Origin of the sequence: Candidatus Galacturonatibacter soehngenii, from assembly GCF_008830185.1 — a bacterium.
Lineage (GTDB): Bacteria > Bacillota > Clostridia > Lachnospirales > Lachnospiraceae > Lachnotalea > Lachnotalea soehngenii.
The window spans coordinates 230,687-346,029 of the sequence record NZ_WAGX01000007.1; the positions used below are offsets into that span (position 1 = coordinate 230,687).

General features: G+C 33.0%; 109 protein-coding genes, 1 tRNA gene, 2 pseudogenes and 1 other annotated feature (2 of these 113 running past the window's edge). Of the genes and pseudogenes, 88 read left to right on the forward strand and 24 right to left on the reverse strand.

What is annotated here, in order from left to right; translation table 11 throughout:
* The 5 genes from F7O84_RS15805 to F7O84_RS15825 form a co-directional block, all read left to right on the forward strand.
* A protein-coding gene (locus tag F7O84_RS15805) for an ABC transporter permease (protein ID WP_151147462.1) crosses the window boundary here: on the forward strand, nucleotides 1–841 show its 3' portion. 185 nt of this gene lie to the left of the window's left edge; the window shows 841 of its 1,026 coding nt (coding positions 186–1,026); its start codon lies beyond the left edge, outside the window; the stop codon is at nucleotides 839–841.
* 112 nt (nucleotides 842–953) lie between these two features.
* On the forward strand, nucleotides 954–2,084 hold the full coding sequence (locus F7O84_RS15810) for an ABC transporter substrate-binding protein (RefSeq protein WP_151147465.1): 1,131 nt from the start codon (nucleotides 954–956) through the stop codon (nucleotides 2,082–2,084).
* Nucleotides 2,085–2,202: 118 nt separating this feature from the next.
* The gene (locus F7O84_RS15815) at nucleotides 2,203–2,643 is read left to right on the forward strand and encodes an RbsD/FucU family protein (RefSeq protein WP_151147467.1); all 441 of its coding nucleotides are present in this window, start codon (nucleotides 2,203–2,205) and stop codon (nucleotides 2,641–2,643) included.
* Between the two features lie 518 nt (nucleotides 2,644–3,161).
* The gene (xth, locus tag F7O84_RS15820) at nucleotides 3,162–3,917 is read left to right on the forward strand and encodes an exodeoxyribonuclease III (protein ID WP_151147469.1); all 756 of its coding nucleotides are present in this window, start codon (nucleotides 3,162–3,164) and stop codon (nucleotides 3,915–3,917) included.
* A gap of 26 nt (nucleotides 3,918–3,943) precedes the next feature.
* Nucleotides 3,944–4,525: an SOS response-associated peptidase gene (locus F7O84_RS15825; RefSeq protein ID WP_151147471.1), complete on the forward strand. Its 582-nt coding sequence runs from the start codon at nucleotides 3,944–3,946 to the stop codon at nucleotides 4,523–4,525.
* A gap of 2 nt (nucleotides 4,526–4,527) precedes the next feature.
* Here F7O84_RS15825 and F7O84_RS15830 read toward each other — a convergent pair whose 3' ends face one another.
* Entirely contained in the window at nucleotides 4,528–5,103 is a 576-nt protein-coding gene (locus F7O84_RS15830) for an NUDIX hydrolase (RefSeq protein ID WP_151147474.1), read from the reverse strand.
* Nucleotides 5,104–5,291: 188 nt separating this feature from the next.
* On the opposite strand from F7O84_RS15830, the gene murI reads away from it, so the two are divergent.
* The 14 genes from murI (at nucleotide 5,292) to F7O84_RS15900 (ending at nucleotide 19,926) form a co-directional block, all read left to right on the forward strand.
* Complete coding sequence (gene murI, locus F7O84_RS15835; protein WP_151147477.1) at nucleotides 5,292–6,074, forward strand: glutamate racemase; 783 nt, start codon at nucleotides 5,292–5,294, stop codon at nucleotides 6,072–6,074.
* A 72-nt stretch (nucleotides 6,075–6,146) separates the two neighbouring features.
* Complete coding sequence (locus tag F7O84_RS15840; RefSeq protein ID WP_243140919.1) at nucleotides 6,147–7,412, forward strand: DNA polymerase Y family protein; 1,266 nt, start codon at nucleotides 6,147–6,149, stop codon at nucleotides 7,410–7,412.
* Nucleotides 7,405–7,680: a hypothetical protein gene (locus F7O84_RS15845; RefSeq protein WP_151147480.1), complete on the forward strand. Its 276-nt coding sequence runs from the start codon at nucleotides 7,405–7,407 to the stop codon at nucleotides 7,678–7,680. The genes F7O84_RS15840 and F7O84_RS15845 overlap by 8 nt, the downstream gene beginning before the upstream one ends.
* Nucleotides 7,681–7,839: 159 nt before the next feature.
* On the forward strand, nucleotides 7,840–8,544 hold the full coding sequence (locus F7O84_RS15850) for a LytR/AlgR family response regulator transcription factor (protein WP_151147483.1): 705 nt from the start codon (nucleotides 7,840–7,842) through the stop codon (nucleotides 8,542–8,544).
* Between the two features lie 16 nt (nucleotides 8,545–8,560).
* Nucleotides 8,561–9,853 (forward strand): sensor histidine kinase, encoded by a 1,293-nt coding sequence (locus F7O84_RS15855; RefSeq protein ID WP_151147486.1) that lies wholly within the window; start codon nucleotides 8,561–8,563, stop codon nucleotides 9,851–9,853.
* 200 nt (nucleotides 9,854–10,053) lie between these two features.
* Complete coding sequence (locus F7O84_RS15860) at nucleotides 10,054–11,706, forward strand: hypothetical protein (RefSeq protein ID WP_151147490.1); 1,653 nt, start codon at nucleotides 10,054–10,056, stop codon at nucleotides 11,704–11,706.
* Nucleotides 11,707–11,728: 22 nt separating this feature from the next.
* Nucleotides 11,729–12,397: an ABC transporter ATP-binding protein gene (locus tag F7O84_RS15865; protein WP_151147491.1), complete on the forward strand. Its 669-nt coding sequence runs from the start codon at nucleotides 11,729–11,731 to the stop codon at nucleotides 12,395–12,397.
* Nucleotide 12,398: 1 nt separating this feature from the next.
* A complete protein-coding gene (locus F7O84_RS15870) occupies nucleotides 12,399–13,454 on the forward strand; it encodes a hypothetical protein (RefSeq protein WP_151147493.1) in 1,056 nt (351 codons plus the stop codon).
* A 43-nt stretch (nucleotides 13,455–13,497) separates the two neighbouring features.
* Entirely contained in the window at nucleotides 13,498–14,688 is a 1,191-nt protein-coding gene (locus F7O84_RS15875; RefSeq protein ID WP_151147495.1) for an FtsX-like permease family protein, read from the forward strand.
* Complete coding sequence (locus F7O84_RS15880) at nucleotides 14,685–15,704, forward strand: hypothetical protein (protein ID WP_151147497.1); 1,020 nt, start codon at nucleotides 14,685–14,687, stop codon at nucleotides 15,702–15,704. Before F7O84_RS15875 ends, F7O84_RS15880 begins: the two co-directional genes overlap by 4 nt.
* Before the next feature lie 21 nt (nucleotides 15,705–15,725).
* A complete protein-coding gene (locus F7O84_RS15885) occupies nucleotides 15,726–16,232 on the forward strand; it encodes a hypothetical protein (protein ID WP_151147500.1) in 507 nt (168 codons plus the stop codon).
* Between the two features lie 133 nt (nucleotides 16,233–16,365).
* Nucleotides 16,366–17,691 (forward strand): ABC transporter permease family protein, encoded by a 1,326-nt coding sequence (locus tag F7O84_RS15890; protein WP_151147502.1) that lies wholly within the window; start codon nucleotides 16,366–16,368, stop codon nucleotides 17,689–17,691.
* 212 nt (nucleotides 17,692–17,903) lie between these two features.
* The gene (locus tag F7O84_RS15895) at nucleotides 17,904–19,160 is read left to right on the forward strand and encodes a diaminopimelate decarboxylase (protein WP_151148105.1); all 1,257 of its coding nucleotides are present in this window, start codon (nucleotides 17,904–17,906) and stop codon (nucleotides 19,158–19,160) included.
* A gap of 73 nt (nucleotides 19,161–19,233) precedes the next feature.
* Nucleotides 19,234–19,926 (forward strand): TrmB family transcriptional regulator, encoded by a 693-nt coding sequence (locus F7O84_RS15900; RefSeq protein ID WP_151147505.1) that lies wholly within the window; start codon nucleotides 19,234–19,236, stop codon nucleotides 19,924–19,926.
* A 73-nt stretch (nucleotides 19,927–19,999) separates the two neighbouring features.
* Here F7O84_RS15900 and F7O84_RS15905 read toward each other — a convergent pair whose 3' ends face one another.
* Together F7O84_RS15905 and F7O84_RS15910 are read right to left on the reverse strand one after the other, a co-directional pair.
* Complete coding sequence (locus tag F7O84_RS15905; protein WP_151147507.1) at nucleotides 20,000–21,706, reverse strand: M56 family metallopeptidase; 1,707 nt, start codon at nucleotides 21,704–21,706, stop codon at nucleotides 20,000–20,002.
* Between the two features lie 11 nt (nucleotides 21,707–21,717).
* Nucleotides 21,718–22,077 carry a BlaI/MecI/CopY family transcriptional regulator gene (locus F7O84_RS15910; RefSeq protein ID WP_151147509.1) on the reverse strand — a complete coding sequence of 120 codons (360 nt, stop codon included), beginning with the start codon at nucleotides 22,075–22,077 and terminating at the stop codon, nucleotides 21,718–21,720.
* A 212-nt stretch (nucleotides 22,078–22,289) separates the two neighbouring features.
* Between F7O84_RS15910 and F7O84_RS15915 the strand changes: the two genes are divergently transcribed.
* Together F7O84_RS15915 and F7O84_RS15920 are read left to right on the forward strand one after the other, a co-directional pair.
* Complete coding sequence (locus tag F7O84_RS15915; protein ID WP_151147511.1) at nucleotides 22,290–23,273, forward strand: 2-hydroxyacid dehydrogenase; 984 nt, start codon at nucleotides 22,290–22,292, stop codon at nucleotides 23,271–23,273.
* Nucleotides 23,274–23,385: 112 nt separating this feature from the next.
* The gene (locus F7O84_RS15920; protein ID WP_151147514.1) at nucleotides 23,386–24,093 is read left to right on the forward strand and encodes an MgtC/SapB family protein; all 708 of its coding nucleotides are present in this window, start codon (nucleotides 23,386–23,388) and stop codon (nucleotides 24,091–24,093) included.
* A gap of 81 nt (nucleotides 24,094–24,174) precedes the next feature.
* Here the strand turns inward: F7O84_RS15920 and F7O84_RS15925 are convergent, their stop codons facing one another.
* Both F7O84_RS15925 and uxuA read right to left on the reverse strand, forming a co-directional pair.
* Nucleotides 24,175–25,791 carry a mannitol dehydrogenase family protein gene (locus F7O84_RS15925; protein WP_151147516.1) on the reverse strand — a complete coding sequence of 539 codons (1,617 nt, stop codon included), beginning with the start codon at nucleotides 25,789–25,791 and terminating at the stop codon, nucleotides 24,175–24,177.
* Nucleotides 25,792–25,803: 12 nt separating this feature from the next.
* Nucleotides 25,804–26,871 (reverse strand): mannonate dehydratase, encoded by a 1,068-nt coding sequence (gene uxuA / locus F7O84_RS15930; protein WP_151147518.1) that lies wholly within the window; start codon nucleotides 26,869–26,871, stop codon nucleotides 25,804–25,806.
* Nucleotides 26,872–27,021: 150 nt separating this feature from the next.
* Here uxuA and F7O84_RS15935 point away from each other — a divergent pair, with 150 nt between their 5' ends.
* The 3 genes from F7O84_RS15935 (at nucleotide 27,022) to F7O84_RS15945 (ending at nucleotide 30,169) form a co-directional block, all read left to right on the forward strand.
* Nucleotides 27,022–27,900 carry an AraC family transcriptional regulator gene (locus F7O84_RS15935; RefSeq protein ID WP_151147520.1) on the forward strand — a complete coding sequence of 293 codons (879 nt, stop codon included), beginning with the start codon at nucleotides 27,022–27,024 and terminating at the stop codon, nucleotides 27,898–27,900.
* 111 nt (nucleotides 27,901–28,011) lie between these two features.
* Entirely contained in the window at nucleotides 28,012–29,487 is a 1,476-nt protein-coding gene (locus tag F7O84_RS15940; protein WP_151147522.1) for a sensor histidine kinase, read from the forward strand.
* Nucleotides 29,480–30,169, forward strand: coding sequence for a response regulator transcription factor (locus F7O84_RS15945; protein ID WP_151147523.1), 690 nt, complete (start codon nucleotides 29,480–29,482; stop codon nucleotides 30,167–30,169). Before F7O84_RS15940 ends, F7O84_RS15945 begins: the two co-directional genes overlap by 8 nt.
* Before the next feature lie 69 nt (nucleotides 30,170–30,238).
* Here the strand turns inward: F7O84_RS15945 and F7O84_RS15950 are convergent, their stop codons facing one another.
* The gene (locus F7O84_RS15950) at nucleotides 30,239–31,204 is read right to left on the reverse strand and encodes a calcium/sodium antiporter (protein WP_151147526.1); all 966 of its coding nucleotides are present in this window, start codon (nucleotides 31,202–31,204) and stop codon (nucleotides 30,239–30,241) included.
* Nucleotides 31,205–31,300: 96 nt separating this feature from the next.
* On the reverse strand, nucleotides 31,301–32,368 hold the full coding sequence (locus tag F7O84_RS15955) for an HD-GYP domain-containing protein (RefSeq protein ID WP_151147528.1): 1,068 nt from the start codon (nucleotides 32,366–32,368) through the stop codon (nucleotides 31,301–31,303).
* Between the two features lie 139 nt (nucleotides 32,369–32,507).
* Between F7O84_RS15955 and F7O84_RS15960 the strand changes: the two genes are divergently transcribed.
* The 8 genes from F7O84_RS15960 to F7O84_RS15995 all read left to right on the forward strand — a co-directional run bounded on the left by F7O84_RS15960 (nucleotide 32,508) and on the right by F7O84_RS15995 (nucleotide 41,926).
* On the forward strand, nucleotides 32,508–33,176 hold the full coding sequence (locus F7O84_RS15960; RefSeq protein ID WP_151147530.1) for an RluA family pseudouridine synthase: 669 nt from the start codon (nucleotides 32,508–32,510) through the stop codon (nucleotides 33,174–33,176).
* A gap of 51 nt (nucleotides 33,177–33,227) precedes the next feature.
* Nucleotides 33,228–33,433 (forward strand) — a binding site (T-box leader).
* 106 nt (nucleotides 33,434–33,539) lie between these two features.
* Complete coding sequence (gene proS / locus F7O84_RS15965) at nucleotides 33,540–34,979, forward strand: proline--tRNA ligase (protein WP_151147534.1); 1,440 nt, start codon at nucleotides 33,540–33,542, stop codon at nucleotides 34,977–34,979.
* A 33-nt stretch (nucleotides 34,980–35,012) separates the two neighbouring features.
* Complete coding sequence (locus F7O84_RS15970; protein ID WP_151147537.1) at nucleotides 35,013–36,359, forward strand: CCA tRNA nucleotidyltransferase; 1,347 nt, start codon at nucleotides 35,013–35,015, stop codon at nucleotides 36,357–36,359.
* A gap of 135 nt (nucleotides 36,360–36,494) precedes the next feature.
* Nucleotides 36,495–37,487: a CotS family spore coat protein gene (locus F7O84_RS15975; RefSeq protein WP_192451794.1), complete on the forward strand. Its 993-nt coding sequence runs from the start codon at nucleotides 36,495–36,497 to the stop codon at nucleotides 37,485–37,487.
* Between the two features lie 126 nt (nucleotides 37,488–37,613).
* On the forward strand, nucleotides 37,614–38,948 hold the full coding sequence (locus F7O84_RS15980) for a hypothetical protein (RefSeq protein ID WP_151147543.1): 1,335 nt from the start codon (nucleotides 37,614–37,616) through the stop codon (nucleotides 38,946–38,948).
* A 37-nt stretch (nucleotides 38,949–38,985) separates the two neighbouring features.
* Nucleotides 38,986–40,719, forward strand: a complete 1,734-nt coding sequence (locus F7O84_RS15985) for a phospho-sugar mutase (protein ID WP_151147545.1) — start codon at nucleotides 38,986–38,988, stop codon at nucleotides 40,717–40,719.
* Between the two features lie 50 nt (nucleotides 40,720–40,769).
* Nucleotides 40,770–41,474, forward strand: coding sequence for a nucleoside triphosphate pyrophosphohydrolase (gene mazG / locus F7O84_RS15990; RefSeq protein WP_151147547.1), 705 nt, complete (start codon nucleotides 40,770–40,772; stop codon nucleotides 41,472–41,474).
* 176 nt (nucleotides 41,475–41,650) lie between these two features.
* Nucleotides 41,651–41,926, forward strand: coding sequence for an HU family DNA-binding protein (locus F7O84_RS15995; RefSeq protein WP_151147550.1), 276 nt, complete (start codon nucleotides 41,651–41,653; stop codon nucleotides 41,924–41,926).
* 96 nt (nucleotides 41,927–42,022) lie between these two features.
* Here the strand turns inward: F7O84_RS15995 and F7O84_RS16000 are convergent, their stop codons facing one another.
* Nucleotides 42,023–43,039, reverse strand: coding sequence for a PA2928 family protein (locus F7O84_RS16000; protein ID WP_151147552.1), 1,017 nt, complete (start codon nucleotides 43,037–43,039; stop codon nucleotides 42,023–42,025).
* Nucleotides 43,040–43,256: 217 nt separating this feature from the next.
* On the opposite strand from F7O84_RS16000, the gene F7O84_RS16005 reads away from it, so the two are divergent.
* From F7O84_RS16005 to F7O84_RS16055, 11 genes are all read left to right on the forward strand, one after another.
* A complete protein-coding gene (locus F7O84_RS16005; RefSeq protein ID WP_151147554.1) occupies nucleotides 43,257–43,496 on the forward strand; it encodes an RNA-binding S4 domain-containing protein in 240 nt (79 codons plus the stop codon).
* Nucleotides 43,497–43,627: 131 nt separating this feature from the next.
* On the forward strand, nucleotides 43,628–43,912 hold the full coding sequence (gene yabP, locus F7O84_RS16010) for a sporulation protein YabP (protein ID WP_151147557.1): 285 nt from the start codon (nucleotides 43,628–43,630) through the stop codon (nucleotides 43,910–43,912).
* Nucleotides 43,913–43,919: 7 nt separating this feature from the next.
* Complete coding sequence (gene yabQ, locus F7O84_RS16015; RefSeq protein WP_151147560.1) at nucleotides 43,920–44,348, forward strand: spore cortex biosynthesis protein YabQ; 429 nt, start codon at nucleotides 43,920–43,922, stop codon at nucleotides 44,346–44,348.
* 4 nt (nucleotides 44,349–44,352) lie between these two features.
* On the forward strand, nucleotides 44,353–44,652 hold the full coding sequence (locus tag F7O84_RS16020) for a septum formation initiator family protein (protein WP_151147563.1): 300 nt from the start codon (nucleotides 44,353–44,355) through the stop codon (nucleotides 44,650–44,652).
* 72 nt (nucleotides 44,653–44,724) lie between these two features.
* Nucleotides 44,725–44,798 (forward strand) — tRNA-Met (locus F7O84_RS16025).
* 238 nt (nucleotides 44,799–45,036) lie between these two features.
* Nucleotides 45,037–46,449: a SpoIIE family protein phosphatase gene (locus F7O84_RS16030; RefSeq protein ID WP_151147566.1), complete on the forward strand. Its 1,413-nt coding sequence runs from the start codon at nucleotides 45,037–45,039 to the stop codon at nucleotides 46,447–46,449.
* A gap of 84 nt (nucleotides 46,450–46,533) precedes the next feature.
* Nucleotides 46,534–47,922 carry a tRNA lysidine(34) synthetase TilS gene (gene tilS, locus F7O84_RS16035; RefSeq protein ID WP_151147569.1) on the forward strand — a complete coding sequence of 463 codons (1,389 nt, stop codon included), beginning with the start codon at nucleotides 46,534–46,536 and terminating at the stop codon, nucleotides 47,920–47,922.
* Nucleotides 47,915–48,436, forward strand: a complete 522-nt coding sequence (hpt, locus tag F7O84_RS16040) for a hypoxanthine phosphoribosyltransferase (protein WP_151147572.1) — start codon at nucleotides 47,915–47,917, stop codon at nucleotides 48,434–48,436. The genes tilS and hpt overlap by 8 nt, the downstream gene beginning before the upstream one ends.
* Before the next feature lie 33 nt (nucleotides 48,437–48,469).
* Nucleotides 48,470–50,305, forward strand: a complete 1,836-nt coding sequence (ftsH, locus tag F7O84_RS16045) for an ATP-dependent zinc metalloprotease FtsH (RefSeq protein WP_151147576.1) — start codon at nucleotides 48,470–48,472, stop codon at nucleotides 50,303–50,305.
* A gap of 96 nt (nucleotides 50,306–50,401) precedes the next feature.
* Nucleotides 50,402–51,166, forward strand: a complete 765-nt coding sequence (locus F7O84_RS16050) for a threonine/serine exporter family protein (RefSeq protein ID WP_151147579.1) — start codon at nucleotides 50,402–50,404, stop codon at nucleotides 51,164–51,166.
* Between the two features lie 9 nt (nucleotides 51,167–51,175).
* Nucleotides 51,176–51,619, forward strand: coding sequence for a threonine/serine exporter family protein (locus F7O84_RS16055; protein WP_151147582.1), 444 nt, complete (start codon nucleotides 51,176–51,178; stop codon nucleotides 51,617–51,619).
* 82 nt (nucleotides 51,620–51,701) lie between these two features.
* Here the strand turns inward: F7O84_RS16055 and F7O84_RS16060 are convergent, their stop codons facing one another.
* Entirely contained in the window at nucleotides 51,702–52,244 is a 543-nt protein-coding gene (locus F7O84_RS16060) for an NADH peroxidase (RefSeq protein ID WP_151147585.1), read from the reverse strand.
* A 139-nt stretch (nucleotides 52,245–52,383) separates the two neighbouring features.
* The gene (locus F7O84_RS16065) at nucleotides 52,384–52,773 is read right to left on the reverse strand and encodes a Fur family transcriptional regulator (RefSeq protein ID WP_151147588.1); all 390 of its coding nucleotides are present in this window, start codon (nucleotides 52,771–52,773) and stop codon (nucleotides 52,384–52,386) included.
* 604 nt (nucleotides 52,774–53,377) lie between these two features.
* Between F7O84_RS16065 and F7O84_RS16070 the strand changes: the two genes are divergently transcribed.
* From F7O84_RS16070 to F7O84_RS16100, 7 genes are all read left to right on the forward strand, one after another.
* Nucleotides 53,378–54,649 carry a glucose-1-phosphate adenylyltransferase gene (locus tag F7O84_RS16070; RefSeq protein WP_151147590.1) on the forward strand — a complete coding sequence of 424 codons (1,272 nt, stop codon included), beginning with the start codon at nucleotides 53,378–53,380 and terminating at the stop codon, nucleotides 54,647–54,649.
* Entirely contained in the window at nucleotides 54,649–55,767 is a 1,119-nt protein-coding gene (gene glgD / locus F7O84_RS16075) for a glucose-1-phosphate adenylyltransferase subunit GlgD (protein WP_151147593.1), read from the forward strand. Before F7O84_RS16070 ends, glgD begins: the two co-directional genes overlap by 1 nt.
* Before the next feature lie 63 nt (nucleotides 55,768–55,830).
* Entirely contained in the window at nucleotides 55,831–56,100 is a 270-nt protein-coding gene (spoVG, locus tag F7O84_RS16080; protein ID WP_151147596.1) for a septation regulator SpoVG, read from the forward strand.
* Between the two features lie 268 nt (nucleotides 56,101–56,368).
* Complete coding sequence (locus tag F7O84_RS16085) at nucleotides 56,369–57,097, forward strand: sugar phosphate nucleotidyltransferase (protein ID WP_151147598.1); 729 nt, start codon at nucleotides 56,369–56,371, stop codon at nucleotides 57,095–57,097.
* A 25-nt stretch (nucleotides 57,098–57,122) separates the two neighbouring features.
* Nucleotides 57,123–57,695 (forward strand): aminoacyl-tRNA hydrolase, encoded by a 573-nt coding sequence (gene pth, locus F7O84_RS16090; RefSeq protein WP_151147601.1) that lies wholly within the window; start codon nucleotides 57,123–57,125, stop codon nucleotides 57,693–57,695.
* Nucleotides 57,696–57,702: 7 nt separating this feature from the next.
* Nucleotides 57,703–61,230 carry a transcription-repair coupling factor gene (mfd, locus tag F7O84_RS16095; protein ID WP_151147604.1) on the forward strand — a complete coding sequence of 1,176 codons (3,528 nt, stop codon included), beginning with the start codon at nucleotides 57,703–57,705 and terminating at the stop codon, nucleotides 61,228–61,230.
* 59 nt (nucleotides 61,231–61,289) lie between these two features.
* Complete coding sequence (locus F7O84_RS16100) at nucleotides 61,290–62,414, forward strand: peptidyl-prolyl cis-trans isomerase (RefSeq protein ID WP_192451795.1); 1,125 nt, start codon at nucleotides 61,290–61,292, stop codon at nucleotides 62,412–62,414.
* Nucleotides 62,415–62,549: 135 nt separating this feature from the next.
* Here F7O84_RS16100 and F7O84_RS16105 read toward each other — a convergent pair whose 3' ends face one another.
* Both F7O84_RS16105 and F7O84_RS16110 read right to left on the reverse strand, forming a co-directional pair.
* Nucleotides 62,550–63,188, reverse strand: coding sequence for an undecaprenyl diphosphate synthase family protein (locus F7O84_RS16105; RefSeq protein ID WP_151147610.1), 639 nt, complete (start codon nucleotides 63,186–63,188; stop codon nucleotides 62,550–62,552).
* Nucleotides 63,189–63,286: 98 nt separating this feature from the next.
* Nucleotides 63,287–63,733 carry a GatB/YqeY domain-containing protein gene (locus F7O84_RS16110; RefSeq protein ID WP_151147613.1) on the reverse strand — a complete coding sequence of 149 codons (447 nt, stop codon included), beginning with the start codon at nucleotides 63,731–63,733 and terminating at the stop codon, nucleotides 63,287–63,289.
* Nucleotides 63,734–63,939: 206 nt separating this feature from the next.
* Between F7O84_RS16110 and F7O84_RS16115 the strand changes: the two genes are divergently transcribed.
* The 7 genes from F7O84_RS16115 to F7O84_RS16145 all read left to right on the forward strand — a co-directional run bounded on the left by F7O84_RS16115 (nucleotide 63,940) and on the right by F7O84_RS16145 (nucleotide 71,440).
* The gene (locus F7O84_RS16115; RefSeq protein WP_151147616.1) at nucleotides 63,940–64,641 is read left to right on the forward strand and encodes a LytR/AlgR family response regulator transcription factor; all 702 of its coding nucleotides are present in this window, start codon (nucleotides 63,940–63,942) and stop codon (nucleotides 64,639–64,641) included.
* A gap of 136 nt (nucleotides 64,642–64,777) precedes the next feature.
* Nucleotides 64,778–67,012, forward strand: coding sequence for a peptidase domain-containing ABC transporter (locus tag F7O84_RS16120; protein ID WP_151147619.1), 2,235 nt, complete (start codon nucleotides 64,778–64,780; stop codon nucleotides 67,010–67,012).
* Between the two features lie 100 nt (nucleotides 67,013–67,112).
* Nucleotides 67,113–67,499 carry a hypothetical protein gene (locus tag F7O84_RS16125; RefSeq protein ID WP_151147622.1) on the forward strand — a complete coding sequence of 129 codons (387 nt, stop codon included), beginning with the start codon at nucleotides 67,113–67,115 and terminating at the stop codon, nucleotides 67,497–67,499.
* 8 nt (nucleotides 67,500–67,507) lie between these two features.
* The gene (locus F7O84_RS16130; protein ID WP_151147625.1) at nucleotides 67,508–67,708 is read left to right on the forward strand and encodes a hypothetical protein; all 201 of its coding nucleotides are present in this window, start codon (nucleotides 67,508–67,510) and stop codon (nucleotides 67,706–67,708) included.
* Between the two features lie 110 nt (nucleotides 67,709–67,818).
* Nucleotides 67,819–68,289, forward strand: coding sequence for a hypothetical protein (locus F7O84_RS16135; RefSeq protein ID WP_151147627.1), 471 nt, complete (start codon nucleotides 67,819–67,821; stop codon nucleotides 68,287–68,289).
* Nucleotides 68,282–69,412, forward strand: coding sequence for an HlyD family secretion protein (locus tag F7O84_RS16140; RefSeq protein WP_151147629.1), 1,131 nt, complete (start codon nucleotides 68,282–68,284; stop codon nucleotides 69,410–69,412). The genes F7O84_RS16135 and F7O84_RS16140 overlap by 8 nt, the downstream gene beginning before the upstream one ends.
* An 18-nt stretch (nucleotides 69,413–69,430) precedes the next feature.
* Nucleotides 69,431–71,440 carry an Ig-like domain-containing protein gene (locus F7O84_RS16145; protein ID WP_151147632.1) on the forward strand — a complete coding sequence of 670 codons (2,010 nt, stop codon included), beginning with the start codon at nucleotides 69,431–69,433 and terminating at the stop codon, nucleotides 71,438–71,440.
* A 277-nt stretch (nucleotides 71,441–71,717) separates the two neighbouring features.
* On the opposite strand, the pseudogene F7O84_RS19435 reads toward F7O84_RS16145, so the two are convergent.
* Nucleotides 71,718–72,167, reverse strand: a pseudogene (locus tag F7O84_RS19435) (transposase).
* Between the two features lie 50 nt (nucleotides 72,168–72,217).
* Here F7O84_RS19435 and F7O84_RS16155 point away from each other — a divergent pair.
* From F7O84_RS16155 to F7O84_RS16215, 13 genes are all read left to right on the forward strand, one after another.
* Nucleotides 72,218–72,991 (forward strand): ABC transporter ATP-binding protein, encoded by a 774-nt coding sequence (locus F7O84_RS16155; RefSeq protein WP_320411232.1) that lies wholly within the window; start codon nucleotides 72,218–72,220, stop codon nucleotides 72,989–72,991.
* A 528-nt stretch (nucleotides 72,992–73,519) separates the two neighbouring features.
* Entirely contained in the window at nucleotides 73,520–74,797 is a 1,278-nt protein-coding gene (locus F7O84_RS16160) for an IS110 family RNA-guided transposase (RefSeq protein ID WP_151142848.1), read from the forward strand.
* 425 nt (nucleotides 74,798–75,222) lie between these two features.
* Nucleotides 75,223–75,618, forward strand: coding sequence for a hypothetical protein (locus F7O84_RS16165; RefSeq protein WP_151147641.1), 396 nt, complete (start codon nucleotides 75,223–75,225; stop codon nucleotides 75,616–75,618).
* A 474-nt stretch (nucleotides 75,619–76,092) separates the two neighbouring features.
* Nucleotides 76,093–76,557, forward strand: a complete 465-nt coding sequence (locus F7O84_RS16170) for a hypothetical protein (RefSeq protein WP_151147644.1) — start codon at nucleotides 76,093–76,095, stop codon at nucleotides 76,555–76,557.
* Between the two features lie 106 nt (nucleotides 76,558–76,663).
* The gene (locus tag F7O84_RS16175; protein WP_151147647.1) at nucleotides 76,664–77,128 is read left to right on the forward strand and encodes a hypothetical protein; all 465 of its coding nucleotides are present in this window, start codon (nucleotides 76,664–76,666) and stop codon (nucleotides 77,126–77,128) included.
* A 489-nt stretch (nucleotides 77,129–77,617) separates the two neighbouring features.
* A complete protein-coding gene (locus F7O84_RS16180; RefSeq protein ID WP_151142848.1) occupies nucleotides 77,618–78,895 on the forward strand; it encodes an IS110 family RNA-guided transposase in 1,278 nt (425 codons plus the stop codon).
* Between the two features lie 408 nt (nucleotides 78,896–79,303).
* Nucleotides 79,304–79,600 carry a hypothetical protein gene (locus F7O84_RS19110; protein WP_151147650.1) on the forward strand — a complete coding sequence of 99 codons (297 nt, stop codon included), beginning with the start codon at nucleotides 79,304–79,306 and terminating at the stop codon, nucleotides 79,598–79,600.
* Nucleotides 79,597–80,031: a beta-barrel domain-containing protein gene (locus tag F7O84_RS16190; RefSeq protein ID WP_151147653.1), complete on the forward strand. Its 435-nt coding sequence runs from the start codon at nucleotides 79,597–79,599 to the stop codon at nucleotides 80,029–80,031. The genes F7O84_RS19110 and F7O84_RS16190 overlap by 4 nt, the downstream gene beginning before the upstream one ends.
* 82 nt (nucleotides 80,032–80,113) lie before the next feature.
* On the forward strand, nucleotides 80,114–80,494 hold the full coding sequence (locus F7O84_RS16195) for an Ig-like domain-containing protein (protein ID WP_151147656.1): 381 nt from the start codon (nucleotides 80,114–80,116) through the stop codon (nucleotides 80,492–80,494).
* Between the two features lie 446 nt (nucleotides 80,495–80,940).
* Nucleotides 80,941–81,615 (forward strand): response regulator transcription factor, encoded by a 675-nt coding sequence (locus F7O84_RS16200; RefSeq protein ID WP_151147659.1) that lies wholly within the window; start codon nucleotides 80,941–80,943, stop codon nucleotides 81,613–81,615.
* Between the two features lie 129 nt (nucleotides 81,616–81,744).
* Nucleotides 81,745–82,728 (forward strand): sensor histidine kinase, encoded by a 984-nt coding sequence (locus tag F7O84_RS16205; protein WP_151147661.1) that lies wholly within the window; start codon nucleotides 81,745–81,747, stop codon nucleotides 82,726–82,728.
* Between the two features lie 152 nt (nucleotides 82,729–82,880).
* A complete protein-coding gene (locus F7O84_RS16210; RefSeq protein WP_151147664.1) occupies nucleotides 82,881–83,648 on the forward strand; it encodes an ABC transporter ATP-binding protein in 768 nt (255 codons plus the stop codon).
* On the forward strand, nucleotides 83,641–85,614 hold the full coding sequence (locus F7O84_RS16215; RefSeq protein WP_192451797.1) for an ABC transporter permease: 1,974 nt from the start codon (nucleotides 83,641–83,643) through the stop codon (nucleotides 85,612–85,614). Before F7O84_RS16210 ends, F7O84_RS16215 begins: the two co-directional genes overlap by 8 nt.
* On the opposite strand, the gene F7O84_RS16220 is transcribed toward F7O84_RS16215, so the two are convergent.
* Nucleotides 85,611–86,243, reverse strand: a complete 633-nt coding sequence (locus F7O84_RS16220; RefSeq protein ID WP_151147670.1) for an HAD family hydrolase — start codon at nucleotides 86,241–86,243, stop codon at nucleotides 85,611–85,613. The two genes, F7O84_RS16215 and F7O84_RS16220, sit on opposite strands and share 4 nt — an antisense overlap.
* Before the next feature lie 274 nt (nucleotides 86,244–86,517).
* Between F7O84_RS16220 and F7O84_RS16225 the strand changes: the two genes are divergently transcribed.
* Together F7O84_RS16225 and spoVT are read left to right on the forward strand one after the other, a co-directional pair.
* Entirely contained in the window at nucleotides 86,518–87,972 is a 1,455-nt protein-coding gene (locus F7O84_RS16225) for a nicotinate phosphoribosyltransferase (protein ID WP_151147673.1), read from the forward strand.
* Nucleotides 87,973–88,118: 146 nt separating this feature from the next.
* Entirely contained in the window at nucleotides 88,119–88,667 is a 549-nt protein-coding gene (spoVT, locus tag F7O84_RS16230) for a stage V sporulation protein T (protein ID WP_151147676.1), read from the forward strand.
* Between the two features lie 100 nt (nucleotides 88,668–88,767).
* Here the strand turns inward: spoVT and F7O84_RS16235 are convergent, their stop codons facing one another.
* The 3 genes from F7O84_RS16235 to F7O84_RS16245 form a co-directional block, all read right to left on the reverse strand.
* Nucleotides 88,768–89,052, reverse strand: coding sequence for a hypothetical protein (locus tag F7O84_RS16235; RefSeq protein ID WP_151147679.1), 285 nt, complete (start codon nucleotides 89,050–89,052; stop codon nucleotides 88,768–88,770).
* A complete protein-coding gene (locus F7O84_RS16240; protein ID WP_207708065.1) occupies nucleotides 89,036–90,064 on the reverse strand; it encodes a M56 family metallopeptidase in 1,029 nt (342 codons plus the stop codon). The genes F7O84_RS16235 and F7O84_RS16240 overlap by 17 nt, the downstream gene beginning before the upstream one ends.
* A 133-nt stretch (nucleotides 90,065–90,197) precedes the next feature.
* Nucleotides 90,198–90,608: a BlaI/MecI/CopY family transcriptional regulator gene (locus tag F7O84_RS16245; RefSeq protein WP_243140920.1), complete on the reverse strand. Its 411-nt coding sequence runs from the start codon at nucleotides 90,606–90,608 to the stop codon at nucleotides 90,198–90,200.
* A 213-nt stretch (nucleotides 90,609–90,821) separates the two neighbouring features.
* On the opposite strand from F7O84_RS16245, the gene F7O84_RS16250 reads away from it, so the two are divergent.
* From F7O84_RS16250 to F7O84_RS16280, 8 genes and pseudogenes are all read left to right on the forward strand, one after another.
* Nucleotides 90,822–91,517: a trypsin-like serine peptidase gene (locus F7O84_RS16250; protein WP_151147689.1), complete on the forward strand. Its 696-nt coding sequence runs from the start codon at nucleotides 90,822–90,824 to the stop codon at nucleotides 91,515–91,517.
* A gap of 15 nt (nucleotides 91,518–91,532) precedes the next feature.
* Nucleotides 91,533–91,676 carry a class III lanthipeptide gene (locus tag F7O84_RS19060; protein WP_192451798.1) on the forward strand — a complete coding sequence of 48 codons (144 nt, stop codon included), beginning with the start codon at nucleotides 91,533–91,535 and terminating at the stop codon, nucleotides 91,674–91,676.
* 194 nt (nucleotides 91,677–91,870) lie between these two features.
* Nucleotides 91,871–94,302, forward strand: a pseudogene (gene lanKC / locus F7O84_RS16260) (class III lanthionine synthetase LanKC).
* Nucleotides 94,303–94,363: 61 nt separating this feature from the next.
* On the forward strand, nucleotides 94,364–94,483 hold the full coding sequence (locus tag F7O84_RS19065) for a class III lanthipeptide (RefSeq protein ID WP_192451799.1): 120 nt from the start codon (nucleotides 94,364–94,366) through the stop codon (nucleotides 94,481–94,483).
* Between the two features lie 106 nt (nucleotides 94,484–94,589).
* Nucleotides 94,590–94,709, forward strand: coding sequence for a class III lanthipeptide (locus F7O84_RS16265; RefSeq protein WP_207708066.1), 120 nt, complete (start codon nucleotides 94,590–94,592; stop codon nucleotides 94,707–94,709).
* Between the two features lie 192 nt (nucleotides 94,710–94,901).
* Nucleotides 94,902–96,644, forward strand: coding sequence for an ABC transporter ATP-binding protein (locus F7O84_RS16270; RefSeq protein ID WP_151147697.1), 1,743 nt, complete (start codon nucleotides 94,902–94,904; stop codon nucleotides 96,642–96,644).
* Nucleotides 96,645–96,782: 138 nt separating this feature from the next.
* Nucleotides 96,783–97,772: a helix-turn-helix domain-containing protein gene (locus tag F7O84_RS16275; RefSeq protein WP_192451800.1), complete on the forward strand. Its 990-nt coding sequence runs from the start codon at nucleotides 96,783–96,785 to the stop codon at nucleotides 97,770–97,772.
* The gene (locus F7O84_RS16280) at nucleotides 97,765–98,241 is read left to right on the forward strand and encodes a hypothetical protein (RefSeq protein ID WP_151147703.1); all 477 of its coding nucleotides are present in this window, start codon (nucleotides 97,765–97,767) and stop codon (nucleotides 98,239–98,241) included. The genes F7O84_RS16275 and F7O84_RS16280 overlap by 8 nt, the downstream gene beginning before the upstream one ends.
* Before the next feature lie 54 nt (nucleotides 98,242–98,295).
* Here F7O84_RS16280 and F7O84_RS16285 read toward each other — a convergent pair whose 3' ends face one another.
* Genes F7O84_RS16285 through F7O84_RS16295 form a run of 3 tightly spaced genes read right to left on the reverse strand, consistent with a single transcriptional unit; the run spans nucleotide 98,296 to nucleotide 102,855 of the window.
* On the reverse strand, nucleotides 98,296–99,723 hold the full coding sequence (locus tag F7O84_RS16285; protein ID WP_151147706.1) for a sensor histidine kinase: 1,428 nt from the start codon (nucleotides 99,721–99,723) through the stop codon (nucleotides 98,296–98,298).
* A 3-nt stretch (nucleotides 99,724–99,726) separates the two neighbouring features.
* Nucleotides 99,727–100,425: a response regulator transcription factor gene (locus tag F7O84_RS16290; RefSeq protein WP_151147709.1), complete on the reverse strand. Its 699-nt coding sequence runs from the start codon at nucleotides 100,423–100,425 to the stop codon at nucleotides 99,727–99,729.
* 57 nt (nucleotides 100,426–100,482) lie between these two features.
* Nucleotides 100,483–102,855: an endonuclease MutS2 gene (locus F7O84_RS16295; RefSeq protein WP_151147712.1), complete on the reverse strand. Its 2,373-nt coding sequence runs from the start codon at nucleotides 102,853–102,855 to the stop codon at nucleotides 100,483–100,485.
* 300 nt (nucleotides 102,856–103,155) lie between these two features.
* On the opposite strand from F7O84_RS16295, the gene F7O84_RS16300 reads away from it, so the two are divergent.
* On the forward strand, nucleotides 103,156–104,466 hold the full coding sequence (locus tag F7O84_RS16300; protein ID WP_151147715.1) for a S1C family serine protease: 1,311 nt from the start codon (nucleotides 103,156–103,158) through the stop codon (nucleotides 104,464–104,466).
* Nucleotides 104,467–104,486: 20 nt separating this feature from the next.
* Nucleotides 104,487–105,428: a 3'-5' exoribonuclease YhaM family protein gene (locus tag F7O84_RS16305; protein ID WP_151147718.1), complete on the forward strand. Its 942-nt coding sequence runs from the start codon at nucleotides 104,487–104,489 to the stop codon at nucleotides 105,426–105,428.
* A 106-nt stretch (nucleotides 105,429–105,534) separates the two neighbouring features.
* Here F7O84_RS16305 and F7O84_RS16310 read toward each other — a convergent pair whose 3' ends face one another.
* From F7O84_RS16310 to F7O84_RS16325, 4 genes are all read right to left on the reverse strand, one after another.
* Nucleotides 105,535–106,488 (reverse strand): hypothetical protein, encoded by a 954-nt coding sequence (locus F7O84_RS16310; RefSeq protein WP_151147719.1) that lies wholly within the window; start codon nucleotides 106,486–106,488, stop codon nucleotides 105,535–105,537.
* A 230-nt stretch (nucleotides 106,489–106,718) separates the two neighbouring features.
* Complete coding sequence (locus F7O84_RS16315; protein ID WP_151147722.1) at nucleotides 106,719–107,153, reverse strand: hypothetical protein; 435 nt, start codon at nucleotides 107,151–107,153, stop codon at nucleotides 106,719–106,721.
* A 23-nt stretch (nucleotides 107,154–107,176) separates the two neighbouring features.
* On the reverse strand, nucleotides 107,177–108,079 hold the full coding sequence (locus F7O84_RS16320) for a hypothetical protein (RefSeq protein ID WP_151147725.1): 903 nt from the start codon (nucleotides 108,077–108,079) through the stop codon (nucleotides 107,177–107,179).
* A gap of 328 nt (nucleotides 108,080–108,407) precedes the next feature.
* Nucleotides 108,408–109,472: a helix-turn-helix domain-containing protein gene (locus F7O84_RS16325; RefSeq protein ID WP_151147728.1), complete on the reverse strand. Its 1,065-nt coding sequence runs from the start codon at nucleotides 109,470–109,472 to the stop codon at nucleotides 108,408–108,410.
* Nucleotides 109,473–109,695: 223 nt separating this feature from the next.
* Here F7O84_RS16325 and F7O84_RS19405 point away from each other — a divergent pair, with 223 nt between their 5' ends.
* From F7O84_RS19405 to F7O84_RS16350, 6 genes are all read left to right on the forward strand, one after another.
* On the forward strand, nucleotides 109,696–109,830 hold the full coding sequence (locus tag F7O84_RS19405; RefSeq protein ID WP_279238012.1) for a hypothetical protein: 135 nt from the start codon (nucleotides 109,696–109,698) through the stop codon (nucleotides 109,828–109,830).
* A gap of 24 nt (nucleotides 109,831–109,854) precedes the next feature.
* A complete protein-coding gene (locus F7O84_RS16330; protein WP_151147731.1) occupies nucleotides 109,855–110,256 on the forward strand; it encodes a pyridoxamine 5'-phosphate oxidase family protein in 402 nt (133 codons plus the stop codon).
* A gap of 118 nt (nucleotides 110,257–110,374) precedes the next feature.
* The gene (locus F7O84_RS16335) at nucleotides 110,375–111,565 is read left to right on the forward strand and encodes an MFS transporter (protein WP_151147734.1); all 1,191 of its coding nucleotides are present in this window, start codon (nucleotides 110,375–110,377) and stop codon (nucleotides 111,563–111,565) included.
* Nucleotides 111,566–111,764: 199 nt separating this feature from the next.
* On the forward strand, nucleotides 111,765–112,280 hold the full coding sequence (locus tag F7O84_RS16340) for a GNAT family N-acetyltransferase (protein ID WP_151147737.1): 516 nt from the start codon (nucleotides 111,765–111,767) through the stop codon (nucleotides 112,278–112,280).
* Complete coding sequence (gene rlmD / locus F7O84_RS16345) at nucleotides 112,273–113,628, forward strand: 23S rRNA (uracil(1939)-C(5))-methyltransferase RlmD (protein ID WP_151147740.1); 1,356 nt, start codon at nucleotides 112,273–112,275, stop codon at nucleotides 113,626–113,628. The genes F7O84_RS16340 and rlmD overlap by 8 nt, the downstream gene beginning before the upstream one ends.
* 361 nt (nucleotides 113,629–113,989) lie before the next feature.
* Nucleotides 113,990–115,343, forward strand: the 5' portion of a protein-coding gene (locus F7O84_RS16350; protein ID WP_151147743.1) for a P-loop domain-containing protein. 4,439 nt of this gene lie beyond the right edge of the window; the window shows 1,354 of its 5,793 coding nt (coding positions 1–1,354); its start codon is at nucleotides 113,990–113,992; its stop codon lies beyond the right edge, outside the window.

Consider the following 115,343-nt stretch of genomic DNA (forward strand, 5'->3'; position numbering starts at 1 on the left):
CATTGGATTTATGGCAATCGGTGTTACTTTTGCGATTACAACAGGTGGTATTGACTTATCCATTGGTACGGTACTTGTATGTTCGTCACTTGTAACAGGAGCTTTAGCAACAAAGTATAATGTGCCAATCGCGTTATGTTTGATTATTTGTATCTTAATCGGTGCTATTTTTGGTTTATTAAATGGATTGATGGTATCTTATATGGGATTACCACCATTTATTGCAACTTTAGGTTCTATGATGCTTTCAAAAGGTTTTGGTTCTATCTTTACAAAGGCACAAAGTGTTACTTGGCCACAAGCAACAGAAGCAGCAGGATGGTTTCGTAATATATTTAAAATAAATATTGTAGGAGCAAATGGAATGTCAACTCCAATTCCTACAGGTTTTATCTTACTTTTAATTGTAGCAATTTTAATGGCAACTTTACTAAACAAATCTCGTCCAGGACGCTATATAGTTGCTCTTGGTAGTAACATTGAAGCAACCAGACTTTCTGGTGTAAACGTAGCAAAATGGCAGACATTAGCTTATATCATCAGTGGTACAATGGCAGGTATTGCAGGTATTGCATATGCAGCAGTTTATTCAACCTTATTACCAGGCGGTGGTGCTGGCTTTGAATTAGATGCAATCGCAGGTGTTGTAATTGGTGGTACCTCCATGAGTGGCGGATATGGAACGATTGCTGGTACATTAATTGGTGTATTCATTATGTCGGTGTTAAAAACAGGATTACCTTTTATTGGATTACAGACACACTATCAGCAGGTTGCAACCGGTCTTGTACTAATCTTTGCAGTATTTATGGATGTTGCAAATAGAAAGAAAAGAAATTAAGTAATGAAAGTAAATGAAGATGGTAATTACTTGTTTGTATAGCAGACAAGTAGTACAATCTTATCAGATATAAATCTGATAAGGATAAACATAATTAAAGGGAGGCTTTACAATGAAGAAAAAACTATTAAGTGTATTAATGTGTGCAACAATGGTGTCAGCATTAGTAGCAGGATGTGGGTCAAAAGCACCTGCTGAGTCAACAACAGACCAGTCTAAAACAGATACGACAACAGAGACAACAGACAAAACTGACACTGCTACGACAGATACTGCAAGTGGTGATATGTCAATCTACATTGTATCAAAAGGATTCCAGCATCAGTACTGGCAGGCGGTTTTAAAGGGTGCAGAAGAAGCAGCCAAAGAATTAGGAGTTACGATTGACTTTAAAGGTCCAGATACCGAAAGTGATATTGCTCAACAAGTTCAGATGCTAAATAACGCGCTTAACAACAAACCAGCAGCAATTGGTTTAGCAGCGCTTGATACAGAAGCTTGCCTTGAAGGTATCACAAAAGCACAACAAGCTGGTATTCCAATTATTGGATTTGACTCTGGTGTTCCAGGTGCTCCAGAAGGTGCAATTGCAGCAAATGCAGCAACAGATAACTATGCAGCTGGTGAATTAGCAGCAGATGAAACTTATAAAATTATCAAAGAAAAAATCGATTCGGCAACATCTACAGTAAGAATAGGTGTTATGAATCAGGATGCAACTTCAGAATCTATTACAAGCCGTGGTTCAGGTTTTATTGATAAGATGAAATCATTAATTGAAGCAGATGGAAAAACAGTTTCTATTGAAGGACATGATAAGTGGACAAACAAAGTAGATGGTGCTAACGTAATCATTGACGTAGCAGTTCCAGCACAGGTAACAGCTGAACTTTCTTCAATCGATGCTCAAAACTTATTAAATAAAGCAGATACCATCTGTATCTATGGATCAAATCAGCATTCAGGTGAAGGCTTAATTACTGGTGATGCAAACCTTAATAAACTTGGAACAAGTGTTGTTGGTGTAGCATTTGACTCTGGTGAATTAATTAAGAGTGCAGTAAAATCTGGTAAATTAGCCGGAGCAGTAACACAAGATCCAGTAGCAATTGGACGTAATGTAGTAGAACTTGCTGTAAAAGCAGCAAAAGGTGAAAGCGTATCTAATGTTGACACAGGATGTAAATGGTATACAGCTGACAATATGGAAGATGCTGATATTGCTCCAAACTTATATGACTAATTAAGTTAGCAAGAAATGTTTTATTTGAAAGATATGATATAATTTTTAGGGGGTTGCATGATGCAATCCCCTTCCTTAAAAACGGAAATGTATTACAACAGGCAGGAGGAGTCAAAACATGTTAAAAGGTATACCATCAATTTTATCACCACAATTATTAAAAGTATTGTGTGAAATGGGGCATAGTGACAGAATTGTTATTTCTGACGGAAACTTTCCAGCAGAAGAAATGGGAAAAAATGCAATTGTTATTCGATGTGATGGGCATGGAGTTCCAGAGATTTTAGATGCAATCTTACAGTTATTTCCCCTAGATCCTTATGTAGAAAAACCAGTTAATCTTATGGAGGTTGTTCCAGGAGATCCAGTTGAAACACCAATCTGGGATACGTATAAAGAGATTGTTGCAAAATACGATGATAGAGGAGCAAACTGCGTAGGAAATATAGAGCGATTTGCATTCTATGATCAGGCAAGAACAGCCTATGCTATTATTGCAACAAGTGAGAAGGCATTATATGCAAACATCATGTTGCAAAAGGGTGTTGTAGTTGAATAAATGAACAGATATTATAGGAATCTAATATTTTTCCTAATAAAAAGAAGTACACTTTGTATCATTCAAAATGTACTTCTTTTTATTAGAGTCAAGTCAAAAAAATTATATAAAATATGGCTGAACAAAAGAAGTGGCAAGCCGCTTCTTTCCTTTTAATAAAACTTGTACTAAAAAATACAAGTAAGGTATTAGTATGAATACCTAACATGAAACACTTTATACTTCAATTATACTCCCCAGTTAATTGACCTTATAGCGAAAGTGCCAAAATATGGAATTATTGTATCACATAAAAGTGATAAAGTAACTAGGCTAAGAGTACCAGAATTTATAAAAGTTATATTAAAAGTCTAAAAAAGAACATTGTAGTTCATCTGAAAATACAATATAATAAATAAAAGTATCTATAAAGTATGTACTTTGATTCATATAAAGTAAATGATAGCGTTTTTTACAGATAGAAAATACATTATGCTCACACATATAATAAAAAGTATGGGGCAGAATAGGAGGAAACTATGAAATTTATATCGTGGAATGTAAATGGATTAAGGGCTTGTGTACAAAAGGGATTTTTAGATTTTTTTAAAGAAATTGATGCAGATATATTTTGTATTCAAGAAAGCAAAATGCAGGAAGGACAGCTTGAACTAGAGTTAGAAGGCTATTATCAATACTGGAATTATGCAATAAAAAAAGGCTACTCAGGGACAGCTATTTTTACTAAAAAAGAAGCAATCAGTGTTAGTTATGGAATTGGTATCAAAGAGCATGACCAAGAGGGTAGAGTGATTACGTTGGAATATGAGAACTTTTATATTGTAACAGTCTATACTCCGAATTCGCAGGAAAAGTTGGCTAGACTTGACTACCGTATGGAGTGGGAAGATGCTTTTAAGGCTTATTTAAAGCAATTAGAGGAAAACAAACCCGTTATCCTATGTGGTGATTTAAATGTGGCACATAAAGAAATTGATTTGAAAAACCCTAAGACGAATCGAAAGAACGCAGGGTTTAGCGATGAGGAAAGAGGAAAATTTACAGAACTCTTAAGTGCTGGATTTGTGGATACCTTCCGCTACTTTTATCCAGATTTGGAAGGGGTTTATTCTTGGTGGTCTTATCGCTTTCGTGCGAGAGAAAAGAATGCTGGTTGGAGAATTGATTACTTTTTAGTATCGAAATCCTTGGAAGAGAAATTAGTAGATGCCAAGATTCACACGGAAGTATTTGGGTCTGATCATTGCCCGGTTGAATTGGAGATTGCATTATAGCCAAGTGAAAATGAGAGGGAGGGTGTATGTGCGGTAGGTATTATATTGACGAAGAAACAGCAATTGAGCTTGAAAAGTTGGTTAAAGATATTGATAAAAAATTAAACCCTCATAATTATAAAGGTGATATTGTTCCATCTGTGGCTGCACCAGTTATCACAAGTCATAATCAGAAGTTGGAGGCTAAGTTGCTTTCGTGGGGATTTCATAGATTTGATAAAAAGGGTCTTATTATTAATGCACGTGCAGAAACCATAATGGAAAAGAAAACCTTTAAAGAATGCCTAAGTACAAGAAAGTGTGCGATTGTGGCAACTGGTTTTTATGAATGGGATAAATCTAGAAATAAATTCAGCTTCACACACAAAGAAAATAAGCTTATGCTGATGGCAGGATTGTATGATGAAGAGAAACGTTTCGTTATCATAACAACAAAAGCAAATGATTCAATGGAACCTGTTCATGATAGAATGCCATTGATACTAAGCCAAAAAGAACTTAAAATTTGGTTAAATGAGGAAAAAGAGACACAAAATATTTTAACACAGACACCTCCTCTGTTAAATAGACATACAGATATGGAGCAAATGAGACTGGAGTTTTTCTAGTCTCATTTGTTATTTTTCTTTGTTTTTTTGGCAAAGGATATTAGCTTTTGATATAAGTATACATCATGGTCACTAAAGTATTCTTTGGTAAACTGACTGACAGGAAACCATGCTACGGCACTGTTTTCATCCGGACATACAGTTACTTCACTGGCTTCATTCGCAATTAGTACATAAGCGACCGATAGATGTAAGTGGACATTAATATATTGCTCTTTCTTTTTGTGTCCTTCCACCGTAAGAATATCAATGGATGCTATTTCGTTGGATAATGGATAAATGTCTTGTATTCCTGTTTCCTCACGTGCTTCCTTAAACGATACGTAAAGCATATCGTGTTCATTATCAGCGTGCCCACCCGTCCAAGACCAAACATTGCGAATATTATGATGAACCAGTAAGACTTTATCCAAGGTTTCATTCATGATAAAGCCAGAGCTTGTGATATGAGCAATTTCATTGGAACGTGATAAAACATTGTCTCCAAAATGATGGATATAATCTAAAATTACTTTTTTGTCTTGTACTTCCTGTTCATTGATTGGTTGATAGGAAATAATTGCTTGTGTATAGTTCATGGCTTCTCCTTTGGTATTTCTAATGTACGTTAGTAGTCTTGGTATTATGGTAATTCATATTTGAATTTAATTCAATATTACTTTTTTACAAAGCTATGTATTTGAAATAAAAAATGAGCTATAATATCCTAGGAAACCCGTTTTACCAAAGAAAAGTGAAAAAATTACGCAAAGGCGAGGTACATATAATGAAGATAGGATTTTTTGATTCTGGTGTAGGAGGATTATCAGTCATGCATCTGGCACTTAGACGTCTTCCTGATGAGCAGTTTATATTTTATGCAGATGAGGAACACGTTCCCTATGGAGAGAAAACAATCGAGCAGATAACAGGATATGTGGATGATGCGATAAGATTTATGATAGAAAAAGAAGCTAAGGTAATTGTTATAGCCTGTAACACTGCAACCAGTGCTGCAATCCATGAGATAAGAAAAAAATACTCCATCCCAATTATAGGAATGGAACCAGCGGTAAAAAAATCTCTTACGATATGTGAGAATCAAAGAGTATTAGTGGCAGCTACTCCAGTTACAATAAAGGGAGAAAAGCTTAGATACTTAATTCAAAATACAGAACAAGGGCATCTGGTTGACTTAGTTGCAATTCCTGAATTGGTGTCATTTGCAGAACAAGGCGAATTTGAATCGGAACAATTAATAAATTTATTAAGAGATAGATTACGTGCATTTAAGCTAGAAGAATATTCTTCCATTGTCTTAGGGTGTACACACTTTAATTATTTTAAAGATACGTTTAGACAAATTATTCCAAATCACATTAAGTTTGTAGATGGGAATGAAGGTACTGTGAATCAATTAATCAATGAGTTAAGTCATATAAATGGTTTTGAAAAGAATCAACAAACAATTGAATATTATTTTTCAGGTAAAAAAGTGACAGATAGTAAGGAGCTATCTCGCATTAATGAATGTCTCAAGCGATTGGATCAGATGATTAAAATTATATGATGCTACTTTACTTATTTTACCACTTTACAATAGAACATATGTTTGGTAATATGATTTTAAGAGGTGGTAATAGTGGAAAAAATTATTTTTCACGTTGATGTAAATTCTGCATTTTTAAGCTGGGAAGCAGTTTACCAGATGAAATGTTTAGGTGAAACATTAGACTTAAGAGAAATACCATCCGCTATATGTGGCGATATTAAGAAAAGACATGGTATCATCTTAGCAAAATCCACACCCGCAAAAAAATACAAGATTAAGACGGCTGAAACCATTAGCGATGCATTAAAAAAATGTCCGAATCTCGTACTGGTGCAGCCGCATTATGACTTGTATGAAGCCTCTTCAAAGGCACTCATGGAAATACTAAAGAGGTTTTCGCCTGAAGTAGAACAATATAGCATTGATGAAGCTTATCTTGATATGACAGGAACGAAGTCGTTATGGGGCTCGCCTGTAGTAGCGGCGAATTTAATAAAAGATAAAATATACAAAGAGCTTGGGTTTACAGTCAATATTGGTGTATCAAGTAACAAATTATTGGCAAAGATGGCTTCTGATTTTAAAAAGCCTAATCTGGTGCATACCCTATTTCCAAAAGAGATACAAACGAAAATGTGGAACTTGCCAGTAGGAGAGCTTTTCTTTTGTGGAAGGGCAACAGAGAATAAACTAAATAAGCTTGGAATTAAAACCATTGGTGAGCTAGCCAATACAGATATTTCATTTCTTAAGAATCATTTGAAAAAGCATGGAGAGATTCTATGGTGCTTTGCAAATGGAATTGATGTTTCAGTGGTTGAAAGTGTGGCACCTGCAAACAAAGGATATGGCAATAGCATGACAGTTCCTTTTGACGTTTGCGATGCCCCTACTGCAAAGATGGTTCTGCTTTCACTTTGTGAAACAGTTGGTATGCGTCTTAGAAAAGACGAGGTAAAAATTTCTGTTATTGCAGTGTCCATCAAAGATTTTGCTTTAAGGAGTATGAGACATCAAAAGACTTTAGTTTCGGCTACGAATATAACCAATGAAATTTTCCAAGCAGTTAGTCAGGCTTTTGATGAATTATGGGATGGCGATACACCAATTAGGCAATTGGGGGTTCATACAAGCAGAGTGGTAGATCAGAATGTACAACGCCAATTAGACCTTTTTGACATGCAAAATTATGAGAAATATGAAGTACTAGACAGTACAATTGATAAGATTAGAAGACGTTATGGTGAAGAAGCAATTTTTCGAGCATCCTATGTCAATGCCAGAATACGTCCGCTAAATGGAGGGGTTAGTAAAGAAAAATTAAAGGCAAAAGGAGAAGAAATCTTATATGAATAAGCAAGAAAAAACAACTCATTATGTGGCAGTTGACGCGAATGCTACCTTTAATCCATTAGGAGAAATCAAACCAATGTATGTGCGGCTAGAAGATGAAGAACATCAACTTCATACCTATAAAATTCAAAGCATAAGTAATGTAAAGGAAGAAAAATATGCTGGAATTATCTCGTATTTGTTTGTCTGTCACATTGCAGTGGAGGATTGTTTAAGAGAAATTAAGCTTCGTTACTATGTTCCTTCTCATAAGTGGATGTTGGAGGAATAGATGCAATTATATAGATAAGAGCGATAAAGGGCCTGTGAGATTTGACAGGTTCTTTTTTTGTTAGTTAAAACGAATAAATTGTTTAAAATACTAGACTAGACAGATGGAATAGATTATAATTAAAGTTGTAAAATAGATGTTAGGGGATAAGGGAAAGTTATGAATGTACTAAGTATTGGAATTTGTGACGATGAAATAATTATTCAAAAAATACTTGCAGATAAAATAAAAGAATGTCTGGAAAAAAAAGAGTTGAATGCTAAAATTTATATGTTTGAAGCGGGAGCTGATTTGCTTAGACAGGCATTTAAATTAGATGTTATATTTTTAGATATTCAAATGCCTGAAATGAATGGAATTGAGGTAGGAAGAAAACTAAAAAAAATAAATGGTGATTGTAAAGTTATTATAGTTACGAGCAAAGAAAACTATTATAAAGAAGCTTTTAGAATTGGTGCTTTTCGATTTATAACAAAGCCTTTTGAGATTCACGAAATAGAAGAAGCTTTAGAGGCAGTAAATGTAGATAAAGCGGGTATTGATATAATTAAGTTATATGACAAGCGTATGGTTTTTGAGATCGAACAAAGAGAAATCAATTATATTGTTGCATATGATAGTTATGCAAATTTTATATTAGGCAATAGAGTATTTAGAAAAAATGTTTCATTAAATGAATTAGAGACGGTTCTGGATAAAAGAATATTTTTTCGAATAAACAGAAAAGTAATAGTAAATATGCTGTGGATTCAAGAATACAAAAAAGGTGAGATTGTAATAAATACAGAAAAAATGATAGTGTCCAGAAGAAAGAGAAAAGAATTTGAACTAGCCTTTATAGAATATGATATAATGCACAGATGAAGAATTAGGGGGAGAAATGTATTTAGTCATATTATTAGGAACTTATATAATTGAGTTATTTAAACATTGGATATTAATAAATAGTTTTTTTGACGCTAAAATTAAAAGAAAGTGGTTTGGTATTATTGGCGTAGTTATCTATTGGTATATTAATAATGAAATAGCCAAAGAAGATGAAACTCATATTACTATGTATTTTATTGTGTTCATCATTTTAATTTTTACTGTTAAAGTAAAATGGAAGAAAAAATGTTTGATTTTCTTAATGTCTCTTTTAGTAATTAGTTGTGTTGATGGAGTGTTTGGAATACTAATCAAATTAATATGTAGCCAAATAAGTGGGGGAAAAATGGAGTATGATATTAAGATATTAATCACAAATATTACTAGTCTAAGCTTTATTATAGCTTTATCAATTACAAGGAGGCAAGATATATTTAGACAAAAATGGAATAAAGAAATTGCTAAAAAAAGTATGCCGATTTTATTATTGGTTTTAGCATTGTTTATTGTCTTTACAATTTCAGGGCTAAATTATGCAAAGGGTTATGTAGCAAATATGAAATTTACATTATTTGTAGATAGTGTAGCTACAGTATCATATATATGTATCGGGTTCCTAGCCTGTATTATGTTTTACATACAAAATACGAATAAAAGGATTGAAGAAATGTTAAAGACTGAACGTAAATTAGGAGAAATGCAATTAAAACATTATAAAGTAATGCTAGAAAGAGAGGAGGACACTAGGAAATATCGTCATGATATAAACAATCATCTAATCTGTTTAAATGAATTAGTAAAAGAAGGAAAAATAGATTCAATTACAGAATATCTTATGACAATGCAAAGCTATATAAATGAAATAAAACAAAAAATATATGTGACGGGAAATGATATAATAGATGCTATTTTAAACTATTATTTGTTAAGGTTAAATAATGAGGTCCAAATTGATATAATAGGAAAATGCCATAATGAATTAAGTATTAATAAAGTAGATTTATGTATTGTTTTTGGGAATTTAATTCAAAATGCTGTGGAAGAATTAAATAAAGATAACGTAGGTAAAAAATATTTAATAATATTGATTAAAACCGGAAGAGATTATCTTAAGATTGACATTTCAAATAGTATTTCTTATAAAAGTTCAGAGAAAAAAAATTTATTAAAGACAGAGAAAAAAAATAAACTAGACCATGGTTTTGGCTTGCTTAATATAAGGAGAACAGTTGAAAGAAATGAGGGGAAATTAGAAATTAAAATAGAAGACCACGAATTTGCAGCAAGTGTTATATTAAAAATATAGCCTTATACGGACTTATATAACCGTACACGGACTTATAGTTGAGGTGCGTAATACTTTTTGATATCCTTTAAATAAAGGGAGGTGAAAATATTATGCATTTTTTTTATGCAAATATATTTGATGATATATGGAAAAAGCTATTTGGATAGTAAAGAAAGGATTAGATCATCTATCTAAGACAAAATAATTAAAGAGGAAGAATGGAAGGACAAGTGAAAAGAAAAGCCCCAATAATTATAATTTTAGCGATAGTAGTAATAGTGTTTATGGTAATAAAGGCTCAAAGAAATATTATTGATTACATAGAAGTTGATAATTACGGATATTATTATGAGAAGGATATAGTAGATAAGAAAACATCAATTCCCAATTTTTATGCTACTATGCAAACAAATCGTTTAAAATACATTGTTACGGGAAAGACAGTAAATGCTGAAATGTCAAAGATGCAAGGGTATAATTTAAAGGATATTGTTTGTATTTCTCAATTAATAAAAAATCAATACGAATTTACTGTTGATGAAAAAAAAGAAATTGAGATGTATCTACAATCATTACAAGATAAAAATAAAAATAGTATGGTGGTTGTTGGGATTGACGAACAGGCAAGTAATGTAGAAAATTTATTGTTTTATACAGCTGAGGCATTGGAGATTACAGAGAAATTACAAATTAAATTAAACGATGTAGATCGAATAAAGGAATTTGTTCAAGACATGAAATTAGATGGAAACTCCAGTAAAATTACAGTTTCACTTGTAAAAATTGATAATATATTAGGAACAAAACTATATAATAGCGATGAAATTGCAGTTGCCTATCAAGAAATCTATCAAAACTGGATGGAATATCCTGAAGCAGATTTAAACTGGGTATTTGATATTTACTATATGTCTTATATTTATAAATATGCCAATCTTGAAGATTCACTGTTATATTCTGAATTTGAAAACGACATATGCAATATCTTACAACACATTGGTACAGATATGACAATTAAAGTAATGTTTGCAGAAATCAGTCAAAATTATAACCTAGTAACAGATGAGGTAAAAAACAATCTTCAACTAAGCATTAATAAGATGGAGGATTTATGCTCAGAAGGAAACAATGAATATTCTATTTTGACAGAGAAGAGGGGAGATATCAACACTACATATTACGTATATCTATATTACAAATACAATAATAAAGAAATTCCTTTTGACAAAAAGCTATATCATGACTTAATGTACATTGCAAAAGCTAATAATTATGAAGCATATAGTAACCAAGAACTAATGCAAGTAATATATATACTAAATGAAATGGGTATTAAACAGCAAGATAACCTGTATCAGCTTGATACTTATTTAAAAAGTGCATTAAAAAATGCAGTAGATGTAGAAAATGTATATTGGATTGTGCGTAGTTTTAAATTATTGCACGAAGACAAATATGATTTCGATCAATATAGTATGGAGCATATTAAGGAAATAATCAGTCATGAAATAGAAGAATCAAACAATCCGAATACAGAAATCTATGAAAAAATGAAAAAAATATTTTTTTGCTTAAATACAATAGAAGAGATTCCAGAAATAGAATATAAAGAATATTTTTTAGAAAGTAGCAAAAATTTAATATCGAGCAATGTAATATTAGATGAAGATTTAAGAATTTTATATTTTTATAAAATATCTTGTGAAATTTTAAATATAGAGAATAGTTCGAGTGGAATAAATGTGAATCATTATTATTCAAATGGTTTTTATTATATTAATCCTTATGATAAGGAGTTAAAAAGTATTTTATATCAATATATGGGACTAGTTTTAAAAAATGGAATACAAAGAAACATTCCTATTATTTAGCTACAAAGGGGAGGGAAACTAGTTGGGATTTTTGGAAATAAAAAAGCTTTCATTTTCTTATAAAGAAAATGGAAAAGAGAAAACAATCCTTCATAATTTCAATTTAGAAATACCCCAAAACAAGATTAGTTTGTTATATGGACAATCAGGATTGGGAAAAACAACGTTGTTAAATTTAATAGGAGGACTGCTAAAAGCTCAAGAAGGGGAGATAATTTTTCAAGACAAAAATGTATGTAACTTTACGAATAAAGAATTAGAAGAGTATAGAGCAAACTATATTGGTTATATATTTCAAATGTTCTATCTTATACCACAGCTTACCTGTGTTGATAACGTAATAATAGGAATGAAAAGACTGAAAGCTTCCTACGAAATCAAGAAAAAAAGGGCTTTAGAAATATTAAAAAGTCTTGGAATTGAAGAGTGTGGGGGAGCTTATCCTGAATATTTGTCTGGTGGACAGCAACAGAGAGTTGCAATAGCTAGAGCAGTTGCAAATGAGAGTGAATTAATTTTAGCAGATGAACCGACAGGAAATCTAGATGAAACTTCTGCAATGGAAGTATTTCGAATATTAGAAGATTTAAGATTAAAGGGTAAAACAATTGTAATTGTCTCACATGATGAAAAAGCGAAACATATAAGTGAAAATACTATAGATTTTAATAAACTTATTTTAGGTGAATAGTATGGATTCATTTCAAATATTTCGATTATATCAATTTAAAAAAAACAAGAAGAATCAAGTTATTATTTATGTTTTTGGTATTACCATATGTTTATATTTGATTACTTCTCTAATGAATATTACAATGAGCCAAAGGCTTTCGTCAGAGATGCAATTAAACATAATAGAAATAGAAAGCTTAAATCATTTAGCTCCAATTAATGATGAAGGTATTTTATACATAAAAAAGATGCCTCAAATTTTAGAGATTAGTATCGTAAAGGGAATAGACTTTTTTGTTTCTGCAGGCGATGAAAAGCTTGAGGTATTAGGGACCTATAATTTTACAATTGATGATAATGATGATTATGAGGAAAAAATTATACTATCAGAAGCCTTATATAAAGCATTAGAAGATAAACAAAATATTAATTTTGTACACAAGAATACAGAAATTAAATTTACAGATATATCAGATTTTTCCAGTGGAAATGGAGAAAACAGCATTAACACTAAACTTGTAAATAAATTATTTCAAGAAAATTTAGAAGCATTACCCACCATATTAGTAAAAGCAAATCTAAATGGAGAGGTAGATTTAAGTGAAATAGAGAACCAACTACTGAAAAAGGGAATGAAACTACATAATTATGATAGAAATAGAGTGAATCTATTAGTATTTAATAATTTAAAAGTGCTTAAATATCTTATGAATACAATATTTCTATTTTTGTTGGCTATTACCGCTATGGTAAGTTATAGCTTATGTAAAGAGGATAAAAAAAACATAGCAATATTAAAGATTCATGGATATAAAAACGCAGATATTATAAAATTTGAGATAATAAAATATACTAATTTTTTTATTAGAGCCAATTTCATAACTATAGTTATTTATTCTATTAGTAGTTGGTTAATGAAAAAAATATTAAATCTGGATCTTTATTCATACGCTTATAATTTGTTAGAAAATTATGTAAGGATATTACTTCTTGAATTTATTTTTGGTACAGTTTTAACATTAGTATTTTGCCAAAAGTATTTGAGAACAAATTTACTAAAACTGATTAAATTATAAAAGAGAAAGGAACGATATATTCTGCAATATATCATAAAGAGTGATGAATTTATTTTATATAACAATAAAAAATATATCAATAACAAAATCTAAACTTATTATGATTATATTAATTTTTTCTATTGGACTTGCCTTTATGAATATTGCAAATAATATCTCTGAAAGTTCATTAGGAATTTTAAAAAGTGAATATAAAGATTATGAAAGTAATCGCTTGATGAGAATTAGCAGTGGTATGGGACGTGAACTTAATGAAAATGAGATTGAGTATATTAAAAGTCTTCAAGAAATTAATAATGTAAGTTTGGATTATTATTTGTCTTTAGTAATAGAGGATGAAAATAGAAATCCAATATATAAGACTAAAGTGCAGGAATTTAACAATGAACTCGCGTTTGACTATAACTATTTGGATGAAGACATAGATGGAATTATTGTCCCTAATATATCAGTTTATATACCAGAGGGAAAATATACGTTATCTACCCTTATAGGAAAAAAAGTGTTTTTTGAAATTGAAAGAGTAAATGAATACGGTGAAGCAATAATTATTCCATACCAAGTATATGTAAGAGGAAGTTATGAAACAAACTTAGATGAATATACGGCATCTGTTTTTGTCTCCCCTAGCATACTAGAGGAGATTTATAGACTTCTAGAAGAGAAGAGAACCATTTATGAATGTAGTATAGAAATTAAAGAGGGCAGTAATATCTATGACGTTGCAAAACAAATTGAAGAAATAGGGTTAGAGACTAACTATAAACAAAAATCGTATAAAGAATCAAAAGCCAATTTGGATTTTTTGATTTTGTTTATAAAGGTGTTGGAATTTATATTAATTTCTTTAGGTGGATTATGTTTCATATTGTTTGTTAGAAACAAATTTTTAGCAAGAAAAAAGGAATTTGGAATATTGAAACTATTAGGATACTCAAATTGGTTTGTAACAGCCTCAATTTTTTTTGAGATATTGGTATATTTTATATGTGCTGTTGTGATTGGTATTATACTTTATTCCATCGGTATAGATTTTATTATTAGATATAATTTAATGCCGTATGTTAGTAAAATTGGCTACTTTACCCCGGGTATGTTTCGGATACTATTTAAAAATATTGGAGTGATAAGTAGTATTTGTGCCATTATTTGTATCGTTATTTACTATAATATAAAAAAAATTGCGCCATTGCAGCAACTACGTGAGAATGAAGAAAGTAGGAGAGTTGAATGAAAAAGAAAAAATTTTTAATAATCATATTTTTAATCTGCATAGGTGTTATTGCGACTATCTTTTATGTTGATAGTAGAGATATTAAAGTGATTAATAGAATCTCTCCAGAAAGTGTTCAATACTATTATGTTTATAGAGAATTGATGAATGGAAGCGCAAATGAATACTTAATGGCAATGACAGTGGAGCGTAAGGCAATACCGATTCTAAAAATAAATAAAGCATCTTACCCAAAAAAATTATTAATTAATCGCAAAGATAATAAATTATATCTTTATAACGATATTGTATACAGCTCAAACGCAAAAGGTGACCAAGTATATGGGAGAAATCTTATAACGTATGATCTAAATAGTCAAAAGGTAAAATTAAGCAAACAAAATGAATTAGACGAAGATAACTATTATTTTTTATCAGAAAATGGAATTGTTGAAAAAATAGAATCTGTAGAAAAAAGTAATATAAATGCAGTTCAAGACTTTGAAGATATGATATGGATTGCATATGAAAGTAATAAAATAGAAATTATTAATGGGGGTGGGAAGCAAGAACAATTGATAAAAAAAGCTGAATTACCAATCTATTATGGTATTCATGATATAAAGCGTTATGGTGAAGATATGATTATAGTTGGTCATAATGAGAAAAAAGAAGTGGTTTTAACTTTAATGGATAGTAATTTAAATATATTACAGCAAAACAATATCGGTAAACTTGGTAATTTGGATTTGGTTATTGGCGATAATAGTATATTTGGTCTTGTTGATCCAACAGAAGATGGGGGAGCAAAGCAAATAATAAAAGTTAATAAAGAACTCCAGAGCGAAGTGATACAAAAAAATGTTATGACAGAATGTCTGCATTACCTGTCTAAAGATAATGAATATATTTATTTCGATATTAATCAGCACAGGTATATCGTACTGAATGATGATGGTAAGGAAAAAGAAGATTATGGTGTAATATTTGGAGATAATCGATATAAATACCCTTATGGGAGTTTATATACAAACTAAAATAAGAAAGGTGGAGTATGAATGAAAAAAAGGTTAGTTAAAATGTTTTTAGGAGCAGCAATGACTGTAAGTATGCTTAGTGCAGCATTGCTACCAGTATCGGCGATGAACGATACTACAACAAGGGATTGCTACGTGAGTGGGGGAAAAACCTTTGTAGGTACTGTTGAATCACGAATTTGGGCAGCTACAGGGGCTAAATTTGATGCAACAAGTTCAAGCTGGGTATTTAAAAAGCCTAGCAATATCTATATTCGAAATCATCAGAATACATTGACATTAAAATCTGGTGGATTAGGTGTAAGCATTAGTTGTCCGTATGGAGGGGTATCTTACAGCAATGGAGGAAAAACAGCAATTATGGCTACCGGTTCTGTAAGTGGATATGATGCAACTTATAGAGGAATTAACTCATATGGAAATAGTGTTAATGGAGTTGGCTGGTGGGTAAACTGCTATTCTGACCAATCCTTACAATTAGATGGACAACAATTTAATTGCAGTGCATCTGTATTTAAAGGGCTATAATCTTATATATATTAGTTAAGCAATGAAAAGCCACTATTCTCTTTTTGAAGCAAAAGAGAATAGTGGCTAATTCAATTTACAATTAATATTCATGCAGGCATAAAAATTAGATTAATTAAATAGGAGTAGGGATATGAAAAAAGTGTTAAACTTAAATAAAAAAATTAGAAAATTATTCATTTTACTATTAATTTTTTTTATACTAAGCAGTATAGGATTAGCGGTTGTTTTAATGAAAGAAACATTTACCAGTACTAAAAAAAAGCTATTAGAGATTTACAAACCTGAGGTTATAATCGAACATGATTATAGTTCAATAAATGGAGAAAGTCTTGATTTGTTATATAAGTCATTAGATAAAATAGAAAAGTCTCAATATGTAAAAACTCTAGAAATAGAAACTACAATACAGTTAGAAACATTTTATTTAAAACAATACTCTCCCTTATCAAACAATAATAATAGCATGGAAAAAAAATCTAGTGCAGAAGACATAGCAGTATTTAAGCTTTCAGATAAAGAAGTATCAGATAAAGAAATTATTGATGGACATAACATCAATAAACAAAATGAAAATTCAGATAAAGAAGTCATAATAACAGAACAACTAGCTTATGCGAATAAAATTGGTATAGGAGATAAAATTATATTTACCCCGTTTATAGATCAAGAAAATAAAATTTATTTGGAGATAGAGTTTATTGTAGTTGGTATATCAAAAAAAACACCATTAGATATTAAAGATAATAATGGAAACGTTGTGGAAAGCTTTGATCCTTATGCTAACACAATATATACATCAAAAGCAGTAATTGAAGAAACAGATATTATAATTAGTAAAGAAAATAAAAAAAAGCAAAACATAGAAAGTTATGTGACTTTTTATTTAAATCAATTTGAAGATATTGAAAATTTTGAGCTTGAAAATAAATCCTTTTTACCTATTGATTATAAATTCAAAAATAATTATGAGACTTATAGCAATGTTAAAAAGCCAATAAAGAAAATAGAGGCAGTAATTAACTGCATTATGGTAGCCACTTTTGCAGTAAGTATATCAATCATAGTCTTGTTAGTAATCTCAATACTAAAAACCTGTATGAATGATCGAAAATATATAGCTATTTTACACACCGCAGCTTCTATAATAGTTATAAGCACAATAGCTATTTTAATTTCTTTATATCCAGGAGAAAAGGTATGTGAAAATGTTAGTGAAAAATTGATTGAATATATTGTAAAAGAAGAAATGAAGGATGATAATATAAAGACCAGTATATCAATATTTGGTAATAATGAAAGTAAAATTACAGTTGATGATTTTATTAATTTATATACAGTAAATCTAAATAAAACATTATTACTGAAAATTTATATAGTTAATACAGGATGTATTTTTTTAGCAACATTAATTTCAATAATTTATATTTTAATGAGAAAGAAAACTATGATTGAATAATATTATCAATAAGAAGAACAATCATAAAAACCCCAGTAAACAAGCCACTTTTCCATTACTCAAAACATATTTTTCGCCTCAAAAACACAAGCCATAATCTGTATTTTATAGCAAGATACTTGACAAATGAATCAAAATTTACTATAGTGTTCCTAAATAGTATCACTGATGATTGAGCCGACAAAGGAATAAGAAAGGAAAGACAAAATATGATGGAAAAGAAACCGTTTGTTACCTTAGAACAAGTACAAGAAATGGTGAAACAATATGAGACTCCATTTCATTTATATGATGAAAAAGGAATTCGAGAAAATGTTAGAAAATTAAAGAAGGCTTTCTCTTGGAATAAAGGCTATAAAGAGTATTTTGCAGTAAAGGCAACTCCCAATCCTTATCTTATGCAGATTTTAAAAGAAGAAGGTGTTGGTGCGGATTGTTCTTCTTATACAGAGCTTTTATTATCAGAAAAAGTAGGATTAGTTGGAGACGATATTATGTTCTCATCTAATGTTACGCCAGCAGAAGATTTTGAATTAGCATCAAAACTAAATGCAATTATTAATTTTGATGACATTACCCATATAGATTTTTATGAAAAAATAGCTCCTTTTGCGAAAACAATGAGTTGTCGCTATAATCCAGGCGGTGATTTTACACTTCATAATCAGATTATGGATACGCCAAAGGATGCAAAATATGGATTGACCAGAGCGCAGATGACAGAAGCATTTCTTAAATTAAAAGAAAAAGGAGTAGAGCACTTTGGTATTCATTCCTTTCTTGCAAGTAATACGGTAACAGATGACTACTATCCAAAGCTTGCTAAAATATTATTCAAATTAGCAGTGGAACTAAAGGAAGAAACAGGCGTACACATTGCATTTATTAACCTGTCAGGTGGAGTTGGAATTCCTTACAAACCAGATCAGCGAGAAAATGATATTCTTGCAATTGGAGAAGGAGTAAGACTTGCGTTTGAAGAAGTTTTAGTTCCAGCAGGAATGGAAGACGTAGCTATCTATACAGAGCTTGGACGCTTTGTAACAGGGCCTTATGGATGTTTGGTAACAAAGGCAATTCATGAAAAACACATTCACAAAGAATATATTGGTCTCGATGCATGTGCAGCGAATTTAATGCGTCCTGCTATGTATGGCTCTTACCATCATATTACAGTGCTTGGCAAGGAAAATGAGCCATGCGATCATATGTATGATGTAACGGGTGGATTGTGTGAAAACAACGATAAATTTGCCATCGACAGAATGCTTCCAAAGATAGACATGGGTGATTATCTTGTGATTCATGATACGGGAGCACATGGATTTTCAATGGGTTATAATTATAATGGAAAACTTCGCTCCGCTGAAATTTTGCTAAAAGAGGATGGAACAACAAAGCAGATTAGACGTGCTGAAACACCACAAGATTATTTTGCTACCTTAGATTTTAGCGAATTTGAGAATTAATAAATAAAGCCAATGATAACTATGCATCACAGTATTGTTATCATTGGCATAATAAATGGGAGGGGGACGTTATATGGAATTAATAGAGCAATTAATGAAATACGGACTCACAAGACAAGAAGCCATTATTTATATGACACTTCATTCAGACGGAGAGTTAACTGGTTATGAAGTAGCCAAATTAACTGGAATTTCTCGTTCCAATGTATACACTGCGTTGGCAGGACTGGTAGAAAAAGGGGTAGCATACGTAATTGAAGAAAGTGTGACAAAGTATATCCCAGTTGATTTTGATGAATTTAGTAACAATTTTATCCATAATCTGCAAGAAACCAGACAAGAGATAATAAAGAGTCTGCCAAAAAGAAAGGAAGAATCGCAAGGATATATTACGATACGAGGAAATAAAAATATACTTAATAAGTTAAGAAATATGATTGCTGATACAAAATATCGAATTTATGTGGCAGTAAGCAGTGATATTTTATCAAACTATACACAAGAACTAAGCGAGCTTGTGGAAAAAGACATTAAAGTGGTGCTTCTTGTGGATAAACCGTTTGAACTTAAGGGAGCCACTGTTTACTTAAAAGAAAAGATAGATTGCCAAATCCGTTTGATTTGTGATTCTCATAAAGTACTAACGGGGCAGCTTAGTAGTAAAGGCGAAGCAACTTGTCTTTATTCAGAAAATCAAAATTTAGTGGATGTTTTTAAGGAAATGCTTAAGAATGAAATAAAACTAATTGAATTGTTAAATCAATAAAGATGCATGTTTAACCATATATAAAAAGAACAATGAAAGCAAAAGAGAATGCTTAAATTGTTCTTTTTCATACTTATTCTACAACTTCAATTCCGACTAGTTTTCCCTCACCATCTTTATTTAATTTGGTATAATCACGAACAGCCTTTATATTAACTTCCCCTTTTTCATGAAAGCCATGTTGACGTATAGAACCGCTGAATTTTCCACTTTCTAAGGACTCACCATTGGAGGATAAGATATCGATGAAAGTTTGCACAAGCTTTCCCTCATAATAGAAACAGTCCTTTTCTTTATCATAAGTAAGGCCAAAAGGCTCATATACGGAATATAGCTTTGCTAATTCATCTGGTGTCATCATACCCTCTGAACTAGATGTGACTGGAACGTTTCCATCTTGCGTAGAATCTGTAGTATCAATAGCATTGTCAGTTATTTCCTCTCCAGCTATTGCTTCTGCTTGAGCTGGATTAAGTAGAGCACTAATATCTCTTGCTTCAAAGTCGTTTTGGCTACTTTGTTCCAAACCAGTTAATTTACCAGCAGGATTGATAGAACCATCAGAATTTTTAATAGGTGTTAAATCTCTAATTGCTCGAACATCAACAGTCCCATCCTTATCAAAAAAGTCGATTCCTGAGAAGGCTCCATCTCCTAGCGGATAAAAGTCTTCAAAGTAACGGACAAATTTACCGTTGTACGTAAGTTTATTTGTTTGAATATCATAACTAAGTCCGTAGTCAGCATACTCCGTAAAATCTTTGCCTGCAGTTTCTGTACTGTTACTTACATATGTCGTTTGTGGGATAGCTTCGTCAGTATTTGGTGCGTTAGTTGCAAACACGATAACTGTGCCAATGACAATAACCAATGCAATTAATATGCCTATAAGCGAAGTCTTTTTTGCCTTCATAATGGATACAATCCTTTCTTCAATTGCATTTTTGTTAAAGTTATTGATAAGTGGAGAAAAAGAAAATACTCTCTCTTCTTCCAAACCAATTAATGTTAGCGCATAAGCAGATTTCATATTTTGCCCAAAATGTCTTACAACCGCTTCATCACAAGATAGTTCGATATCTCGGTTTAATAATACAAACATGAGCCATACAAAAGGGTTGAACCAATGTACGCTTAAGGCTGCCGCCATTAGTAATTTTGTCAACGTATCAAATCGCTTAATATGGACAAACTCATGCGTTAAAATATAATGAAGTCTAGTTTCGTCTGCCCCATCGGTTTGTTTTGGTAAAAGTATTATGGGGTTAAATACACCATAGGTTAGTGGAGTTGTAATCCGATCAGACTGTCGTATTTGTACACGTCTTTTCAGTGGATGAACTTGTTGCCATACTCTTATGAAGTTATTATCGATTGGCAGTGCAGTTTTATACTCTCTACGGCAACGAAGATGAGTCACAAGGAAAAACAAAGTACAAACGAAAAAACCAATGACCCAGATTAGCATAAAAGTAGATAGAGTGGTAACGTTTTCTTTCGGCAATGGTGTAAAAGTTTGTGTTATTTTTGTATCATTTGGAATAACAGGAATTTCGGTAAAGCTTAAATTGGATTCAAAAACGCTACCCTTAAGCAGATTTATGACTGTATATATGCTAAAGGGGGACGATATCTTAAAAGGGATTAACAAACGAAATAAGGTAACATACCATAAAGCAAGAAACGTTCTTTTGGGTAATTTGTGTAGTAGCAGTGCACGGATTAATAGAATGACCAAAATAAGAACAGTAGCTGAAAAACTCATGTTAAGTAAGCTCATACTCTACCTCCTTATTTTAGATTGTTGACGAGCTTTTTAAGTCTTTCAATTTCTTTTGGAGACAAATTTTCTCGTCCCAAGATAGAAGCTACTAGTAGGTCGGGAGCGCCGTCATACATTTTATTAATGAGTTGCGTTGTTTCAAGTTCTCTTGCCTGTTCAATGGTAACAAGGGCATGACAAACAAAGTTAGGTTCAATTCGTTCAATGGCTCCTTTGTCAATGCATCTTTTGATTAGAGTGTAAGTTGTGGTCTTACTCCAGCCAACTTGCTCTTTTAATATTTCGGCTATATGTTTTGCTGTAATGTCCCCATTTTTCCAGATAACATCCATTATCTTAAGTTCTGAATCAAATAACTTGATTTGCATAACTTCTCTCCTTTATAATCTGATTTTACTGCAGTAGAATGAATTGTGATTTTATTTTACTGTAGTAGAATAGATTTGTCAATAGAATAAAGAATAATAATTACAGTTATTATATGACAATAATCTACCCATTTACAAAGGATATAAAACCTGTTATAAAGTAAATATGTAAAACTTTACTGGATATACTAAAGAAAGCAAGGAGGTATTCTATGAAGATAGCATTTTTTGGAACAAAGGAATATGATAAGAAAATATTTAATCAGATATTACCTGAATATAAGCATGAAATCAAATTTTTTAGACCTAAGCTCTCCCCAGAAACCGCAATTATGGCACAGTCCTATGATGCAGTGTGTGGATTTGTAAATGATATCATTTCAAAAGAAACGTTGCAGATATTAGCGCATAATAAAGTGAAATTGTTGTTGCTGCGATGTGCTGGTTATAACAATGTAGACCTTGAAGCAGCAAAAGAGAATCAGATTACAGTGTTAAATGTACCCTCATATTCTCCAGAGGCGGTTGCAGAACACACGATGGCATTGGTGTTAAGTGCGAACCGAAAAATTCATAAATCCTATAACCGCATCAAAGAAAATAATTTTAGCTTAGAGGGTTTAAATGGTATCAATTTGCATGGAAAAGTGGCAGGAATCATTGGTACAGGAAAAATAGGAATTGCATTTGCTAAAATATGCTCTGGATTTGGAATGAAGGTAGTTGGTTTTGATCAGTTTAAGAATCCAGATGTAAAGGGATTGATTGAGTATGTGGAATTAGATGGATTATTAGAAACAGCTGATTTGATTTCGCTACATTGCCCATTAATGGAAAGTACCAGATATATCATTAATAAAAGTACCATTGAAAAAATGAAAGATGGTGTTATATTGGTGAATACATCAAGAGGAGGGCTAATAAAAACCGAAGACCTTATTAATGGTATTAAAGCAAATAAGTTCTCTGCGGTTGGTCTGGATGTATTTGAAGAAGAAACGAATTTAGTTTTTGATGATCATTCCACTGATATTTTAAATACAACTACGGTTGCAAGATTGACTTCTTTTCCTAATGTTGTAGTAACCTCTCATCAAGGGTTTTTTACGAATGAAGCGTTAAATTCGATTGCGAGAACTACACTTAATAATGCCGATGAATTTGAAAAAAACAAAACTCTTACCAATCAGCTATAAAAGAAAAGATACTGACAAAAATAGTCGGTATCTTTTTTTGTCTAACATATGATATGATATACCAAGGGCAATAGGCCGTGTATTTCAGATATGTATAAAGGAGAGTATCACTATGTATGAGGCAATCGTAGATGTTTTTAAATATTTAGAAGAGTTTAATATGGCTTCAATCACCATTCGTCTGGTTCTCGCTGTTTTTTTAGGCGGTATCATTGGTATGGAACGCGCAACAAAAAGGAGTGCTGCTGGACTTAGAACATTTGCGTTGGTATCGCTTGGCTCTTGCCTTGCTATGATAACCAATCAATACTTGTTAATTCATTCAGGAATAACGGGTGATCCATCTAGAATGGCTGCGCAAGTGATTAGTGGAATTGGTTTTCTAGGTGTAGGAACCATAATTGTAACAGGAAGAAATCATATAAAGGGATTAACAACAGCAGCCACCCTCTGGACAACAGCAACTATGGGAATTGCGATTGGGGCTGGATTCATCTATGGTGCATTGGTTACGTTTATTTTAATCATGGTATCCGTTCGACTCTTATTATTTCTTAGCAAACGACAAGAAGACTTTAATCGAATTATTACCATGTTTATAGAAATTGATAAAGAAAAGGGATTTGACGGTTTGATGAATTATCTGAATGACAATGATTATCCCCTTCTTTTTATTGAAAAGAAAAAACAAAAGGCTCTTTTGGATAAAGACTTTGTTGTGATTGCAGAATTTGATTTAAAGAAAAGAAAAAGTCACCAAGAGATATTAGAGGAAGTAAGACATATTGAAGGCGTTCATTATGTAGAGGAAATAAAATAAGATAAAAATCATGAAAAAGAGGACTCGAAAACGAGTCCCCTTTTTCACGATTAATTTAAAAGCATTTATCTTAACATGTTCTTAAAGTGTTACATATTTTGAAAGAGTAGCCTCAACAGCACCAACTCCTGCGATCATTTCAGTAAAATAATCACATACCAAATCAGCTAGTCCAACTTCATATAAATCTACTCCAAAGATAACCTTATCCTTAAGAAGCGGTTTTAATTCTTCTTTTGCATCAAAGGAATCACCAAGCTTAATATCCTTAACATAAGGACGAACCTGCTCTAGTAATGGGTCTGGGCTAAGTTCAAAAGAGTTTCCTTTATCATCAATTCCCATTAGATAACGAATCCATCCTGCAAAAACAAGAGGAATCAGTTTCAAATCGCCTACATTTAGGTCTGAAGATGCTTCATAAGCTTTGATTGTTTCGCCAAAACGAATGGCTAATTTTTGTGAAGTATCAGTTGCAATTCGCTGAGGTGTATCAGGCATAAATGGGTTTGGAATTCTTACATTAACAACGGTATCGATAAATTCCTTTGGATCAAGAATACCTGGATTTACAACTACAGGAAGTCCTTCTTGGTACCCAATTATCTCAACTAGTTTCTTTAATACTGGATTCTTCATTTCTTTTGATATTAGATCATACCCTAAAAGACATCCAAATACAGCAAGAGTTGTATGAAGAGGATTTAAACAAGTACAAACCTTCATTCGTTCTACCTTATCAACAATATCTCTTGTAGTAAAGATAAATCCGCCTTCTTCTAGCTTAGGTCTGCCATTTGGGAATAAATCCTCAATTACTAAGTATTCGCATTCTTCGGCATTTACAAATGGTGCAACATAAGTGTTTTTAGAAGTAATCAAAGGATCAAGTTCTTCAAGCCCATCTTTTCTTAATAGATCGCAAACAAATGCATCTGGTCTTGGAGTAATTTTATCAATCATCGTACAAGGGAAAGACACGCTATAAGGATTGTTTACATAATCAACAAATCCAGCTTCAACAAGACCATTTTCTTCCCAAGTTTTTGCAAAGGCAGCAATCGCTTGATATAACTTATCTCCATTATGTGAACAGTTATCCATACTTACCATGGCAATTGGCTTTTTCCCATTTTTATATCTTTCATATAAAAGAGAAGCTACCTTTCCAATATAGCTATTAGGAGAAGCTGGACCATTTTTCATATCCACTGTTACAGCAGGAAGTTCTTTGCCAGACCCATCTACCAGACTATAACCTTTTTCTGTAATTGTAAAAGAAGCCATTTGTAGAGATGGCGCTTGAAAAATTTCTTTTAAGCGATTGTAGTCAACTTCATTTAAGGAATCAAGAGTTAAAGATTCAACCACACTACCTACTACTGTTTTTTCCACATTGCCATCTGCCTTTAGAGTAACCAAAAGACTTAAGTCATCATATGGATGATTAATTTTTTCGATTATTTCGTAATCGTAGCCTTCCGCAACGATAAGACCTTTGCTTAAAACCCCTTTATTCAAAAGATTTTGAACGACATTAGCCTGAAACGCGCGAAAAATATTTCCTGCCCCAAAATGAATCCAAAAAGGATTTTCTTTTGTAGCTTTTGTAACTGCTTCTCGGTCATAATCAAAAAGCTTATAACCTAGTGCGTTCCACTGTTCTTTTTGTTGCAATTCAGATTGTTTTAATTTCATAATGGCCTCCGTTTATTTATAGCTTTTTGCAATGGCTTCCCACAAACCATTCAAATAGGTTGCACCAAGTGCACGGTCATATAAACCGTAACCAGGCATAGCTACTTCATCCCATATCATTCTTCCATGGTCTGGACGAATCGGTCCCTTAAAGTCAATATCATAAAGAGCTTTCATAATTTCATACATATCAAAGGTTCCATCAGAAGATAAATGTGCGGCTTCTTCAAAATCAGTAGGTGAATTGAATTTTAGGTTACGCACATGTGCAAAATGAACTCTTCCTTTTAAAGAACGAATCATTTCTGGAAGGTTGTTTGCTAAATTAGTACCATAAGAACCAGAGCAGAAGGTAACACCATTGTGTGGATTATCAACCATTTTCATCATACGAAGAATGTTTTCTTGATTAATGATGATACGAGGAAGGCCAAATACGCTCCATGCTGGATCATCTGGATGAATTGCCATATTGATATCGTATTTATCACAAGTTGGCATAATTCTTTCAAGGAAATATTTTAAGTTTTCAAATAACTTGTCATCGTCTACATTTTCATACATAGCAAAAAGCTCTTTGATTTTACTCATACGTTCTGGCTCCCAACCTGGAAGAACAAAACCGTTTGAATCAGAATCAATGGATTCAAACATTTTTTCAGGATCAATTTTATCAATTGATTCTTGGCTATATGCAAGAACAGTAGATCCATCTGGACGTTTTCTAGCTAGTTCTGTACGAGTCCAGTCAAAAACTGGCATGAAGTTGTAGCAAACAAGATGAATATCTTCTTTACCAAGATTTTCAAGTGTTGTAATGTAGTTGTCAATGTACTTATCACGATCTTCACTTCCAACCTTAATTGCATCGTGGATATTAACGCTTTCAATACCAGCAATATGAAGACCTGCTTTTTCAACTTCTTCTTTCATTGCTCTAATAGCTTCAATGCTCCACACTTCTCCTGGTTTTGAATCATAAAGTGTTGTAATAACTCCTGTTACACCAGGAATTTGTCTGATTTGTTGCAAAGTTACACTGTCATGTTTACTGCCGTACCAACGAAATGTCATTTCCATAGTAAATCCCATCCTTTTTTTGTTAGTTTTTTATAGTTCTATGTACTATTATTATACTTATTTTTACATAATATCCAATTGAAAGAGTTGTTGTATACATTGTAAAAGTTGCTATGTTGTGATAAGCTAATTAAAGTGGAGGTGTAAATTATGAAAAAGAAGCTTCAGACAAAGTTTAGTACAAGACAATATATGCTTTCCAAAGATTTCGAGATTTATTACTATAACGATAAAGTGTTATCGCCAGTAAAGGCACATACTCATGATTACTATGAATTTTACTTCTTTTTAGAAGGAGATATGGATATGTGTATAGGAGAGGAATCGTTTCGCATTAAACATGCAGATCTCGTATTGATTCCACCAAATACAAGTCATTATCCAAGATTTATTGATAGTGAAAAGCCTTATCGCAGATTTGTTTTATGGATTAGTAGGGAATATTTAAATGAGTTAATGCAAATATCAAAAGATTATGGATATTTAATGCAGCATGTTTTAGTGACGAAGCAATATGTATTCCACAATGATTTGATTAATTTTAATGCCATACAGTCCATGATATTTGGACTAATTGAAGAAATTAAAAGTGACAGGTTTGGGAGAGATGCAGAGATTTCATTGCGTTTAAATAGCTTGATTATGTACTTAAATCGCATTGTTTACGATCAAAACTCTGATAAAAGCTTTAAAACAGAAAAGGCATTATATCTAAATCTATGCGATTATATTAATAATCATTTAGAGGAGGATCTTTCGTTAGATAAATTGGCAAGTGAATTTTATGTTAGTAAATATTATATTTCACATGCATTCAAACATAATATCGGTATTTCCATTCATCAATACATTATGAAAAAAAGGCTTATGATATGTAAGGATGCAATTCTTGGCGATGATGCAATTAGTCATGTTTTTCGTAGATATGGTTTTAATGACTATTCCAGTTTCTATCGAGCGTTTAAAAAAGAATATGGTATCTCGCCGAAAGAGTTTAAAAGTAAATATGAAATAAGTGAAAACATTTAGTAAAATTTGTCTAATATGACTTTAGTACCGATTTTAAATATGTTATAATGTATACTAAACGTTAAATGATCTGATAAATTCTGAAAATATCAATGAGAGGGAATTTCATATATGAAATTAAAAACTCGTTTATTTGTTGCTTTTTTAACCTTAACTGTTGTACCAACCATAATTACGTTTATTGTTATGGTTTTTGTCGGTTATTCAAAAGTTAGGGATATAGAAGAATCCTATCACAGCAAAAGTGAAGGGTTTGAAATAATATTTAATCCAATTCAATATTATATGGGTTTGACAGATGAGTCCTATAATGTGCTAGTGCAGATAGTAGAAATTGCACCAGAAAAACTTGAAGATGAAGAATATTTAAAAGAAGTAAATGAAGATTTGAAAAAAAATTATTCCTTTTTAGTGGTTGAAAAGGCTTCGGAGGTTATATTTGGTAATAAATCTGAAGTATCAAAAATGCAAGGCTATTACACCTTTGACGAATCACTGGAACAGTCAATCAATAAAAGTAAAATGCTAACCTTTTCTCGAGCAATTTCTTTTAAATATCCAAGTGGTGAAGAAGGCAAGCTGTACGTTGTGACTTATTTACATGATAATATTATTAGTCTTAGAAAGCTGTTTGTATTAATGACCAATGTCATGATTGGAATTTTGATTTTATCCATTGCCTTAATAGCAGTTAATTTATATAGGAGCATTGCACTACCAATAGCCCAGATTAAAGAAGCGACGCAAAAGATTAAGGAAGGAAATTTAGATTTTGAGATAAAGGTAAATGCAGTAAAAGAGATTGAAGAACTTGCAGACGATTTTATCGAAATGAGAGAACGATTAAAGTTTCAGGCAGAAGAAAAAATAAAATATGACAGTGAAAGCAAAGAATTAATCAGTAATATATCTCATGATTTAAAGACTCCAATTACGGCAGTAAAAGGTTATGTCGAAGGAATTATTGACGGTGTGGCGGACACACCGGAAAAAATGGACAAATACATAAAGACCATATATAATAAAGCCAATGAGATGGATCGTTTAATTAATGAATTAACGTTCTATTCAAAAATAGATACGAACCGCATACCATACACATTTACTAAAATTAATGTAGAAAGTTACTTTAATGACTGCATTGACGAAGTTGGGTTAGATCTTGAATCAAAAAACATTGAACTTACCTATGTAAACTATACGCCTGTGAATACACAAATTATTGCAGATGCAGAACAATTAAAACGCGTGATTAATAACATAGTAGGAAATTCAATCAAATATCTAGACAAGCCAAAAGGATTTATCAATATAAGAATTAAAGATGATAAAGACTTTATACAACTTGAGATAGAAGACAATGGAAAAGGGATTGGTGAAAGTGATTTACCATATATCTTTGATCGTTTTTACCGAACCGATGCTTCTAGAAACTCTGCAAAAGGTGGGAGTGGTATCGGTTTATCCATCGTGAAAAAAATTATTGAGGACCATGGTGGAGAAATTTGGGCAACAAGCAAGGAACTAACAGGAACAGTTATGTATTTTAAGCTAAGAAAGTATCAGGAGGTTCAAATGTATGAGTAAAATTCTTATTATTGAAGATGAAGTAAGTATTGCTGATTTAGAAAAAGATTATCTAGAGCTTAGCGGATTCAAGGTTGAAGTTGAGAATTCGGGTGATGTAGGCTTAAAACGAGCTATGAACGAAGAGTTTGATTTGATAATTTTGGACTTAATGTTACCAAATGTAGATGGATTTGAAATATGTAAAAAGGTAAGAGAAACAAAAAATACTCCTATCATAATGGTATCGGCTAAGAAAGATGATATTGATAAAATAAGAGGGTTAGGACTTGGCGCCGATGACTATATGACAAAGCCGTTTAGTCCAAGTGAATTAGTTGCCCGCGTAAAAGCACATATGTCAAGATACGAAAGATTAATTGGAAGTAATTCACAGGAAAATGAAATTATCGAAATACGTGGAATCAAAATAGATAAGACAGCCCGAAGAGTATATGTTAATGAGGAAGAAAAGACGTTTACGACGAAAGAATTTGACCTTTTAACATTCTTAGCACAAAATCCGAACCACGTATTTACAAAAGAAGAGTTATTTAACAAAATATGGGACATGGAATCCATTGGGGATATTGCGACGGTAACGGTACATATTAAAAAAATTCGAGAAAAAATTGAATATAATACAGCCAAACCTCAATATATTGAGACAATATGGGGTGTGGGATATCGATTTAAAGTGTGATATAGAAAAAGGACTTAAAATAGTAAAAAACTGTTTTAAGTCCTTTGTTATTGTATTTAAAAGTGAAGTTTAGCGTACTATAATATAATAAGTGAAGGCAATATAGAGTAATACCATAAGAATTCCTTCTATTCGAGATATTCTTTTATTTTTTATTGCAAACGCATATACCAATAGACTTGTGAAAATCAAGATAATCAAGTCATAAATAGAATCAGTTGTAACAACAATTGGCTTAATAGTTGCTGATGTTCCTAGAATCAATAATATATTAAAAATGTTTGATCCAACAACATTACCAAGCGCAATATCACTTTCCCCCTTTTTTGCTGCCACTACAGAAGTAACAAGTTCTGGTAAAGAAGTTCCAATTGCCACGATAGTAAGTCCTATTAATGTTTCACTCAGATGAAAGGATAAAGCGATTTGTGTTGCACTATTAACAACAAGATTACCACCCCAAATAATAGCAGCAAGTCCTAAAACAATATATAGTATGCTAACAATTGGAGATAAGACCTTTGGCTCATTCTCGGGAATATCGCATATTTGTAGTTCTTTTCTAGAAGATAAGGCAGAACGAACCGTTGAAGCTACAAATAATATAAAAAACATAAATAAAATGCTTCCATCTAGACGAGATAATTGGTTATCCCCGCCGCCACGTACCCATGAATCTAAGGAAAATACCAATAAAAGTGCGGTTATCAAAATAGAGTAAGGAAATTCCTTTTTTAGGATTGATATTTGTACTGTAAGAGGTGAAATAATTGCACTTGCACCTACAACGACCAAAAGGTTAAATACGTTTGAGCCGATAACATTGCTGATTGCAAGTTCATTTTTACCAGCAAGAGCAGCAGTAATGCTTACCGACGCTTCGGGCATGCTAGTACCAAAGGCAACAACAGTTAAACCTATAATTAAAGAGGGAACTTTTAATAATTTGGCTACACTTGAACTACCATCTACAAAAAAATCAGCTCCCTTAACAAGTAAAACAAAACCAATAATTAATAAAAAATATGTTAGCATCTTTTCCTCCATGTATCTGTTATTGTATTACTAAATTAGAGTGTCTAAAAAGTAGACACTCTAGTCATAAAAAAAGAAAGTGATTTTTTCTTTTTTTTATATTTCTGCGATTCCAATAATGGTTATATTTCTTGCGTTGTAATCTGATTTTAAGTCGATATAATGAGATACTACGTTGTTTTTAATAATCTTAACCTTTGGACGAGTATTAAATTCTTCGTAATTTTTAACAACAATACCGACTTCACCATTACTAAGCCTAACAGCTGTTCCAAGAGGATAAGAAGCTATTTTGTAGGTAAAGGCAAGTACAATCTCAGGGTCAAACATAGAACCAGATCCACCTTGAATGAACTCTAGGGCTTCAGAAGGTAGATACGCCTTGTGATAAGGTCTATCAGAGACCAAGGCGTCATACACATCACAAACTGCCAAGATACGTCCAAATAAGGAAATGTTCTCACCTTTTGTACCAGACGGATAACCAAAACCGTCAAATCTTTCATGATGCTGTAAGATACCAACGTATGTACTTGCTGGGATCATTGGAAACGAGTGTTTTATGAACTGATATCCATTATAAGGATGTTCTTTAATAATGTCAAATTCTTCCTCTGTTAGTTTTCCAGGTTTTGATAAAATTTCGATGGGTGTAAATTTTTTACCGATATCATGCAGTATTGCTGCCATACCAAGCTGTATTAGCATTTTTTTTTGAAACTTAAGTGAGTTTCCAATGATAAGAGCTAAGATAGCAACATTTACACTATGAAAATAGGTATAATCATCATAGATTTTTAAATCAATCATATTAGAAATAATATCGGAATTACAAATTATTTCATCAATAATTTTTACCAAACTGTGAGACAAAAAGTTAATTTCATCCTGATAAGCCGAGGAATCAGTAGAAGAAATGAATAGATTTTTTAAAGATTGGACCGCCTCAATTTTTATAGTATCGATAAACATACTATCCAGTGCCACATCACTAGATAATGGATCATCAATATATAGTCCAGAATAACCTAAGGCCATAATGCGCTCCAAATGATCGCTTGTAATAAGATTACCCTCATTTAATAATTTGGTACCATTCTTATTATAAATCGTTCTTCCAAGCAGCATACCAGGTTTCACATGATTAATGGGAATATATCTCATCGGAGCTCCTATTTCATATTGAATCTATTTTTAAATAATTGTATAATAATTAGAAGAAAATTACTTGAAAATCATACTATCATATCAATGTGTTTTTTTCAAGAGATTGGCGAAAAATAAAGGAAAATAGGAAATTAGTATGAACTTAAATATTATCTATGAAGATGATTACGTCATAATCTGTCATAAACGTGCAGGTATCTCAGTAGAGACTGCAAAAATTGGCGAACTAGATATGGTAAGCCAACTTAGAAATTATAAAAATGAGACCTCAAAAGATTCCTACATTGGCGTCATTCATCGTCTTGACCAGCCAGTAGAAGGGCTATTGGTATTTGCAAAGACACCAAAGGTAGCAGCAGCTTTAAGTAAACAAATCAGTCAAAATGAAATGAAAAAATTATATTTGGCAATTCTTTGTGGAATACCAAAGGTGAAAGAGGAAATACGAATAGACTATCTTTTAAAAAATGGAAAAACCAATATATCTTCAGTAGTTAGTAAAAATACGCCCAATGCAAAGAAAAGTGAACTAAAATATACAATATTAAAAACCATGGATAAGACTTCCTTAGCTGAGATAGAACTGTATACTGGCAGACATCATCAAATAAGAGTGCAAATGGCAAATGCGAAGTTGCCTTTGTGGGGAGATGTAAAATACAATAAAGAGTTTTTAAATCAAAGAGGAATAAAGCTAGCTCTTTGTGCATATAAGCTGTCATTTTTTCATCCTATACTAAAGAAAAAGATGACATTTCAGATAGAACCATATAATGAAGAGTTTAGAGGATTTATGAAAGAGTAATAGCGGGTTGACAAAATGGAAATGATGGCATAGAATACATCATAAGATAAGTAAGTGGCGACGATAAGGACTAGTACAGAAAGGAAGAACTCAGAGAGAGAGTTGTTTGGTGTGAGACTCTTGTTTGGAATTTGTGGAACCTACCTTGGAGCTCTATATGAAAGTATAGCGTAAATTCTGCGATAAAGAATGTCAAGGAGAGTTGCTAAAAGCAACTAATTTGGGTGGTACCGCCGATTTAGCCTTCGGTCCCTTTTTGAGGGATTGGAAGGCTTTTTATATTACAACCCTCGTGGACGCGAACGTGTCTGCAAAGCAGGCATGTGATTTTCATTTTAACACATAAAGAAAGGAATTAAATGTATGGCAAACGATAAGAAATTTGTAGAAGCAATAACCTCAATGGAGGAGGATTTTGCACAGTGGTATACGGATGTGGTAAAAAAAGCGGAATTAGTTGACTATTCCAGTGTAAAAGGATGCATGGTAATTAAGCCAGCAGGATATGCTATATGGGAAAACATTCAAAAGGAGTTAGATACTCGTTTTAAAGCAACTGGTGTAGAAAACGTTTATATGCCTATGTTTATACCAGAAAGTCTGTTACAAGTAGAAAAAGATCATGTGGAAGGTTTTGCACCAGAAGTTGCATGGGTAACACATGGAGGATTAGAGCCATTACAAGAAAGAATGTGCGTTAGACCAACTTCTGAGACTTTATTTTGTGATTTTTATGCAAAAGATATTCATTCACATAGAGATTTACCAAGACTTTATAATCAATGGTGTTCCGTTGTTCGCTGGGAAAAGACTACAAGACCGTTTTTACGTTCCAGAGAGTTTTTGTGGCAGGAGGGACATACGGCTCATGCAACAGCACAAGAAGCAGAAGAAAGAACGATTCAGATGTTAAATCTGTATGCTGACTTTTGTGAAGAAGTATTAGCAATGCCAGTTGTAAGAGGGAAAAAGACTGACAAAGAAAAGTTTGCTGGTGCGGAGTCTACTTATACAATAGAAGCATTGATGCATGATGGTAAGGCACTGCAATCAGGCACGAGCCATAACTTTGGAGATGGTTTTGCAAAGGCGTTTGGAATTCAATACGCAGATAAGGAAAATAAGCTACAATATGTACATCAGACATCTTGGGGAATGACGACAAGATTAATTGGTGCTATCATAATGGTACATGGAGATAACAGCGGGTTAGTACTTCCACCTAAAATTGCACCAACACAAGTGATGATTATACCAATTCAACAGAAAAAAGAAGGTGTATTAGAGAAATCTTATGCACTAAAGGATGAATTATTCAATGCAGGATTTCGAGTAAAGGTGGATGATACAGACAAGAGCCCAGGATGGAAATTCTCAGAAGCAGAAATGAGAGGTATCCCAGTTCGTGTAGAGATAGGTCCAAAAGATATCGAAGCAAACCAATGTGTTGTGGTACGTCGTGATACAAGAGAAAAGACAGTGGTATCACTTGAACAACTTGAAACAAAAGTAAGAGAAATCTTAGACACCATGCAAAAAGAGCTATTAGAAAGAGCAAGAGATCATCGAGAAGCGCATACCTACCAAGCACTTAATTACGATGAATTCAAAGAAACATTAGAAACAAAGCCAGGGTTTGTAAAGGCAATGTGGTGTGGTGAGGAAGCTTGTGAGAATCAGATTAAAGAAGATACTTCTGCCACTTCGCGCTGTATGCCTTTTTCTCAAGAAACCATTGCATCAAAATGTGTTTGTTGTGGAAAAGATGCCAAAAAATTAGTATACTGGGGTAAAGCATACTAAGCTTTTGCAAGTCAAAGAATTTAAGGTGATAGAATGAGAATAGAACTTCCTCAAAAGGTAAGTACCATTATAAATAAATTACTGCAACACGGATACGAGGCTTATGCAGTAGGCGGATGTGTCCGTGACAGTGTTCTGGGCAAAAAACCAGATGATTGGGATATAACAACAAATGCAACTCCAGATGAAATAAAAAAAATATTTTTTAGAACGATTGATACTGGCATCGCGCATGGTACAGTTACCGTTATGTTAGAGCATGAAGGCTTCGAGGTGACAACATATCGAATCGATGGAGAATATGAAGATAACAGGCACCCAAAGAGTGTTTCCTTTACTAGAAATCTAATAGAAGATTTAAAGCGGAGAGATTTCACCATTAATGCAATGGCATATAATGATACGCAAGGAATGGTAGATGAATTTAACGGAATGAGTGATTTGAAGGATAAAAGGATTCGTTGCGTTGGAAATCCAGAAGAACGTTTTGGAGAGGATGCCCTAAGAATTCTAAGAGCGGTTCGTTTTAGTGCGCAATTAAATTTTAAAATAGAAGAAGAAACAAAAAAAGCAATTCAAAAATTAGCTTCTAACTTAAAACATATCAGTGCAGAACGAATACAAGTAGAGTTGGTCAAATTGCTTGTTTCCAATCATCCAGAAAGACTAAAACAAGCTTATGAGATGGGGATTACAAAGGTAATTCTTCCAGAATTTGATTGCATGATGAATTGTGAGCAAAATAACCCTCATCACCTTTATACAGTAGGGGAACACACACTAAGAGCAGTTTCTCATATAGAAAATAACAAGGCACTTCGACTTGCAATGTTGTTTCACGATATCGCAAAGCCTGCAACTAGGACTACGGATGAACAAGGCATCGATCATTTTTATGGACATCCTAAAAAAAGTGTGGAAATGACAAAAGTAATTTTAAAACGACTTAAATTTGATAACGAAACACGAAACAAAGTTTGTCTTTTGATTCAATATCATGATGTCGATATTGAAAATGACAAAAAATCAGTTAGAAGAATGATAAATAAAGTTTCAGAAGACAATTTTTTAGATTTGTTGAAAGTGAAAAAAGCCGATATTCTAGCTCAAAGTAATTATAAAAGAGAAGAGAAGTTATATAATGTTAATACAGTAGAAAAGTTGTTTCATGAAATTATGAAAGACAAAGAGTGCGTTTCCCTAAAGAACCTAGCAGTGAGTGGTCAAGATTTAATTGATAATGGAATAAAACCAGGTAAACAAATGGGAATCATTCTTAATACTTTACTAAATGAAGTGATTGAAGAGCCAAAGCTTAATAACTATCCATATCTAATATCCAGAGCATTAAAATTAAACAAAGAAGAAAATAAAGTGTGAGCGTAAGCTTGCACTTTATTCTTGTAAAAAAGCAAGGTTAACTTGTTTAAATTTTTATATAGATTCACGCATAAATCATAATTCGTTATCTAGGTTCATAAGATAGAGAAGAATATTGAATAGGGGGAATCTGTGGTGAGTGATAAGGAGCTTTTGATATGGGATCAATATGATATCAATGTGATTCGCACATATAAAGGTCGGCAAAGTATTATTTGTGAGACAGATAAAGGATTAAGACTTGTGAAGGAACTCGGCTTTCAAAGCCCTAAAATTGAGTTCCAAAACCGTGTTAAAAAACTACTTGAAGATTCAAAATTCTATCATATAGATTGTTTTGTGCCAAACTTAAATGAAGAACTGATAACAAGGGACAAAGATGAGTCATTATATGTCATGAAAGAATGGTACGACGGAAGAGAGATTGACGTTAGAAATAAAAGTGAGATATTACTGGCGGTAAAATTACTTGCCATGATTCACTGTAATATGGTGAATGTGGAATGTGATGTTACACAAAGCCATAGATTTGAAGATTTAAATGTTGAATTTGAAAAACATAACAAAGAATTAAAGAAAATAAGAAACTTTGTTAGAGACAAAAATAAAAAGACAGACTATGAGATATGTTTTATTAGTGTGTTTGAAATGTTTCAAGAAGACACAATTGCTGCAACGAAACGTTTAGAAAAATCTAACTACGCAAAATTGTTAGAAGATGCAATTCAAAAAAAATGTGTTTGTCATGGGGATTACAATCATCACAATATATTAATTACGAAAAACGGTCCATTTATCACGAATTTTGATAAATGTAAAATAGGAGTTCAAGTATCAGATTTGTATAATTTTATGAGAAAAATTCTTGAAAAAAATAATTGGGATATAAACTTAGGTAAAGAAATGATTGATACCTATCATGAAATTAAAAATCTAAATTCAGATGAACTTGAAAATCTACTAATACGTTTTATTTACCCAGAAAAATTTTGGAAAATAGCTAATCATTACTATAATTCAAATAAGGCCTGGACACCAGTAAAAAATATAGAAAAGCTTCAAATGCTTGCAGCTCAAAATAAGATAAAATGGGAATTTTTAAATACAGTCTTTACAGACTATATCTAGGTATATAAGTTAACAATGTTTTTAGTTTTCTTTTACTTTGAATTAGGTTATAATAATCCTAGTTGTGTGCAGATTAAAAAGCGGATGTCATATCCGCTTTGAATTTAATACAAAAGAGGTGAGAAATTGAGGAAACAAACAAAACTTTTATACATAATTACAACTATGTTACTGCTTGGTGGTTGCCAAAGAATTAATCTAAATACACAGACCAACTTAATAGAGGAGGTTAAACAAGAAGAGGTTTCTTGGGCAGAAAGATACGATAGTGAAGATACTGGCATTGTAGTTGGAATAGATGAGAAAAAACAAACAATTACAGTGAAAAAGATTGATTCTGGGGTAAAGTTAAATTTAAATTATACAGGAGCAACGAACGTTACAGACAAATATGAAAGTGTTCTAGCTATGAAGCAAATTTCAGTTGGTGAAATTGTTAATGTATATTATAACAAGGACGATTCCATTGCTAGAAAAGTTGTGATTTCTTCTGATGCTTGGGAATATACAGAGGTACTTGATTTGTCTTATGATCAAACAGAAAAAATTATATACATTGCGGGAGAAAAATACCGATATGGTGATAGTTTAACCTTGATATCAAATGAGAAAGAAGGAAATCTATTGGATTTAAGTCCGATAGACGTTGTTACCATAAAAGGCATTAACAAGAGAATCTGTTCCATTATTGTTACCAGAGGGCATGGGTATATTTCTCTTGAAAATGATGAAACCTTTATAGATGGATGGATTGATGTGGGACAGGAAAGTGCAAGGCCAATTACAAAAGATATGATTGTTGTGGCTTCAGAAGGAAATCATAAAGTAACAGTGGCAAAAGATGGTGCAGGAGGTACCAAAAGTGTAACGGTAAGGCGTAATGAAAAAGTAGTGGTAGATGTTTCTGACTTAAAAAGTGAAACTAAAAAATCAGGAAGCATCAAATTTAACATTACACCAGAAAATGCATCACTTTATATAGATGGTGTCAAAACAGATTATAGTGAATTGGTTGTATTAGAATATGGTATTCATCGGATTCTTGTTAAGACAGACGGAAATGATGATTTTTCTCAGACAATTGTAGTAGGAAGCAGTTATTCAGAAATCGATATCAATGCTTCAAAGACTTCAAAAGCTTCTGGTTCAGGTAATCAAAGTTCCACAGGAACGAAAACAGGTTCTTCAGAAAAAAACAATTCTAATACAAATACAAATAACAATAATACAGGAAATGTAAATACGCAAACAAAAGTGCCAGGAACTAATCAAACGGATGTACCAAGTACCAATACAAACAATAATAATATCAATAATGGTACCAATAACAAAGGGAATAATAACACAAACAAAACCGATACAAAAACCCAAAATGACTCAACGGATTATCTTAAGTCAGAGACAGATAATTCAATTGATGAAGTGATAACAGGAGTTATAAAGGATATATTATCAAATTAACATATGATAGTAGTTTACATTAAGAGGAGGAATTAAAATGGATTATAAGAAAAATTATGAAGAATGGTTGAACAATCCATACTTTGACGAGGAGACAAGAAAAGAGCTAGCGTTAATCAAAGAAGATGAAAATGAAATCAAAGAACGTTTTTACACGGATTTAGAGTTTGGTACCGCTGGACTTAGAGGAGTAATTGGAGCGGGAACAAACCGTATGAATATCTATGTGGTGAGAAAAACGACACAAGGTCTGGCAAACTACATTAAAAGTGTGAATGCTCAAAGTAAAGGAGTTGCCATTGCTTATGATTCACGTAGAATGTCGCCTGAATTTGCAGATGAAGCCGCTTTGTGTTTGTGTGCCAATGGAATTAAGACCTATGTATTTGAAAGCTTAAGACCTACTCCAGAGCTTTCCTTTGCAGTTCGAACATTAGGCTGCATTGCAGGAATTAACATTACAGCAAGTCATAACCCACCAGAATATAATGGATATAAAGTATATTGGCAGGATGGAGCACAAATTACACCACCTCACGATACTGGAATCATGGCAGAAGTAAAGAAAGTAATAGATTTTAACAGCGTTAAAACCATGGACAAAAAAGAGGCAAAGGAACAAGGTCTATATACAGTTATTGGACAAGATATTGATGATGCTTACATGGCAGAACTGAAAAAAAATGTGTTACATTTAGATAGTATCAAAGAGGCTCAAAAGGATATTAAAATTGTTTACACACCACTTCATGGAACTGGAAATATACCTGCTAGAAGAGTGTTAGAAGAACTTGGATTTGAACATGTGTATGTAGTACCAGAACAAGAACTACCAGATGGAGAATTTCCAACGGTTAGTTATCCAAATCCAGAAGATAAAGCTGCTTTTGAATTGGCGTTAAAGCTTGCAAAAGAAAAAGATGCAGATTTGGTACTTGCTACGGACCCTGATGCGGATCGTCTGGGTGTTTATGTAAAGGATACTAAAACAGGTGAATACATTACTCTAACAGGAAATATGTCTGGATGTCTTTTGGCAGATTATGAAATAGGACAGACCAAAGAATTAAAAGGGCTTCCAGAAGATGGTGCATTAATTAAAACGATTGTTACTTCAAATATGGCAGATGCTATTGCAAAGCATTATAACGTTGCACTAATTGAAGTGTTGACTGGTTTTAAGTTTATAGGCCAAAAAATCTTAGGATTTGAACAGAGTAAAAAAGGCCATTATCTATTTGGATTTGAAGAAAGTTATGGCTGTTTGATTGGAACGCATGCCAGAGATAAAGATGCCATTGTTGCAACAATGGCGCTTTGTGAAGCGGCAGCTTATTATAAGACAAAAGGGATGACTTTATGGGATGCTATGATAGCGATGTATGAAAAATATGGCTATTATAAAGATGACATTAAGTCCATTACCTTAAAAGGAATTGAAGGTCTTGAAAAAATTCAAACAATCATGGAGGCCTTGCGCAATAAAACACCAGAAAAGATTGGAGATTACCAAGTATTATCTGCAAGAGATTATAAAAAAGATACGATAAAGAATCTAAAAACAGGCGAAATCACTCCAACAGGCCTTCCTAGTTCGAATGTATTGTATTATGATTTGACGGATGAAGCATGGCTTTGTGTGAGACCATCTGGTACAGAACCTAAAGTTAAGTTTTATTATGGCATCAAAGGAAATTCTCTAGAAGATGCAGATGCAAAATCAGAAAAGCTTGGTGAAGAAGTGTTAGCAATGATTCACGCTATGCTTTAATGATAAGTTACGAGAAGGCGAATGTAACATAGTAACAAATAGGAGATACAATGGCAAAGTATAGTTTTGATGAATTAAGACAAATCATAAAAACTCTTCGTTCGGAAAATGGTTGTCCTTGGGATAAAGAACAAACGCATGAGAGTCTAAAGCCATGTATGATGGAGGAGGCAGCAGAAGTTGCCGCCTCTATTCGTATTTATAAAGAAACAGGGGACGATACGAATTTATGTGAAGAACTTGGAGACGTACTTCTTCAAGTATTTTTACATAGTCAGATTGCAGAAGAAGAGAATAGATTTACGATTGATGATGTCATAGACGGCATTAGTGAAAAGATGATACGCCGACATCCTCATGTATTTGGAGATACAAACGTTAAGAACTCTTTGCAAGTGATAGAACGATGGGAAGATATAAAAAAGAAAGAAAAGGAAAAGCAGACGTGGCTGACCTCACCGCTTCGCGATATTCCAATTGAATTACCTGCTTTAACGCGAACCCAAAAAGTGCTGAAAAAAGCAGACGAGGTTTATCACATATCACAAGATTTAAAAGAAACAATTGATAACATTAGACAAAAATTAGATGAGTTAGAAGTGCAAAATATACAAGGAGATGAGAGTGATGCAAGGCGCATCGGGGGTCTTTTGCTAGACTGTGTAAATCTGGCAAAGCTTAGTAAAATACACAGCGAAGAGGCACTTGTGGACAACTTAGAACAACTTATTTCGTCAATTGAGGGCAAAAATTGAAATGCACATAAAAAAAACCCATAAAAATGCTATTTCTGATTGAAATTCCTTGACAAATCATTCAGAAACGTATATAAATAGAAAAGAAGCAAGTGGCAGGAATTACTTGTTTTTTACAAATAATTTAAAACAAAATAAAAAACATTTTAAGAAGAGAGTTAGAGGAGGAGTTTTCCATGAACAAAGCAGAATTAGTTGCAGCAATCGCTGAGAAAACAGAATTATCAAAAAAGGATTCAGAAAAAGCGTTAAAAGCATTTGTTGATGTAGTAACAGAAGAATTAACAAAAGGTGAAAAAATTCAGTTAGTTGGATTCGGTACATTTGAAGTTGCTGAAAGAGCGGCTAGAGAAGGAAGAAACCCTCAGACTGGCGAAGTTATGAAGATTGCGGCTTCAAAAGCTCCTAAGTTCAAAGCAGGAAAAGCTTTAAAAGATATCATTAACGGTTAGTAAGATAAAAAGCTGTTGCAACTAAATGTTTGCAACAGCTTTTTTGTATCATAGGAAAGATTCTTAAACTAACTCACTACTCTAGTAAAACTAACTTTAATCAATTCGGTTCCAGCGATAGTGAAATACATAATCAATTTTTTGTGCGGATTTGTTGATACAATATAATTTACCGCTGCTTTGTAGATAAATAGAATCCTTGGTATCAATGACCACTTCCAAGTTAGCCTCAGAGGATAGATCAATTTTTTCCTGCCAGTTAATTTTATTGTGAGCTGCATCATAAAAAGTAATGTAGCACTTTGAGTTCTGGCGTTTTTGAGAAGAAAGAACATAATAATTGAAATCATCTGCCTTTGATAAAGTAATAGGGTTAATTAGATCAGAATCTTGATACGGTTCCCCTTCGTTTAACATTTGTGTGAAATCAAATCTTGTAAATGTGTCAAATTTTTCTTTTGTAATTTCAGTTATAGATAAATCATCTGCTAGTATGGAATAATATCCGCCATCATTTCCATAAACATAGATGTTATCTTGTTGCACATAATAATCCGTAAAGCTCTTGCTCAAGATATCTGAAAGTTTTTTGTTTTTACGTTCAAGATCCTTTTGCGAATAGACTCGTTTGCCAGTCTTAATATCCAGAAAGTACAACCAGTTTTTATCAGGGTTATTCATGATAACATAATCGTTGGTGATGCCGACTAGATAATGCCTCCAAGTCAGACGCTTGGTCCAGACTTTTTCCCCAGTGTCTGCATCTATAAGAATGAGTTCAAAATGTGAAAGCGAGGTTGAAATTCCGTTTTCTGTTCCATTTGGTATGGCTGCCCTTACCAAAGATAAAAGTTGATCCTTTTCTTCGATGTAATAAACCTTTGATTCTGTACTATAATTAATTTTTCGACCAAAGCCTCCAAAGACAATCCCGATAAAACTACTTATAAAAAAATAGAAACATAAGAAAACCAAATAGGTACGTGGCTTAGCCTTTTTTGAAATGAAAAAAATCAAAGCAAATACAAGAAAGATTACCAAAATAAGTAAGAGCATATCGTGATAGAACCACCCACTTGGCCTAAAGCTTTTATAAAAAAGTTCAAAGTGCACAAAAAACCTCCTTAAAAATATTTATTCTTTATTATAGTAACATGTAAGGAATTTGTGTCAATGAGCCATGTTACCTATATGATACGCCATAAAACAGATAATAGGAATGAAGCTTAAGTTAACCTTTAAAAAATATCAATAAGATGTTACAATAATTTAAAATGTAAAAGTACATGATATAATATTAAAAAGACTGCAGCAAAGTGAGGAGAAGTAAATGAGATTAGATAAATATTTGAAGGTATCCCGTTTGATTAAAAGAAGAACGATAGCAAATGAGGCTTGCGATGCAGGAAGAGTATTGGTAAATGGTAAGCCAGCAAAAGCATCTGTCAATGTAAAAGAAAATGACGTGATTGAAATACAATTTGGAACAAGGACAGTTAAGGTTCAAGTATTAGATGTGGCAGAAACGGTTCGAAAGGATGAAGCAAAAGAATTATATAAATACATTTAAAATACATTAAGGTATAAAATGTCCCCCCTTATAATATAATTTATAAAGTACTTGCCAGGTAGCGAAAAACATTACAGTAGTCACCTTGCTAAAAAGGAAATTCTTATAAATTTGTATAAGGGGGATATTTTATGGAAGATAAGCCAATGCAAAAAGCTCATAAACTTACTCTAAACAATAGAAGGACAGGTATTATTAATGGTGTATCTGATGTTTTGTCTTTTGACATTTCAGAAATTTTATTAGAGACCGATCAGGGAATGCTTATGATAAAAGGAAATGACCTTCATGTGAATCGACTTACCTTAGAGAAAGGAGAAGTAGAAATCGAGGGAAGAATCGATAGTCTTACATACTCTGAAATAGCAGGCTATAATAAGCAAGGAGAATCTTTCTTAGGTAGACTGTTTAAGTAGGTATAATATGAGCCAAAATATAATAAATGAAATATATTTCTTTGGATGCTGTGTTCTTACTGGTATCGCTGTTATATCTATGTATGATGTTTTAAGAATATTTAGAAGGGTTGTAAAGCATGGGGTATTTGCTGTAGGTATAGAAGATTTTATTTATTGGGTAGGTAGTAGCTTCTTTGTATTTCATATCATATACATTCGAAACGATGGAATCATAAGGGGATTTGCGATACTAGCGATTATATTAGGAATGTTAATCTATAATGTGACCATTAGTCATGTATTGGTCAAATACATATCAATGGTGATTAACAAAATAATTGATATTGTCACAGCTCCCATAAAGTGGATATTAAAAAAATGTTCAAAGATATTGAAAAAATGTTATAAAACTGTTAAAATTATGCTAACTAAGCAAAAAAAGGAAAGCAGGTGAATGTATGGCTCGTGCAAGACGCAGAAAAAAGCAGAATCGATTTGGAGTTCTTTCTATCAGCGCAGTTGTTCTTATGTTATTAGTTGTAATCTCCATCAAAAGTATAGAGCTTAATGCAAAAAATGAGCAATACATTCAAAAAGAAGCACAGTTGCTTAAAGAACGCGACGCACAGCTTGACAGACAAAAAGAACTAGAAGAGTATGCAAAGTATGTCCAAACCAAGAAATTTATCGAAGAAGTGGCGAAAGAAAAATTAGGTTTGGTATATGATGATGAAATTATATTTAAAGAAAAGAATTAGTAATTTATATTACAATAAAAAAGAACTTGACAAAAAGCAGCAAAATTGGGTATAATGGATTTCGTCAGTTATGGCGGAATAGCTCAGCTGGCTAGAGCACACGGTTCATACCCGTGGTGTCGTTGGTTCAAGTCCAATTTCCGCTATTAAGATAAGTGATAGAAAGAATGTACAATTTCGTACATTCTTTTTTTGTATCATTAGGAATGTTCTTCAAACTTTCTAATGATACAAAACCCTCCTCTGTTCATGGAATAAAGAATTTTTGAATGCATCACGAAAAATTTGTCAAAAACTTTTTTAATAAAGGGCATTGTTTTGACAAAGATTTTATGCGTTTCTATTTATAATATTCTCACTGCTATTCAGGCGGGAGGGAAATAAATGAAAGCAAATTTAGCTGATGAAGCTGTGTTTTTAAATGGAGAAATCAATAAAGAAAAACTATTGTCACTTGCGAAAGCCTTTGATGAGCTGGCAGCAAGTTTTTCTAGTTTGCCCAAAAGTCAGGACAAGCTTTCTCAAAATGAGCTTGATTCTATATTTGAAAACCTGGGAGCAAAATTTTGTAAAGAATGCTCTAAGTGTGAATACTGTTGGGAGCAAAATTATTTTGAAACTTACAAAACGGCTTATGATATCCTCAATAAAATAAATGAAGATGAAGCAGAAGGCTTTCAAAAGTTAAAGGATGGATTTACCAAGGGGTGCATTAAGGTAGATGAGATTCAAAAAGAGACCTGTAACTTGTTTCATAAGGAACAAAACAATTTAAGATGGAATAATAAAATAATTTCTGCAAGAGAAGCAGTATCACAACAACTAAAAGCAATGTCTCAGATTATCATGCAGATAAAAGATGAAGTTTGCCTAGTAGAAAAGCTGGATGATTCACAGGAGAGAAGTATCCGTTTTGTATTATGGAGTAATAGAATAGTTGCAAAAAATATGTTCATCATTAATCGAGCAGACAAGAGAAAGGAACTTCGTATTACGGTGAAAACCAAAAATGGCAGATGCATACCTGCCAAAGAGGTTGCCAGTATGATTGGAGGAGTCTTAAATACAACTTATACAATTAGTAAAAGCTGCAAAAATCTAATTAATAGTGACTGGTACTCAATCACCCTAGTTGAAGATGTGAATTTCAAGATGTTACATGGAATTGCAAGAAAGATTAAGGATGGAGAAAGAGTATCTGGCGATAATTTTTCGATTATGGAAAATAAAGACGGTAGAAGTATTTTATGTCTTGCAGATGGAATGGGATCAGGGCTAGATGCTTGCAACGAGAGCGAAAAAGTAATTGAGCTGATAGAGGAGTTAACAGAAGCAGGGTTTTCAAAAGAAGCTGCGATTAAAATGATAAATTCACTTTTGGTAGTAAAAAGAGATGAACCGCTTTTTACCACCATTGATTTATGTGAAATCGACTTGTATAACGGTCTATGTGATTTTGTAAAGGTAGGGGCAGCACTGTCCTTTATCAAACGAAAAAACTGGGTGGAGGTAATAGAAGCCTCCAGCTTGCCAGTAGGTCTTGTCTATGAGATTGAAACCAATGTACTTTCTAAAAAAGTATACGATGGAGATCTCATCATAATGGTAACCGATGGGGTAGTGGATGCCTTTGCACCAGCATCTGGGGAAGAAATGTTGAAAAATATCATTGAAGAGATTGATAGTAACAATCCAAAAGAAATGGCTCAAATGATTTTGGAGCACGTACTTGAATTTAATAACGGTAGTGCAGGTGATGATATGACAATATTAGTTGCAGGTATATGGAGTAAATAAAGAGTTTGTAAGTCTCTTGATTTTTATTATGTATTTTGTTACCATATAGAATACAGTGAAATTGCAGATGTCTAAGGTGAAAATATGGTAAATAACGTGTTACAATTTATAAGAGAAAAAGAAATGCTTCTGCCAAATGACCGGGTAATTGTAGGGGTTTCGGGAGGGGCTGATTCTGTTTGTCTCTTAGACATTCTTGCTCAAATTAAGGAAGTGATTCCAATTGCTATATATGTGGTTCATATCGAGCATGGAATCAGAGGCGAAGAAAGCATAAGAGATGCAGAATATGTCAAGCATTTGGCTAAATCATACCAACTTGAGTATAAAATGTTTTCTTATGATGTGTTAGCAGAAGCTGATAAAAATAGCCTGGGAACGGAAGAAATGGCAAGAATTTTACGATATCAGGCATTTGAAATAGCACGAAAAGAATTTCATTGTAATAAGATTGCAGTTGCGCATAATAAGAATGATAATGCAGAGACCCTACTGCTTCATTTGTTTCGTGGAAGTGGATTAAAAGGACTTAGCGCAATCATGCCAGTAAGGGATCATATCATCCGCCCTCTTCTTTGTGTAGAAAGAAGTGAGATAGAGGATTATTTAAAACTGCGACAGATTGATTATTGTACGGATTATACAAATTTTGAGGATGATTATACAAGAAATAAAATTAGACTCAATATACTTTCCTATGTCAAAGACAATATTAATCAGCAAGTCATTTCTCATGTAGATATGGCTGCAAAAATTATATATGAGGCGTGGGAATTTTTAGAGGAAGAGACAGATAAGGTATATCGTTCGTGTGTGGAGAGTAAAGACAAAGAAGAACTTATTAATATTTCTAAGCTAAATGATGTATCAGATATTCTAAAGAAGAACATAATAAGAAAATGCATTGAAAATGTTAGCAAAAGTCTAAAGGATATTACCAATGTTCATGTAGAGCTCATCTTATCATTACAAACCCAACAAGTAGGTAAATTGGTTCATTTACCATATGGAATTGTGGCAAAAAGAGGCTATGAAGAAATCATTATCACGAGAGAGAAACACCAAAATATTCCGGTGAAGGAATCGCTATCGATTCAAGTGCCGGGTATTTATTATTTTAAAGGGCATCAATTTATCTTTAGTCTAGAAGAGAAGGAAAAAAATCAAATTATTCCAGAAAATAGGTATACGAAATGGTTCGATTATGATAAAATAGGGAATGATTTGCTATTAAGAACGAGAGAAACAGGTGATTATTTCGTAGTAAATGCAAGTGGTGGTACCAAAAAATTAAAGTCATATTTTATAGATGAAAAAATAGAACGAGAAAAAAGAGATGTGATTCCTGTTTTGTGTGATAAAAACCATGTGATATGGGCAATCGGATATCGAATCAGTGAAGCATATAAGGTAAATAAAGATACCAAAAAGATTTTGAGAGTACAAGTAAATGGAGGAAATGGTAATGGCTGATAAAATCAGAGTATTAGTATCTGAGGAGGAAGTAGATAAAAGAATTAAGGAAGTTGGAGAGCAGATTAGCAAGGACTATGAAGGGCAAGAGGTTCATGTGATTTGTGTATTAAAAGGCGGAGTGTTCTTTATGTGCGAGCTTGCAAAGCGCATCACCGTTCCACTTTCTATGGATTTTATGTCCGTATCCAGCTATGGAAACGAAAAGCAATCCAGTGGGGTTGTTAAGATAGTAAAGGATTTGGATGAGGCGTTAGAAGGTAAAAATGTAATTATAGTCGAAGATATTATTGATTCAGGAAGAACCCTAAGTTATTTGGTAGAAATCTTAAAGAAGAGAAATCCAAAGAGTCTTAAGATTTGTACATTGTTAGATAAACCCGAAAGACGTGTAACCGATGTAAAAGTAGACTATGTAGGATTTAACATTCCAGATGAGTTTGTAGTTGGTTATGGTTTGGACTATGCTCAAAAATACAGAAACTTACCATTTATCGGAGTGGTAGAAGAATAATAGACGACAAGACTTCGAAGGGAGGTTTATGGCATGAACCGAAAATTTAAAGGTGTCGGTTTCTATCTACTCATTTTAGTTGTGGCACTTATGGTTGCAATTTTAGTGAATGATAGTGTGAAACGAAACAATGATTATACAAATGGTAAATTTAAAACAGACTTAGTAGCAGGAAATGTAGAACGCGTTGAGATTAATCCAAATGCAGAACAACCAACAGGACAACTAGAGATTGTATTAAAGGATAACTCAGTTAAGACATTGATTGTTACGGATATTAATGAAACAGAAAAACTTCTTCAACAACACAACATTGATCCTGTAATCAATGATGTGCAAAGAGAAAGTTGGATTACGACCACCTTATTACCATGTATGGTGACATTTATTATTGTATTTTTATTATTTACTTTAATGAATAACCAAGCAGCAGGCGGCGGCGGTGGAAGTAAAGTAATGAACTTTGGTAAGAGCCGTGCAAAGATGAGTACGGATGATAATAAAAAAGTTACATTTAAAGATGTCGCTGGACTAGATGAAGAAAAAGAGGAATTAAAAGAAATTGTTGATTTCCTTAAGAATCCGAAACGATATATTCAAGTTGGTGCAAGAATACCAAAGGGAGTTCTATTAGTTGGACCTCCAGGAACAGGTAAGACATTGATTGCCAAGGCAGTTGCAGGAGAAGCAGGCGTACCATTTTTTAGTATCTCTGGTTCTGACTTTGTGGAAATGTTTGTCGGTGTTGGTGCTTCCAGAGTAAGAGATTTATTTGAAGAAGCAAAAAAGAATGCTCCATGTATTATTTTTATTGATGAGATTGATGCAGTTGCCAGAAGAAGAGGAACTGGAATGGGCGGCGGTCATGATGAAAGAGAACAAACACTTAACCAGCTTTTGGTGGAAATGGATGGTTTTGGTGTAAATGAAGGCATTATTGTTATGTCGGCTACTAACCGTGTTGACATCTTAGACCCTGCAATTTTAAGACCAGGACGATTTGACCGAAAAGTAGGTGTTGGGCGTCCAGATATTAAAGGACGTGAAGAAATCCTTAAAGTTCATGCAAAGAACAAGCCGCTTGGAGATGATGTAGACCTTAGTATGATTGCACAGACAACAGCAGGCTTTACTGGAGCAGACCTTGAGAATCTTTTAAATGAAGCAGCAATCTTTGCGGCAAGAGAAGAACGAACATATATTAAACAAGAAGATATCAACCGCTCTTTCGTTAAAGTAGGAATTGGAACAGAGAAAAAGAGTCGTGTTATGTCAGAAAAAGAAAAAAGAATCACAGCATACCACGAAGCAGGTCATGCGCTATTATTCCATCTGCTTCCTGATGTAGGCCCTGTATATACCGTATCCATTATTCCTACGGGAATGGGTGCAGCTGGTTACACTATGCCACTTCCTGAAAAGGATGAAATGTTTAATACAAAGGGAAGGATGCTTCAAGATATAGTGGTAGATTTAGGCGGAAGAGTGGCAGAGGAACTGATCTTCGATGACATAACAACAGGTGCATCTCAAGATATTAAGCAGGCTACAAGAATTGCCAAAGCAATGGTTACCAAGTATGGAATGTCTGATAAAGTAGGTCTAATCGATTACGGCGGTGACGATGATGAAGTATTTATTGGTCGTGACTTAGCACATACAAGAAGTTATGGTGAAAATGTTGCAACTTTAATCGACACAGAAGTAAAACGTATTGTAGATGAATGCTATCACAAGGCAAAGAGTATTATCAAAGAAAATGAGAGCGTTCTTCATAGCTGCGCACAATTACTGTTAGAAAAAGAAAAGATTGGAAGAGAAGAGTTTGAAGCACTGTTTACAACACAAGATTTAGTAACAGAGTCTTAACAAACGAATATAGATGATTGATAAAGGCTTTTGTAAAGCAGGTTTGATACTTGTAATACAAAAGCTTTATCTATATTATAATTACGGATGGTAAAAATGGATAAAGATGAGAAAAATTTAGAAAAGGTAGCTATGTTAGCAGGAGAGATTCTTCTAACGAGTGGAGCAGAGATATTTCGAGTGGAAGAAACCATTCAGTATATTTTGAGTAGCTTTGGGAAAGAAGCCGAAGCTATGGTGTTTAGCACGGGTATTTTTATTCATATCAAAGGGGAAGCGATACAAGCAAAAACAATGGTTAAAAGAGTATCCGAGCGCACTACCAATTTGCATAGAATTTATCAAGTCAATATGGTATCTAGACAACTATGCAATGGAGAATTGGATCTTTTGCAAGCAAATGAACAGCTAGAGCATATAAGAAAAGTGCATCAATATAGCAATTTAAAAAAAGAAGTAAGCTATATCAGTGTGGCATTATTCTTTTGCGTCTTACTAAAAGGGTCTTTTTTAGAGTGCATAAGTGCTGGAGTGGTAGGAGGCATATTAGGAATGGTGATACTCTTATCAAACCGACTTCGTTTGAATAGCTTTTGTATCAATGTGCTTGGCGCATTTACAATAGGTATTACAGCTCTAATAATAAGTAACTATATCGTACCGCAAATCAGCAGTGATTTGTTAATCATTAGTGCCATCATGCCTTTACTACCTGGTGTTACATTTACTACGGCAGTACGGGATATATTAAACGGTGATTACTCTTCTGGCGTCGCACGTATGGTCGAGGCTGTGGTGACAGCACTTGCAGTGGCAGTAGGAGTAGGTACAGGTATTGCGTTATTTGCAAGGATACTTTAGGAGGGGCGTATGACAATTGTGATTCAAACAGTGGGAGCTTTTTTTGCAGTAGTAGGTTTTTCTGGAATTTTAGAAGCGCCCAAAAAATTTCGTTTCTGGTCTGGAACGGCTGGCGCTGTATGCTGGTTTTCTTATTTAATGGTACTGTCTTATAGCAGTTCGAAAATATTTGCTGCTTTTCTTTCAAGTCTTGCAGTAGCGGGATTTGCTCATATTGCAGCAAGAAAATTAAAAGCTCCAATGACGGTATTTTTAATCCCTGGAATACTTCCGCTTGTGCCAGGAACTTCCATATACTATAGCGTGTACAATATTATCCAAAATAATAGTGCAATGTATTCCTATTATCTTATGGAGACGCTACAAATTGCAGGAGCAATTGCTCTGGCGGTGTTCTTAATGGATTCATTTTTTAAAAGGATGAAACAGGGAAGGAAGAAAGAAGGGGCATAATAGATACTTCAAAAAAGGTGTGTCAGACTAAGTTAGTCGACACACCTTATATAGTTAAAATATTGTTCTAATCGGGTTATAATTAACCAAAATATCTCTCAAGTAAGCCTTGGAAAGCTTTACCATGTCTTGCTTCATCTCTTGCCATTTCATGTACTGTGTCATGAATTGCATCAAGATTAGCAGCTTTTGCACGTTTTGCAAGATCAAATTTACCAGCAGTAGCACCGTTTTCAGCAGCTACTCTAAGTTCAAGATTTTTCTTTGTGCTATCTGTGATTACTTCACCAAGTAATTCAGCAAATCTGGAAGCATGATCTGCTTCTTCGTAAGCGGCTTTTTCATAGTATAGTCCGATTTCTGGATATCCTTCTCTAAAAGCAACTCTAGACATTGCAAGATACATACCAACTTCTGAACATTCACCTTCAAAATTAGCTCTTAAGTCGTTGATGATATCTTCGCTAACACCTTGAGCAACACCAACCACGTGTTCAGCAGCCCAAGTCATTTCGCCAGACTGCTCTGTAAATTTTTCAGCTGGTGCTTTACAAATAGGACAATTTGCAGGAGCTGAATCTCCCTCATGAACATAACCACAAACTTGACAGACATATTTTTTCATTATTACAATCTCCTTTTCATTTTAAAATTTTTAAAATCAGTAATAGTTACTAATATTAATTTAGCACATTCATTTCAAGATGTCAAGAGTTGTTTGAAAAAATATGGAAGATATCTCAACTCTTAGTAAAGATAGTGGTTTAATGCTTCTTAGTACAGTTTTCGCAAGTTCCATAAAAATGAGTGGTATGGCCAATAATGTTTCCGCCAAAATTAACAGAAGCCAACTCATTAATATGATCGAGACTTTTTAAATCCAAATCAATTACACTATTACATTCGTTACAAATAAAATGATAATGGTGTTTTGTGTTCGCATCAAATCGATCGCCACCATCACCAGTAGAGATTTTTAATATCTCACCAAGATCAGCAAGTAGCGAAAGGTTTCGATAAACAGTTCCTAAACTAATATTAGGAAATTCTTGTCGTATATTTGTATAAACAGTATCAGCGGTTGGATGGTCATTTCTGCTCATTAAAAATTCCTTAATCGCTTCTCTTTGACGACTATATTTTAATGTTTGCATATAATTCCTCCTTTTCATGAAAGTTTAGGTTTATTTAAGAAATATTAAAGTAATCTTGTTAGGGGAATAATAGGTCATTCTATCTATCTCTTAAAAATAATAATAATTATCAATATTAATTATAATCTATGAATGATAGACTGTCAATGAAATCAAGCAAAAATCCAGTATAAACGTAGTGATTACAGTCATTTTTATAACATTTTTTCTGTTTTTGTCATATTTCATGATTACATACATATATTACATATAGGTACAAGCCCCAGAATGTAGTTTGTAGATATAAATTTAATGAATACTTAGTAATTTGATATGAATTGAGTGTTATAAAAACAGTATGCCGAAAAATGTAGAAAACTAGAGGAAAACATATGAAATATTTCTTATACAATTAGATAATTGTAAATTAGTTTACTATATATAAAAACAAATGAATAAAATATGTAAAATTAGAATTATTTCATAAAAATTATTCAATAATTATAACTTCTATGGTATAATAAGAACAAATTATTTGACATAGGAAAACAAATTATAGTGCAATCATAGACATGGCAATGGGTTTGTGATGGTAGTATTTACTAAAACAACAAGAGGTGATTACGTGATTAAGAAAGAAATGATAGCAATGCTGCTTGCTGGTGGGCAAGGGAGCAGATTAGGTGTATTAACTTCTAAAGTAGCGAAACCTGCAGTTAGTTTTGGTGGGAAGTACCGAATTATTGATTTTCCGTTGAGTAACTGTATCAACTCTGGAATTGATACAGTGGGGGTATTAACACAGTATCAACCTTTAAGGCTGAATGCACATATTGGTATTGGTATTCCTTGGGATTTGGATAGAAACATTGGAGGTGTCACGGTATTACCACCTTATGAAAAGAGTGGGAACAGCGAATGGTATACTGGTACGGCGAATGCGATCTATCAAAATTTAGACTACATGGAGTTTTATAATCCTGAATATGTTCTTATTCTTTCGGGAGACCATATTTATAAAATGGATTATGAAGTTATGTTGGATTTTCATAAAGAAAAAAATGCCGATGTAACAATTGCTGTTATGCCAGTTCCAATGGAAGAGGCGAGTCGTTTTGGAATCATGATTACTGATGAAGAAAATAGAATTCGTGAATTTGAAGAAAAACCAGAACAACCAAGAAGCAATCTGGCCTCTATGGGTATTTACATATTCACGTGGAAGGTATTAAAAGAAGCTTTAATCACTTTATCGGAACAAAATGCTTGTGATTTTGGAAAGCATATCATTCCCTATTGCCATAATAAAGAAGACAGGCTATTTGCCTATGAGTATAACGGATATTGGAAGGATGTTGGTACCCTAGCTTCATATTGGGAAGCCAATATGGAACTGATTGATTTAATTCCAGAATTTAATTTGTATGAAGAATTTTGGAAGATATATACAAAGAGTGATCGTATTACGCCCCAATATATTTGGGGCGAATCAAAGATTGAAAAAAGTATTATAGGTGAAGGAACCTCGATCTATGGAGAAGTATATAATTCGGTTATTGGATCTGGAGTAACAATAGGAAAAGGTGCAGTGATTCGTGATTCTATTATTATGAAAGACGCGCAGATAGGTGACTATTGTATGATAAATAAAGCAATCATAGCAGAAAATGTGGTGATTGGTAATCATGCAGAGTTAGGAATTGGCGAAGAGGTAGAAAACAAGCAAAAACCAGATGTTTATTCCTTTGGTCTAGTAACTGTAGGTGAGAATAGCATCATCCCTGCCAATGTTAAGATAGGAAAGAATACTGCTATATCAGGTAATACAGTTTTTGAGGATTATAATGACTCTGTACTTGAAAGTGGAGAGACGTTGATTAAGGCAGGTGATAGATAATGAGAGCAATCGGGATTATTTTAGCAGGTGGTAACAATAACAAAATGCGAGAACTATCCAGTAAACGTGCTATTGCAGCAATGCCAATTGCAGGATGTTATCGAAGCATAGATTTTTCTTTAAGTAATATGTCCAATTCACATATTCAGAAAGTTGCAGTTTTAACACAATATAATGCAAAATCACTCAATGAGCACCTTAGTTCTTCAAAATGGTGGGACTTTGGAAGAAAACAAGGTGGGTTATTTGTATTTACTCCAACGATTACAGTAGATAATAGTTGGTGGTTTCGTGGAACGGCTGATGCGATTTATCAAAATCTTAGTTTTCTAAAAAACAGCCATGAGCCATATGTCGTAATTGCTTCAGGTGACGGAATCTATAAACTGGATTTTAATAAAGTATTAGAGTATCACATATCAAAAAAAGCAGATGTTACTGTGGTTTGTAAAGATATGCCATCAAATGAGGATGTAAGTCGTTTTGGTGTATTAAAGATGAATGAAGATGCAAGAATAGAGGAATTTGACGAAAAACCTATGGTAGCTAAATCAAATACCATATCAACTGGCATCTATGTCATTCGAAGAAGACAACTGATTGAATTAATCGAACGATGCGCAGGAGAAGATAGGCACGATTTTGTAAAAGATATATTAATCCGATATAAGAATTTAAAACGCATTTATGGATATAAGATAAAGGATTATTGGAGTAATATTTCTACAGTCGAATCTTATTTTAAGACAAATATGGATTTTCTGAAACCAGAAATTAGAGATTATTTTTTTCGGCAATATCCTGATATTTACTCAAAAGTGGACGATTTGCCTCCTGCAAAGTATAATCCAGGTGCAGATGTAAAGAATAGCCTGATATCAAGTGGATGTATTATAAATGGACAGGTTGAAAACTCCATTGTGTTTAAAAAGGTATTCGTTGGAAATAACTGTGTTATAAAAAACTCTATCATACTGAATGATGTTTATCTTGGCGATAATATTCATATAGAGAATTGTATTGTGGAAAGTCGTGATACGATTCGTGCTAACTCATACCACTGTGGCGAAGATGGAATAAAAATTGTGGTAGAAAAAAACGAGAGGTATGTTCTCTAGCTGAAAGTACCTGCTCACACTTTATTAAAGCTAAACTCTAGACAGAAGAAAGGGGTACGAGACATGAAAATTACAGATGTACGTGTACGTAAAGTAGCAAAAGAGGGAAAAATGAAAGCAGTTGTTTCAATCACCATTGATGATGAGTTTGTGGTTCATGATATTAAGGTGATTGAAGGCGAAAAAGGTTTGTTTATCGCAATGCCAAGTAGAAAAGCATCAGATGGGGAATATCGCGATATTGCACATCCAATCAATTCGGATACGAGAGAGAAAATTCAACAAATAATTCTGGATAAATATGCTGCAGCTCTTTTAGAAGACGAAGTATAATAGCACAGAGAAAATGATAGTTGAAAAGTAAATAATTATGCATAATGGAGAGCTTTTAGAGCTTTCCATTTTGTTTTGCTATTTGTTAGATTGGTGTAATCGTACAGGATGAAAAGGCTAGAATCTACGTGACAAATAGAAAAGATTACTGTAAAATAGATTAGGCAGCAATGCAGTAAAATAGAAAAAATGAATCGTCAGTCGCTAGGCTTGATGCGAATAAAAATATAATATAAGAATATGATAGAATTGTAGTGGGAGAAAAATCATGAATCAGTTAAAAGCAGTAATATTAGCAGCAGGAAAAGGAACAAGAATGAAATCAGATTTGCCAAAGGTCGTACATACCGTAAATGGAAAACCAATGGTAGAATATGCAATCGATGCGGCAAAAGGAGCAGGCGCAGATAAGGTATGTTTAGTTGTAGGCTATAAAAGTGAAGTTGTAAAAGAAATGGTTACTTCAAACGTTGAATATGTATTGCAAGAAGAACAGCTTGGGACAGGTCATGCAGTAAAATGTGCAAAAGATTTTATTGGAGAGCAAGGAGAAATATTAGTTTTATTTGGTGACACACCTTTGATTACTGGTAAGACGCTTGGCAAACTAGTAGAATTTCATAGAACACAGCAAAATAAAGTAACCGTATTATCCGCTAAGGTAGAAGATCCAACAGGATATGGTAGAATTATTCGAAGTAAAGACAATAGCTTTTTAAAAAGTGTAGAACATAAGGATGCAAGTGAAGAAGAACTTCTATCAAAAGAAGTAAATTCAGGCATGTATGTTTTTGATGCAAAGGAATTAAGTATAGCTTTAGATGCGCTCACAACGAATAATGCGCAAGGAGAATACTATTTGCCAGATACTTTAACAATCATTAAAAATAAAGGCTTCAAAGTAGATGCATATGTGTTAGAAGATGCAAAAGAAATGACAGGAGTAAATGATCAGGAGCAGTTAAAAGAAGTTGAGCGAATGATTAGAGAAAGATAGAGTTTTATGTAAGAAAGGAATTAAAATGTATATTATAGCAGGACTTGGAAATCCAACAAAGGAATATAATGGTACAAGGCATAATGTAGGTTTTGATGCCATTGATGCCATTGCTAAGAAATATAAAATCAATGTGGATTCCAAAAAGCACAAAGGTATATTTGGTACAGGTTATGTGGAAGGATATAAAGTTATCTTAGTCAAGCCACTCACTTATATGAATTTGAGTGGTGAAAGTATAAGAGAATTCATAGATTATTATAAAGTAGAACCAGAAGATGAATTAATTATACTATATGATGACATTGATTTAGACGTAGGGCAGCTACGCATTCGCAAAAAAGGAAGTGCTGGAGGCCATAACGGAATCAAGAGTATCATTGCCCATGTGGGAACACAAAACTTTATGAGAGTGAAAATTGGTGTTGGTGAAAAGCCAAAGCACATGGACTTAGCAGATTATGTATTAGGTCATTTTTCAAAAGAAGAACGCCAGTTAGTAGATGAGTCAATTACAAATGCAGTAGAGGCTGTAGAACTGATGATTACAAGGGATGCTGACGCAGCGATGAACGTATACAATCAAAAGGTTAGGTAGTGAAGAAATGAATGCATTAATCAGCCCTTTAACACAAATGAATGAATTTAATGAGATAAAGACCGCTTTGCAAAAAGAAAGTGGTCTTATTCAAGTGTCTGGATGTATTGATTCACAAAAGACTCACTTTATGTATGCATTGTCAAGAGAGTTTAAAAATAAAATAATCGTGGCAAGCAATGAATTAAAAGCAAAAGAAATTTATGAGGATTACAAGTCATTTGATAAACAGGTTATGCTCTATCCTGCAAAAGACTTAATTTTTTACAACGCTGATATTCATGGTAATTTGATTGCAAAACAAAGAATTCATGTAATAAAAGAGATCATGAAAGAGGAAGGAGTCACGATCATTTTAACGCTAGATGGACTCATGGATTATCTAGTGCCCTTAAAGGCCGTGAAAAACTCCTTGATTCAAATTGATCAAGATTCAAGCATTGATATTGAAAGCTTGAAAGCAAGATTGATTGGACTTGGTTATGAGAAAGTTCCACAAGTTGAGGCATCGGGACAATTCGCTATTCGAGGAGGAATCATTGATATATTTTCTCTCACAGAGGAGAATCCGTATCGAATTGAATTATGGGATGAAGAGGTAGATTCCATTCGAAGCTTTGATGTAGAAAGCCAAAGGTCTATTGAGCAGTTAGAACATATTGTGATTTATCCTGCCGCCGAAATTGTTCTTGATTCAAACAGAGTTTTGGAAGGAATTAAGAAGATTGAAGCAGAAGCAAAGCCTTATATTGAAAAACTTCGAAAGGAAATGAAAACAGAAGAAGCGTTTCGAATCAAAAGTGCAGTAGAGGAGGTAAAAGAACAATTATTAGAGCTTGGTGGACTTGGAACCAAAGGAATTGATAGTTATATCAAATATTTCTATGAAGATGCAGCTACCTTCTTGGATTACTTTGAATCCAATGACACAATTCTTTTTCTAGATGAACCAAACCGAATTCTTGAAAAGGGAGAAGCTGTTGAACAAGAATTCAGAGAGAGTATGATTCATCGAATTGAAAAGGGGTATATCTTACCTGGGCAGATGGATATTTTACTTGATCATAAACAGATTGTAGCAAGAATTAGCAAAATGCGCGGATTGGCACTTTGTACGTTAGAGGGTAAGCAGCAGGAATTTAAAATAGGTAACCGTTATGGAATCACAGCCAAATCCGTGAATCCTTATAACAGTAGCTTTGAATTGCTGGTTAAAGATTTGCAGGGATGGAAAAAAGCAGGCTATAAAGTAATCTTATTATCTGCATCCAAGACAAGGGCAATGCGACTTGCGCAGGATTTAAGAGATTACGAATTAAATGCCTTTTATTCGGAAGACCTAGATAAAGAGATACAAAATGGAGAAATCATGACAGCCTTTGGTAATGTACATAAAGGCTATGAGTATCCCCTCATTAAACTTGTTATAATTTCTGAAACCGATATATTTGGAGCAGAAAAAAAGAAAAAGAAAAAAAGAAAAGTATACGAAGGACAAAAGATTCAAAGTTTTAGCGAATTAAAGGTCGGAGATTATGTGGTTCATGAAAACCATGGACTAGGAATCTATAAAGGAATTGAAAAGATTGAAGTCGATAAGGTTGCCAAGGATTACATTAAGATAGAATATGCTTCGGGTGGTAATCTCTATATACTGGCCACACAGTTAGAGCTGATTCAAAAGTATGCAGGAAGTGATGCCAAAAAGCCTAAATTAAATAAACTTGGCTCACAAGAATGGAATAAAACAAAGACAAGGGTAAAGGGTGCAGTAAAAGAGATTGCAAAGGATTTGGTAGAACTTTATGCTCTTAGGCAAGAAAAAGAAGGATATATCTATAGCAGCGATACGGTTTGGCAACGTGAATTTGAGGAAATGTTTCCATATGAGGAAACAGATGATCAGTTATTAGCCATAGAAGCTGTTAAAAAAGATATGGAGAGTCCTAAAATTATGGATCGCCTCGTATGTGGTGATGTTGGATATGGTAAAACAGAGATTGCTATACGAGCCGCATTTAAAGCAGTGCAAGACGGCAAGCAGGTTGTGTACCTAGTTCCAACTACCATTTTAGCACAGCAACATTATAATACCTTTGTGCTAAGAATGAAGGATTTTCCAATTCGAGTGGATTTGATGTCTAGGTTTAGGACACAATCAGAAATGAAAAAGACTGTAGAAGATCTAAAAAAAGGCTTTGTTGATATTGTAGTAGGAACCCATCGTGTATTATCAAAGGATATCATTTTTAAGGACTTAGGGCTTCTTATTATAGATGAAGAACAGCGATTTGGCGTAGCGCATAAAGAAAAAATCAAACAGCTAAAGAAAAATGTAGATGTATTAACCTTGACTGCAACTCCAATTCCTCGAACGCTTCACATGAGTTTGATTGGAATCAGAGACATGAGTGTACTAGAAGAGCCTCCAATGGATCGAATGCCAATTCAAACCTTTGTCATGGAATATAACGATGAGATGGTAAGGGAAGCAATTCAAAGAGAGTTAGCAAGAGAAGGACAGGTATACTATGTGTATAATCGAGTTAATAACATCGATGAGATTACGAATTCCATTGCAGCGTTAGTTCCAGATGCCAATGTAGCCTTTGCACATGGGCAGATGAATGAGCATGAGCTAGAAAAAATCATGTATAATTTTATCAATGGAGAGATTGATGTGCTGGTTTCCACTACGATTATTGAAACTGGTCTTGATATTTCCAATGTAAATACGATTATTATACATGATGCAGATAATCTTGGACTCTCACAGCTTTATCAGCTAAGAGGACGTGTTGGACGATCCAATCGAACCTCCTATGCATTTTTAATGTATAAAAGAAATAAGATGCTAAAAGAAATTGCAGAAAAAAGACTTCATGCCATTCGTGAGTTTACAGAACTTGGCTCAGGTTTTAAAATTGCGATGAGAGATTTAGAAATTCGAGGGGCTGGAAATTTACTTGGTGCTCAGCAAAGTGGTCACATGGAGGCAGTTGGCTATGATTTATATTGTAAAATGTTAAATGAAGCAGTAAAATCACTTAAGAATGCAGATATAGAGGAAGATAAATTCGATACCACTATCGATATTGATATTGATGCATTTATACCTGAAAAATATATAGCAAGTGAGTTTCAAAAACTGGATATATACAAACGTATTGCAAGTATTGAAAATGAAGAAGAATGTGATGATATGTTAGAAGAGCTAATTGATCGATTTGGAGATCCACCAAGATCGGTAACAAATCTATTAGCAGTAGCCCATATCAAAGCATTGGCAACCAGTGTATTTGTAACAGAAGTATCGCAAAAAGGTGATGCGATTAAATTTACCATGTATGAAAAAGCAAAGGTTAATCCAAGTAAGATTCCAAGTCTTTTAGACAAGTATAAAAATACGATGAAATTTACAGTAGATACCAATCCGTATTTTACCTATATACCAATAAAAAGCAAAGAAAAGCCAGATACGATAGGGCTTGTGAAAAATATTTTAAGTGATATAAAGACATTGATTGATGAATAAAAAAGGGCTATAATCATATCAGAATGTCATGGCGATAATTGCCAATGAAAGGAGAAAGTATGAAGAAGAACGTAAGTAAAAAAATAGTGGGGATTGCCACAACCCTATTAGCCTGTGCTAGTATGATAACAGGGTGTGCCGGTTCTGTTAATTTAAATACACCGGTCGCAGTGGTAAATGATGAGAATGTTTCATTTGGAGTAGCCAAATTTTATGCAAAGACACAACAAGTGATGTACGAATCATATTATGGTTCTTTATTTGGAGATAATATGTGGGATCAAACTCTAAGTGCAGATATGACGTTTGGTGAATCAACCTTAGAAAATATTCTTGAAGAAATAAAAGAAATGTATATTGTGAATCAGCATGCAGATGAATATGAAATTACACTTTCAGATGAGGAAAAATCAAAAATAGAAGAAACAGCAAAACAATTTATGGCTGACAATAATGCCGATGCAATTGAAAGTATGGGCGCAAGTGAAGAAGTTATTATTGAATATCTAACAAAATTTACTTTGCAAGGTAAGATTGAAGCTGCAATTAAAGCAGGTGCAGATACCAATGTGGCAGACGAGGATGCCGCTCAAAGAACGTTTTCTTATGTATTGGTATCTACTGCTGGAACAACAGATGAAACGGGAAAAACAGTTGATTTGACAGACGAAGAAAAAGCAGCAAAAAAAGAAGAAGCACAGGCAATCATTGATGCAGTAGCAGGCGGTAAAGACTTTGATACTGCGGTAACCGATACCGAACGTAGTGTAAGTACTGCTTCCTATGGAAAAGATGACGATGCAGGTATGAATGAAGCGGTAATTGCAGCAGCAGACGCTTTGCAAGAAGGAGAAATCTCTCCAATTGTAGAAACAGACGGAGGCTATTATGTATTAAAGCTTACCAGTGCATTTGATCAAGAGCAAACAGAAAATAGAAGACAAGAAATTATTACCCAAAGACAAACTACATTATACGAAGATACGTATACAAAATGGAAGGATGCTTCTAAAGTATCAGTAGATAACAAGGTTTGGAAAAAGATTACTTTTAAGGACAAGCTTTCTATGGTAAGTAATGCGACAATGGATGATATCATAACAGAAGATACCACAACGGAAGACACTACAGCCGATGATAGCACAACCAATCAGCAAACCATAGAGGATACGACAAAGGAATAAATATTAATATAAGAAGTACTGTATGTAAAATGCATCTTGAAATGGCTTAGCTAAATCAAGATGCATTTTTTCAAATAAAACTTAAATATAAAGACTCTATCGTTTGATTTATCTCTTATACAAACCGTATCAGAATCATCCACCGAGGGTTACATCTTGTTTCTCATACCAATTGAGAGCTTCACAAAACTGTTCTTCTTTAAAATCAGGCCATAAAGCATCCACAATATAAAAATCAGAATAAACAGATTGTATAGGGAGTAATCCAGACAAGCGTCGCATACCGCCCCAACGTATAATTAGATCAATTCTTGAGATATTGTGAGAGTGAATCACATTTTGGAGCTTACTATTTTCTTTTTTTTCTCCTATACCAGATAAGTCCCACTCCCAGCCATAGTTTACAAGAAAATTAACTTTCATGCCTCCACCAGCTATGTCGGTTCTAGAGGTATACGGAATTAATTCTTTAGGAAAACATTTTGACTTTGTATTACCAATCACTAAAAGTGAACACCCCTCGTTAGCAATTAGCTTTACCGCTTCTACGCATGCATGACTAAAAGCCTTTAGTTGTTCTGGGGGTCGTTTGCAATTATCAACGGTGAAACCATAATAAGTAATTTCTGAAATACCGTATTGTTTTGCCAGTCGAAATACAGATAGACCAGGAGATAGTCCATGCTCGTAGCCATCAGTTTTCTTTAATTCATGCCCCAATGCCCAACGTCGATTGCCATCTGGTATAATTGCTATATGGGAAGGTAGTCTCATTCTGAATGCTCCAATCTAAAAAATACTATACATAACGTTTTGTATGTATAGTATTTCCAAGTTCTGTTTTATTAAACGAAAAAAGATTCTTTGTTTTCCTATTGCATAAGTGCGCCAACTACCTCATTTACAAGTTTACCATCTGCAATGCCCTTTACTTTTGGCATTAACTCTTTCATAATCTTACCTTTATCCTTCGCAGTTGGTGTATCAATTCCAAGAGTAGTAAGCACTTCGTTTACCACTGCTTTGATTTCATCTTCACTCATCATTTTAGGTGCAAACTCTTCTAATACAGCGATACGTTTTTTACATTCATCTATAATATCAGTACGATCAGCAGGGGTTAGCTCTAAGGTTTCTTTTGTTTGTTTTACTTCTTTTAAGATTACTTCATTTTCTTCTTCTTCTGTTAAATCACTTCTTTTATCAATTGCCTTATTTTTTAAAGCAGATAATAATAAGGAAAGAGATTCTTTTCGCTCTTTATCTCCTGCTTTCATTGCCGCAACCATAGCTGCTCTTACTTCATCAATTTTACTCATTGTATTACCTCCATTTTGTTTGTCTTAATAAATTATAAAATGATTATTTTGATTTGTAAAGAAGGCGTGAAGATTAATAAATTATTTAAAATTTAATTTACATAAAACAAAATGTATATTATAATTCGATTTAACCATTTTTGCGACCTATGTCTAAAATGGGCGGGGAGATTAACATAATTTAGATAAGGAGTTGTAATACAGCTATGAAAAAAATGATGATTGCAATATGTGATGATGATAAATATGTTCATTATCTGTTGCAGGAGGCGATATGCTACTTTATGAATAAACATGAAATAGAATATGAAGTAGTTATTTATTCATTGGGAAAAGAATTGATTTCAGAGGTCGAAAGGTTTGACCTTATTTTCTTAGATATAGTCTTACCTGATTTTGACGGATACGAAATAGAAAAGTGGATCAGGGAGAAAAACAAAGCATGTAAAATAATTATTATGAGTGCTTCAGGAAGAAGGAAAGAGGCATTTCACATCAATGTTTTTCGATTTATTGAGAAACCAATAAAGATAGGAATGTTAGAAGAAGCTTTGCAGGCATTAAAACTGACTGCGCTTGGGAAAGAGTTAATTAAATTATATGAAAATCGAAGGATTATGGAAGTTAGACAAAATGAAATTTATTATATAGAAGCCTATGATAGTAGTACTGAGTTTGTTGTGAGTGGCAGAAAGCTACGACGTGATATTTCTTTGAAAAGCCTTACTAACATACTAGATAAAAGAATATTCATTCAGATCAATCGCAAACAAATGGTAAATGGGTTATTTATAACAGAATATAAAGATGGAATTTTATACATAGATAATTGTGAATTTAGAGTTTCCAGAAGACGAAAAAGAGAGGTAGAACAATTTCTTAAAGAGTTTAAAAAGCATGACAGATAAAGTATAACTATTAGAATAGCCGTTTACGGTTTTAAACAACCGTTCACGGCTTTTTGCTTGCAAATATAGTCAGATTTTGGTATGTTAAGTTAGAGGAGTAAAACTTAAAAGTTTAAATCATTCATAAGGAGCTAACATGAGATATACCTATGTAAAACAACAAGATGCAACCGATTGTGCAGCAGCTTGTTTGGCAATGATATGTTTACATTATAAGAAGGAAACTACAATTACAAGACTAAGAGATAAGATGGGGACAGACCTGAAGGGAACGAATCTGATCGGACTTAGCAAGTGTGCAGATGAGCTTGGCTTTGCTTCACAGGCAGTTCGTGTGGACAAGGAAGGATTCTTAAGTAAATATACACTTCCAGCAATTGCGAATGTTGTGACCAAAGAAGGGCTAAGTCACTTTGTAGTTATCTTTAAAATAACGGACAAATATGTAGTTCTTGGCGACCCAGCGAAGGATTTAATTCGAATAGAAATTGATGAGTTCTATAAAAACTTTACGGGTGCGCTACTTATTATAAAACCAAATGAGAGATTTACATCAGGAAAATTAAAAAATGAAAAGTTGTTTCAAAGATATGTCAAGCTTTTGCTACCACAGAAAAAACTATTTGTTTATTCTATCATCGCGTCAATACTTTTAACGGCTTTAGGGATTGTATCCTCATTATTTAACAAGATATTAATGGATGAAATTCTTCCTTATAAGTTAAAGAATACACTGTTAATGCTTTTATTAGTGTTTGCACTGTTATCTGTGACACAGATAGTAATTGGTTTTATCAGACAATGGATGATGATTTATTTATCGCAAAAGATTGATATTCCTTTGATGCTGGGATACTTTGAACATATATACAAATTGCCGATGAAGTTTTTTGCTACAAGAAAAACGGGCGATATTATCACTAGATTTTCAGATGCCTTTACGATAAAAGATATTTTTACAAATATTGCATTAACGTTGATAATGGATATTGCAATGGCGTTAGTGACAGGAGTCATTCTATTTCGAATGAATACAGAATTATTTGTCATTATCTTGTTTATGACGATTGTTAGTATTTTGCTAGTCTTTATCTTCAAACAACCGTATAAGAAAATAAATGAAGAGCAGATGCAGCAGTCAGCCATATTAAATTCGCAGATTATTGAGGGACTTAGAGCCGTGGAAACGGTAAAAGGAAATGCGAATGAGGAAACAGAGCTTGAGGGGATTGAGAGGGAGTATATCAAATCATTGCGTATTGGTTTAAATGAGGGGATGCTTTCTAACATTCAAGGTTCTATTTCAGGACTTATTTCACAAGTAGGAAATTTAATATTAATGTATTTTGGAATTATGCAAGTAATTAACAATCATACCACTTTGGGAGCGATGATGTCTTTTATGACGTTATCTGGTTACTTTATGGATCCGGTATCAAGGCTGGTGGGGCTTCAACTGCAGATTCAAGAGGCAAACATATCCATGAAGCGTATGACAGAAATCTTGGACTATGAAGAAGAACAGGAAACAGAAAAATCAGGTGCCTATCAGGATATTGAAACAATAGAAGGTGCAATTGAAGTCAAAAAGGTAACATTTCGTTATGGAAATCGAAAACCTGTATTAAAAGAAATTAGTTTTACCATTCCAAAAGGGAAAAAAGTTGCATTGGTAGGGGCAAGTGGTAGTGGAAAGTCTACAATAGCGAAACTATTATTAAAATATTATGAACCAGAAGCAGGTGAAATCCTGATTGACGGAGTAGATATTAACGAATACAGCAATGACTCTCTTCGAAGAGCAATTTCATATGTACCACAATCCATTGAGCTGTTTTCCAAAAGCATCTACGACAATATTAGAGTCGGCAAAATGAACTCCACACTGGACGAGGTAAAGGAGGCAGCTAAGGCAGCAGATGCCCATGATTTTATTAGAAAGCTTCCAATGCAATATTATACCTATCTAGAAGAAGCAGGTAATGGTCTTAGCGGGGGAGAAAAGCAGAGAATTGCACTTGCAAGAGCTTTTTTAAAAAAGAATGAGTTCTACATATTGGATGAAAGTACGAGTAATCTGGACTTTGCCACAGAAAATATTATCTTTGATATGATTTACAATAAATTTAGGAACAAATCTATGTTAATTATTGCACACAGACTGGCAACGGTAAAAAATTGTGATGAAATTCTTGTGATTGATCAGGGAGAAGTTGTGGAACAAGGAACCCATGAGGAGTTGCTAAGACAAGAAGGGCATTACTTTAAACTTTGGGAAATGCAACAAGGTAATTTCGTGATAAAAGAAGAGGAAAAAGAAATTGCAGTGACAGAGGATTTAGCAGAAGAAGATGTTATGAGCTATGCATGATGTAGTTTTAAGCATATATGTTTAAATATATCTGTAATTGGTTGCAAACAATTATAGGAGAAACTAATAATTAGGATGGAAAATAAGGAGGAAATGAAAGATGGAAATGACTTATGATGGGGCATTGGTAATGCCAAGTGGTTGTGTGATGATGGATGAGCAGGAAATGACTTATGTTGAAGGAGGCTTAGGTGTTTTTTATAAAAAAAGTTTTTCTCAAACAGGAAAGGTAGCTTATAAAGAGTTAACGGAAAGTGGAGATGCTGCTTGGTTACTTGTAGGGGGGGCTACAGCAGGATCGGCGATAGCAGGCATTGTTACTGCAGTTATAGGATTTGCACTTAGTTCTGCCGTATTTGGGCAGTGGGCTGATACTTATTATGCCGCAGCGGACTCTATATATGACTTAAGAAAAAGCAGTAAAAAAGTAAAATATACTGAAAAGTTATCAGGGCTTAAAGCATTTTTAACTATTAAGTTTAGTTAGGTATAGATATGAATAAAACAGTAAGAATAATGTTAGCCATTATTACAGTAGTAATTGGAGTCATTATTTCAGGCAATAGTTTGATTTCGATATATACGATGGGAATAGATAATATCACTATAGTAAAAATGTTTAGTATATTTTTTGGGATTTTTATGATTATATTAGGAATTATAGTTGGATTATTTATATTAAAAAATAAAAATTAATAATTAGCTTGATTGTTGTACATGGTATTTAAGAACTATGTACAACAATTTAATATTACTGAGAAATAAATGTGAATGTTTATAAATTAATCTTAAGAAGGATAAAATTAATGAACAAGATAATACTAAATAAAAATAAAGTGCTTAAACTATCTAATGTATTAGGTATGGCAATTCAAGTAGATAAATCAAATAATTTTAATATCAACATAGAGCAGATGCAAAATTACTTAAAAATAAGTGGTGCTGTATCAATTGGTCCTCTAATTCAATATGTTAGTACATTTGTAAATGAAAATGGAGAATTAGACATAGAAATCAAACTACTCCTACAATCAAATTATTATATAAAGAATGTGCAGCCACCATACCAAATGGAACGTGTAATTTGTGTAAAAAACTGTATGTATGTTAGATACCAGGGAGAAGAAAACAAGTTAAAATTCGCCTATGATAAAATTAATCTTACTGCTTTTGAAGAAGATATTCCTCTAAAAGGTGACAGCTACACTATATTTGTTGATCAGCAGGATGACCAAATCATAGCAGATGTATTCATGGAGAGAGCCGACTATGATTAAACAGATAAAAACAATGGAACAGCTAAAAGACAGTCGACTACTCTATGACAAAAAAATCCCTGCGTTTGGCTATATGATTATTATAACAATAACTATACTTTTATCAGCAGTAGTTTTTTGGAGTATGAAAACGCCTAAGATTTACATAATCAAATCCAGTGGAATCGTACAAAGCACAAGTAAAAACTATGCCATGTCACCTTATACAGGAGAGATTACAGCTATACATATTAGTGAAGGAACCAAAGTAGAAGAAGGCGATATTTTATTTGAAATCAAAAGTGGAGACTTGGATCTACAAGGCGAACAGTTAGAAGGACAAAGAAATATCTATGAAACGCAGATTGCTCAATATCAAAAACTGGTAAATTCGATTAAAGATGATACCAATTACTTTGACCAGTCCAATAAAGATGATAGTCTATATTATAGCCAATATGAGGCATACAAAAGTCAGGTTAAACAAAATGAAATAGATACGACTACCTATCAAAATTATGGTTACACAGATGAACAAATAGAAGCAGAACTAGTTAAAAACCAAAATAAAATTACAGAAGTCTATTATACTGCAATTAAATCAGCAGAAGATGCTATTCTACAAAGTCAGGCACAACTAGATTCGATTAATGCACAACTAGACGCCATTGGAACAGGGCAAGAACAATACAGTATCAAGGCTAGTACAACAGGAACCATACATATGTTGAGTGAATACAAAGCAGGCATGGTAGTGCAAGCAACTCAGGCGTTGGCAAGTATATCATCGGAAAATGATAAGTATATGATACAAGCTAATATCTCAGCAGAAGATGCGGCTAGAATCAGAGTTGGTGATAAGGCGGATATTGCAGTATCGGGTCTGACACAAAGTGTGTATGGAACCATTTCTGGGAAAGTCACGCAGATTGACAGTGATTTATCAACAGCAGAAAGTAGTTCTTCAGAAGGGACAACAACTTATTTTAAAATACAGATTGAACCAGATTATACCTATCTAGTGAGCAAATCTGGGGATAAGGTAAACCTTAGCAACGGTTTAATCACAGAGGCTAGAATACAATATGATAAAGTCACGTATTTTAATTATGTGTTAGAGGGACTAGGAGTTTTAACAAGATAAAAAATGGAGTAGGAGTAAATGATAAGAGGGAAGAAGACAGCCAAAAGAAAGCTAAATAATATTTTTATGCGTTTCATAGCAGTATTAATATTAATATGTTACCTATTCAATGGAATGACATTAGTACAAGCAACAGCAAAACAAGAAGCAGATGCTGAAGCAACACAAGCTGATATCAAGGTAACAGAAATAGATCTTGGGGATTATCAAACAGAAATGAAAGTAGGAGAGAAACAGCTTCTATCAATTACGCCCCTTCCTAGTGATGCCACAAATCAAACTTTAACCTTTCAATCAAGTGATGAAACGGTTGCTACAATTAATGGCATGGGAAGAATAAACGCTATTTCAGAAGGTAGTACAACTATTACAGTAAAATGCGGCGATATTGAAAATGGTTTTTCTTTAAGCGTAATTTCTGGCGAGGTTGCTGTCACTGACATTGAGATAGGATATTATGATTTAGAAATGGAAATTGGGAAAACGCAAACACTTTTAACAACGGTTCTCCCTACAAGTGCAACAAATCAGACGGTAACATATTCTTCAAGTGATACTAGTATAGCCACCATTTTATCAACAGGTGAAATTAAGGCGCTCGCTAAAGGTGTGGTAACTATAACTGCAAGTGCTGGAAATATTTCGAAAGATATAAAACTTACTGTAAAGGAAGAGGCAAAAGTAAAAGCCAAGCAAATTGATTTAGGAGACTATCAAGATACCATGGCTATTGGCGAGAAGCAGTTACTTTCTGCTACTGTTCTTCCAACGGATACAACAGAACAAACACTTTCCTATAAGTCAAGCAATGAAGAAGTAGCAACTGTAAATGAATTAGGGAGAATTACTGCAATTGCAGTAGGAAAAACAAAGATTACAATATCCTGTGGAGAGGTGTCTAATAGCTTTTCTTTGACAGTAAAGAAGACGAATGACATTGAAGTAACAGATATTGAAATAGGTAATTATGAGGAAGAAATGATAGTAGATAAAACACAGACAATTACTGCAACGGTAATGCCCTCTAATGCCACAGATACAACCATTACCTACTCTTCTAGTAATACAGGGATTGCAACCGTACTATCAAGTGGTGAAGTTAAAGCAATTGCAAAGGGAAATGTAATTATTACAGTAAAAGCTGGAGAAATAACAAAAGAAATTCCAATCACTGTGAAAGTTGCAACTACAAAGATTGAATTAAATAATAACTATGTGGTGCTTAAGCCAATGGAAGAATTTACATTGAAGGCAAGCGCACTGCCAACCGATGCAGTTCAGTCCATGACTTATGAAGTGGTAGATAAAGACATTGCTACCATTACATCGAATGGAACAGTACAAGCAAAAAGCATTGGAACGACTTCGGTCATTGTATCCAATGGGGATTTGAGTGTTGCGGCAACCGTTATAGTGAATGAAAGTGGAACGGCTGACCAAACTATGATAGAAAATGCAACCAAACAAGTGGTGAGTAGCACCAATCAGACATTAAGTGGTGTAGAAGCAGAAGTTGTTGAGGCTATAAGAGATGAAAGTAATGTAAATGACATTGAGCTTACAGTAAAAAACTGTCGAGTATTAAGTAAAAATATATTAAAGGCACTCTATGAAACAGGAAAGACAATTATAATTACAGGTGATGGCTATACAATTCACTTAAAAGGAACAGATATTGTAAATTATGAAAATGAATTAATAACACAAATTAACTTTGAAAAAAAGGACAAAGCCATTGAATTTTTTATAAATGAAAATAAGAACTTACCTGGAAAATTTACTCTTGAAATTGAAGAAAGTGGATTCAAATATTTATATATCTATAATGAAGCAAAAGAAAAGTTTCAGCAACTAAAAATAAAAGATATCATTAGATTCGAGCTTGATATGCATGGTAAATACATGATTACGCAAGAGAAGATAAATAGTATTTCAATAAGTATAGTTGTAATTGTCCTAGTAGTAGCTATATTGTTAGGGCTTACGATTACATATATAGCAGTAAAGAAGCAGTATTGGTTTTGGTAACAATAAGTCGTATTTTTTGTGTCTAATAATTTCCTATAATACTACAAAACCAAGTAGTTATGAAAATAAATATGGATTAGCGTAAAAGTCCTTTAGTAATTACATTTACAATGATACTTCATAAGGATTATTCTATGGTAAAGTTCATTACATATAGGAGACTAACTATATGAAGTCAAGTAAAAATTGATAACATTTTATAGTTTTTCTTATAGATAAAAAAGTGTATGACAAATAAGGCAACGTGAGTTGCCTTCAAAAAAAGGATATTTATTGGTTACATTTGTGGGACAAATGCTGTGTTATTTTTCAATAGTGAATAGATTACGCGGATTAATTTCTTGCCTACGTGACTTTGTGCGACATTAAAGTGTTTACCTTCAGATCGCTTCTTGGCCATGTAAGTGGCAAAAGTGGAATCTCGCATAGAAACCAAACGGGCAGCTTGCATTATTGCCCAACGCAAATATGTAGAGCCTCTCTTAACCATAGGTGTTTTGGATGCATTGTATTTTCCAGATTAGTAAGTAGAAGGTTCCATTCCTGCAAATGCTAAAAGTTTTGCAGGTGATGAGAAGTTGTTTATATCACCGATTTCAGCAAGAATGATGGCAGCAATGGTATATCCAATACCAGGAATGGTTATAAGCGGAGTATTTAACTCATCTACGACAAGTTTGATTTGTTTATCCAACGTGTCAATTTCAGATTGAACAGCTTGAATCAATCGAATTGTTTGTTGTAATTCAAATGTTAAAGATCTGTTGGATGATCCGATTGAATCGATATGGAAATCGAAAACCAGTATTAAAAGATGTTAGTTTTTCAATTGAAAAAGGAAAGAAAGTTGCATTAGTAGGAGCGAGTGGAAGTGGAAAATCTACCATTGCTAAATTACTTTTAAAATATTATGAACCAGAAGCAGGAGAAGTGCTAATTGACGGAGTTGATATCAATGAATATAGTAATACCTCTCTTAGAAAAGCCACTTCTTATGTACCACAAACCATAGAACTATTTTCCAAGAGTATTTATGACAATATTCGTGTTAGTAAAATAAATTCAACGTTAGATGAAGTAAAAGAAGCTGCCAAAGCGGCAGATGCACATGATTTTATTAAAAAGCTTCCAATGCAATATTATACGTATTTAGAAGAAGCTGGAAATGGACTGAGCGGTGGAGAAAAGCAAAGAATTGCACTAGCAAGAGCGTTTCTAAAAAAGAATGAATTTTACATATTAGATGAAAGCACAAGTAATTTGGATTTTGCAACAGAAAATATCATATTTGATATGATTTATAATAAATTTAGAAATAAATCAATGTTGATTATTGCACACAGACTGGCAACGGTAAAGAATTGTGATGAAATTATTGTAATACATCATGGTGAAGTAGTGGAAAAAGGAACACATGAAGAGTTGTTAGAAAAACAAGGTCAGTATTATAGGTTGTGGGAAATGCAACAAGGGAATTTTGTAATAAGGGAAGAGGAAGAAGAGATAGTACAAGAAATAGTTGATGATGAGGATGAACTTAGTTATACCTAGTAATCATAATTTGAGTATTATAGCTAAAACATAAAAAAATGATGAGGTAGAGGAAAATGAAAAAGAATAGTTTGTAATAAAAAAGGTAAGCAAAGGTGTTAGATAGAATGAAAAAAATTAATGTGGATAGGATTCTTTGTAGAACTTATTATGATATTAGTGATGTTAATTTTACTAATAATAAAACAAATAGTTCCAGATATTTTAGAATACATTTTTTGCATGGGTATGTTTGTATGTTTAATAACTTCTTTTTTGCAGTTAGGAAAAATGATAGTAATTAATGGAACAAGAAATATTTTAAGGTAAGATAAGTTATACTTGATAATTTTGGTTTAAGCATTAATGTTTAAATAGATAGCTTGTAATTGGTTGCAAACAATTATGAGGGAACTACAAATAATGAAATATAAGGAGCATTCCTGTTAAGTAACAAATGACAGGTTTGCAAAAAATGAGCGTCACCCATAGAATAATGATTGTTAACTGGCAGGTTAAATAATCATCGTTCAAAGGAGACACTCACAAATGAATTGTAAACAAAATCAGAAAATCAATCAAGTAAAAGAATCAACTTTGGTAGTTGGAATTGATATCGGAAGTACAACACAATACGCCAGAGCTTTTGACTGGCGAGGCATCGAATTAGGGAAGGTCTTTAAATTTAGCAACAGCAGAGAAGGTTTTGAAAGCTTCAAGAACTGGATGAGGTGGATACAGGACAAGAATAAAAAATCAGATGTTATTGTAGGTATCGAACCAACAGGTCATTACTGGTTTGACCTTGGCGCTTATCTTGAAGATGAAAGCCTCCTCCTGGTTATGGTTAACCCTTATGCGGTAAAGCAGACCAAGGAACTGGATGACAACAGCCAAAGTAAAAACGACAACAAGGATCCCAAGGTAATAGCAAAACTCGTTATTGAGGGAAGATATTCAGCACCATATACGCCGGATGGTGTGTATGCAGATTTACGAATTATGGCATCCAATCGGAAGAGACTGATCAGGGAACTTACCCAGATCAAAAACAGATTTGCCAGATGGTTTGCCATATATTTTCCGGAATACAGTGATGTATTCGGAGACTATGAATCACAAAGCAGTATGTTACTGCTGAAAACAGTTTGTACACCGGAAGCAATCGTGGAACTCGGAGCCGAGAAAATAAATCAAATCTGGCGTGATGCAAAGCTGAGAGCTGTTGGAATGAAAAGGGCAACGACCCTGTGTGAAACAGCAAAGCGAAGCATAGGCTTAAAGAAAGGATCTTCGGCTGCTGAGTATGAAATGAAACTACTGCTTCAGGATTATGATTACAAAAAGGCACAGCTTGAATCCGTTATGGATGAAATAGAAAGCCTGTGCAAAAAGATACCCGAAAGCGAGCAGATGCTTGCCATCAAAGGTATAGGAATTATCACTGTTGCTGGATTTCTGGCTGAGGTAGGTGATGCGAGACGTTTCGAATCACCACGACAGATACAAAAGCTGGCAGGACTCTCATTAAGGGAAAATAGTTCGGGAAAGCATAAAGGACAGACGACCATAAGTAAACGAGGTCGAAGTAAGTTACGAGCTGTACTGTTCAATGCGGCAATCCCACTGATAGCTACAAATCCAGAGTTTCGTGCATTGCATGAGTATTATACAACCAGAGCGAATAATCCATTGAAAAAGAAACAATCAGTGATAGCCATCAGCTGTAAGCTGATCCGAATCTTCTATGCTATTTTGACCAAAGGAGTGTCGTATGATGCACAAAAGATGATGTCTGATATACACAGACAGTCAGTAGCAGCATAAGAAGAAACTGTAGCATTCAGGAAGACGTCCGCCGAAAGGCGCTGAAGAAAACAGCAAGAAAGATACAAATAAAACATAGAGAGCCGAAGTCAGATTTTTTTCCATCAGAGCACAGACTCAGCGTAGGAGCATCATGACGCCCCTTTATGGATAAGCAGAACGAAGGAATTCAGGACCCTGAAGTAAAGGTGATCCAGTATGACATGGGAGGTTAGGCTGCCGTAAGGACATGGGGAGATAGAAGGGCCAATCATAGCGAAATAGGACGATGTCTTATTAAGTGAACCCCAAACATCCATATATCCATGATTTAAGGCCATGGGGAATGACATAGACTAAGAAAGCTATTCTATAAAAAAATGAAAAAGTAAGAAAAAGCGAGTTAACAAGAGAAAAACTAAGATAATTATGGGAGGAAAAGAAACATGGAAATGACTTATGATGGGAAATTGGTAATGCCAAGTGGTTGTGCTTTGATGAGTGAAGAAGAGATGACTTATGTAGAAGGTGGATTGACAATAACAAGAAATGTATTTAGATATGTTGTGGGTGCAGCTATTACAGCTGGAGTAACAGCTTTGGGAGGTGGAATCTCTGTAGCTGGATTAAGAACTGTGCTAGGATCTATGGCGCTTAGAAAAGCACTTGTTAAATCTATTGTTAAAGGAATAGGAGTACTTGGAATTAAAGTAGGAAATGCTATGGCAAGTAAATTTATGACTGGACTTGCAGTGTGTGTTGGGGGTGATTTTGTAGGAACACTTTTTGATAAATATGTTGATGGTCTAGATGGAAAAGCTGATGGAAAGTGGAGAGTTTAATATTATACAGTATTTGGTTATAATTTAAAGTGGTATAAGAAAGGCTCATAAGAATGTTAAATTATAGTATTTCATTTTTGTTATTTGTTATATATATCTTATTAGAGAAAATTGTAGTAAAAAAACAGTATTCTTTAATAACATTCCACATAGTATTTATGCTAATTGGGGCAGGTGGACTTATATATATAAATTTAATGAAAATTAATAGTCTTGAGTATTTTTATATGTTATGTTTATTCTTTTCAGTAGGAGGAATATTTAGATACAAAAAAAGAAGTTAGTAAGTGTTTAAGATTTTGATTATTTGAAAAGATAAAGAATTAAATAATAAATATCTAAATTAAGTAGGAGTATCCCTTATAAACCAAATAAAAGTATTAATGTTGTAAAAGTGAATTGGATTATAAGGGGTATTCATGTGAAAGCAGTTAACAATATTAATTAGTCAGATGGCGGATAAAGGTAAGTGTAATGAGTAAAATTAATGTTCAAATTAATAAAACATTAAAGCTAAGCAATGTAATGATAAAGAAGCTTCAAGATGATGAAATAGAAAAATTTCAACTAGAAGTAGGAAAAATTCAAAACTATATAAAAGCAAAAGGTGCTATGCCAGTAGGCCCATTAATACAACATACCAATGTATTTGTAAATGGAAGTGGAGAACTAGACATGGAAATAAAATTACTTCTTCAATCAAATAATTTTATACATAATATAGAACCACCATACCAGATGGAATCCTTAATTCGTGTGAAAAATTGCATGTATGCACGTTTCCAAGGAGAAGAAAGTAATCTTAAATTTGCATATGATAAAATTAACTTAATAGCCTTTGAAGAAGATATACAATTAAAAGGTGACAGCTATACAGTATTTGTTGACCAGCAAGATGATTTTATTATAGCAGACGTTTTTATGGAAAGAGCAGATTAAGTAAACTTAGGTTCTTGTGTTAGAATACATATGATTTGATATGTAAAAGGCAATCTCATTGAGAAAGGCTAATATAGATGATGCTAGAGAGTAGAGGAGCGAGTATATGGATATAATTATTTGGATTAGTATAGGAGTATTTTTACTTTTACCCTATTATCAAAAGGTATTTGTGTCCAATTCTTTAAAAGTGAGGCGCCATATCTTAGTTTGGATTAGTTTTAATGTGTTTATGTCATTGGTTTATTATTTTGTGAATAAGCAAATCTATTCAACAGCATTTGTTATATTAATTTCAAGCTCCTTATATTACTTTTTTTCTTATATGTTACATGCAAAAAAGATTGCAGAATTAGATTTGACAGAGGAATTAAATTTACTAAAAAAAACAAAGTCATTCCAAGCTATCAAAAGAACAATTTTTATTTCTATTTTAGTTTTTTTAATATACGACATAGTATTAATATATTCTGATAAGAGTCTTTTGTTATCATTGGATAAGGTTTATTTCGTAAGTATTATAGTAATAGCGTATATACAAATCATAAAGTATGAGAGAGAAGGCAAATGAATTGCTATTGACAATAGAGATTCTAATCCGGGAAATGGATATGTTAATATCTAATAGTGAAAATGTTTAAGATTTTGTAAGAATCTAATAAACCCCATATAAAGTACTCTATAATCTGGAATTCTATTGTATAGGGGGATATTAATATACATATTGAGAGGAAAATATGCATGGATTATTTTACATTGCAAGGAAGCTGTTTGATATCAATTTTAATACCTATAAATTTCGCGGTCGGAGATTATAACAAATTTTTAAAAGAAATAGGAATTAAGAAAATTTATATGGATATTGCAATATTACTATTTGGAACTATGGTTACTATCATGTTAATTATAGTTAAAATACATCCTTACATATCATTTATACTTATAGGAGCATTCCTGTTAAGTAACAAATGACAGGTTTGCAAAAAATGAGCGTCACCCATAGAATAATGATTGTTAACTGGCAGGTTAAATAATCATCGTTCAAAGGAGACACTCACAAATGAATTGTAAACAAAATCAGAAAATCAATCAAGTAAAAGAATCAACTTTGGTAGTTGGAATTGATATCGGAAGTACAACACAATACGCCAGAGCTTTTGACTGGCGAGGCATCGAATTAGGGAAGGTCTTTAAATTTAGCAACAGCAGAGAAGGTTTTGAAAGCTTCAAGAACTGGATGAGGTGGATACAGGACAAGAATAAAAAATCAGATGTTATTGTAGGTATCGAACCAACAGGTCATTACTGGTTTGACCTTGGCGCTTATCTTGAAGATGAAAGCCTCCTCCTGGTTATGGTTAACCCTTATGCGGTAAAGCAGACCAAGGAACTGGATGACAACAGCCAAAGTAAAAACGACAACAAGGATCCCAAGGTAATAGCAAAACTCGTTATTGAGGGAAGATATTCAGCACCATATACGCCGGATGGTGTGTATGCAGATTTACGAATTATGGCATCCAATCGGAAGAGACTGATCAGGGAACTTACCCAGATCAAAAACAGATTTGCCAGATGGTTTGCCATATATTTTCCGGAATACAGTGATGTATTCGGAGACTATGAATCACAAAGCAGTATGTTACTGCTGAAAACAGTTTGTACACCGGAAGCAATCGTGGAACTCGGAGCCGAGAAAATAAATCAAATCTGGCGTGATGCAAAGCTGAGAGCTGTTGGAATGAAAAGGGCAACGACCCTGTGTGAAACAGCAAAGCGAAGCATAGGCTTAAAGAAAGGATCTTCGGCTGCTGAGTATGAAATGAAACTACTGCTTCAGGATTATGATTACAAAAAGGCACAGCTTGAATCCGTTATGGATGAAATAGAAAGCCTGTGCAAAAAGATACCCGAAAGCGAGCAGATGCTTGCCATCAAAGGTATAGGAATTATCACTGTTGCTGGATTTCTGGCTGAGGTAGGTGATGCGAGACGTTTCGAATCACCACGACAGATACAAAAGCTGGCAGGACTCTCATTAAGGGAAAATAGTTCGGGAAAGCATAAAGGACAGACGACCATAAGTAAACGAGGTCGAAGTAAGTTACGAGCTGTACTGTTCAATGCGGCAATCCCACTGATAGCTACAAATCCAGAGTTTCGTGCATTGCATGAGTATTATACAACCAGAGCGAATAATCCATTGAAAAAGAAACAATCAGTGATAGCCATCAGCTGTAAGCTGATCCGAATCTTCTATGCTATTTTGACCAAAGGAGTGTCGTATGATGCACAAAAGATGATGTCTGATATACACAGACAGTCAGTAGCAGCATAAGAAGAAACTGTAGCATTCAGGAAGACGTCCGCCGAAAGGCGCTGAAGAAAACAGCAAGAAAGATACAAATAAAACATAGAGAGCCGAAGTCAGATTTTTTTCCATCAGAGCACAGACTCAGCGTAGGAGCATCATGACGCCCCTTTATGGATAAGCAGAACGAAGGAATTCAGGACCCTGAAGTAAAGGTGATCCAGTATGACATGGGAGGTTAGGCTGCCGTAAGGACATGGGGAGATAGAAGGGCCAATCATAGCGAAATAGGACGATGTCTTATTAAGTGAACCCCAAACATCCATATATCCATGATTTAAGGCCATGGGGAATGACATAGACTAAGAAAGCTATTCTATAAAAAAATGAAAAAGTAAGAAAAAGCGAGTTAACAAGAGAAAAACTAAGATAATTATGGGAGGAATTGTAGTAGCAGTAATACAAAATAGTATAATTTTTAGAAATATTAAAGTTCGTGCAGATAGATATAATGATATTGAAAAAGTATTAAAGATATTAGAAATCTTAATAGGTGGAGTATTAATTATATTACCCCATATCAACATTTTAAGTAGGTATTTTTTAGTACAGTCTAATACTATAATATGTGTATTGTGTTACAGCATATATGCATTTTGGGGAGTAGAAAAAATATTATTTAGTAGTTTTAATTTATACTTTAATAAAAAGAAGTCCAAGAAGATGAAATGAAAAATTATGAGTTAAGAGTAGAGAAAATGAAAGACTACTTAGTGCAAGCCACACAAGCACTAGCAAGTATTTCAACTGAAAATGACACCTATATGATTCAAGCAAATGTATCAGCCGATGATGCCGCAAGAATCAAGATAGGAGATAAGACAGATATTGCAATCGCTGGATTAACACAAAGTGTATATGGGACAATCTCTGGAAAAGTAACACAGATGGATAGTGATTTGTCCACAGCAGAAAATAGTGAATCAGGGGAAACAAGTGCTTATTTTAAGATAAAAATTGAACCAGATTATACCTACTTAGTTAGCAAATCAGGAGAGAAAGTAAATCTTAGCAATGGTTTAACAGCAGAAGCTAGAATACAATATGATAAAGTAACCTATTTTAATTATGTATTGGAAGGCTTGGGAGTATTGACAAGATAACGATTTGTATTTAGGTAATTAAATGTTAAATTAAATCAGATACTTTATAGAGTGAAGGTAAAAATATAATGGGTGATGGAGTATGAAAAAAATAAAGTGTAAGGCAATTGTTTTGTGTTTGCTTATTATTATGTTTATCAACGGTACAACGGGGTATGCCGCACAAAGTGAAACACAAGCAAAAGCACAAGACAATCAAAATACAGTAAAAGAAGAAATTATCAATCCGACAGAAATTGATTTGGGGGATTATCAAAGTGAAATGCTTGTAGGAGAGAAGCAACTTTTATCTGTTACGGTATTACCAACAAATGTGACAGACCAAACAGTTATATACCAATCAAGTGACCAAGGAGTAGCAACCATAAATGGTATGGGGAGAATTACTGCTATTTCAAAAGGTACAACACAAATTACAGCAACATGCGGTTCCATTCAAAATGAATTTTCCTTAACAGTATAACAAACAGAAGTAACGGACATAGAAATAAGCATTAGTATTCAAATCGATACTTTTCGTTTTCGATATCATTTTAATCTTCAACCATAAACAGATATTGGGCGTCATGGATAGGATTTATTTGATAAACATTGTTGTGATATCTTATATCCAAATATTGATATATGGTAAAGAATTTAAACAAACTTAGAAACGAGAAAAGCAGAAGAAAGAAGGAAAATATGAATAGAGCCGGTAAAAAATACTATGTAATATTGTGTTTGATAACATTTTTATGTTGCTTTACAATTGCTATTGTAAATATGAATCCTATTGTAGATTTTTTAATTGTACTAATTCCTAATTTATTATTTCATATTATTTGGGATAAATATAGTAAAAACATTAAAATTTGACACAACCTCTATGCAATGATATCCTAAAGAAAATACATTTTTGGGGAGAGTCATATGTATCAAATCTTAATCGTAGAAGATGATAAAATTATAGAAAGCGCATTGATAGAAAGCCTCACCAGATGGGGATTTAGTGCGGTAGGAGTTAAGGATTTATCCAATGTAATGAAGCAGTTTCACCAAGTAAAACCGCAAATTGTTTTAATGGATATTTCTTTGCCTTTTTACAATGGCTACTATTGGTGTAGTGAAATTAGAAAAATATCTAAGATTCCAATCATATTTTTGTCTTCTCATTCTGAAAATATGGATATTGTTATGGCGATTAACATGGGAGGCGATGATTACATTACAAAGCCTTTTCCTATGGAAGTATTGGTTGCAAAGGTACAAGCCCTTTTAAGACGAACATATGATTACAGACCACAAACGAATCAATTAGAACATAAAGGCGCGGTACTTGACTTAAACGATGCGTCTTTGTACTATCAGGATGAAAAAATAGAACTTACTAAAAATGAATTTCGTATACTAGAGATTTTAATGAAGAATAAAAATGAAGTAGTTTCAAGAGAACGTATTATGAAAAAACTATGGGATAATGATAGCTTCATTGACGATAATACCTTAACGGTGAATATGAATCGTCTAAGGCGAAAGCTAGAAGGCAAGGGTCTTAATGGATTTATAGAAACAAAAAAAGGTCTGGGATATATTGTGCATAATTAAATTGTATTTTCCGTGTGATTTTTGTACATTTGGCAGTCGTTTCATAAAACAACTCATACTGATTTATTTGGAAAAAAGTCATTGGAGTATTTGCGTTGTTTAGTAAAAATAGAATAGGATTTATAGTTTATGATAAAAGCTTATGTAAAATATCAAAGAAAACTATTTTTGTGTGTCATAGTTGCAGTAATTGTATTTTCATTATGTGAGTATTTATTTAATATCAAAACCATAGATATAGCTTACAGTGTGTTGCTATATCTCTTTGTTATATTTACTTTCCTTATTTTTGATTATATTCATTTTATAAAAAAGTATAAGGGACTGATGAATCATCAGCATAATTTAAGTATAGACAGAAAAAGTATGCCCAAGGCAGATAATCCAATTGAAGAAAATTATACGAAGATTATTCATGAATTATATCAAGAAATTGGTGATACCATATATGAAATTGATAAGCAGACAAAAGAAAACGTTGAATATTATACTCTTTGGATTCATCAGATTAAGACGCCTATATCAGCGATGCATTTTGTTTTGCAAAATATGGAGGAGATACCGCAAAAGGCAACTCTTGAGTTGGAATTGTTTAAGATTGAACAATATGTCGAGTTGGCTTTGCAATTTATAAAGATTGGAAACATCGAATCGGATCTTGTCATACATCAGTATTCGCTCAAAGAGATGATTCACCAAAGTGTACGAAAATATTCTGATTTTTTTATTCATAAAGGACTAGGAGTAAATGTATCAGATTGCGATGCTATAGTTACTACAGATAGTAAATGGTTTGCATTTATATTGGAACAAGTACTTTCCAATGCAATCAAATATACACAAAAGGGTATCATACAAATCTATGCAAGACAAGAGCCAGAGGGAACCTATCTTACAATCGAGGACACAGGGATTGGAATTAAGAAAGAGGATATCAAACGTGTATTTGAAAAAGGATACACTGGCTTTAACGGCAGATTGGATAAAAAAGCCAGTGGAATTGGACTTTACTTGGTAAAGAAAGTATCTTTGGCATTAAACCATCAGATTACAATTGAATCATTGATGGGGAAAGGCACAAAGGTACACATTTTTATTAAAAATTATCAATAGGTGACAAAAATGTAAGATTGAAAAAAGAAATGTAAGCTAAGATTATGGTAGCACATTTCTTTTTTTGTTATTATTTGTTTACAGATTCTTACAATAGATTTGGGATTAACTAATAGAAATTGAAGTATTAATCATAACATGGAGGAAAACAAATGGAATTATTAGAGGTTAAAAACATAAAAAAAGTATATCACACACGCTTAGGAGCGCAGCAATGCGTAGCATTAACAAATGTAAACTTTACAATAGAAGAAGGAGAATATGTTGCTATTATGGGGCCATCTGGTTCAGGTAAAACCACCTTACTTAATATATTGGCATCCCTTGATAAACCAACAAGTGGCGAAATCTTACTACAGGGAAAAAGCATGATTAAAATCAAAGACACAGAGCTAGCAAGCTTTCGAAGACATAATTTAGGATTTGTTTTTCAGGATTTTAATTTGCTTGATACCTTTTCGTTAAAAGACAATATTTTTCTACCACTGGTGTTATCGAGAACCCATCATAAAGAGATGGAGGAAAGGTTAAAAGGCATTGCATCCTCACTTGGCATTGACGATATCTTGGAAAAATACCCATATGAGGTTTCAGGAGGTCAAAAGCAACGCTGCGCAGTGGCAAGAGCCATTATTACCAATCCCAAAATACTACTAGCAGATGAGCCAACAGGAGCGCTTGATACGAAGTCATCAAGTAATCTACTCCATATTTTTAATCAGATCAATGAAAGTGGGCAAACCATATTAATGGTTACGCATAGTGCACAGGCGGCTAGCCATGCAAAAAGAGTGCTGTTTATTAGGGATGGAGAATTATTTAGCCAGATTTATCGTGGAGAAGAGAGTCGAAATGAGTTCTTCCAGAGAATCGTTTCAAATTTGTCGGTTCTGTCAGATGGAGGTGTTGACATTGGATAAAAATTTATATGCAAAATTAGCAATCACCAATATAAAGAAAAACAAAGAGATTAATCTTCCCTATGTGATTGCAATTATAGTAATAACAATTATGTATTATTTAGTGATAGCCATGCTTTATAATGATGGACTAAAAGATATTCCCTCTAGCGCTTGGCTAAAAATGTGTTTTACCATAGCAAATCGATTGATTACCATAATCACCTTTATTTTTGTGATATATATCAACAGCTTTTTAATTAAAAAAAGATTAAAAGAATTTGGTGTATATAATATATTGGGCTTAGAAAAAAAACATATCATTTATGTTATGTTAATTGAAAATAGTATTATTTTCTTTGGTGCTGTATTGATTGGATTGGTGCTTGGAACCATTTTAGGAAAACTCTCCTTTCTAATTCTTTTAAAAATTTGCCATACCACAACGGATTCCAGTTTTATTATAAGTCTAAAACCTTATTGGATGACAATGATTCTTTATGGTATTTTATTTTTTATTTGTTTTATTCTAAATAGTATTATTATTTTAAGGAATAAAACCATTGATTTATTGCACCGCGAAAAATATGGAGAAAAGAAATTAAAGGGAACGATTTTATTTACTATAATTGGATTGCTTCTTCTTGGCTGGGCTTACTATAAAGCCAATACCTTAGATAACTATATGCAAGCCATTGGAGTTTTCTTTCCAGCTGTTTTAGCAGTTATAGTAGCAACCTATTTTTTGTTTATGTCTGGCAGTATTGTGCTATTAAAGATTTTAAAGAAAAATAAAAGCTTTTATTATAAGACTAAAAATTTTATTTCTACTTCTAGTCTGATTTATCGTATGAAGCAAAATGCTGTGGGACTTGCAAATATTTGTATCCTTAGCACAATGGCAATTGTGACTGCTTCTGGCTGTGCCTCCCTTTATGCAGGACAGGAAACGATTATGAGAGAACTTCACCCATTTGATATGACGATTGAGGCGCAAGCAGATTTGTTTTCCAAAGAAGTGCTAAGTGAAATGGCGAAGCAGTATCGTATCACCTTGCAAGATTACTTTGAATTTGAGGCAATTCAAGGTGCTTTTCTTAAAATAGATAACACAATAACGAAAATAGATCGTAACAAGGAGGCAATCTTAAGCTTAGATAATAAGAACATATATAATCTTATCGCAATGAGTCAAGATGAGTACAATCGAGTTTGTAATACATCACTTTCACTTGAAAATGGTCAAGTAGCTCTGGCATCATTGGATGACATTTCAGTTTATCAAAATGGTTTATATGCAGAGGGAAAATTTTATGAAGTAGCTTCGATTATGGAAGAATCTCCTTTGCTAACTGGAAAATATAGAAATTTAAAACAAACAATATATGTAGTTTTTAATACAAGTCAAGAAGCAGTGGATTTTACGAATTTAGTCTATGAAAATCCATATGATGAGACAAAACTGGTGGATTTGCAGTATATAAATTATGAGGGGGAGGAAAATGACAGAGTATTGTTTAGCTCTGAAATTCTTAATAAAGCTGATTCAAGCACACTGGTATCTAATATTGATACCGATCGGGTGGAGGCCTATGCTACGTATGGTGGTATCATATTTATTGGAGTATTTTTCATCATCATCTTTCTTACAATAACTATACTAATCATTTATTTTAAGCAGGTAACGGAAGGCTATGATGACAGAGAACGGTTTGTTATTTTGCAAAAGGTAGGAATGGATGCTTCTATGGTAAAGCAGGCAATTAACAGGCAGATTATTATTGTCTTTTTTATGCCACTGATTATGGCACTGGTTCATCTTAGTGCAGCTTCCAATATAATTAAATCTATGATGACAGCCTTTTATCTGGTAGATATTAGTTTGATTTTTAAATGTATTGGTGCAACTTCAGCTGTTTTTGCTGTCATTTACATTATAGTGTATAAGCTGACAGCAAAAACCTATTTCAAAATAGTTAAGTTCTAGTTCGTATGTGAGAAATCAAAATTTAATAAATCGCTAAACTTTGAAATCACATAATCAGGTTCTTTTACTGACCCAAAGCCGTAGCTTGCATGTATCATTGGCACTTGTGCTATCTTGCAAGCATCGGCATCTCCTTGGGTATCTCCAACATAGATTGCCGAATCCAAATGATTTCGTTTCATAATAAGCTTGATGTTATCTCCCTTTAAAAGACCTGTTTCACCAGGGCAGGTAAAGTCTGTAATATAGTCACCTAAGCCAGTCTTTTCAAGGAAAAGTTCAATATAACCAGCCTGGCAGTTACTTACGATAAATAACGGATGTTGTTTTGATAAGGCGGACAAGACGTTAGGCACACCTTCATAAAGGGGACAGTCATATTGGCTTAAAAATTCATGTTCGTAATGATATAAATTTTGCTCTATTTTGTCTTTTTCTTCTTGATTAAACATAGGAAAAATTGCATCTACAATGTCTTTAAGCGGCTTTCCAAATAGCCCTTTTAGCTGCGTGGGACTTACTGTCATGGAAAGGTTGGTGGTTTCTTTTATTGCCTGATTCCATGCTTTGGCTACTGCTTCCGTGGAATCCCACAATGTGCCATCTAAATCAAAAATAATTGCTTTCATATAATCATACCATACCCAAAGGCATGTATCCTTTCTTTCAATTCTTAAAATTATAAAAAATTAATACATAGGTTTCGTAATGTAAACATTAGATACTACACATACTAACATAAAATCAAGGTTTTGCAAATGGTCAGTTATTTTCTTGTGTAATCTCAAAAAGTTATGATATAATAAAAACGTTTATAAAATTTGGAGAAATTAGTCATATTAAGATGATACTTTTTAGAACCCTTTTCGATTAAGTAGCACGGGACTAACAAAGGAGAATATAATGAGTACAATGAATTTGACGTTGTTGACAGATTTGTATGAGCTGACAATGATGCAGGGGTATTTTAAGAACAACAAGACAGAAACCGTTATTTTTGATGCTTTTTACAGAACGAATCCATCGGATAATGGATATGCAATTGTAGCAGGATTAGAACAAGTAATTGATTATGTAAAAAACCTGCACTTTTCAATGGAAGACATTGATTATTTAAGAAGCCTTTCCATCTTTGATGAGGACTTTTTAGCATATTTAAAAGATTTCCGATTTACAGGAGATATATTTGCAGTACCAGAAGGAAGCGTGGTCTTTCCGAGAGAACCACTTGTTAAAGTGGTAGCGCCTATTATGGAAGCACAATTAATAGAAACAGCGATACTTAATATAATCAACCACCAAAGTCTGATTGCTACTAAGGCAGCTAGAGTTGTTTATGCAGCAAAGGGTGATGGTATTATGGAGTTTGGACTTCGACGTGCACAAGGTCCTGATGCGGGAATTTATGGTGCAAGAGCGGCAGTCATTGGAGGATGTATAGGGACTTCGAATGTGTTAGCTGGTCAGTTATTTGACGTACCTGTTCTTGGTACTCATGCACATAGCTGGATTATGAGTTTTCCTGATGAATATAGCGCATTTAAAGCATATGCAAAGCTGTATCCAGAGAAATGTATGCTCTTAGTGGATACCTATGATACGCTTAAATCAGGAGTTCCAAATGCAATCAAGATATTTGATGAAATGAGAGCGAATAATATTCCAATGCCTTACTTTGGTATTCGTATGGACAGTGGAGATTTGGCGTATTTATCTAAAAAGGCAAGAAAGATGCTTGATGATGCTGGGTATTATGAGGCTATCATATCTGCTTCTAGTGATTTGGATGAGTACTTGATTGATAGTTTAAAAACCCAACGAGCTGCCATCTCTTCCTGGGGAGTTGGAACAAATCTTATTACATCCAAAGATTGCCCTGCATTTGGTGGCGTATATAAATTAGCTGCAATTATGAATGAAAAAGGCGAGTTTATTCCTAAAATTAAGCTATCTGAGAATACAGAAAAGATTACAAATCCTGGTAATAAGACGATTTATCGTATTTACGATAAAGAAACGGGTAAAATCAAAGCAGACTTGATTTCATTAGTGGATGATACCTTTGATGAAGAAAAAGACTTAATGATATTTGATCCAATCGAAACCTGGAAAAAGACAAAACTTAAGGCTGGCACATACACGCTAAGAGAAATGTTAGTTCCTATCTTTCAAGCTGGTGAGTGTGTGTACGAATCTCCGAAGGTAATGGATATTCGTAGCTATTGTGCAAAAGAACTAGATACCTTGTGGGATGAAACCAAAAGACTAATTAATCCGCATAAGGTATATGTGGATTTGTCAGACCGACTCTATAAGATGAAGTCTGAACTGTTAGATCAAATGAGTCAGGCAGACTAAGGGTGAAGGAATTCGATTCCATTGTAGCTTATTTTTCTTAGAGAAATATGTAAAAATAATTACTATAATTATGTATTAAATCCTTCATTTAACAAATAATAGTATCAAAGTTAAAAGTTACTATTACATTAAATGGAGGAATTATTATGAAAGCAACTGGAATTGTAAGACGAATAGATGACTTAGGACGTGTAGTAATACCAAAAGAAATTAGACGAACGCTTCGTATTCGTGAAGGAGATCCGTTGGAGATTTTCACTGACCGCGAAGGTGAAATTATATTAAAAAAATATTCGCCGATAGGAGAATTGAGTCTTTTTGCTAAACAATATGCAGAGGTTTTGGCTCAAACGTGTGGACATGTGGTTTGCATCTCTGATCGAGATCAAATCATAGCAGTATCAGGCGGAAGTAAAAAAGATTTTATGGGCAAGAATATCAGTAAAAAATTAGATGAAGTAATAAACGATAGAGAAACACTAGCAGTTGCAGTGGGAGACAAACAATATATTAATGTAATAGACGAAGAAATGGAAGAATTTGCTTCAGAGGTAATCGCTCCAATTCTATGCGAAGGAGATGCGATAGGAGCTGTTATTATTCTTTGTAAGGATAAGAGTGGAAAGACGGAAAAAGCAGAGCAAAAACTTGCGATTTCAGCTGCTGGTTTTCTAGGAAGACAGATGGAAAGTTAAAGATTGAAACTAAAAATACAGGTAAAGTGTAGATGCTACTTACCTGTATTTTACTTTGCAGATTATTATTATATAGTAATACTGTGTAATAGATTATCTATCAACAGAGTTCCCATTCCCCAATCCATTTTTCTCTTGAATAATTATATTGGCGTCTATACATTTGTCCATCTACTGATTTATAGCGCCATCCAATAATTGCAGCGTGTGGATATATTTTATTATCCGTGTCTATGCCATCATTTGGAAAAATTAAAAAACCTTCTTTTATAGTACTATTCAAAGCTCTCTCGGGGGTTGACTGGGCTGATACATCAAAAGAGAAACTAAGTGTAATACATATAAAACCTACTAAAAAAATATTACCTTTACTGCTTTTTTTCATTGTACTGTACCTCCTGTAAGTTGTTATAGACTGATAAGTCCGAGTATGAATTTTTGATTTCTGTAACTGTAGCAAAATAATTATTGTTTATATATACATCGTACCCCCCCTTTAGATTTTTTACTAAATATGATGTTTCAGCTGTTAGTTCTATTGTTTCATACATATCATTTGGATTAATAGAATATGGTTCTAGTATAATTGAAGAGGATACCAATACTATAGTTATAATAAATGTTAGTAACAATGAAGTTACAATTTTTGAACGTTGTCGTATATTGCTATTGAGGATGATTAGAAAGCGTTGAGATAACTCAGAAACATTATTAGCCCCAAAGGTTGGCAAAAAGTGATAAGACTGATCATTTGAACCATTTTTAGCGATTTTTAACAAGCATTCTAAATATTCAATTTTTTCTGTATCATTCAATATTTTAATTAATGATGAATCGACCCTAATCTCAAGTACTTTATCAATATCTTTTTTTAGAAGATAGATCATTGGATTCCACCAGTATATTATTGTTATTAACTCACTTAGTAGCTTTATCAATATATCATGGTTATAATAGTGTGTAATTTCATGCTTTAATATGTATGTTAATTCTGAATTAGATAGTTGGATTTCAGGTATAAGAATAATTGGATGAAATAACCCAAAAACAATTGGTACAGAGATTAAATCTGTTTCAATTACTTTGAAATTAGCTGGTCTCAATCGGTTAGACTCTAAATTTTTTATTATAGCAAATATTTTTGGACTAGATATAAAAGGTTTTTGGCAAATTAATTTATTAAAAATCCAATAATTAATAATCATTTTGGAAAACAACAAAAAGCTACCAATACCCCATACCACTAAAAAGATGTGTAAGACTGATAATTCCTTACCAATAACATTAAGTATTGGTAGGTACAGAAAGGAACAAAAAGTAGGAAATACTTGCTTTACTGCAATTGTTTGAGCAAATCTAAATTCTACGGGTATTAGCAATCTTAATATCACCAACATAATTAGGAATAGCAAAGTACTAATATGTATTTTAGTTATTCTTTTATAGCTCTTTAAAAAAAGATATAATACAAATATGATAAAATTGCATAGCACTATAATAGTAATTAATGATGATGGTGATATTATCATTCTATTTCTCCCCCGTATACAATGATTTCTTTCTTTCTTCAAGTAATTGTTCTAATTGTACTATTGTATCTATTTCGTTTTTTTCATGTTTTAATAAAGTAGCTACTAAATTTGGAAGTGGAATGTTGCTGTTGTTATTAATATATTGATTGAGAAATTGCTCAATCAGCAAATCTTTTTTTGAAATAGTAGGTCTGTAACTACGTGTTAAAACAGTACCGCTATAAACAATATCTGCTACTTCAATGAATTTTTTTTCTAAAAGTTTTCTGAGAACAGACTGAACGGTATTACTACTTAAAGATTTATCCATTTTAGTTATTTCTGATGCGACTAAAGGTTTCTCGCTTTCCCAAAGAATACGCATTATGTCCATTTCACGTCCTGTTAATAATAAGTTTGATTTAGACATCATAATTTGCTCCAATCTTATATAATTTTAAATATTTTAAGCAATAGTTTTTAAAAAAATAATAACGATACATCAATTCAATAAATATATAATTAAAATAATAACACATTAACTTTGTATAATGATACGTTGAGTATCTTTTTGTAAACAATAAAGAGACTCTTATAAAATAATAAATAAATTACAAATAAAATTAGAAGAGAGGTGCGTATCTTGGACACAGAAAATACAATCTATGACATGTGTTTGGTCCAAATTGAATTTGGTAATGGCATAGTTAATAGACAGAAAGCAACAGGGAGTATCATAAAATTTGGTAACAATCTATTACTTGCTACTGCGGCACATTGTATTTTTGATACATACACAAAATCTTTTACAACTAATCTGAATATTTACATATATATTGAAAAATTAAAAAAAAGATATACAATTTCAAAAGCATACATACATAAAAAATGGATAGAGCAAGGAGATCTCCAATATGATACAGCGTTTGCTTTATTTAATACAGACACTTTCGATCTGAATTGCTATAATCAATATGCAATTGAACCAAAATTTAATTTATCCCAAGATTTATATTATAGCATTAAAGGATTAACACCAAGATATTTAAAAATTTTAACTAAATCCACAACGGTGTCTGGCAAGGCAACACAACATAAGGAATATCCAAATATTATTCAGGGAATAAAGTGTAATAATAAAAATGGGATGTCTGGTGGACCATGGCTAACTATGTATGAAGGACAAGTTGTTCAAAATTCTGTATCTAGTTTTAGCTTTAAAAATAATAATGAAATTTTGTGGAGTCCCTATTGGGGAAAAGAAATTGAAAGCGTACTGCATGTAGCGTGTGGTATACATATAGATTCAGAAAATATCATAGTAAAAAAATATATTTAAAAAGGAGGAAGTATCATGTCTAGTTATAATATCATGAATACTATTTTGCATTTGCAGTCATTAGAATTTGTAAATGAAATCAGTGAGCAATCTAATATAAGTATTGGATGTAAAGAAGTAAGTACTCTTAGCTGGTTTGCCTGCGTTATTACTAAATAATTAATACTTATACTACTAAAAACTTGTATATTAAGAAAGTAAGGTGGATTTATATGGATATGCGTTATTTAATGTACGCTTTTGCCAACAAATATTATTACGTTCCGCAAAGAAAAAACACAAGAAAAACTATGTTAGATGTACCACAATTACCTGAGGGCTGGATAAATAAATTAGATGATAATCGTCATTGGATGTATTGTTTTAGAAAAGGTACAGTACTTCCAAAACAAGGTTGGAAGATACATTTAAGTTGTCTGGTAGAAGATGCTCAAAAAACGCTTGACACTTCAGTGCCTATTTTTTTGAAAATAATGTTATGTTTAAGTATGTTTGCTCTGGCTTTGAGTTAAGTATAAAAAACTCAAAATATGGTGATAGGGGTGCATCAGGTAAATTTATTACTGCTTATCCTCAAGATGAGAAACAATTTATTAAACTATTGGATTTACTCAACGAAGCAACTGAGGATATTAAAAAAGGACCGTATATTTTGAGTGATAAACGTTGGAAAGATAATAATATTTATTTCCGATATGGTGGCTTCATTGAAATGTACTCTTTTTTTGACGGTCGTAAAGAATTAGCCATAATAGATGATAAAGGTGAGTACGTAGCAGATAGAAGAGGCCCAGTTTACATTGTACCTGATTTTGTACAAGAACCTGAGGCTATTAAGCAAATGGATAAAGAGCGTGAAATAATAGAAGAAAAAAGCTCACCTTTAGATAATTATAAAATTACAGAAGCACTACATTTTAGTAATGGTGGGGGAGTCTATTTAGCAATTGATAATAGAGATAATAAAAAAGTTGTAATCAAAGAGGGTAGACCTGGGGCAGGTATAGATGCGACGGGAAGAGATGCATTTCAAAGAGTTAAGCATGAAGTTGAAATTCTAAAAAAATTAATAAACAAACCTCACATTGTTCAAATTATTAATTACTTTGATTCGTGGGAGCACACTTTTTTAGTAGAAGAATATGTAGAAGGAATGACTCTGAATAAATGGCTTGGTCTTAAATATCCATTTACAATCGGTCTTACAGATACAAACGCATATTCTGAAAATGTTATAACCATATTGACTAATATCCAAAGTGGTTTATTAAGCATGCATTCTTCAGGAGTAGCATTAGGAGATTTATCACTTACTAATATTTTAGTAAACACAGATTTGGATATTAAATTTATTGACTTTGAGGCGGCAGATGATGTAGAAAGCACGAAAAGTTCAGGTCTTGCTACTATAGGATTTGTTAGTCCATTGACTAAAACTAGAGAAGAAACAGATTGGTTTGGGCTTCTTAGAATTGCGCGGCAATTATTTTTACCAATTGGTGACGTAAACGATTTAAAATCTTCTATTGAATACAAACATGATAGATGGATTGAAGATACCTATGGTACAAAAGCTATTAATAAAGTTCGGGAAATTGAAAAGATTTGTATGAAAAAAATAGCTTTATTTTTCAAATATAAACCTAATGCTAAAATATCATATTCTTCAAAAAATTATTCGATTTCCAATATTATGAAGAAATTAAGAGAGGCTATGATAAGTGATATAAAGCTAACAAAATGCTTTCTTCATGGAGATATTAGGCAATATGAGTTTAAAGGTGGTAAGCTAAATGTTCTTACAGGTGGCTATGGTATGGTGATGGCTCTATTTAGAACAGGAGAGCTACCCAAAATGGCTTATACATGGGCTCAAAAATATTGTGAAAAAAAATATATAACAGGGCTAGATGATGGTCTTTTTACTGGAAAAGCAGGTATAGCTACTGTTTTATATGAAATAGGACTAAAACAAGAAGCAAAAGAAGTATTTGATTCTATTGATATAAACAAGGAATTAGGTGATGTATCAGTTATATCAGGTCTTGCAGGGATAGGTTTAGCACTTTTATCTGTTAGTAGTGATCCAATATTTGAGGATTTTTTGCCTAAATGTATAAAGATTGCGAATCAGTTGAAAGAAGCTCTGGTAAATAATATTAAAATTATCACACTGGATAGTGATTTTGTGACTATGGGATTGATTGATGGTTGGGCAGGAGTATCATTGTTTTTTACAGCACTTTATCGAGCAACTAATAATAAAGTGTGGATGGATCTATCAATTACAGCACTTAGTAAAGATATTGATAATTGCAAATTAGATGATATTGGTGTTATGCAGATTGATGATAAAACAAGGTACCTACCATATCTTGCTGGTGGCAGTATTGGCATTGCTATTGCAATATATCAAATCAGGGATCTTGGAGATTCACAAAAGTGGAGTAAAGAGTTTGAGTCTATTTCAAAATTAATTAAGACTAGAATTTGTTATAATCCGGGATTATTTAGAGGTATGTGCTCATTTTTAGAATTATATAATGTAAGACATTGCTATGATGGGTATGTTTCTAAACAAGATATAGACAGAATATTAAATCAACTAATGTTATTTATGGTAGAAAACGGTGATAAAATCCGATGTCCAGGAGATTATGGATACAGGTACTCATATAATTTATTTTCAGGCTCAGCAGGTGTTTTATTAGCTCTTAAAGACACGGTTCAAAATACAACAATGTCTTGGATGCCTTTACCTTCGAACCCATTTTTACTTGACTAATTATTAGGAATTATGTTCCTAACTAGTTTCAGTTTAATATAAAAGAAAGGAAGCAGATGCTATGAATAAAGTATTGCAATTACAGATTCTTGAGGCTTCTTCGGTTGCAACAAATATAGCTTCAAATTGGAGTTGGAATTGTGAACCGATTGCAAGTACCAAAAGTATTGCTTTCTGTTAATTAGGGAGAATGCATATAAATACTGAATCCCTTGCTGGCAGCAAAATTTTGTCAGTAAAAACTTATTAGAAATTACATATTAGTTATTAGAAAGGAGGTGGATATTATGAAAAATATTCTTATGCTTCAGACTCTTACAGCAAATGAAGATATTACAATGCATGCAGCATCTACAGGTAGTATAAACTGTAAAGGAAGTAGTAGTGCAAGCTTATTTGCATGCTAAAATAATTTATCTATCATAAAGTATAATATCAAGTGAAAATGGGTTGCCTTAATAAACATAGACGTTCTTAGTACTGCATAATAAAAAGTACTAAGAACGAAATATGTTTGTAAAATTTAATAAAAATTATTTTAATAATAAATAGCAATAAGCGAGCTAAAAGCATTAGAAATTATAAGGAGGATACTTTAAGTGGAAAATAGTAATGATTTATCTCTTAATCTTAGAAAAATATTTATAAATTATAAAAATTTGCTTCCCTCAAAATTAAAAGTTTTTCTCTCCATTCTTTTATTGCTTGTTAATACTATAATATCTTTAACAATTCCCTATATTACAATGATTATTATTGACAGAATAGACCTAAATAATATAGATTTTTTATTACTAAGTATTCTTTTATTATTTCTTGTACTTTCATTATTTATAAATGTAATTACTACATTATCCATTATTAATGTTGCAGAGATTATTTTAAAAAACATTAGAAAAGCTCTTTGTGAAAAAATATTATATTTGCCCATTACTTTTTTTGATGAAACAAATACTGGTGAAATCATGAGTAGAATTACAAATGATACAATGGTCCTAAAAGATTTTATTGCTTCACAAGCTACTTCTTTTATTGCGAGTATTATTACAGTTATAGGATCCATAATTCTCTTGATAATAATAGATTGGAAAATAGCAATTCTTCTTAGTGTGTCTATTCCTATTGCAGTTATAACAGTTATCCTAATTGGTAATCGAGAGTATAAAATATCAAGAAAATTACAAGATGCATATGCAGATTGGCAAAGTAATCTACACAGAATTATATCTGATATTAGACTTTTAAAGTCTGCTGCAGCTGAAAAAATAGAACAAAAAAGTGAGTTTTCAAAAATTGATGAATTAAAAAAATTAAGTATTCAAGAAGGCAAAATAATGGCTTTTATAGAGCCTATATCATCAACAATTATAATGCTTTTACTTATAATTATAGTTGGATATGGAGGGTTAAGAGTTAGTCAAGGAACTTTAACAACAGGAGGGTTTGTTGCAACACTAAGTTATTTATTCAGATTAACATCACCCTTTTCAGATATCATGAATTTTTTTACACACTATCAAAAGTTTTTAGGATCTTTTGAACATATATCTGCTATATTAAATTTCGAAAATGAAGTTATATCATATTCATGTAAGTGTGATAATTTAAATGATAAGAATGCACTTTGCTTTTCAGATGTTAATTTCTATTACGATTCAAATATACCGATACTAAGATCTATAAATTTTGAAGCAAGAGAAGGTGAGGTTACTGCAATAGTAGGACCAAGTGGAGCCGGAAAAACAACAATTTTTTCATTGATTGAAAGATTTTACCAAGCAAGCAATGGCTACATTTATTATCAAAACATGAACATATCAAATTATGATTTATATGAATGGAGAAAAAAAATAGCATATGTTTTTCAGGATTCACCAATGATGTATGGAACAATATTATCAAATCTTACATATGGCTTAAATGAGTATACGCAGGAGATGATTGATGATGCCTTAGAAAAATCAAGTTTAACTTCTTTTGTTTCATTGTTACCACAAGGACTTAACACTGAAGTGGGAGAAAAAGGGATAAAGCTTTCTGGTGGAGAACGTCAGCGTTTAGCAATTGCACGAGCTATGATAAGAAATCCGCAAATTCTTTTGTTGGATGAGGCAACATCTCATTTAGATAGTGAATCAGAACGATTGGTACAAAATTCGTTAGAAAAACTAATGTACGGAAGAACTACTATTGTAATTGCACATCGTTTATCTACTGTCATAAATGCAGATAAAATTATTGTGCTTGAAAATGGTAGGATAACAGGAACTGGAACGCATTATGAGCTTATGAAAGAAAATCACCTTTATAACAAGTTCGTTAAACAACAACTTACACCATGATAATTACATTCTTTCTATACTATTATAATAAGTCCATATTTATACTAAAATCTATGTCATTTTAAATAATACACCTTGGGGTTTTGTTATTAAATGTAAAATTTTATTCTAACTTGTCGATATATATAAATGCAACCTATGATATACAAAATGCAACGCAAATATGGTGGAAAAAATTTAAAGATTTATTATAATAAAAATAAAAATAAAAAGGAGGTAATTATATTGTCATTTGCTCAAAAATTAAAAACACTTAGAAAAGAGCGTAATTATTCTCAAGAGGAGCTTGCTCAATTGTTAGATGTTTCCCGCCAAGCTGTAAGTAAATGGGAAAGTGATCGTGGAACTCCAGAAACGGATAAATTGATACAAATCAGTACAATGTTTGATGTTTCTCTAGACTATCTTCTTAAAAATGAACAGCATTTAGATAATCAGCAAGGAACTAGCTATTACGTTAGCCGTGAAATGATGGAAGGTTTTTTATGTTATAAGCGACAGGCTACAAAGAGAATCGCTATTGGTATAAGTCTAATTGTATTATCTAATGCATTTACCATTGCATTTCAAGAATATGTTTTTGCTGTGATATTATATTGGATAACATTTTCGTGTGGAATTGCAACATTGGTATGGCAATTTTTTCAACCAAAACGCTATAAAGAAATTTATACGAAACAATTGTTATTTGATGATATAATAATAAAAGATTTTAAACAAGAGTATGAAAAAAATCGTAAAAGATATATTTTTCTGTTAATTGTAGCGATTATTATCTTTATAATTAGTCCACAAGTTATGTTATATACTATAGAATATATTGGTTATAACATTGGGTTTACATTAGATTGGTTTTTACATGCACTTTGGATTTCTTTAGCAATAATGGCAGGGAGTGCTTTTTATTCAGAAAGTATTCTTGCACATAATAGAGAATATTTGCAAAAAAAAATTAGTAAAGGGAAGCATATATGGGTATATTTAGCGATTCCCATAACTGTCGTTGCCGTTTTAGTTGGTATCTATATGAACACTTGGAATCCTGTGATACCGATAATCATTTTATTTAGTGTTCTGTTGGTAAATGTATGTAAAATATTGATGGAAGGTAGGAATAAAAATGAATAAAAAAATAACCTTTGTAGTTTCTCTACTATTACTTTTTATTTTAGGTGGTTGTAATACAGAGAGTCAAAAGCTTAAGAAAGTTGAAGTGTTTTCATCAAATAACACATTGCTTAATACGATTGAGGATAAAGAGGAATTGAAAACATTTAATGAAAATCTTTCTTTAGAAGAGAATTGGAATGAAATAGATGAAAATTATCTAAATCAGCAGGAGGAACTCAAAAAGACGATAGAAAATCATGAAGAACAATATATATTCATAACATATCAGGCTGCTGTAGCAAAGAATAGTAGCGAATCATTAGAAAAAGTAATGGAAATTATAGTATATGAAAAATCAAATATTATAAAAGTTGAGATATCTCCTGATACAGTAAAAAATATTTCTATACCATCAGAATATTTAACTTTCTATTTTGAAACTTCTGATGAAATAATTGAGTATTTAAATTCGTTGTTGAAGCAATAAAAAGACTCTATGTCCGTTAGCGTAATAAAATATATAGGGTGAAAATGAATCACCCTATATATCTCCTGATAAAGATTTTGAAAGTGGTAGTGTAAAGAGAAACTCAGAGCCAACACCCTCTGTACTTATCACATTTATATTTTCACCATGTGCTTGAACGATTTCTCTTACAATCGAAAGTCCAAGACCTGTTCCTTTTTTGTCTTTTCCTCTTGAAAGATCTGTTTTATAAAAACGATCCCATATTTTCTTTAGACTGTCCTTTGGAATCCCGATTCCTGTATCTTTGACCGATACAAAAATCTTTCCGTTTTTTTCTGTTGTTTCCACATAGATAATGGAATTGTTATGGCTAAACTTAATGGCATTATCAATTAAGTTATAAAGTACTTGCTGTATTTTACTCATGTCCGCTGCGACATATAGGTGATGACCAGTCAAGATTAATTCAATGGATATCTTTTTTGATGTACAAGTGCCTTCAAAAGTTGAAGCGGTTTTCTTAATTACGCTGTTGATATCAAAATTAGATATTTCAAGCATTCCACCCTTGGTATTAAAGTCATTTAACGTCAAAAGACTGCTTGTTAATTTGGAAAGTCGTTCTGTTTCAAAAAGAATAATATTTAGATACTTCTCTTGCATTTCAGGTGGAATGGTTCCATCTATAATTGCCTCAATGTATCCTTTAATCGAAGTAAGTGGTGAACGAAAATCATGAGAAATATTGGCAATAAATTTCTTTTGATATTCTTCACTTTTGCTTAGTTCACTTGACATATAATTTAATGTGTTTGCCAAATAGCCGATTTCATCTTCTTTTTGAATGTCTAATTCGTATTTTAGATTTCCATGAGCGTATTCATTTGCAGCAGTGGTTATTTTTCGTATTGGTACATATACCATAAAAGTAAATGCTATCATTATGATAGTGGACAATAAGAAGATGACTGCTAGCGTATAATAAGTAATATTTAAAATTCTATCTTTTGAAGCAACAATTTCACTGACTGGAGTCAGTATTATTAGATAGCCTTTAATTTTATAATTTGAAGTAATTGGATTCATGACACTAAGCATATTTTCGTGAAACATTCCATAAAAATTACCCGTTTGGTAATAACTGCTACCTGAAATGGTTGGATCAAAATTATGAATAACAGTGGGATTTTCTAAGTCAGTATGTTCCTCTGAACTAATAATAATCTTACCCTCAGAATCTACAATCCATATGGTAGAAGAAAGGTAGGCTCCCATTGCTTCCAAATGATTATGAAAATTGTCGGTGGGAAGCTCACCCTTGTAAAAGCCAGCAGCATATTTTGATACAATAATATTGCCAACTTTATAAAGAGACTCCGCCTTTTTTTCTTTTAAGTGATTGAGTGTTAAATCAGAGGTCAAAGTGGCAACAGCGATGAAGCTTAAAACTCCAAATAACAAGTAAGCTAATATAAACTTCATGTAGATTCTGTTTTTCATAAGTTACTTCACCTCAAATTTATATCCAATGCCCCACACCGTTGAAAGACTCCAGGAATCATGATCTTTTATTTTCTCTCTTAAGCGTTTGATATGAACATCTACGGTTCTTGTATCTCCAATGTACTCATAGCCCCAAATGTGGTCAAGGAGCTGTTCTCTTGTAAAGACTTGGTTTGGTGAAGAAGCCAAGAAGTAAAGAAGCTCCAATTCCTTTGGTGGCATATCAATGGTTGCCCCGTTATAGACAACAGAATAATTGGTCTGATTAATGATAAGTCCTGGATATTCTACTAGCTTTATGTCGTGATTTTCTACAACTGGTTTTACAACTTGGTAGCGGCGTAAAACTGCTTTCACTCTAGCAACCAATTCCTTAGAATCAAAAGGCTTAATAACATAATCATCTGCACCAAGCTCAAGTCCAAGTACCTTGTCAAAAATCTCACCCTTTGCAGACAACATGATAATTGGGACACTTGATTTGGCACGAATTTCTCTGCATACCTGATATCCGTCTATGCCAGGAAGCATTAAGTCTAGTAGAATTAAATTCGGCTGAAAGGTATCAAAAGCTGTAATGGCTTCTTCTCCGTCATGAACCATCATGGTATCAAAGCATTCTTTGGTTAAATATAAGGAAATTAACTCTGCGATATTTACATCATCATCTACAATTAATATTTTTTGTTTAGCAACCATTTTATATCCTCCATTGATTTTATAAATTTTATATAAGGAGTGAACGATTCGTATCCATTACTTAAATTCTACGATAGTTACACCTGTTTCCCCTTCACCAAAGATACCAAGACGAAAGCTTTTTACATGTTTTTGCTTTTTTAAATAGTTATGAACGGCATTTCTAAGAGCACCAGTGCCACGACCATGTACCACTCGTACCTGTGGAAGATGCGATAAATAGGCATCGTCTATATACTTATCAAGCAGTGAGATTGCTTCATCCGTTGTTTTTCCAATCAGATTAATTTCAGGTGAAATGGTATAAGATTTAGACATTTTAATCTTACCTCCACCTGTTTTGGTGATAGAAGGACCTGTAATAACTGGCTCGTCAATTAATTCCAAATCACTAATATTTACTTGAGAACGAAGGATACCCATTTGAACGAACAAATCTCCCTTTTGATTGGGAAGTGTACTTATCGTTCCTGTTAAGTTCATACTAAGAACTTTTACGCTGTCTCCAATTCTAAAATCGGTAGGCTTATTCTTTTTTTTCTGTGTGGTTTTTTTCATGGATAGATTTTTCTCTACCTCTGATAATTTACCGCGTAAATGATTTCTTTCTTGTTCCATATCCTTCATGGAAGGAACGGCTTTGCCATATTTGTTGAAGTTTTTAATGGTTTGATCGGCGTATTCTTTTGCTTCACGAAGAATGGAATGTGCTTTTTCATTGGCTTCACGAAGGATAGTCTCTCGTTGTTGGTCTAGCTTTTCCTCTTTTTTAGTAAGAGCAGCTTTTAAGGATTCAATTTCTGATTTATAGAGCTTGATTTCTGCACGCTCTTTTTCAATGATTTTACGGCTTGCCTCCAAATCCGTTATGACATCTTCAAAGTTTTGGTCCTGAACGGTAATGTGTTTTTTGGCTTCGTCAATGATATAATCTGGAAGACCAAGTTTACTAGAGATTGCAAAGGCATTACTTTTCCCAGGAATACCAATTAACAATCGATAGGTTGGGCGAAGTGTCTCTACATCAAATTCACAACTGGCATTGATAACGCCAGCAGTGGAAAGTGCAAATACCTTTAACTCACTGTAATGTGTGGTTGCCATGGTTCTAACCTGCATGTTATGCAAGAAAGAAAGAATGGCAATAGCAAGTGCAGCACCCTCTGTTGGATCTGTTCCTGCACCCAATTCGTCAAATAATACCAAAGAATCTTTGTCTACCTTCTCCAAAATAGATACAATGTTAGTCATATGGGAGGAAAAAGTACTTAAGCTTTGCTCAATGCTTTGTTCATCACCAATATCTGCATATATTTCTTGAAATACAGATAGCTTAGAGCCTTCAAAGGCTGGAATATGAAGACCTGATTGCCCCATTAAGGTAAGAAGTCCAACGGTCTTTAAGGAAACGGTCTTACCACCAGTATTTGGTCCTGTTACAATCAATAGATCAAAATCACTTCCAAGTCTAACGTCTATTGGAACAACTTTGTTTTTATCAATGAGAGGATGGCGACTACTTTTTAATTCAATGATACCATCTGTGTTAAAAATTGGTTCACTTGCTTTGTGTGCAATGGAAAGTTGTCCTTTGGCAAAGATAAAATCTAACTTTGTTAGTAATTCAAAATCTTCTTGCATTACTTGCGTATATTGCGCAGCAAGATCACTAAGCTCAGCTAGAATTCTTTCAATTTCTTCTTGTTCTTTTAATTGAAGTTCCTTTATGTCATTGTTTAACTTTACAACCGACATAGGTTCTATAAAAAGTGTAGAACCAGTTTGCGACTGGTCGTGTACCATACCTGGAACATGTCCCTTGTGCTCGGCCTTAACTGGAATACAATAACGACCGTTTCGCATTGTGATTACGGCGTCTTGTAAGTAAGTTCTTGCAGAACCATTCACCATAGAAGAAAGTTGAGAATGTATCTTATCGTTTGCATTCTTAATGCTTCTTCGAATGTGCTTTAGTGTAGGGCTTGCGTCATCACTGATTTCTTCTTCTGATATAATACAGGTGCGAATCTTACTGTAGAGAGGATGAACAGGTTCCAAAGCGGCAAAAAGTACATCAAGAGAATCATCAGCAACATCAGGATTCTCCTTTTTGGAATAACTTTTAACCTTACTTGCAGTTTCTAGTGTGACACAGATGTTCAATAATTCGCTGGCGTTTAAGATACTTCCTATCTCTAATCGTTTTAGAGAAGCACGTATGTCCTTGACACCAGAAAAGGAGATACTTCCCTTTTTAAAGATTCGTTTCATGGCATCGCTTGTTTCTACTTGCTCTTGCTTTATTTGAGACAAATTAGTAGAAGGCTTTAGATTACGGCATAGTTCCTTTCCAATAGAGGAGGTTGCCAAAGCTTCAAGCTGATCGATTATTTTGTTATATTCTAAAGTTCTTAAGGCTCTTTCATTCATTGTTCTTTGCTTTCCTTTATTTTTATTTCATTATATTATTTACTATATCCCTATTTTACATTATAATGAACTAAATGAAAACAAGTGTAAATGAAAAACTTTACTTTATTGTGGCAAGGCTATACTAGAACCTCTTGCTGGCTTATCGTTATCGTTTACATTTGTGTAATAGATTGTTCACATATTTTTGTTATCATAATTAATAACTTGACTCTTGAGGTATGAAAACTTACAGAAATTTTCAATTTAACCTACCCTGCATGCAATCATAGTAAAATATAGGGATAAAAGGAGAGAATCATGTCTGGCTTAAGTAATAATGAAGAAGAATTTTCATTTATAAAAGAAAAAATAAAAGATAAGCCATTGAACAAGAAAAGGCTTGCATTATACGCTGCATTATGTGTTATGATGGCAATTATATTTGGAATGCTAGCAAGCGTTACGTTTGTACTTACAAGACCTTATTTTGAGGATCGATTTGCCAAGGATAAGGAGCCTGACAAGGTATCAATTCCTAAGGACGAGACATCCTTTCATGAGACTGAAAGTGCAATGGCACAGACCCCATCAGATACACAAATCCAGGAACAACCACAGACAGTAGAAAACCCTGTTGTGATACAAGAGATTGAGCTTGAATTGGAGGATGTTGAGCGTTTATATAAAAAGTTAAATGACGTTGCTAAAGAAGCGGACAAATATGTGGTTACCGTAACTGGTGTAACCAGTGATGTGGATTGGTTTAATGATACGTTAGAAAATAAAGGACAGGCGGCTGGTATCATTGTAGCAAATAATGGTCAAGAGCTTTTAATGATAACGAAGTTAGATGTTGTAGAAAATGTAGAGCAAATTAGAGTTACTTTTTGCGATGGCTGTACGCTAGAAGCTACAGCAGGAAAGTATGATAGTAATTCTAAACTTGCTGTAGTCAGTGTGCCACTGAATCAGGTTGAGGAATCTACCATGAATGCAATTAGTATTGCAAGTTTAGGAAATTCCTATGCATCTCATAATGGGGATGCTGTTATTGCACTTGGCAGTCCACTTGGATATAGCAATTCAGTTACTTATGGTATGCTTACCTCTACTTCTAAGTCGGTTACTACGGTGGATGCAAACTATCGTATTTTAACCACAGATGCAGTTGGTAGTTTGAATGCAAGTGGAGTGATTATTAATTTAGATGGTGAAGTAATAGGAATTATTGCGCCTGAATATAATCAAGATAATAGCATGGGAGTCATTACGGCACTAGCTATTTCTGATTTAAAGGCAGGAATTGAAAAGCTTTCGAGTCATAAAGATGTCGTTAATTTTGGTATTAAGGGTAGCGATGTAACTTTAGATATAGCAGAACAACAAAACCTACCAGTGGGTGTATACGTGATAGAGACTGTTATGGATTCTCCTGCTATGGATGCAGGCATTCAAAACGGAGATGTTATTACAAAACTAGGTGATACAGAAATAAAAACAGTGAGAGATTTGCAAAACGAGTTAAATAAATGCCAGCCAAATCAAGTGATATCTGTTGTAGCAAAGCGTCAAGGCATGGATGAGTACAAAGATATTAATTTTGTCGTAACGTTAGGCATAATGAATTAGACTTTCAATTGGAGGAAGAAATGAAATATATTGAGACATTACATGAAGGTGACAGAATATCAGATATTTATCTGTGTAAATTTAAACAGGCTGCTACAACCAAGAATGGAAAAGCATATGATAATTTGATAATTCAAGATAAGACAGGTGTATTGGATGCAAAGATATGGGATCCGAATTCGTCTGGAATTGAAGATTTTGATATGCTTGATTACATAGAGGTGTATGGCGAGGTCACCAGCTTTCAAGGCGCTTTACAGGTGAATGTAAAGAGAATTAGAAAAGCAAGAGAAGGAGAATACGAAACAAAGGATTATTTCCCAGTTAGCTCAAAAGATATTGAGAAGATGTATAAAGAAATCATGAACTATATTAATAGTATTGAGAATAAATATCTCAACGAGTTAGCCAAAAGCTTTTTTGAAGACCCTGTCTTTGCGAAACGATTTAAAGCACATTCTGCAGCAAAAAGTGTGCATCATGGCTTTATCGGAGGCTTGTTAGAGCATACATTGGGAGTTGTCAATTTGTGTGACTACTACAGTAAGGCTTATCCTGCCATTAACCGAGATCTTTTAATTACAGCAGCACTTTTTCACGATATTGGAAAGATGCAAGAGATTTCTGAATTTCCTAGCAATGATTACACAGATGATGGTCAGTTATTAGGCCATATTATCATTGGAGTGGAGAAAGTAGGAGAAAGAATACGCTCGATTCAAGGATTTCCAAGTAAATTAGCATCTGAATTAAAGCATTGTATCATTGCTCATCATGGAGAATTAGAATATGGATCTCCGAAAAAGCCAGCTTTGTTGGAAGCATTGGCACTAAACTTTGCTGATAATACGGATGCAAAAATCCAAACAGTAACCGAATTATTCAACGCAGCAGGTGATAATCAAGACTGGCTTGGTTATAACAGGTTATTTGAATCAAATATTAGAAAGACTTCAATATAATGAAATAAAAGAGAAAACCAGCGTTAAGAAGAATCTTGCGCTGGTTTTCTTTATGTTATAACGTTTCTATTAAACAAAGTTCTACTTTGATTTATGCAGTTTAACTTTACATGTTTAGACGATAATTGGAGTTGGACGCATTTTGGTTTTTTAGTGTGTTTGTAATGGTTGGAACAGCTCCAAATAATGTAAATACATATACCATCCCTAAGTTGGTATAGTAGGAAGTACTATCTATAATTGCTTCGGCTAATAGGTCTGGAATTGAATGAAAACTTGTAATTACATCTACATTAAAATAATTAGCGATGGTTATTGCATAATCAACCCTGTGACTTAAGTACACCATAGCGATAATCAGTACTGAACTAGCCACAATGCCTTTTTTCGTTAATTTACCACCCAATAGTTCATATCCCTTTAAAGCACAAACACTCATCACTAGACCTGATAAGGATGCGACATATCCAATTTGCCCTAAGAGTATAATACAAACGCTACCAATTAGTGTTCCTATAAAAGCTCCTGTAACGCCACCTATTATATTTTCTCTTTTTTGCTTTTCTGCTTGCTTTTTCACTTCGTTGGATTGACAATAGTTATTATAACAAGTAGGGCACATTTGTGCTGGAGCAGCAGAATCTAGTATGTAGCTTTCTAAATCATGAGTAGTACCACAAGCCTGACAAGTATTTTCAAAATCTTTGTGACGTAGTGAAGTAATGATTATATCCAGTGCATTCATTGCCTTATTGATTGCATTTTTATAGCCGAATCCAGCTCCTAGCTTTGTTTGAAACTTAACCATGTAACCTGTTACTTCGCAATGTTTTAGGTATTTTTTATTAGCTTCTACTATTTCATTCATTTCAGAGCTTTTTGGTAGCATCTCGTTGGATTTTATAAAAAAGGTAATATGGAATGCTTTCAATTGATTTACTTGGCTAATGTACACATCATAGCCTTGTTTTTTTCCATAAATTATTCCGCTTTTTTCATCAAGTGAAAGGTTGGCCTGGTCTGCAAATTTGCGAAAAGGCTTTAACAATGATCGATTCATGATTTATAATCCCCTTAATAAATATAATTTACTAGTATGGAATAATATTCCAGCAAACTAGCAATAATTATAATAACATGGAAATAAATACGTGTAAAGATAAAAGGATTGTTCTGTATTTTTAGAAAAAAAGACAAACTACTTCGAAGCTTATGCTTCGTAAGCAGTTTGTCTACACTCTAATCAACATCAATTATCTTATGCTGGTTTTCTTAATTCAAAAATTTTTACTATTGCTTTTTATTATTAGTAAGCATGAAGAATACTTGAAGTAAGATTAATGTGGTAGTTACATTAAAAGCAAATCCGTTTGGATTTATTAAATATGCGCCAATAGCTTTCCTTGCATCGTTATAATTCATGGAATACATTTCAAAAGTTTTGTATATACGAATTGCAAGATATAATATCTGAAGAATAATATAACCAACTGCTGTTATCCAAAATAATCTTTTTTGCATATACAATGCTTGTATCTTATTACCAATTAGGAAAATAAAACATGTAATTATATAAAGATTATAAATTATAAAGATTATTTTTTCTAAATTTGGATTTGTAAACAAATCTTTGAAACTTACTTCGGCATTGATAATTCCAAATACAAAACTAATCATATATAAACTCATAGAGCATATTAATAAAGCTTTTAATTTTTTATCCATTATAATTTGTCCTTTTTTAACTCTTAACGATGTAATTGAGCATGTGTATTAGGTGCGGTTGATAATTTTTTTGTAGGTGAAATACTTAATGAAGCTCCACCTGAAGAAAAAGATAATGATGGGCTTACAGAAGTACTGTATTTTGAATAGTGACCAAATCCATCTACAACAGTAGTGTTACTTACATTTGGTTTTATTCTAAGTGCCATAAACGCTTTGTTAGATATTTCAGTTTCAACGATATTAAAAGTATAAGCATATCCGCTTGTTGATTTCTCATTTGCGTTCCAATCATAATCAGTTTGATCAGGTTTATATATACCTAACTCTTGTGAATATAGTGTATATGTTCTTTTTAAGTATTCGCTATTTGCTATTACTGAAAAATTAGCATTAGTTCCCAGACCAATTATATGAGTATTTATTGGTTGTAAAAAACCATTTGATTTTATATAAGTAACATCATTTGATAAGATATACTCCTTGGAATTAATAGAACCTAGTTTAGTTGTCATCTCCACCCAGCTAGTTGAAGTACTATCTGTATCCTCACTTAATGATCTTATAAAAGAACTATCTAAATTAGCAGTAGTTTCAAAATTAAATTGGTCTTTAGAAATTTCTTTCATAGTTGTTTCGTTAAAATTATCTTTAGTATCAGTAGTACCATAAAGTGCATTAACAGTATTGTTTTTTTCTGTGCATTTATAGTATTTGGTAGTAGAAGTTACATTACTAACTTTTACATCTTTATACATAGTTTGTTTATTTTGGGGCATATTTTGATAAGTCTCATAATCAATACCTACTAACTTTAGACTAGAGTCATACCCATTACTAGTTGTCCCAGCATTGGAAAAATTACAAGGAATTAGTGTCAATGCACTAATAATACTTAGTGATAATACTACGCTTTTTAATTTCATGGTTATCCCCTCCTAATAGGTGTAAAATAATTCTAGTTAACACCAACTTTTTGTAGATAGCTTTTAATAAGCTACAGTAATTATAAAAACTATCTATTCCATCTTGTTAACTTTATTAAAATATAACCATTACTCAGTTTTCCCCCCTTTCTAATAATTAATCTTCATTATTTAAAACATAAAATATAAAGTAATATGTTTATATTTATAGTATACATGTTTTATATATTTTTTTCAACATATATTCTATTAAAATAGACGAGAATTTTTAAATTTAACTTTGACCACTAATAACATTGATTATTACACCTTTTTTTACAATAAATTATTATCCTAACGAATCATAAGAGGCCAACAGAGTCTGAAACTCCTTTGTGTTTTGTAAAAAAGCATATTCAAGATGATCTGGATCTTTAAGCTCCTCTAATATCTTAGGTAAAATAAGTGTACCTAGATTCTCTTTTTTTTCTTCTTTTTGTTCTAAGTGTTGATACAAAATAGATTTTGTATAATCCCATTTGACCAAAAGTGCAGGCAACAATTTCTTTAAGACCAAGACGCATGCTGATGCATCTTTCATCGTCATTGCCAGTTCAAATTCAGGAACGTAGGAATTATACTCCCATTGATCAAATAGTTGAGAAAAACGTTTCGTAACCTCTGCAATATATTTTGCATCGTTGACTCGATTTTGTTTTAAAGCTATCTCCATTAATCGAATTAAATCCGAGTAAATATCATTGGTTTCTACAAGAAGTCTTTGCTCGATGGATTTTGCAGCTTCCTCATAGTTTTCAAGACACATAAATAGTTTTGTTTCTAAACGCTTTTTGTCTGTAGAGATTGGATCAGGCAATGTATCAAGAAGCGTTTTTGCTTTGACATATTCTTTTTGATTCATGTATTTTGAGATTAGCATGGATTTGGCTGTTGAACTAATCTTAGGTATTTCACTTTGTGCTGCTCGTTCATAAAATCCTTCAATTTCAGCAGGGAGTAAATCCGCCTCATTAGGAAGGGAAAACATACTTTGTAGTCCCTCTAAGGTAAGAGCAACGTTTAAAATTAACTCATGACAATTTGGATATTCCAGAATCTTTTTTTTCGCTCGCTCAAATGCCGTTCTAATTCCTTTTTCTTTTGCAAGAGATACTAATTCTTCTGTAAAAACATTGATTTCTTTTGTTGTAAGCTCGTCTTGAAAGGACAATAAAGTATTCAAATCTGTATCTAATAGGCGTGCCAAAGAGGGAAGTATAGTAATATCTGGATAAGTGACACCTCTTTCCCATTTGTTTACAGCAGGAGCAGATACCCCAAGATAATTAGCCATCTGCTCTTGGGTAAGTCCTTGCTTGGTTCTTAGCTTATGAATCACTTCGTTGATTTGCATAAAAACACTCCTTTTTTTATAGTTGCAAAGTACTTTACATAAAAATTGTAACACAGTATATCATGAGGGACAATTGCGCAAATGTTAATGATTCGTTAAAAAAATTAACCGTTGGTTATATAAAGTAGTAAAGTTTACCAATCATTTAATACGTTTCTTTTATACATAGATTTTAAGAAACTGCGGATATTATTAGTAAATTATGTATGAAGGGAGATTTTTTATGCCAAAGGATAGCCAGCCAGATAATAAGGAAGCAAGAATGGAAAAATGCAATGGACAAACACCTATCACAAGAGAAAATATGAATAAGAATAAGAATGCAAAGCGTAAATCCATAGAACATAATGATGTGTAATTTGAAAAGGAGGTAGAGTAAATTATGAATGAGATAATCGAGTTCTTAAACAATAACAAATTCGGTAGTCTTGCAACAAATAGCTATGATAAGCCCGATTTAAGACCATTTGAGATGGTGTTTTACAGCGATCAGAAAATGTATTTCTACACAACAGTAGATTCGGATGTAGCAAATCAGCTAGGTGAAAACTCCAATATCTGCTTTTGTGCAACAGACCAATCCTACAACTATGTAAAAGTAAGCGGAAGCGTAATATTTAGTGATAAGCAAGAGGATAAGGATAAAATATTGGAAAATAGTGAGTTTGCAAAAGAAATTTTTAAGAAATTAGATATAAATAAAATGAAGGTTTTTTATCTTGAACATGGAGAGTGTAAAAAACATCTTCATAACAACAACCAGACCATTGTAGAAAAATTTTAGCATGCATAGTATAATAGCCTTTAAAAGTTAAAAAACAAAACTTTTAAAGGCTATTATTATGAGAAAATAATGATATAATGGTAGATAGAAATTACAAAAAATTACAGGAGATAACAACTTGAAAAAATTAACTTACAATCATACCATATATGCGTGTTTTATTGGCTACATAGTTCAGGCTATTATTAATAATTTTGCGCCCTTACTGTTTCTAACCTTTCAATCTGAATTTAAAATTTCACTTGATAAAATAGCACTGTTGACGACGATTAATTTTAGTATTCAAATCTTAGTTGATTTATTGGCAACCAAGTTTGTAGATAAAATTGGTTATCGAGCTTGTGTTATTCTAGCACATATTTGTTCAGTATTCGGAATTGCTGGGTTGGCATTCTTTACGTATATGCCTATTCATCCCTACATAGGAATTATAATTGCCATAATCTTTTGTGCAATTGGAGGTGGAATCATTGAAGTATTAATCAGTCCTATTGTAGAAGCTTGCCCAGGAGAGAGAAAAGATGCTGCTATGAGTTTATTGCATTCCTTTTATTGTTGGGGTCATGTTGGAGTAGTGGTTCTTTCCAGTATATTTTTTGCAATGGTAGGGATTGAAAAATGGAGGTACTTAGCTATATTATGGGCCGTTGTTCCCTTAGCAAACATTATTTTATTTATAAAAGTGCCAATTGCTACGTTATTATCTGAGGACGAAGAAGGATATCGTATTGGGCAATTATTTAAAATGAAGCAGTTTTGGATATTGATACTTCTTATGGCAAGTGCAGGAGCTTGCGAACAAGCAGTTTCTCAATGGGCAAGTGCATATGCAGAAAGTGTTATGCAGGTACCAAAACTAGTGGGAGACTTAGCAGGGCCGCTCTTGTTTGCAGTAACAATGGGATGTACGAGACTATATTATGGAAAGTTTAGTCAAAGATTAAAGCTAGAACAATTCATGGTATTAGCGGGAGTTTTTTGTGCTATCAGTTATCTGCTAATCGCACTTCCAAAGCAAGTTGCAATTGGATTTATCGGATTTGCCCTTTGCGGTTTTGCGGTTGGAATCCTTTGGCCAGGAACCTTTAGCATAGCGGCAAAACAGATTCGTGGCGGTGGAACGGCTATGTTTGCATTTTTAGCGCTTGCGGGTGATCTTGGGTGCGCAGGTGGACCTACTTATGTTGGGATGGTATCAAAGTGGTTTGATAACAATATGAGATGGGGAATCTTATTTGCATTGATTTTCCCGATTTTATTATTAACTGGACTTAGTTTGAATCATAAGGTGAGCCAGGAAACAGCATAAAAAGGTACGAGGAGATGAATATGAGGAAATAACATATCATCGCATTGAAATAAAGTAATATTAAAAAAAAGACTCTGTTACCCAGAGTCTTTTTTTGATATAATGAAACCTATCCAAAGAAAGATTAGTGGTTTAAAGCCATTATATTTTCTTATAAAATAAAATATCATATCTACTTACAGTAAAAAGGGATGAAAATATGCAAATAAGAAAAAGTACAAAAAGTGATTTGGAACAAATTATAAAATTATTTGAACAAGCAAGAATATTTATGAGAGAAAATGGAAATCCCAATCAATGGGGCAATGATTATCCACCGATTTCTCTGATTGAAGAAGATATAGAAGCAGGAATTAGCTATGTTTGTGAACACGAAAAACGAGTGGTAGGAACCTTTATGTTTTTTGAAGGTCAAGATGAAACCTACGCAACCATATACGATGGAGAGTGGCTCAATGATAAGCCTTATGGCGTAATTCACAGAATTACCACCGCTACAGACACCAAAGGTGTCGCAACCTTTTGTCTTACTTGGTGTTATGAGCAATGTCGCAATTTAAAGATTGATACCCATGAGGATAACATACCAATGCAGAATTTATTAAACAAGAATGGATTTCAAAGATGCGGTATCATACATCTAAAGAATGGAAAAGAAAGGATTGCTTTTCAAAAATGGGAAGCCAATTCTAAGGAGTTTGGAAAACATGAATAAAAATGATATATTCACTGTTACAATAGAAGATATGGGTGCAGAAGGCGAAGGAATCGGAAAAGTGGATGGATTTACTTGGTTTGTAAAAGATGCAGTCATCGGTGATGTAGTAAACGTAAAAGCCATGAAGGTAAAAAAGAACTATGGGTATGCAAGGCTATTGGAAATACTAGAACCATCCACTTACCGTGTAGAGCCAAAATGCGAATTCCATAGACAATGCGGAGGTTGTCAGATACAGGCCCTTGATTATAAGCAGCAGTTATTATTTAAAGAAAATAAAGTGCGCAATAACTTAAAACGAATCGGTGGCTTTCATGACCTTACAATACGCCCCGTAATTGGTATGGAGAATCCTTATCATTACAGGAATAAAGCACAATTTCCGATTCGTCAAGATAAGGATGGAAATATTATAACAGGGTTTTATGCGGGAAGAAGCCATACGGTTATAGCCAATACCAAATGCTACCTTGGTGATGACATAAATGAGGAAATTCTAGATATCGTACTCTTCTTTATGAAGAAATATAAGATATCAGCGTATGATGAAGAAACTGGAAAAGGACTCGTTCGCCATGTATTGATACGTGTTGGATTTACGACCAGAGAAATTATGGTTTGTTTAATTATAAATGGGAAGGAATTGCCAAATAGTCAAAAACTAGTGGATTGCTTGCAAAAAATTAAAGGGATGACTAGTATTTCCATTAATATAAATAAGGAAATTACAAATGTAATACTTGGGGAAACAGTAAAAACACTTTGGGGACAAGATTACATTACAGATTATATTGGAAACGTTAAATATCAGATTTCGCCATTATCTTTTTATCAAGTAAATCCAGTACAAACCAAAAAGCTCTATGAAACAGCTCTTTCTTTTGCTAAACTTACAGGCGATGAAGTAGTATGGGATTTATACTGTGGTATTGGTACAATCTCATTATTTCTAGCACAAAAGGCGAAGAAGGTAATGGGAGTTGAAATTGTACCACAGGCCATCGAAGATGCAAAAAAGAATGCTCAAATCAATGGAATAACAAATGCTTCTTTTTATGTAGGAAAAGCAGAGGAAGTACTTCCAAATAAATTTAAAAATGATGGAGAATACGCAGAAGTAATCGTGGTAGACCCGCCTAGAAAGGGTTGTGACGAAACACTGTTAGATACAATCGCCCAGATGAATCCAAAACGAGTGGTGTATGTAAGCTGTGACTCGGCTACTTTAGCAAGGGATTTACGGTATTTGTGTGATAGAGGGTATGAGGTGAAGGAAGTACAGCCAGTTGATATGTTTGGGCATACGGTGCACTGTGAAGTAATCGTCAAGTTAGAAAAACATTAAAACATTGTAATATCAATAGTTTAAGCCATTGAATGTGTAGATGACATTCAATGGCTTTTGTGTATGTGAGAACAAATCTACTTGATTCCTGATCAAAATATAAACGGAAAAAATCTTTTATTTGTCAAATTATAGAATTATTAGTTGAGAAATGCTACAAGATGCTATAGAATTAATGTAATAATATCAAAGAATTGGTGAAAAAGCGTTAGATAGATTTCTGTATTATCTAAGGATTAGATTCATTCTAGATTATGGTTGTTAGATAAGTGCTAGAATATCTGAACTTAAGGAAAGTAAAAGTATAAGGAAATTTTCCAAATAGAAAAAAGATAGATGGAAATAATGAGGAGGAGATCACATGGGATTATCAGATGCACATAAAGGATATGAATATCAAGACTTACTTACTTCATATTTTATTATTAACGACCTTCTTAAAGGAAATTCTTCAGAGTTCAAGGTTGACATTAAGGAATGCGATGATGATAAATTCGATGATCTTACCGTGATTAATAATAATGAGGTAGTAAAACGACAGATTAAGTATAGTGATGATAAAATTGTAGCAAAAGGTGATTTCTCATCTATAGATTATGATCTCGCTCTAGATGTGCTATACAATTCATGGGAAAAGTTAGATTACGAAAGAGATGTATCATTAAAAATACTTCTTGCATGGGACTATAATGATAATCTTGATTTTTTAGAAGAGATAGGAACAAGCAATGATTTTACATATTCAAATGTGAAACAATATAGGATCAATATAGATAAAATTTGGTCTGTAAAAGAAGAAAGACCCATAAGTTCTTGGAGACGATTAAGAAATAATATGGAAGGGGTATCCAGGGAAAGTTTCAAGGAATTCCTCCAAGATTTAAAAGTAGAGCTATGCTTACCAAAAGCAAGTTTAGATATAGGAAATAAAGGTGAAATGGAAAGAATCACTGTCGATTGTCTAAAGGATTTTGGTGTAGGAACTTATCCGAATCATGAAGTATCACCAGAAAACGTCCTCCTTAGGCTAATGAATATTGTAAAGAATGCAAGAGCTAACCAGAAAACACTAAAAACGCATCAGGTAGTTAGTGCTTTAGGTCTAGTTGTTGGCTATGGGAACATAGAACAACTATTTCCTGTTGATTTAAGCAATAATATATACGATATAAATACATTTGAAGAATTCTATTCAAATATCTGTAAGAACAATAAAACTTTATTAATTGGTGAACCGGGATCTGGAAAATCGTGGTTTATTACTAACTTTATTGAGTACCTTAAATCACAAAAGATTTTATTTGCTAGGCATTATTGTTATACAAGTTTGGATGATATATTTTATTCAGATAGAATCACATCGAATATATTCATGGCTAATCTTATTAGAGATATTATGCTTGTCTGTCCAGAGTTAAAGGACATAAAGACATCAAAGTTTGGTGTTGATGAAAATGAACTTCAATCACTAATTGACCATATTGATAAAGAGATTGTCTTAATAATAGACGGACTTGACCACATTGAGAGGATAAAGTCATCCAATGAATCTGCTGTAGGAGCAAATAAGACTGATATCATAGAGATAATCAAGCGATTAAATGTGCCTGAAAACGTGAAAATCGTCGTTGTATCACAGCCAGTTTCAGAAGTATTAGAATTATGTGGACAAAATTATACACTCACTGAAATTCAAAACTGGGATACAAGTAGGA

Bases quoted from the DNA above. Each gene is read 5' to 3' on its own strand.
- F7O84_RS15810 (WP_151147465.1), top strand. From the start codon at position 954: ATGAAGAAAAAACTATTAAGTGTATTAATGTGTGCAACAATGGTGTCA.
- F7O84_RS15815 (WP_151147467.1), top strand. From the start codon at position 2,203: ATGTTAAAAGGTATACCATCAATTTTATCACCACAATTATTAAAAGTA.
- xth (WP_151147469.1), top strand. From the start codon at position 3,162: ATGAAATTTATATCGTGGAATGTAAATGGATTAAGGGCTTGTGTACAA.
- F7O84_RS15825 (WP_151147471.1), top strand. From the start codon at position 3,944: ATGTGCGGTAGGTATTATATTGACGAAGAAACAGCAATTGAGCTTGAA.
- F7O84_RS15830 (WP_151147474.1), bottom strand. From the start codon at position 5,103: ATGAACTATACACAAGCAATTATTTCCTATCAACCAATCAATGAACAG.
- murI (WP_151147477.1), top strand. From the start codon at position 5,292: ATGAAGATAGGATTTTTTGATTCTGGTGTAGGAGGATTATCAGTCATG.
- F7O84_RS15845 (WP_151147480.1), top strand. From the start codon at position 7,405: ATGAATAAGCAAGAAAAAACAACTCATTATGTGGCAGTTGACGCGAAT.
- F7O84_RS15850 (WP_151147483.1), top strand. From the start codon at position 7,840: ATGAATGTACTAAGTATTGGAATTTGTGACGATGAAATAATTATTCAA.
- F7O84_RS15855 (WP_151147486.1), top strand. From the start codon at position 8,561: ATGTATTTAGTCATATTATTAGGAACTTATATAATTGAGTTATTTAAA.
- F7O84_RS15860 (WP_151147490.1), top strand. From the start codon at position 10,054: ATGGAAGGACAAGTGAAAAGAAAAGCCCCAATAATTATAATTTTAGCG.
- F7O84_RS15870 (WP_151147493.1), top strand. From the start codon at position 12,399: ATGGATTCATTTCAAATATTTCGATTATATCAATTTAAAAAAAACAAG.
- F7O84_RS15875 (WP_151147495.1), top strand. From the start codon at position 13,498: ATGAATTTATTTTATATAACAATAAAAAATATATCAATAACAAAATCT.
- F7O84_RS15880 (WP_151147497.1), top strand. From the start codon at position 14,685: ATGAAAAAGAAAAAATTTTTAATAATCATATTTTTAATCTGCATAGGT.
- F7O84_RS15885 (WP_151147500.1), top strand. From the start codon at position 15,726: ATGAAAAAAAGGTTAGTTAAAATGTTTTTAGGAGCAGCAATGACTGTA.
- F7O84_RS15890 (WP_151147502.1), top strand. From the start codon at position 16,366: ATGAAAAAAGTGTTAAACTTAAATAAAAAAATTAGAAAATTATTCATT.
- F7O84_RS15895 (WP_151148105.1), top strand. From the start codon at position 17,904: ATGGAAAAGAAACCGTTTGTTACCTTAGAACAAGTACAAGAAATGGTG.
- F7O84_RS15900 (WP_151147505.1), top strand. From the start codon at position 19,234: ATGGAATTAATAGAGCAATTAATGAAATACGGACTCACAAGACAAGAA.
- F7O84_RS15905 (WP_151147507.1), bottom strand. From the start codon at position 21,706: ATGAGCTTACTTAACATGAGTTTTTCAGCTACTGTTCTTATTTTGGTC.
- F7O84_RS15910 (WP_151147509.1), bottom strand. From the start codon at position 22,077: ATGCAAATCAAGTTATTTGATTCAGAACTTAAGATAATGGATGTTATC.
- F7O84_RS15915 (WP_151147511.1), top strand. From the start codon at position 22,290: ATGAAGATAGCATTTTTTGGAACAAAGGAATATGATAAGAAAATATTT.
- F7O84_RS15920 (WP_151147514.1), top strand. From the start codon at position 23,386: ATGTATGAGGCAATCGTAGATGTTTTTAAATATTTAGAAGAGTTTAAT.
- F7O84_RS15925 (WP_151147516.1), bottom strand. From the start codon at position 25,791: ATGAAATTAAAACAATCTGAATTGCAACAAAAAGAACAGTGGAACGCA.
- uxuA (WP_151147518.1), bottom strand. From the start codon at position 26,871: ATGGAAATGACATTTCGTTGGTACGGCAGTAAACATGACAGTGTAACT.
- F7O84_RS15935 (WP_151147520.1), top strand. From the start codon at position 27,022: ATGAAAAAGAAGCTTCAGACAAAGTTTAGTACAAGACAATATATGCTT.
- F7O84_RS15940 (WP_151147522.1), top strand. From the start codon at position 28,012: ATGAAATTAAAAACTCGTTTATTTGTTGCTTTTTTAACCTTAACTGTT.
- F7O84_RS15945 (WP_151147523.1), top strand. From the start codon at position 29,480: ATGAGTAAAATTCTTATTATTGAAGATGAAGTAAGTATTGCTGATTTA.
- F7O84_RS15950 (WP_151147526.1), bottom strand. From the start codon at position 31,204: ATGCTAACATATTTTTTATTAATTATTGGTTTTGTTTTACTTGTTAAG.
- F7O84_RS15955 (WP_151147528.1), bottom strand. From the start codon at position 32,368: ATGAGATATATTCCCATTAATCATGTGAAACCTGGTATGCTGCTTGGA.
- F7O84_RS15960 (WP_151147530.1), top strand. From the start codon at position 32,508: ATGAACTTAAATATTATCTATGAAGATGATTACGTCATAATCTGTCAT.
- proS (WP_151147534.1), top strand. From the start codon at position 33,540: ATGGCAAACGATAAGAAATTTGTAGAAGCAATAACCTCAATGGAGGAG.
- F7O84_RS15970 (WP_151147537.1), top strand. From the start codon at position 35,013: ATGAGAATAGAACTTCCTCAAAAGGTAAGTACCATTATAAATAAATTA.
- F7O84_RS15985 (WP_151147545.1), top strand. From the start codon at position 38,986: ATGGATTATAAGAAAAATTATGAAGAATGGTTGAACAATCCATACTTT.
- mazG (WP_151147547.1), top strand. From the start codon at position 40,770: ATGGCAAAGTATAGTTTTGATGAATTAAGACAAATCATAAAAACTCTT.
- F7O84_RS15995 (WP_151147550.1), top strand. From the start codon at position 41,651: ATGAACAAAGCAGAATTAGTTGCAGCAATCGCTGAGAAAACAGAATTA.
- F7O84_RS16005 (WP_151147554.1), top strand. From the start codon at position 43,257: ATGAGATTAGATAAATATTTGAAGGTATCCCGTTTGATTAAAAGAAGA.
- yabP (WP_151147557.1), top strand. From the start codon at position 43,628: ATGGAAGATAAGCCAATGCAAAAAGCTCATAAACTTACTCTAAACAAT.
- yabQ (WP_151147560.1), top strand. From the start codon at position 43,920: ATGAGCCAAAATATAATAAATGAAATATATTTCTTTGGATGCTGTGTT.
- F7O84_RS16020 (WP_151147563.1), top strand. From the start codon at position 44,353: ATGGCTCGTGCAAGACGCAGAAAAAAGCAGAATCGATTTGGAGTTCTT.
- F7O84_RS16030 (WP_151147566.1), top strand. From the start codon at position 45,037: ATGAAAGCAAATTTAGCTGATGAAGCTGTGTTTTTAAATGGAGAAATC.
- tilS (WP_151147569.1), top strand. From the start codon at position 46,534: ATGGTAAATAACGTGTTACAATTTATAAGAGAAAAAGAAATGCTTCTG.
- hpt (WP_151147572.1), top strand. From the start codon at position 47,915: ATGGCTGATAAAATCAGAGTATTAGTATCTGAGGAGGAAGTAGATAAA.
- ftsH (WP_151147576.1), top strand. From the start codon at position 48,470: ATGAACCGAAAATTTAAAGGTGTCGGTTTCTATCTACTCATTTTAGTT.
- F7O84_RS16050 (WP_151147579.1), top strand. From the start codon at position 50,402: ATGGATAAAGATGAGAAAAATTTAGAAAAGGTAGCTATGTTAGCAGGA.
- F7O84_RS16055 (WP_151147582.1), top strand. From the start codon at position 51,176: ATGACAATTGTGATTCAAACAGTGGGAGCTTTTTTTGCAGTAGTAGGT.
- F7O84_RS16060 (WP_151147585.1), bottom strand. From the start codon at position 52,244: ATGAAAAAATATGTCTGTCAAGTTTGTGGTTATGTTCATGAGGGAGAT.
- F7O84_RS16065 (WP_151147588.1), bottom strand. From the start codon at position 52,773: ATGCAAACATTAAAATATAGTCGTCAAAGAGAAGCGATTAAGGAATTT.
- glgD (WP_151147593.1), top strand. From the start codon at position 54,649: ATGAGAGCAATCGGGATTATTTTAGCAGGTGGTAACAATAACAAAATG.
- spoVG (WP_151147596.1), top strand. From the start codon at position 55,831: ATGAAAATTACAGATGTACGTGTACGTAAAGTAGCAAAAGAGGGAAAA.
- F7O84_RS16085 (WP_151147598.1), top strand. From the start codon at position 56,369: ATGAATCAGTTAAAAGCAGTAATATTAGCAGCAGGAAAAGGAACAAGA.
- pth (WP_151147601.1), top strand. From the start codon at position 57,123: ATGTATATTATAGCAGGACTTGGAAATCCAACAAAGGAATATAATGGT.
- mfd (WP_151147604.1), top strand. From the start codon at position 57,703: ATGAATGCATTAATCAGCCCTTTAACACAAATGAATGAATTTAATGAG.
- F7O84_RS16100 (WP_192451795.1), top strand. From the start codon at position 61,290: ATGAAGAAGAACGTAAGTAAAAAAATAGTGGGGATTGCCACAACCCTA.
- F7O84_RS16105 (WP_151147610.1), bottom strand. From the start codon at position 63,188: ATGAGACTACCTTCCCATATAGCAATTATACCAGATGGCAATCGACGT.
- F7O84_RS16110 (WP_151147613.1), bottom strand. From the start codon at position 63,733: ATGAGTAAAATTGATGAAGTAAGAGCAGCTATGGTTGCGGCAATGAAA.
- F7O84_RS16115 (WP_151147616.1), top strand. From the start codon at position 63,940: ATGAAAAAAATGATGATTGCAATATGTGATGATGATAAATATGTTCAT.
- F7O84_RS16120 (WP_151147619.1), top strand. From the start codon at position 64,778: ATGAGATATACCTATGTAAAACAACAAGATGCAACCGATTGTGCAGCA.
- F7O84_RS16125 (WP_151147622.1), top strand. From the start codon at position 67,113: ATGGAAATGACTTATGATGGGGCATTGGTAATGCCAAGTGGTTGTGTG.
- F7O84_RS16130 (WP_151147625.1), top strand. From the start codon at position 67,508: ATGAATAAAACAGTAAGAATAATGTTAGCCATTATTACAGTAGTAATT.
- F7O84_RS16135 (WP_151147627.1), top strand. From the start codon at position 67,819: ATGAACAAGATAATACTAAATAAAAATAAAGTGCTTAAACTATCTAAT.
- F7O84_RS16140 (WP_151147629.1), top strand. From the start codon at position 68,282: ATGATTAAACAGATAAAAACAATGGAACAGCTAAAAGACAGTCGACTA.
- F7O84_RS16145 (WP_151147632.1), top strand. From the start codon at position 69,431: ATGATAAGAGGGAAGAAGACAGCCAAAAGAAAGCTAAATAATATTTTT.
- F7O84_RS16160 (WP_151142848.1), top strand. From the start codon at position 73,520: ATGAATTGTAAACAAAATCAGAAAATCAATCAAGTAAAAGAATCAACT.
- F7O84_RS16165 (WP_151147641.1), top strand. From the start codon at position 75,223: ATGGAAATGACTTATGATGGGAAATTGGTAATGCCAAGTGGTTGTGCT.
- F7O84_RS16170 (WP_151147644.1), top strand. From the start codon at position 76,093: ATGAGTAAAATTAATGTTCAAATTAATAAAACATTAAAGCTAAGCAAT.
- F7O84_RS16175 (WP_151147647.1), top strand. From the start codon at position 76,664: ATGGATATAATTATTTGGATTAGTATAGGAGTATTTTTACTTTTACCC.
- F7O84_RS16180 (WP_151142848.1), top strand. From the start codon at position 77,618: ATGAATTGTAAACAAAATCAGAAAATCAATCAAGTAAAAGAATCAACT.
- F7O84_RS19110 (WP_151147650.1), top strand. From the start codon at position 79,304: ATGGGAGGAATTGTAGTAGCAGTAATACAAAATAGTATAATTTTTAGA.
- F7O84_RS16190 (WP_151147653.1), top strand. From the start codon at position 79,597: ATGAAAAATTATGAGTTAAGAGTAGAGAAAATGAAAGACTACTTAGTG.
- F7O84_RS16195 (WP_151147656.1), top strand. From the start codon at position 80,114: ATGAAAAAAATAAAGTGTAAGGCAATTGTTTTGTGTTTGCTTATTATT.
- F7O84_RS16200 (WP_151147659.1), top strand. From the start codon at position 80,941: ATGTATCAAATCTTAATCGTAGAAGATGATAAAATTATAGAAAGCGCA.
- F7O84_RS16205 (WP_151147661.1), top strand. From the start codon at position 81,745: ATGATAAAAGCTTATGTAAAATATCAAAGAAAACTATTTTTGTGTGTC.
- F7O84_RS16210 (WP_151147664.1), top strand. From the start codon at position 82,881: ATGGAATTATTAGAGGTTAAAAACATAAAAAAAGTATATCACACACGC.
- F7O84_RS16220 (WP_151147670.1), bottom strand. From the start codon at position 86,243: ATGAAAGCAATTATTTTTGATTTAGATGGCACATTGTGGGATTCCACG.
- F7O84_RS16225 (WP_151147673.1), top strand. From the start codon at position 86,518: ATGAGTACAATGAATTTGACGTTGTTGACAGATTTGTATGAGCTGACA.
- spoVT (WP_151147676.1), top strand. From the start codon at position 88,119: ATGAAAGCAACTGGAATTGTAAGACGAATAGATGACTTAGGACGTGTA.
- F7O84_RS16235 (WP_151147679.1), bottom strand. From the start codon at position 89,052: ATGAAAAAAAGCAGTAAAGGTAATATTTTTTTAGTAGGTTTTATATGT.
- F7O84_RS16240 (WP_207708065.1), bottom strand. From the start codon at position 90,064: ATGTTGGTGATATTAAGATTGCTAATACCCGTAGAATTTAGATTTGCT.
- F7O84_RS16245 (WP_243140920.1), bottom strand. From the start codon at position 90,608: ATGTCTAAATCAAACTTATTATTAACAGGACGTGAAATGGACATAATG.
- F7O84_RS19060 (WP_192451798.1), top strand. From the start codon at position 91,533: ATGTCTAGTTATAATATCATGAATACTATTTTGCATTTGCAGTCATTA.
- F7O84_RS19065 (WP_192451799.1), top strand. From the start codon at position 94,364: ATGAATAAAGTATTGCAATTACAGATTCTTGAGGCTTCTTCGGTTGCA.
- F7O84_RS16265 (WP_207708066.1), top strand. From the start codon at position 94,590: ATGAAAAATATTCTTATGCTTCAGACTCTTACAGCAAATGAAGATATT.
- F7O84_RS16275 (WP_192451800.1), top strand. From the start codon at position 96,783: ATGATATACAAAATGCAACGCAAATATGGTGGAAAAAATTTAAAGATT.
- F7O84_RS16280 (WP_151147703.1), top strand. From the start codon at position 97,765: ATGAATAAAAAAATAACCTTTGTAGTTTCTCTACTATTACTTTTTATT.
- F7O84_RS16285 (WP_151147706.1), bottom strand. From the start codon at position 99,723: ATGAAAAACAGAATCTACATGAAGTTTATATTAGCTTACTTGTTATTT.
- F7O84_RS16290 (WP_151147709.1), bottom strand. From the start codon at position 100,425: ATGGTTGCTAAACAAAAAATATTAATTGTAGATGATGATGTAAATATC.
- F7O84_RS16295 (WP_151147712.1), bottom strand. From the start codon at position 102,855: ATGAATGAAAGAGCCTTAAGAACTTTAGAATATAACAAAATAATCGAT.
- F7O84_RS16300 (WP_151147715.1), top strand. From the start codon at position 103,156: ATGTCTGGCTTAAGTAATAATGAAGAAGAATTTTCATTTATAAAAGAA.
- F7O84_RS16305 (WP_151147718.1), top strand. From the start codon at position 104,487: ATGAAATATATTGAGACATTACATGAAGGTGACAGAATATCAGATATT.
- F7O84_RS16310 (WP_151147719.1), bottom strand. From the start codon at position 106,488: ATGAATCGATCATTGTTAAAGCCTTTTCGCAAATTTGCAGACCAGGCC.
- F7O84_RS16315 (WP_151147722.1), bottom strand. From the start codon at position 107,153: ATGGATAAAAAATTAAAAGCTTTATTAATATGCTCTATGAGTTTATAT.
- F7O84_RS16320 (WP_151147725.1), bottom strand. From the start codon at position 108,079: ATGAAATTAAAAAGCGTAGTATTATCACTAAGTATTATTAGTGCATTG.
- F7O84_RS16325 (WP_151147728.1), bottom strand. From the start codon at position 109,472: ATGCAAATCAACGAAGTGATTCATAAGCTAAGAACCAAGCAAGGACTT.
- F7O84_RS19405 (WP_279238012.1), top strand. From the start codon at position 109,696: ATGCCAAAGGATAGCCAGCCAGATAATAAGGAAGCAAGAATGGAAAAA.
- F7O84_RS16330 (WP_151147731.1), top strand. From the start codon at position 109,855: ATGAATGAGATAATCGAGTTCTTAAACAATAACAAATTCGGTAGTCTT.
- F7O84_RS16340 (WP_151147737.1), top strand. From the start codon at position 111,765: ATGCAAATAAGAAAAAGTACAAAAAGTGATTTGGAACAAATTATAAAA.
- rlmD (WP_151147740.1), top strand. From the start codon at position 112,273: ATGAATAAAAATGATATATTCACTGTTACAATAGAAGATATGGGTGCA.